This is a genomic window from Roseobacter insulae, assembly GCF_019375555.1.
GTDB classification, from domain to species: Bacteria; Pseudomonadota; Alphaproteobacteria; order Rhodobacterales; family Rhodobacteraceae; genus Roseobacter; species Roseobacter insulae.
On sequence record NZ_JAHXDN010000001.1, the window covers coordinates 114,704 to 227,252 of the forward strand.

Consider the following 112,549-nt stretch of genomic DNA (forward strand, 5'->3'; position numbering starts at 1 on the left):
GGCAATGGCGTCGACCTGATCACGGAACTCACGCAAACAGAACCACGTGTCGATGTCGTGCTTGGCACATCCGGGGATACCGTGGGGGAGGATCAAGCAATTGCCGCGGGGGCCGATGGCTTTCTGGCAAAACCCATCACCTCCTTGGCAGCATTCCAGCAGGCGGTGCTTTCCAACCTGCCGGCAGAGCGGCAACCGACCGGCATTCGAGAGTTGACGGATGAGGTCATTCATCCCGACCGGATGGCCTTTCAGGATGATATGGCGCATATCGCTGATGTTCTGGAAGACCCGCCTGATGATCGCGCCCTTGACTACGTGGCGCAGTTTCTGGGGGGCGTTGCACGCTCCGCGCAGGATCATGGTCTGGAAAAAGCCGCCGCGGCACTGGCCGAGAAGCGTGCTGCCGGTGAACCCGCCGGGTCAGAAACCGCAGTCCTGGCCGGGCTCATTCAACAACGGCTGACACAAAAACTTGCGATCTGATCAGGATTGCAGTGCCGGGTCGCTGGCGACGCGGACCAATTGAGTCAAGTCTCCCAGACGTTCCCGCTGCCTGCCGCCGGTATCGAAGTTGGATGGCGCAAGCCAGGCTTCGAAAGCGGATTTCAGTGCGGCCCATTCCGCATCGATGACCGCAAACCAAGCGGTATCGCGATTGCGGCCCTTCACGACAGATGCCTGCCGAAAGACACCCTCGAAACTGAAACCATACCGCTGTGCGGCGCGTCGCGATGCGATATTTAGCGCATTGCATTTCCACTCATAGCGGCGATAGCCGTTAGAGAAGGCCCACCCCATCATCAGATACATTGCCTCCGTTGCCGCGCGGGTGCGTTGCAAGGCCGGGCTGTAATTGATGTGTCCCACCTCGATCGATCCGTTTGATGGATCTATCCTGAGATAGCTGGCGACACCTTCCCAATGCCCGGTTTCCAGATTGCGAATGGCATAGAAAAGCGTGTCAGCGTACTGCGCGGTCTCACGCACCCAGCGGTGGTACAACGCCGAAGACGAAAAAGGGCCGTAGGGCATATAGTCCCAGACATGATCATGCCCTTCATAGGCACGGTACAGCAGTGCCGCATGCGCATCCGCGTCCAGTGGTTCCAACCGGGCATAAGCGCCCACAAGAGGTGCGCCCACGGGTGCCGGTGGTGGTGACCAATCGGGCACAAGAGCACCCAGAACCGGTGATCTGTCTTCGGAAACGGACATGGCGGGACGTTAGACCGCCGCTGAAACAAGGCCAACCACAATCCGCATGGCTACTCCTGGGGAATGACGCGCAACCCAAGCTCCATGAGCTGATCGCTCGTCGGGTCGGAGGGTGCCGCCATCATCAGATCCTCGGCGCGCTGGTTCATCGGGAAGAGGATCACTTCGCGGATGTTGCTCTCTTCCGCCAGCAGCATCACGATGCGGTCAATGCCCGCCGCACATCCGCCATGGGGCGGCGCGCCGTATTGAAACGCGTTGACCATGCCGCCGAAGCGTTTGCGCACTTCATCCTCACCATAGCCGGCGATCTCGAAGGCTTTGAACATGATTTCAGGCCGGTGATTCCGGATGGCGCCCGACACGAGCTCGTAGCCGTTGCACGCAAGGTCATACTGGTAGCCCAGCACAGACAGCGGATCACCGTCCAGCGCCGCCATCCCGCCCTGCGGCATCGAAAACGGGTTGTGCTCGAAATCAACCTTGCCGGTTTCAGCGTCTTTCTCGTAGATCGGAAAATCCACGACCCACGCAAAGGCAAACCGGTTTTCATCGGTCAGGCCAAGCTCGGCACCGATCACGTTGCGCGCCTTGCCTGCGATGGCTTCGAACGTCTTGGGTTTGCCTCCCAGGAAAAAGGCCGCATCTCCGACCTCAAGTCCCAATTGCTGTCGGATCGCCTCTGTCCTTTCAGGACCGATGTTCTTGGCCAGAGGCCCGGCGGCCTCCATGCCGTTGCCCTGATCGCGCCAGAAGATATAGCCCATACCGGGCAAACCTTCTTTCTGAGCAAAGGCGTTCATCCGGTCGCAGAATTTGCGACTGCCGCCCGTCGGTGCGGGGATCGCCCTGATCTCGGTGCCGTCCTGCTCCAGCAGTTTGGCAAAGATGGCAAAGCCGGAGCCCGCGAAATGGTCAGACACCACCTGCATCTTGAGCGGGTTGCGCAGGTCCGGTTTGTCTGAGCCATACCACAGGGCCGCGTCCTTGTAGGAAATCTGCGGCCAGTCCTGATCAACCGTCTTATCGCTGCCGAACTCTTCAAAAATTCCGGTCAGGACGGGCTGGATCGTGTCGAATACATCCTGCTGCTCGACAAAGCTCATCTCCATATCCAACTGATAGAAATCGGTTGGCGAGCGATCGGCGCGCGGGTCTTCGTCGCGAAAGCACGGTGCAATCTGGAAATACTTGTCAAAGCCAGAGACCATCAGCAGTTGTTTGAACTGCTGGGGGGCTTGCGGCAGCGCATAGAATTTGCCGGGATGCAGCCGCGATGGCACCAGAAAGTCGCGCGCGCCTTCAGGACTGGAGGCCGTGATGATCGGAGTCTGATACTCGCGAAAGCCACCATCCCACATGCGGCGGCGAATCGAGGCGACCACGTCTGACCGCAATGCCATGTTGGCCTGCATCTTCTCGCGGCGCAGGTCGAGATAACGATACCGCAAACGGGTTTCTTCGGGATATTCCTGATCGCCGAACACCTGTAGCGGCAGTTCCGCAGCAGCCCCGAGCACCTCGATATCGCGCACGAATACCTCGATCGCACCGGTGGGGATCTTGGGGTTCACCAGCGCGGCATCCCGCGCCTTTACTTCGCCGTCAATCCGGATGCACCACTCTGCGCGCACCTTTTCGACGTCGGCAAATACCTTGCTGTCGGGGTCGCACAGCAGCTGCGTCATGCCGTAGTGATCCCGAAGATCGATGAACAGAACGCCACCATGATCTCGCACGCGGTGCACCCAGCCCGACAGCCGGACGTTTTCGCCCACGTTATCGGCGGTCAGATCGGCGCAGGAGTGGCTGCGATAGGCGTGCATGTGCGTTTCCCTTCAGGGTCATAATTCGCGCCAGATACACCTTTTGGGTAAGGGGAAGTCAAGGCGTGCAGACACAGAATTCAAGGGCATTTGGCAGGGTGACACCGCGAAACCCATACATTCTTGCGCGCATCTTGCCCGGCCGTGTCTTCGCGACCCCGGGTTTGAGTGTCTCTGCGGCTGCACGCAGGCTTCGAATCCGACACGCGGCTGCTAGGATGGCAGTGACGGCACAGCGCTTGGCCCGCTGGCATGCGGTGCCGCCTGCCGCCGATGCGACGGGCAGAGGGCCGATGCCCCCCCCGGCACTTGGCCGAGAATCGGCGTATTTGAGCGGGAAGAACCGCGAGGTGGTGACAGACATCCCAGACCTGACATGGCTCCGGACAGGAAGGGCGAGCCACCCTTGTCACTCTCCATGAACGCTGACGCTTCTGAGCCGGGTGCCATGTCACGGCATGTGCCGTCGGAAGCAGGGGGGCTTCATGTTTCTCACACGCTAAGGCATGTAGTCGCCGTTCTGGTAGCGCATCATGTCAAAGCGCAGCGTGCCTTTGAGATAGGCGAGTGCCTGCGCCCTTTTTCGGGCCGACAGCAAATTGAGCGGCGAAGTGATCTTGGCCAAAGCCCTGAGCACGGCCCGCAATCCGGGCGCAGAAATCCCGTGTCGTCGTTCAACGTACATCCGCGACTGCGCAATGAAGTACGCCTTGAGAGCGGCGCCCTTGATGGAGCTGCCCGACGACTTTCCGCCCAGATGCGATACGGTAGCCCCATGCTCTATCCGCAGTGTCCAGCCTGCCTGCCGCATGCGAAACACCAGATCGTCATCTTCGTGGTAGAGAAAGATTTTCTCATCAAAGCCACCAACCTCGTCAAACGCCTGTTGCCGGCAAAATAGCGCCGCACCGGTCAGGATATTCACCTCGACGCTGTCCTTGTTGCCAGCTTCGGCATAGCGGCGGTCAGTGTATTCCGATGGCGAGATCAGCGCCGACCGGCGATCCAGCCGAAGCGCGCCGCGCCGGTTCAGAATGGCCGGGTTCATCGCGCCCGCTTTGGGATGTTTCTCTGCTGCCTCAACCAACAGGCGGCAGCAATCGGGTGTCAGCGTCGAATCCGGGTTGCAGAAGAAGACGAACTCCTTGTCATTTCCCTCTGCACCCCGATTGCAGGCCGTCCCGAAACCGCGGTTTTCCGGCAGAGCAATCACCTTCGCTCCCATCGCCGCCGCGATATCGCGCGAGGCGTCCTCGCTGTTGTTATCGACCACCACCACCTCGATGCCCTTCGGGACGCTGGCGAGAAAGTCGCCGATGACTTGCGCGCTGTTGAAGGCGACGGAGACTATTCTGATACGATCATGCATGGGAACCTGACGACTGGAACTACGGCCGGGCCTGAAGAATACCCGTGAACACCGTCAGGCACCAGCCCTCCTGTCGGCCTTGCCGGGACAACCGGGCGTGCCGGTTGTCCCGGCGGTATTGTCATCGGCCAGTGTGATGGCTTTCCTGCAGTTTGTAGACGGGGGTATCGATCCCTTCCATGCGGGCCTTCAGTTGCAGCGCCAGAAACTGCGAGTAGTGGCGCGACTGGTGCAGATTGCCACCGTGAAGCCACAGTGCCTCCTGCTGCGTCGGTTTCCACATGTTGCGCTGCTCGCCCTCCCACGGACCCGGATCTTTTGGCGTGTCCGATCCAAGGCCCCAGACCTTGCCCACCTTATCCGCCGTTTCCTGACCGACGAGATCAGCGATCCAGCCATTCATGGAACCGTACCCGGTGGCGTAGACAATCAGGTCCGCCTCGAGCCTGGAGCCATCTTCGAACACCACGCCGTCTTCGACCACTTCGCTGACCTGTCCGGCCTTCAGCTTGATGTCACCATCGATCACCAGCTGGCTGGCACCGACATCAATGTAGTAGCCGGACCCGCGGCGCAGATACTTCATGAAGAGGCCAGACCCATCGGCGCCCCAATCCAGCTGGAACCCTGCCTTTTCAAGTCCGGCATAGAACTCCGCGTCGACTTCCTTGATCTTTTCGTACACCGGAATCTGGAATTCGTGCAGAATCCTGTAAGGCAGCGAGGCAAAGATCAGGTCAGCTTTCTGCGTGGTCATGCCCGCTTCGACCGCGCGCTCGGAGTAGAGGTCACCCAGACCGATTTCCATCAACGGTTCCGACCGGACGATATGGGTCGAGGATCGCTGCACCATCGTCACGTCCACGCCCGCTTCCCAAAGGGCGGCGGAAATATCATGCGCCGAGTTATTGGACCCGATCACCACCGCCTTCTTGCCTTTGTAGGCGTCCGGCCCCGGGTGTTTGCTGGAATGATGCTGATCACCTTTGAACCGGTCCATACCGGGGAAGCTAGGCACATTTGCCTTGCCTGACATGCCGGTTGCGAAGACCAGTTGCCTGGGTTTGAGCGTGACCTTCTTACCATCGCGGTTCACGGTCACCGTCCACTCCCTGCTGGCCTCGTCGAATTCGGCGTGTTCGACGGTGGACCGGGTCCAGTAATTCAGCTCCATGACCTTGGTGTACATTTCAAGCCAGTCACCAATCTTGTCTTTCGGAGAAAACACCGGCCAGTTCGGAGGAAACGGGAGGTATGGCAAGTGGTCGTACCAGACCGGATCATGCAGGCAGAGCGATTTGTAGCGATTGCGCCAACTGTCCCCGGCACGGTCGTTTTTTTCAACGATGATCGTAGGCACGCCCAGTTGGCGCAGGCGCGCGCCCAATGCGATGCCGCCCTGTCCGCCCCCGATGATCACGGTATAGGGTTGGGTCTTGTAGCCCAGCTCCGCCTGCTCTCGCGCACGCTCTTCGGCCCAGGTCAGGCGCCCCTTTCCCGCACCGTGTTTGGCGCCCAGGGGACGCTCGTAGCCCAACGGCTCCTCATGCCCCTTCAGTTCTGTCATCGTCGTCAGCAACGTCCAGATCAATCCGTCCTTCAGACGGATAAGGCCGTAGCCGCGTGCGACATTGGTCTCAAACGAAATCCACGCCGTGATCACCCCACCGTCTTCCGTGGCCATTTCGCCTTCCGCGATGCGCCACCCGGTTGGCCTTGTGGCGGCCAGTTGCGACTGAAGCATGTCGCGCACCTGGTCCTGACTTTCCATCGTCCTGATGTTCCAGGTGAAACTGACCAGGTCACGCCAATAACAATCCGTCTGAAACATGTTTACGGCGGCGTCGATGTCCCCGCTTTCCAGGGCCTTCCCAAACGCGTCCAGCACCTGTTCCACGTGATCGTTTGTGGTTTTATCGAGCATTTCTTTCGTCCTCCTCCGTTTCGCAAATCGGGGTCGAGGACATATCACGCGCGACGTGCGGATCAGCACATCGGAGCGTTCTGGCACCGAAGCTGTGGTGTGGTTCGCCTACGTCCCCCAACCCGATCAACCCTAACGATAGCGCCGGGTTTCACCAAAGACTGATTTTCGATGTTCTGAGTAAGGCAATTTGCTGCCCAGCGAGACGCTACAGGGCGCGCAGCCGGTGACGCTCCAGCAACGCGACCAGCATTTCCTTGGATTGCTGACGATGCGCGCGATGTGTGGACCGTGCGGTTTCCGCATCGCCCTCCTTTATGGCGCGGTAGACAAGCCGGTGCGCTTCGTTCGATTTCACGGGTTTGGGACGCATGAAGAGCGTCACGGCGCGCGCCCGGCGCACCTGATCCCGCATCATGCTCACGATTGACACGACGCGCTGGTTGCCGCCAAGGCGCACCAGTTCGATGTGGAACCGATCATCCGCATCGGCCCATGCCTCCAGATCGTTAACGGCAATCGCGACATCCATATCGTCAATTGCGGCCGTCAGTTCAGCGAGGTCCGCATCGCGATACCCGGCCCGCGCGGCCTCTTCGGCGGCCAGACTTTCCAGCTCTGTCAGCACGTCGTAGATTTCGCGCATGTCGTCCGGCGACACCGGCAGAATGCGCACGCCCTTGCGTGGCCGTAATTCCAGCAATCCCTGCGCTTCGAGGGTCAGGACAGCCTCGCGCACCGGTGTGCGCGACATTGCAAGGCGCTCGGCCAACTCGGATTCCAGATGATCCGACCCCGCCGACAACTGCCCCGAGAAGATCATGCCGCGCAACTCACGCAGGGCGCGTTGCGCGTTGGATACCGATTTACGCTTGTCTGCGGCCAAGGATGCTCCTCACACGGACACTGACAGGATGCGCCGCGTTCTCTGGCCCGCAGATGGCCCCAAATCATTTGAAATTGCAAGATTTTACGCAGCGATCAGCGATTGCGCCCTGGCATCGGCGCGGTCTGCCTGACCGTGATCGCCCAGTCCTTTGAACGCCCGGGCGACAGCGCGCCAGTTCTGCGCGGATGTCGGTTTTATACCGGTGCGTTCGTTGGCAAGCGCGAGGGCAAGGTCGAACTGCCGGGCCCGCAACGCGGCTTCAAGCAATGTCCAGCCGATGATATCACGCTGGGCGTAGCTTCCGCCAAGGCGGTGGGTCATGTAGCGGATTGGCAACAGCCGGTCGACGCAGCCCGCGTAATTCTCTTTGTGGAAATCCTGCATCGCCAGACAGAACGGCAAGCCGATTTCCCGCGTCATCGCGACATTGGCATCGGAGGCATTCTCCAGATAGCGCTCATTCGCCGACAGCAGGGCCTTTTGCGCATCTTCACGGTCATCGGACACGAAGGTGAGCATCGCGTGCACATCGTTGAAGGCATAAAGGGTATCCTGCGCGGCAGGTTCCCACTTGTTGGCGAGGTGGGTCCAGCGATCACCCGCGTCCTGCCCCACCAGATTCATCCGCCATAGCAGGGCCGCGGCATCCAGTTCCTCGTACTTGTGGCCATCCTTGTTCCGGGAATCGAGATGTGTATCGAAGATGTCGTAGACCTGATCGTATTGCTCCAGATCAAGGTGATACAGACCCGTGTGCCACCAGAGATGATTGGCGAAATTCGACGTACCCCAGGTTGCCGCATGGTCCCGCATGAACCGGATGCCACCGGCCTGCCGCCCGCGCATTTCCATCACGTGGCTGACGGTGTGAACCGCGTAAGGATTATCCGGTCGGATCGACAAGGCGTGCCGGGCCATCTCTTCGGCGCGCGCGAAATCGCGGTTTTCTTCCAAGCCGAAAGAGTAAAAGCCCAAGACAAATTCGTAACCGGGGATGCTTTCATCCCATAGGTTAAAGACACGCGCGACCACATCGCGCTGCCCGGGAACGTCGCCCAGCAACACCATCGTGTAGTGGATCAGCTCCAGCGCCAGCAAATCCATCGGGTAACGCGTGAGCACCGCTTCCCACTTTTGCACCGCGCCAAAGAAATCGCCCTCAACCCAGGCCTTGACGGCCTCAAAGTGACCGCGTTCGCGCTCATTGCAATGCGGAATCAACCGCTCCGCCTGCGCGAGAGAGGCCAACATCGAGTCATAAACGCGGGTCTCCATGGCTTGCGTCAACCAGCCAGCCCTGAACAGCCAGCCCATCATGAAATCGGGGTGTTCCTCGAGCACGCGGTCAATTTCGGCAATGGCATCCCCGCGAAAGGACAGGGACATCAACACGGCGCTTTCCAACCCGTCTATCGCCCGGTGATCCGGATAAGATACGGGCACGCCGCGCACATCCTTGAACACCATGGGCGATTTTGAACTCTTTACTTGCATCTACGACGCTCCTTGCGGACTCTGGATGGCGCATCGTAAATCGTTCTGCCGGAAAATTGCAGAGTGTAAGCGCGTCTTCACGCAAAAACTATCGCGCACCGTTACGGCGCTTTAACAGCATTGCCGGCTAGCGAATAGCCATCACGTGTCTGCGGTGTTTTCATGCCCAGAACCCGCCCCGCCACAAGGTTGCGCAACATTTGAGCAGTACCGCCACCAATCGTGAACATACGCGCATCGCGCACCATCCGCTCAATTGGCGCGTGGCGGGAGTACCCTTTCGCCCCGTGCAGCTGAAGCGCATCGTTCGTCACCTTTACCGCCATTTCTGACGTAAAGACCTTTGCCTGCGCGGCAAGCATCGGGTCGGGAAAACCAGAGGGCTCTGTTTCGGCACTCAGCGCCGCGCGCCAGATCAGCATGCGGGCAGCGTCAATCTGAATGGACATATCCGCAAGCATCCACTGCAGACCCTGAAACTCCGCAATGGGCCGGCCGAATTGAGCACGCTCCTTGACATGATCGCGGGCGGCCTCGAACGCTCCTTGCGCGATCCCCAGCGCCACCGTCGCCGCGCCCACGCGCTGCGCATTGTATGCATTCATCAAGCCTGCAAATCCGTGTTCGATACCGTCGGGCGGTGTCACCAGCCGGTCGAGTGGAATTCGCATATTCCTGAGGTTGATAACCGTCTCCGGAATGCCGCGCAGACCCATCGTGGGTTCGCGCGCGCCCACATCCAAACCCTCTTCGCCCAGAAACGCGATGAACCCGCCGATACCCTGGCAGAGGCCATCCTCCACAACCTGCGCAAAGATGAGGTGCAGTCGCGAGACACCGCCACCGGTGATCCAGTGCTTGGACCCGTTCAGAACCCAGCTGTCACCATCGCGCACCGCGGTTGTGATCATCTCGGATGCGGCGCTGCCCGCACCGGGCTCGGTAATGCAGATGGCGGGCTTGTCGCCTGACAGAACGTGCCGGGCCGCCATTTCCTGCTGACCCTCGCTGCCATATCGCAGGATTGCCCCCACGGCGCCCATGTTCCCTTCGACAACGATGCGCCCGGACACCCCGCAGCACCGCGCGATTTCCTCCACCACCAGAGCGACCTCGAAACAGCCATGACCGGGCCCGCCCAATGCCTCGGGCACCGACATACCCATGAAACCCGCCTCGGTCAGACTGCGGACGACCCCTTCCGGATAGGTTTCGGTCAGGTCCGTTTCAGCGGCCTGTGGACGAATGATCGTCTCTGCCAGTTTCCGGGCCCGCGTCTGTAACGCCTGCTGCCCCGTGCTGAGGCGAAGCGACGGCGCATCCGGTAGGTGTTTATCGAGCATCTGCAGGTTCCGTTTTCGACGATAGTGCCACAGTACATCGTCAGAAAATAAAAACGTATCGAGAAATTCTTGCGATTTACTTGAGATAACCTGACGTTAAACGGCAGCAAGAAACGTCGCAATCAGAGGGTCAGAGAGACCACCCGCCGCCACAAGGGCGCCGACATCACGCACGAAGGGCGGTGCCCCGAAGCTCACCGACCGCAGACCCGGCCAGACACCCGGAGCGCCACGGCAATGAGGCACGATGGACACACCCAGACCTTCGCGGACCATCGCCGCAATCGCGTCGAGTGAATCGATTTCCATCGTTGCCTGCACGCGAATGTCACGCGCTTTGAGTTCTGCTTCGATACCACTCCCCGCCCAGGTTTTCCGATTGAACCAGATGAAAGGCTGGGTGGTCAGCAAGGTTTCATCGTTGCCTTCAGCTTCTTTCGGCGCAATGACGACCATCGGCTCATGGGCAATCAAGTGCCACTCCAAGCCGTTGATTGGCTGCGGCGGTTTGGTACAGATCACGATGTCCAGATCACCTTGGGCAAGCTGTTCGGCAAGGCTGTCGGAACTGCCGCTGTGCACATCGAATGACAGATCGGGGTGCAGGGTCTTCAACTCCGCCAGCGCCCGGGGAAGAAAACTGCTCAGAACGGTTGGCACCGCACCGATAACGAGTTTTCCGCGAACCAGCTGGTCATGCACGATGTCTTCCGCCGCATCAAAAAGCGCAATGATCTTGCGTGCATGATCAGCAAGGGCACGACATTTCACCGTCGGCATCGGCGGGCGCACAAGCCGGTCAAACAGGACAACGCCGAGCTCTTCTTCAAGGCCCTTGATCTGCAAACTGATCGCCGAGTGGGAGCGCCCAACCGCATCACCTGCGGCGGCGAATGACCCACCGTCCACGACAGCGATGAGAATACGCATCTGCTGAATGTTCATCTAGGAAAAGAGCCAACTGGTTGCCATTCTCAGGCTCGTTCCATCACTTCGACCGACAGTATCGTCGGTAAATGCCTTGCGATTTCCCGCCAGGTATCACCTTCGTCGGAGCTTTGGAACACCGACCCGGTGTTCGTGCCAAAGTAGACGCCCGCCGGGTCCCGCTCATCACCACCCATTGCCTGCCTCAACACGGTGAAAAAGCAGTTCTCCTGCGGCAAACCGTTCCGCAGGGGTTCCCAGTCGCCCCCACCATTGCGGGACCGCCACACCGCTGCCGCCGCCTCCGGGGGGAACCGCCCGACGCTGTCGCCGTTCAACGGGATCGTCCAGATCGTATCGGGATCGGTGGGATGAACGCGGATCGGAAACCCGAAGGTCGAGGGCAGGCCTGCCGTGATGTCCTCCCAACTTCGCCCGCCGTTCAACGACTTCCACACGCCGTGATGGTTTTGCTGGTAAAGAATGTCATTTCCACCGGGCGCCCGCATGATGTTGTGCACGCAATGCCCGGTCTCTCCGTCTTTCGGTGCCGCGGGGTGATCGTGACCCTCGCAGGCCTCGGCATTGGACAGGCGGTTGCGCCGCACCCATGATTTTCCGGCATCTTCCGTCTCAAAGACACCGGCGGCGGAAATGCCAACCCACAGCCGATCGGGATTTTTTGCATCAGGCACAATGGTGTGCAGCACCAGTCCCGCGGCGCCGGGGTTCCAGCTGTCGCGCGACGGGTGATCCGTCAGACCGTTCACACGTGCCCAGGACTGCCCACCGTCCCGGCTGGCCAACAGGCAGGCCGGTTTGGCGCCAGCATACAGCGTTCCGTGTGCGTAGCCCAGCGACCAGATCTGCGAAAACTCGTCCGCAAAAGGCGTGTCAGGTTCTGTCCAGCCAATCATCTTGGCAAACTCTGCATCCTGCTGTGCCCAACTGTCCATGGTTCCCGTTGTCAGGCGTGACAGCGTCCAGCTTTCCCCCATGTCCCGCGAACACCAGACACCCGCCCCATGCCAATCGCCACCGCCGCCCGCCCAGATCGTCCCAGTGCCCGGATCGCCGACAACGTGATTGATCGGCCAGCCATCGCACAGGGGCCCCATGATGGACCACCCGTCGCGCTTTTCGGCTGCTGAGAGGAGGAAGGCACCTTTCGTGGTGCCAAGCAGGATCACAATTGAGCCAGAAGTCATATGCACAACTTTCCAAGTTCCTGACCCATATTACGCTATTTTTCGATCCACAGATAGCATGACATCCGGCAGCCCTTCCCAAGACAGTTGCAACCCTGGAATACCACTTTGCCCGAGAAGGCTCGCAAGGGCGCATCACCTTGCCCGGCAAACATCGATCATTCTCTGGCAAACGTGGCATCACGCTACCCGCCACGCGGCGGTCGTCCCGAGCCCAAGGCTGGCCTGGAAGTCCCGGTTCAGGGCGTCGGCGGGTGGAATTTCACGCTCCCGACCTGCGCGAGAATCGAGCAATGCCTCGATTATTCCGGCCCCGTTCCAGCCAGCGGAGTGCCATATGTAATTCACCCCGGACAACCAGACCGACATTATGTTTGTGGCACTTTCGTAACCGGCCTGCGCGTCAAAGGTCTTTGCAGCGCCCAAGATGTCGGAGGTACGTCAAGGCACGCCATGGTGACGTGCCATCTGGCCGGTCGTCATGTTCATCAGGCTGATCTCGGGCCTGTTGGCGCCGCCCAGCACAAAGGCGAGCCCAAAACCGGCTGACGCATAATCAATTCCCTGCCGAAGAGGATCGCACACATAACCGTCAGGTCTTCGGCGTTCTTCGGGATTGTGGTCATACCCATGAATGTCTTGTCGGAATGCTGCATCGACGAACAGGAGCTGCGCAGACGGCGTTGGCTGATCAGGTGATCGTAGGGTTCAACGATGTGATGCGCGGCGACGTGAATGGCGGGCAGCATCCGGCTGAGCTTTTGAAAATTCGGCAGGTCCTCCGGCACGTGGTTCCGACTGCATCACGCTCATGCGACATGCCTCCTTTCAGGAACGCGCCCGCGGTGCCCCGGCCGGAATAGATTGCGGCCGGGGGTGGTGGTGTTGCTGCGTCACTGAGAGGCCAAGCAGCACAGGGCATCACACTGGTGAAGCGGGGCACAAGAATGCGCTCAGCCCGCATCCTCGTGCTCCTGCAAGGAAGTGATATCCAGCGGAAGAGGATCAGGACGCACGTATTTTGCCATCTGGTCACGCGACAGATCCCCATGCTGCAGGGTCAGGTCGATCACGAGCGATGGCTCTGGCAAATTCGCCTTGCGGTTCCTTCAGGTCCGCGACCTGCCGGCTTGTTCTGTTTTCCGCCGCCTGCTTCGCGATGCTGGAAAACACCAGTGACGCGGTTTGAAAACAGACCCGCATCATGGACAGGTCCATCGAGACGGCCGTTGTGCCCCGGTTCTTTTCGAACGGCACATAGCCGTCCCCGGCACGACGATGCAGCACCTCGCGCAGGGGAGAGCGCAACCCCAAAGAACTCCGACCGCGCGATATCCTGAGACAGGATCCGCCTGCGCAGATCAGCGACATAAAGGGATCTGTTATTTGCAATCATTTTGCCTCCCGAAAGTTGCATCAGAAATATGATACAATCTCAGGCAATGGCGTTTCAGCGGGCGCGTCGCAGTCTTTATGATCAGGATTGCCACCGCGCCCCGGAGTGCGACGTCACGGGAAAGGCGACAGGCAGATGCCCGAGCGCTGTGGGTCAAGACTGCAAGTTAAACCCGTGCCATCACCTTGAGGCATTTTATGGCACTGGGATCGCTCTGCTTAATATGGCCAGAGGATTACGTGGTGTCCGACTTTTCGGAATGGGCTTTCTCAAACAGGCGCTTGCTGCGTTCACCGGAGGCACAATAGGCCAGGATCGGTTTGGGCAGCGTGTCCAGAGCCTCCAGGAAGCTACTGATTGTCTCGGGCGAGGGCCCCTCGCGCGGGACAGGCAGGTAACAACTCACCATCTCCACATTGTCGGCCGCCTGCGCTATGGCAGCGAACAATTGCTGATCCTGCGTCTCGCCATCGGGCCTGTTGCACATCACGGAACGAAAGCCCAACGCGTGGATCAACGGCAGATCATCGGTTGAAATCTGTGCGGTCACACAAAAATCCTTCGAAAGTCTGGTCGTCTCCATTGCCGTCTCCCGATCCCGCCGTTGTGATTGCCATGAGCAGGCGTGCCCGGAACGCGATGAAGAATGCTGGAACCGTCTCAAAACGCTCCGGGCGGTTTTGACGGTCAGGGCGGAAAGCATCCCGCTCACGTTCCGTCACCGCGCAGCATGACGCAATATGCGGTCTTGTCATTGACATATATCAACGCCGCGGAACGGTGCTGCCGGTTTTCTTGCCATGCGCAGCAACCCGCAAGCCGCAAACGTGTTACAAGCGATTGATCTAAGTCAGGACCGGGATCACATGACGTGATGATCTGTCCAAAGCCCTCATATCGGAAGATGAAATGCCCCGACCAAAATCACGCTACCTTTGCTTTCTCGCCCTGCCCTTTCTGGCCGGCTGCAACGAGACAGAACCCCGGATTGACGCGACACGCGGCGCCAGTCTGTTTGCGCAGAACTGTGCCGCCTGTCACGGCGCGGATGCACGCGGTAACGGACCTGAATCACTAAAGATTGGTCAACCGGCGCCGGATCTGACCGGACTTACGCGCAGCGCAGGGGGCACCTTCCCGCGCGATGAGGTGATAAGTGTGATCGACGGGTTCAACCGCCAGAGCCATCCTGAAAATGTCATGCCGGAATTCGGCGCCGGTGACGTTGGCCCGACGGTGATCGTGGGGGAGGATGATGATGCCACGCCCATCCCCGCGGACCTGCTGGCGCTCTCAAACTACCTCGAGCAAATCCAGCGGTAGTCCAACTCCGGCCGGGCCACCGGGGCGACATTGTACGCAGCCGGTGCATTATCAATCGGCGGTCTTTTGCGATACCCGGATCGCCATCAGGCAGGCAATCGGGCCGACGATCTCGAATATCACGGTACTGCCGACCGTCAGAACCATGATCTGGTCGGCCCATTGCGGGAATTGCCGCGCAGCCACCAATGCCATTCCGATGGCAACCCCCGCCTGTGGCAGCAGCGCCCAGCCGAAAAGCGCACGCCTGCTTTTCGATATCTGTGCCGCGCCGCCGCCGATCCATCCGCCGATGAAACGAGAGATTACACGCAATCCGATGAACAGGGCCCCCAACGCGCCCAATTCGGTGGAGGCCTGCACATCAAGTGTTGCCCCCGCGAGCAGGAAGAACAGCACCATGAAGGGCCATTGAATGTGTTCTATCTCATGAAATGCGCGCGTGTGATGCGTCGCGAAATTCACGATGACGGCACCGGCAACCAGCCCCGCGATCAGAAAGGACAAGTCAAACCAAAGGGCACATCCCGCTGTCAGGAACACGAGGCCCAGGGCCTCGGTTTCAAGCGGTTCTCCATCGCTGACGCGGCCGGTCAAGAATGCTGCCGGTGCACCGACAACCACCCCCAGCAGAACCGAACCGCTGATCTCCCTCAAAGCGTCCAGGTGCACCGGCACGCCGGTCGTGCCGGTCATCTGCGCAACGACCACCACTGCAAGGCTGAAAACAATGAGCCCCCAGACATCGTCAACGGCGACAATACCGCTGAGCGTTTGCGTGAAGTCGTTCTTCACCCCCGACTGCCGGATCACATCATTGGTTGCGGCTGGCGCTGTCGCGGACGCAATAGCTGCCAGAAGCAGGGCCAGTTCAAGCGGCACGCCAAACAGCATCAGACCAACCGAGACAAGAAGGACAGTGATGATGACAATCGCGCCAGAGATCAGCAGGATCGTGGCCCCGTAGCGTCGCAGCGTCGCCCCACGGAGAACCCCTCCGAGCAGAAACGCGACCATCGTCAGGGCCAGAACCGACAGAACGGGGTAAAGCGCTGTCACCTCCGCGGGGATGATATTGAGCCCCGAACGGCCGATCAGCAGCCCACATAACAGCAACAGGGTTACGCGTGGAATCCACGAATTGCGACCGATCTGATCGGCGAAAAGCCCCGCAAAGAAAAGCGCACCCAGGGTTATCAGCAGCCCGTGCGACTCCATCCTGAAAGCGGGCTACAGCCCCGGCGGGCAATTGGGTATGGACATGTCCTTGACGGGGTCATTCGGACCACATTCTTCACCGGTGATCGGATACTGGTCATTTTCATAACATCCGGACAGGGCGAAGACGCCACACAGCAGGAGAACAAGAGACACTTTCATGGTGATCCTTCCTTGAGTTGCACATGAGCTCCGGCGCTGATGCATGCGCGGAGCTTCACCAAGCCATATACGACCATCCATTCGACAGTTGTTTGATCTGTGTCAGTTCCCGCAGTAATCGGTTGAAGGGGTGTGGTGACGGCAAGTCAGGTTTCCGGATTGCCAGAGGTGTCACGCGCCTGAACGCACGATCGTCACAGCAGCCATCAGCTTATTGGCCAAGATACAAAACCTGTCCGCGATGCGGCTTAATCCGCTTGCCGGAGATCGTGTCGGCTGATCATCATCCGGGTCATGAGCAGCCGCGTCCCCAGCATGCCTGCGATCAAGGCCGCGACAAACAGAATGACCTTCGGGTTTGCGGTACCCAGAGCGGGTAATGCACCGCCCGGGCAGAAACCGGCGATACCCCAGCCGATGCCAAAGATGCCCGCACCGGTCAGCAATCGGGCGTCCAGGGTTTTCTTTGTCGGGATGTCGAAGGCAGGCTCGTAAACCGGGTGGTCCCGCTTCAGAACGAACCGGTAGCCGATGAAGGTCACGATCAGCGCGCCGCCCATCACGAAAGCAAGGCTTGGATCCCAGGTGCCCGCGATATCGAAGAAATTGAGCACCTTGGCCGGGTTTGCCATGCCCGACAAGGCGATTCCGGTGCCGAACACCACACCGATCAGAAGGGTGAGGATATTGCGCATGGCCTATACTCCAAAAAGATGGCGGGTCACATAAACGGTGACACCCGTGGTGAGCATGAAGGTGGCTGTTGCGGCGAATGATCTCGGCGACAGACGGGCCATCCCGCAGACACCATGGCCGGAGGTACACCCGCTGCCCAGGGTGACACCTGCGCCGACAAGCACACCGCCGATCACCAGCAGCACGTTGGAGGATGGCACGACGATCTCGGGCAATTGTCCGGCACCTGCAAAATAGATCCAGGGACCGCATAGCATACCGACCAGAACCAGTGCGCGCCATGTCCAGTCCGTGGAGGAGGCGGGCCGCAGCGCCCCGGCCAGAATGCCGGTTGCGCCCATAATCTTGCCGCGCAGGAGCATCAGGGACACGGCAGCCAGACCAATGAGGGAACCGCCAACGGCGGATGCTATGGGTGTAAACGTGGTTTCCATGGTTCAGAGCTTACAGGTTGAAATGCCGAGAATTCTATACAGTGGGCAAAACCTGACACCCGCTGTGATTACCAGGATAGCACCAACAGCCATGCTGCCGTAAGCCACCAGGCTGCTTGACCAGACAGCAGGCATGTTGAGTAACGGGGCCAGAATCAGCGCAAGGCCGATCAGGGCTCTTGCTACACGATCAATGTTTCCAAGATTGGCGGTCATCTGTTTGTCCTCCGGTGATGTGACGCTTGCAGAATACACTGGGTTCCGGGCTGCGTCGGTGAGTTTGTCACAAAGCCGCGTTCACGGCGTTTCCGCCAGCCTGCGGATACTGTTCGGGTCCGTCAGCTCGATCGTGCCACGGCTCAGGTTGAGCCACCCCCGACGTTCAAATTCCTTGAGCTGTCGCGAAACGACCTCGCGGGCGGTACCCAGTTCAATGGCAAATTTCTGGTGCGTCAGATGCAGGGTCTTGTCATCGCCCATCAGCGCCAGCAGTTTTTGCGCGACACGAATGTCCATACGCTTGAAAGCGATCTCTTCGATGACCAGAAACAGATCGGTGATCCGTTTCGAATAAGCCTCGAAGACGAAGGCCCGAAATTCCTTCGACAGCGACATCAGTTCATCGAAATCGTCACGCGGGATCAGCACCGCCTCCACATCTGTTTCGGCAATGCCCTCCGCAGAATAATCCTCGAACGCCAGCAGACAGGCCGTGGTCAATACGCAGCTTTCCCCCGAGTGAACGCGGTAGAGTACGATTTCTCGGCCCGCTTCGGACAGCTGCTGGACCCGCACGGTGCCAGATACCAGCAGCAACAGGTTCTCTGCCGGACTACCGGGGCCGAAAATGACCGTTCCCTGCCGCAACTTGGTGGTATGTGCCTTTCTGTCCAGGAGACGCGACACCTGTTCCGAGATGCCTGCGAGGCCGGGAAAGCTTGCGCGCCAGGAGGGTAGCGTCAGCATTTTCTTGTTCCGTACATTCTTTGCGTTGGTGTCGTTAGATACCAAGGTAAAAGGCTGCCCGATTTGACTTTTGTCAATGTAAACTGGCGGCAGACTGCGAAAAGGTCCCGAACTCAGTCGGAGACATTCACATGGATGGGCCAAACAGCACCACAGGCATTGTCTATTACTCCCGAAGCGGGCATTCCGAGCGGGTGGCGTCCAAACTGGCCATCATGCTGCATGGTAAGATGATCCCGCTGCAGGCGCCACGCTATGCGCCGCGCATTTTTGGGTACATGCGTGCCGGATATGACAGCCTTCGGCAGACCTGTGTGCTGCCGCCACAGGCATTCGCCTCGCTTGCGGAGTTTGACAGGCTGGTTGTCTGTGGTCCGGTCTGGACATCCTACCCGGCAACGCCCCTGCGCGCCTTGCTGCGGTCCGACATGGACAAGCCCGAAACGATCGCGTTGTTTGTGACCACCGGCGGCCACTCTCCCGCAGAGAAGGCGTGGAAGGTTGCGGAACTGGATCTGGGGCGACCCTTTCTGGCAACAGCTTCGCTGGCCAATTCGCTCGAAGACACGAAGGAAGAAGAACTGATTATTGACACCTTCCTCAATGAGTTGGGCGCGCAAGGCCAGAAAACCTCAATGAACTGAAAGCGGTTTTCCCTGTCTTACCCGGTACAACAACCGCCCGCGCGGGAGACATTCGTGCAACAGATTGTATTTCGAACCAGAGGCGAACCGGGAGCGGGGCAACCCGATGGCGCACGCCACGTAGAAAGAAGCTTTTCATGACCCGCAAGACACCCAATCTCGACGCGCGATGGCATGCGGCTCTGGGCCAGATAACCGGCGGCCTGTCACCGGCTGCATTGGCCACCGCGTACCTTGACTGGTCGCTGCACCTGATCGCATCACCCGACAAGCAAGCCGAATTGATGCGTCGCGTCCTTGAGCCTTCCGCCGCGAGCGAGACAGAACCCGAAGATTCACGATTTGCAGACCCCGCGTGGTCAACCTTTCCCTACAACCTCTTCGTTCAGAATTTTCTGGCCACTCAGGCATGGTGGAACGCCGCCACGACCGGGCTTCCCGGGGTGGACCCGAAACATGAAAACATCGTCAGCTTCGCGACACGCCAGTGGATCGATGTTTTCTCCCCCGCGAATTACGCGCTGACCAATCCGCAGGTCTGGGACCGCACTCGTCAGGAGATGGGCCAGAACCTCGTCCGTGGGATGCGTTACTGGCTTGAGGATTTCAACAGGTTGATGTCTCGTCTGCCGCGCCAGTCTCACGGCTTCAGCGTTGGCGAAAACCTTGCGACAACACCGGGTCAGGTGGTGTTGCAGAACGATCTGATCGAGCTGATCAGGTATCATCCCACCACCAAGAAAGTGCGTGCCGAACCCATTCTGATCGTGCCCGCGTGGATCATGAAATACTATATCCTCGACCTGACGGATCAGCGCTCCCTTGTCGCATACCTGCGGGATCAGGGCTTCGAAGTCTACATCATCTCATGGAAGAACCCGACAGAGGAAGATGCCGACAAGGGGTTGCAGGACTACATTGATCTTGGCATCCGGGCCTCCATTGATCTGATCAAGACGACCGGTGCGACACGGTTGCACGCTGTGGGCTACTGTCTGGGCGGCACGCTCCTGTCCATCGCTGCCGCCGCGATGGGGCGCGATGGCGATAACGCATTTTCCACGATCAGCCTGCTGGCGTCTCAGGTCGATTTCTCTGAGCCTGGGGAACTGGGGCTCTTTATCAACGAAAGCCAGGTTGCCTTTCTCGAAGACATGATGGCCACGCGCGGGTATCTTAAAGCCGACCAGATGGCAGGCGCGTTTCGCATGCTGCGCTCCAACGATCTGATCTGGAGCCGCGTGGTTCGCCACTACCTTCTCGGGGAACGTACACAGGAAAACGCGCTTCTGGCGTGGAATGCCGATGCCACGCGGATGCCTGCCGCGATGCATTCGGAATACCTCCGGCATCTGTTTCTCAAAAACGATCTGGCCAAGGGACGCTTTGCCGTTGACGGCAAGTCGGTGGCGCTGACCGATATCCGGTGCCCGATCTATTGCGTCGCGACGGAAACCGATCACGTGTCGCCTTGGAAATCCGTCTACCGACTGTTGCTGCTCACCGATACGGATGTGACCTTTGTCCTGACCAATGGCGGACATAACGGCGGGATCCTGTCGGAACCCGGGCATGCGGGGCGGCACTTCCGCGCTGACCACAAATCTGAAGGGGACAGACACAGAACCGCCGCCGACTGGTTGGAGGCAACGGCCACACAGGACGGATCGTGGTGGGTGCACTGGGCAGGCTGGCTACGCGAAAAGAGCGGGGACCGACGCGCGCCCCGCCCCGTACTCGTTAAGATCAAAACGCCTGCACCGGGAACATACGTCTTTGGATAATGCTATGTCTGCTTGTCTTCCGCCGCCTTTTGAAAGGCCTTGGTTCCCATCTCGACCAGTTTCCCGGTCTCTGCCTGATACTGGTCCATGGCTTTCTGCACGAATTGCGCCTGAATGTGCTGAAATTCGGTCACGTTCTTGCAGTGCATCATCTCGTGCTGGGTCTGCACGTCTTCCTTGATACGCTCGGCAAGGAAGCTTGCGAATTCGGCCCCCATGTCACCCAGCGCTTCGACCCAGGCTGCGCTCGCGCCCAGCATATTGCCCATGCCGGCCTTTTGAAGCTGCGAAAATGCGTTTAGTGGTGTATCACTCGCGGCGGTTTTTCCGGTCTCTTGCTTGCTGGCCATTTCTGGTCCTCCAGTTTGTGTTGGCTTGGTGCAAGGATACTCGCAACAGCATATGTCGCGATTGACATTGCTCAATGCGAAATCGGTTTGTCGGCGGATATCTGACCGCATCCCTGGCAATCGGAGGCCCAGTTTGTCCGACACCAATCCGCACATTGGCCTCTCTCAGGCGCAGGTAACAGCGGCCCGCGCGCGGGCGGGCTGGAATGAGCTTCCCGCCGCCAAGACAGCGGGCCCTCTTACGGTATTGGTAAGGCAGTTTTCCAGCTCACTGATCCTGATCCTGATCGTTGCAGCCGTCGTCGCGCTGGCCTTGGGCGAGGCCATCGATGCAGCAACCATTGGCCTTGTCGTCATCCTTAACGCGGTTCTGGGATTTGTGCAGGAATGGAAGGCCGAAACCGCTCTGGCCGCCCTGCGCAAGATGCTGTCACCCAAGGCGATGGTGATCAGGGACGGGCAGGAACAGATTGTCCCCAGCCGTGACATCGTGCCGGGCGATATCCTTGTCTTGGCGCCGGGCGCAAAGATCGCCGCCGACGCCTTGCTGCTGCGCGCATCCGAACTGCGCGTTGACGAGAGCGTGCTGACGGGGGAATCGATGCCCGTTGACAAATCCGTGGAAGACCCCGAGACCTTGGTGTTTACAGGTACATCCGTTGTCGCTGGTCGCGCGGAGGCGCGGGTGACGTCAACCGGGTTGGACACGGAGTTTGGCAAGATCGCGCATCTGACCGGATCGGTCGGCACCAAAACCACAAACCTGCAACAGAAACTGAGCCATCTCGCCCGCCAGCTTGGCCTTGCGGCCCTGATCGTTGCAGCAGGCGTGAGCGGGCTTGGGATCGCGCTTGGCCGCGATTTCCTCGAGATGATCATGACCGGCCTGTCACTATCCGTGGCCATGGTGCCAGAGGGATTGCCCGCCGTCATCACGATCACCCTTGCCCTGGGGGCCACGGCGATGGTCCGCCAGAATGCGCTGGCCCGGCGTTTGCAGGCGGTCGAAACGCTTGGTGCGGCCTCTGTCATCTGCACCGACAAAACGGGCACCCTCACCGAAAACAAGATGACGGCCACCAGCATCTGGACAATGGATCGCCAGTATGACGTCACAGGCACAGGCTATGATCCGGCAGGCCATATTGAAGCTGACGGAGAACGCCTGCGCGCGGTCGATGATCCGGTGCTGGCAGCACTTCTGCAGACCGGGCTCTATTGCAGCCATGCGCGCTTGAGTTTTGAAGGTGAAACATGGACGATGATCGGCGCCCCCACCGAGGGCGCGCTGATCACCCTCGCCTATAAGGGGTGGTGCGAACTCCAGCAGGAACGCAACCTGCTCGCCGAAATCCCCTTCAGCAGTGCCCGCAAGCGCATGAGCGTGTTGTACCAGTCGCCCGATGAAACACTGGTTCTGACCAAAGGCGCGCCCGAACAGATCCTTGAGATATGCACCACGATCATGCGCGAAGACGGCCCCCAGGAACCGGGACCGCACGATCTGCAGCGCATCAATGATGCCTATGCGCAAATGGCCGAACAGGGGTTGCGTGTCATCGCCCTGGCCCGCCGGGCCGTCACCACCAACGAGATTGTTGAAGAAGAACTGACTTTTCTTGGGCTTGTCGGCCTGATCGATCCGCCGCGTGCGGAAGTCAAAGATGCCATCGCCTCGGCCCATTCGGCCGGCATTCGCGTGATCATGATCACCGGCGACAGCCCCATCACGGCAACCGCCATCGCGCAGCAACTGTCCATGAAGGTGAGTGACTGTCAGACCGGTGCAGAACTGGATGCCCTGTCAGATGAAGAACTGGCCGCCCATCTGACGCGGGACATATTATTCGCCCGCACCAAGCCGGAACAGAAGATGCGGATCGTCGCATCGCTGCAGGATCAGGGGCAGATTGTCGCCATGACGGGTGACGGCGTGAACGACGCGCCCGCGCTGAAAAAAGCCGATATCGGGGTGGCGATGGGCATTCGGGGCACAGACGTGGCCCGCGATGCCTCCGATCTGGTGCTGCTGGATGACAATTTCGCCACGATCGTGCGGGCAATCGGGGAGGGGCGACGCCAGTTCGCCAATGTCAAGAAATTCGTGCGCTACCTGCTGTCATCCAACGCGGGTGAGGTCATCGCCCTTGTCGTCAATATCGCCATCGGGGGGCCGCTGGTGTTTTTGGCGACGCAGATCCTGTGGATGAATCTGGTCACGGATGGCGTCACGGCCGTGGCCCTCGGCATGGAAAAATCCGAGCCTGATCAGATGCAGCACCCGCCGCGTCGCAAGAACACGCCCATCCTTGGTATCGGCGGCATCCTGACAATCCTTGCGCTTGGGATTTACACCGGGCTGTCGAGCCTGTGGATTTTCTTTGAGCTGCTGGATCAGGGTGTGGAACTTGCCCGGACAACGGCGTTTACTGCCATGGTCGTTTTCGAAAAGGCAGGTGTGTTCGCCTTCAGGTCCCTGCGGTTGCCAGGGTGGCGTATCGGGTGGTTCAGCAACAAGTTCTTGCTGGTCGCCTTGGCCGTAACGCTCAGCGCCCAGGTTCTGGCGGTTTACTGGCCCCCCTTGCAATTCATGCTGCGCACGGTGCCGATCGGTGTCGCGGAATGGCAGTGGATCGCAATCTTCGCCCTGCCGATTGTGATTGTCCCCGAACTGCTCAAGTCAGCATATCACTGGATTTACCGGGTGAAATAATACGTGACAAAACCTGCCACCAAGGTCAGCGGGAGAAGGATCACCCCATCGCACGTGTGCTTGGGTTGGGGTGCGCCGGCCGATCAGACAAACAAGGTCAGGCGCGGTGTCTGTGATGTCTTTCACTGAATGGGGCCGTCCTGAAACGGGATTACACCAGGGTGCGTCAACCCCGTTCATTGCATTGCGGCCGAGCATAGGGGCAGACTGTTTGACATAGCTCAATGTGTTTCCATGGTCTTGGCATCAGATTGTGCCCATGCAGCAGGATCATGGTCATAGTCCGACAGAAATAGCCGAGCGCTTGTCGGCAGGGAATAAAAACAGCTATTTGAAAGACATGATCTACGGCGCGATCGACGGCGCGGTCACGACCTTTGCAATCGTCGCCGGGGTCGAGGGCGCGGGTCTGTCCGAACGCGTAATTGTCATTCTCGGCATCGCCAATATTCTGGCCGACGGGTTCTCGATGGCCGCCAGCAATTACTCTGGCACCAAGGCGGAACTGGATGATCGCAAGCGCATTATCCGAATTGAACAACACCACATTGAGCACCACAAAGACGGTGAGCTGGAGGAGCTCAGACAGATCCTTGAGTTACGGGGGCTGACCGGTGACGTCCTGGAACAAGCCACCGAAGCGATCTCCCGGAACAAGGATACCTGGATTGATCTGATGCTGTCCGAAGAATACGGGCTTTCCAAAAGCCAACCACATCCCATCCGGGCAGCACTTGCGACTTTTGGCGCCTTTCTGCTTGCAGGATCTATCCCCTTGGCTCCGTATTTCCTTGGCGTGGGCGGCACATTTCAAATCTCCGTATTCGCGACGCTCTTTACGTTTTTTCTCATCGGTGCACTGAAAAGCCGTTGGTCGCTGTCGCCCTGGTGGTGGTCGGGCGGCGAAACCCTGCTGATCGGCACGCTGGCCGCACTGATCGCCTACAGCGTTGGTGGCCTGTTTGACCTGCAATGAAGCCGGAGACCATTGAGTAAGATCAATGAGCTTTCCAGAATAAAATCTAAACTTGGGTCAAACGCGAGGCTCGTGATGTTCTCCAATTCCGTAAAAATCTTCACTCTGGTGGGTCTGGATATCAGGCTTGATCCGAGCTGGGCGCTGATCGCGGCCCTGATCACCTGGAGCCTGTCACAGCAGTACTTCCCTTCCGCGCTACCCGGGCAGACCTTCGAGACCTATCTGACCATGGCGATCACGGCGATGTTGCTGTTCTTTGCATCCCTGCTGCTGCACGAAGTCTCGCATTCCGTGGTCGCAAGATGGCTGGGCGTTCCGATCAAGGGGATTACCCTGTTTCTTTTCGGCGGTGTTGCCGAGCTTGAAGCGGAACCGCAATCAGCCGCGGTGGAATTCTGGGTCGCGCTGGCCGGCCCCGCGATGAGCCTGTGTCTGGCTTTGGGGTTCTGGGTGCTCACCGGAATCTCGGATATTGCCCTGCAGTCTCTGATCCTGACAGAGGTGCTTTCTTACCTCGCGACGATCAACCTGATACTTGCCCTGTTCAATCTTGTGCCCGCGTTCCCCCTTGATGGGGGGCGGGTTCTGCGGGCCTATCTGTGGCACCGCACCGGGGATGTTTTGAAAGCCACCGAAACCGCGTCAAGATCCGGTCGCTTCTTTGCCTATGCGCTTATGACAATGGGTCTTTTCGCCCTGTTTCAGGGGGCGCTGATCGTCGGGCTGTGGCAGGTCATGATCGGTGGTTTTGTTTTCATGGCTGCGAATTCAGCCTATCAGACACAACTTGCGCGCAGCGTGTTCGGCGACAAGACGGTAGGCTCACTGATGAAGCGACGCCCTGTTGTGGTATCGCCCGAGATGACCTTGTCGGAATTCGTCAACCAGATCATGCTGCATCAGCGTGTGGCCTTCGTCCCCGTTGTCGAAGACGGGGTGCTCCTGGGACATATGGATCAGGCGGTGCTGGCTGGAATTGACCGCGAAAACTGGGCCAGCACCCGCGTGGGCGACGTTTTTGCCGGGCTCGATCCGGAGACCACCATTGCACCCGACCTGCCGGTACAGGAACTGATGGCTAAAATTGCAAAGTCCGGGCAGCGAAAATACCTTGTCGTGAAGGGGCGGCAGCTTGTGGGTGTCGTCACCCTGGCCGATCTCACGAAATACCTTCACCTGTCCGAATTGCTGCATCAGCATTGACGGAAAGCGGCGCGCGGCCTGTCTGGCCGGGGTTCGGCCGCACGCCAATGCCGCGCGCGATCACACCACGGACAGACAGGCGCATTTCGCCGCGTGATTGATACGTTGCGTGGTGCTGCCCAGCACCAGACTGGAAATGCCACCAAGGCCGCGCCGCCCTGTGACGATCAGATCGGCATTGATCTCGTCAGCATGCGCAAGCAGCTCGGCCGCCGCATCGCCATGAGGCATATGTGTCTTGACGTCCTTGCAGCCAACATCGGAGGCGATTTTCAGACCCTCATCCAATATCTTCTTGCCGGCTTCTTCGATCTCGGAAAAGGTCGGCTTCATGATCGCGGCGTGATACCCGGCGACCGCCCCCACAACGAAGGCGGAGGATTCCGCGTGCGGTACGTGCAACAGCGTCACTGTGCCGGAATAGAACTTGGCCAGTTCGCAGGCGACCCGGGTTGCCGTCTTCGATTTCTCCGAGCCGTCAAGGCCCACAATGATTTGTCTGAACATTATGTCTCTCTTTCTGAGGGGGTTGCAGAATTTATACGGCGATGACGTCGCCAAGACGCGCTTCGAGCACATCCATCGGCTGGGTGGACAGATCCTTGACGATTTCACCGGTGATGACGTCGCGCAGCCGGTCCGTCAGATGCGCGCGCAGCAGGCCGAGCATATGTGGTCCGGCCACGAGCACGAGCCGTTCGAAGTGTTTTGCATCGAGGGAACGACCCAACCGCCTGACAATGTCCTGCGCGAACCGGGTGTCGATGTGAAGCTGCGCATCGCTTTGTTCGACCGCCGCGATCCCCGGCCCGGCAATACTATGCCCGACACCTGCCCTGTCCCGCGGTTGGGGCGCTTTTTCGGCACGCCAGCGTTGTTCCGGCAACTCGACAAGACCCTTGCCGGGACCGTGATGGGCAACCACACGCGCTTCGCGCGCGTTCGCCAAAACAATCCAGGTCACCACAGGTTTCATCGTTTGCTCCCGATCCATTCGGTGTAAGTATCTGCCAGACCGGGCCCGGACGTCCTTGATCGATATCAATTGGCGCTTGCACCGCTGGCGGAGCATTTGGCAGGTTACGGGAAAGACTGAGAGGCTCCATGCAACCAGATGGGCAGGAGGGTGCATTACTGAACGCGCTGTTATCGACAGCGGCGGACGCAATCATCGTGTCCGACAGCGACGGTATCATTCAGCGCGCCAACGAGGCCGCTTGCCATCTTTTTCAGTACAGCACCGAAGAGATGCTTGGCCAAAGCGTCAATATTCTCATGCCGCAGGCGCTGGCCGATCTGCACGATGGATTCATGCAGCAATATGCCGAGACGGGCGAAAAACGTGTCCTTGGGATCGGGCGCGACGTGGAAGGGCAGCGCAAGGATAAATCCGTGTTTCCGCTGCACCTGTTGCTTGGAGAAACCAACGCCGGAGATCAGCACATGTTCGTGGCGATCCTGCGTGACCTGACGCATAACCATGCAACGCAGAACGCGCTGGCGCGGTCACAAAGACTTGACGCGATTGGCCAGATGACCGGCGGGATCGCGCATGATTTCAACAACTTGCTGACCGTCGTGATTGGCAACCTGGAGCTTATGGAAATGCGTGGCGTGACCAGTGGGCAGTTGTCGCTCATCCGCGACGCGCTTGATTCTGCCGAACTTGGGGCCGACCTTACCGCGCGCCTCATGGTGTTTGCACGCAAGAGCAATCTGCGACCGGTCGAAGTCGATCTGAAGGACGTCTGCGAAAAGACTCTATCCATCCTGCGACGTGCGCTGGGGTCGACATACACCATCAGAACAGACTTCGCGGCGGATATCTCCAAGGTGATGATCGATCCGGTGCAACTCCAGTCCGCGCTCATGAACCTGACCCTGAATGCACGCGACGCGATGGGGCCAACGGGCGAGTTGCTGATTTCGATTGCCAACATCACGATTGACGACACCTACATGGCACAGGAAACGGATATTACCCCCGGCGACTACGTGCGTCTGTTCGTGAGCGACAACGGTGCGGGAATGAGCATCGAAGCCCAGCGCCGAGCCTTTGAACCTTTCTTCACCACCAAATCCGAAAGTGGCGGGACAGGTCTCGGGCTGGCCATGGTCTATGGGTTTGTGCGCCAATCCGGTGGCCACATTACGCTATACAGCGAGCTTGATCTGGGCACGAGCTTCGGGCTCTATTTTCCGGCCATTTCGGGGACGCAGGGAAAGGCCGGTGGATCAGGCCGCGAGCACACGGAAGACACGGTCCCACCCGGGAAAGGTCAGACTGTGCTGGTCGTCGAGGACAATCCCAAAGTCCGCAAACTCTCCGTACAACGTATTCGCGATCTTGGTTTCAAAACAGCGGAGGCCAGCAGCGGCGACGAAGCGTACCAGATGCTCAGGGACGGGCTGCATGCCGATGTTGTTTTCTCGGATCTGGTCATGCCCGGCAGTCTGAACGGATATGACCTCGCGGCGAAAGCCACTGCGGACTTCCCGCATCTGAAGGTTCTGCTGACCTCGGGATACGCCAGCGACGTGGTGACCGGGAAAATGTCGCGCGGGCAGGACCACGATATCCTGCACAAACCTTATCGGCAGTGGGATCTGGCGACGAGGCTTCAGGCGCTGTTGACCGACGGGTCCGGCGTCTGAACCGTCTTAACGTCGCAGGCAAATGTATAGCCGACACCGCGCACCGTTTTGATCAGCTTGGGTTCCGATGGGTTTCGCTCGATCTTCTTGCGCAGCCGCGCAATCTGGTTGTCGATGGTGCGGTCCAGCGGGCTCCAATCATGCCCTCCCGTCAAATTCATGAGCTGGTCACGTGACAACACGCGCTTGGGGCGCTTCAAAAACACGGTCAACAGCTTGAAATCACCGCTTGTCAAATCGCGATCCAGGCCACCGCGGTCCAGAAACTGAAGGCGATCGGGAATGGCGATCATTCCGTCGAAATGGAATTTCTCGCATGCCGCGTCACCCGTCGGATCAGGCTGAGCCATCTGTCCCCCTCCCGTCAGGTCGTTTTGCCCGACGCGACGCAGAACACTCCTGATGCGCGCGATGACTTCGCGGACGTGAAAGGGTTTGGTGATGTAGTCGTCAGCGCCGACCTCCAGCCCGACCACGCGGTCGATCAGGTCGTCTTTACCGCTGACGATGATGATGGGCACCGAAGACACCCGTCGCACGGTGCGCGCCAGTTCGATCCCGTTGTCCGAGCCAAGATTGATGTCCAACGTGATCAGGTTGACAACCGTCGTCCGGATAAGGTCGAGAACCTCCGCAGTGGTGCCCGCTTCCAGAACAGCAAATCCCTCGTCTTCCAGCACCTTGCGCAGGAGGCTCCGGACCTTGGCATCATCTTCGACCACAAGCACTGTGCTTTCTGACATTGTCAGTCTCTCCGTAGGACATCAGGTTGGAACACACGTCCAATTGTATCTAGTTACTCTGTCGCGGTAAGTGTTACTTGATACAAAAGATTACAAAATCTCGCAGTTGCAGCATAACCCACAATACCAAGGCTTTCCAAGATGGACCGATGATCACTGGGGGTTAGCCATATGTATGTCACGATTCCATCTGACCAAACTGCTCACGCGTCACACACACCACTTGCAAGATCGACCAGCACAATTGCCGAAACCCAGCTGAAAGCGGGTTCATACCTCTACTTTGAAGGCGACAAGGTAGAGTGGCTGTATCAGGTTACCGCAGGCGTGCTGCGATTGACACGTCTTCTAGAAGACGGTCGTCGGCAGGTCATTGCCTTCGGATACCCGGGGGATGTTGTCGGCTTCCCGTCAAACGGCCAGCATCACACCGATTGTGATGTGCTGGTGGACGCCCGTTTGCAGCCCTATCGTCGCTCCATGCTGGAGAATGGCGACGGGAATCCGACGCTTCACCGGGAACTGTTGCAGGCGGCGCTGCGCGAGATCAGCGCCATGCAGGACCATTTCATGATGCTGGGGCGCAAGTCCGCAATAGAAAAGGTTGCCTCATTTCTGTGCGTCCTCACGGAACGGGTGGGCCAGGATATCGGCGGATACAGGCAGGTGGACCTGCCGATGAGCCGTGGTGATATTGCCGACTTTCTCGGCCTGACCACCGAAACGGTCAGCCGGACGTTCACGCAGCTGCGCAAAAGCAAAATCATCGCGATCGACAATATTCACACCATAATCATGGTGCGCCCGACTGCCTTGCTTGCCTTGTCCCTCGGGGATCGCGAGTAAGACACCGTGCCTTTGTCGCGCGCCCGCACCGGATCGCCGCGCTATCGCTGTGGTCCTGCCCCTAGGGGTCGGGCCACAGCGCCCGTATCGCCGACGGCAGGCTGGCGCGGACATCCTCGATTTCACCCGCGCTCAACCGGGCGTTCAGCAAGTCGAACACACAGCGAATATCCTCGGACCCGCGGTATTCTTCCGTTTCACCCAGCTGCGTTTCGATGAACCCGATGAAATCTGCGGCTGATCTTTCCTTGATCGGCGTTCGCTTCGGCACCCAGCCTTCAAAGAAAATGCCACGGATCAACAGGGGAAGCTGGGCGGAAAACTGAGCCATCTCATCAAGCAACAGATGGTCGCGCAAATGGTGCAGGGTCACCCGGAGCAAACGCAGCGCACTGCGTTTTGATGACCAATCCAGACGGCCACTCAACTCGTTTATCCAGTCATGTGTTACGTGGGTCGCGCGGTCGATGACTTCCAAACCTTGCACGGACATTGCCAGTTCTCCAGTTCGTTTCAGTTTTCAATGGGCTGCATGTCGATATCGAATGCCTCGCCGGGATTTCCGATCAGATACTGGAGCACGGCGTTCGTCATAGCCCCGAGACCCAGAAGCACGAGGGTGTAGTTTGCGACCCAGCCAACAAATGGAATGAAATTCAGCATCGCAACAACAATGAGCGCGCCAGCAAAAACCAGCAGGCGCGTGATGTTGCCGGGCTCCGCGTCATTGCCGAACCCGACCCAGACGCGCATCGCGACGCTGTAGGCGCCCAGAGCGTATCCAAGCGTCCATGCGACGATGATGGCCAGAACCACGATAGGCACAAAGGGCAAGCCAACGATGGTGAGCCCGACAATGGGCACCATGCCAAACAGCATCGACAACCCGATGACCCCCAGCAGCATCGACTGGCCGGGGGCTCTGGCGATGCTCTGCCGCATCTTTTCAAGACGCCGGGGCATGAAGCCCAACATCACCGCGCCGAGAACGACGAAGAACAAAAGCGAGACGATGAAGCCGAACAGCATGGTCGCGAGCGTTGGCAACACGGGCATTTCCTTGCGCATCTTGTCCCATTCATCCCAGGCATCCGTTGCGGTGGCTTTTTCGAATATCACCCGGTCCGCTGCCGCCACGCGCTCAGGCACGTTGATCTTCTCTTTGGAGCGGTACGTCAGCGTACCGGCGATAACGGCCTCCGGCCCAAAGGAAATGGACCGTGCGACGATCCGCGCGTCACCCCTGACAGAAGCGTTCAAAACCACGTCGCGGCCGGTTGCGGTCAGAGCGCCTGCAACCGGCCCTTCGATCACGACAGTGTTGCCAAACAGCCGGGCATTTCCGCTGGTCTGCGACGCGGCCTCCGTGCGGACTGAGTAACCGGCGGCAGTCAAATCCTCGGCAGTTTTGCCCCGGACAACAACCGTTGCGCCAAAGGCATAAAGATCTTCGGACGTATTGGCGTTCGATGTGACGTCAAACCCGGTGACGTGCAAATCTCCCTGTGCCTCGCCGCGCACTGTGGCGGTTCGTGCCGAGGCAAAGGCGTCGCCGGACGTGTTGAGCGTCTCGTCGATCACCGCGCCCGCAGTGAAAAAATCTCCACCAGTCTCGACCCTGACCGTGTCCGACCAGGTGACCGTGCCGCAAAGGACTATAACAACCGCGGCACCGAAGCCTCGTAGAAAACGCATGGGCTGCTCCTTGAGTTCGAGTGCATTGTGCCTCTCCTACCCGAACGTCCGCGCAACAGATTGATCGGAATCAATCCGGCAACACCGCGATTTGTTACCCAAAGCGCGCACAGCTTGGTGCATCATACCAGGAAAGGAGACTTTTCATGCCACGCCACACATTACCCAGCCTGCATTCGGAATCAGGTGGATCTCTCTTCTTCCCCTCGTTTCAGAAAGAGATAAACCGGTTGATCGATCAGTTCCGCACCGGCTTTCCAATGCCGGACACGGCTGAACAGCCTGTTTTTTCAACCCCGCTGTTTCCGGCGGTGGACATCGTGGACACCGACGAGGCGATGGAGATCAGCGCCGAGGTGCCCGGTGTCCGGCAGGAAGATCTGGAGGCGACGATCACCGGCGATATCTTGACTTTAAAAGGGGAAAAAAGCTCAGATCACGAAGAGAGCGAAGATAGCTTTCACCGTATCGAACGCCGCTACGGCAGCTTTCGGCGCCAAATCCCGCTGGGGTTCTCTCCGGAGGAAGATGCGGTTTCCGCCAGTTTTGCCAATGGAGTGCTGAAGCTGCGGGTCGCCAAGCCGGTAACCGCAAAGGCCGAAGTTCGAAAAATCGACATCAGCAACGGCTGATACCGGCGCCGGGCACGCAAGCGCCCGCGTATCACTTACAAAAGGACAACCACCATGGGCGTTAAAACACTACTTGTATGCCTGACAACATCAGAGCACGCCGAGACATTGATGACGTTCGCCGCACCGCTCGCGCGTAAACATGATGCACATCTGATCGGATTGCACACAGTGGAAGCCCTGCTTGTCTATCCCGGGATCGCAATGCACGTACCCGAACCGGCCTTCGCGGCATTCAATGAAAGCCAGCGGGCAGAATCAGAAGCCATCGAGGCGATATTCACCAAACACACGCAGAACGAAGACTTCCCAAGCGAATTCCGCCTTCTGCGCGCCGAGGCGGTCTCCGCAAGTGACCGTATGGTTGAGAGTGCCCGGGCAGCAGACCTCGTGATTATGGCGCGCGAGGACGAGGCAACAGACCGCTATGACCAGCGGCAAGCACAGGTCCGCGTCATTCGCGAAAGCGGCCGTCCTGTTATCGTCGTGCCGTTGAATTACGAGGGTCCGACCATTGGCAGCAACATTCTCCTGGGATGGAGCGACACGCGCGAGGCCGCCCGGGCCGCCCACGATCTGTTGATCCTCGCGGAAGAGGGGGCCGCCGTGTCTGTTTTGCGGGTACGCAGCAAACCGCAGGACGCCTTCAAGGATTCAGATGGGATCGATCTGGCGGAAATGCTGTCGCGGCACGGCCTGAAGCCCGCTCTTGAACAACGCGACCCATCGGGAGGCGACATCGCCCAAACCCTGAATCAATTCGCATTCGAAAAAGGCGCGGATCTCATCGTGACCGGTGCCTTTGGCCATTCGAAAGCCTACGATTTCGTCATTGGTGCAACAACATATGCGCTGCTCAGGGAGTCGACGCTGCCGGTGATGTTTTGCAAGTAAGCGGTTGATTTGGGACCGCGATATCTGCCCAGACCGGCAAATGATCAGAGGCACGCCTGGCCAGAGCGCCCTCTTCAACGCCACCGCCATCCATCTGTAACCCGTAGCTCAACGCAAAGCGGTCAAGCGCGGCGACGGGACGGCGCGCGTGGAATGACCTGCCGGGCGCATGAACATTGAACCGCCCGGTCAGAGGTTCGAGGCCCCGGCGCTGCGACCATTCGTTGAAGTCCCCGGCGATGACGGTGTGTCCACTCTCATCTGTCGTTTGTCGCAACAGGTTCAGCTGGGTCCGTCGATCACGACGCAGCAACCCCAGGTGGGCTGCCACCACACACAAACCGGCACCCACGTCGAGGTTGATCCGCACGGCCCCGCGGGGCTCAAACCCGGGCAATTCCAGCGGCGTCGCATCCGTGACCTGCAACTCCCGGCGCAACAGGATGGCGTTGCCGTGCCAGCCCAGGCTGACCCCGTTTTCGCAGATCTCAAGGATGCTGTAATCCGTTTCAGCCTCGATCAACTCGCGCGGGATGGCCGGGGGGCGAGGTCCAAGTCTTTTATCGGCTTCCTGCAATACCACGACATCCGCGTCGAGCCGGTTAATGACCTGCAAGGTCCGTTCGGGGTTGCGTTTGTTATCAAGACCCCGCGCCTTACGTACATTATAGCTGCCAATTCGGATAAAAGTTTCTGCCATGTCCACTATATAGGAAATGACGCAACCGATTTTAATGCCATGACGACACCCAGACCATGAATATTGCAAAGAATACCGGCCCCGTCATGCTCTCGATCTGGGCATTGCTCCTGTTCGCAGGACTGATTGCACTGGGATTCGGGCGCTGGTCACTGGCCTTTGTCAGCCTCGCTACGCTGGCCCTGTCGCTGGTCCCGCCGCTACTCGCCTCGCGCTGGTCACTGACGCTACCCGTGCCGTTTCTCTTCGCCACAACGCTGTTCATCTTCGCCTCCGTCTTTCTGGGAGAGGCGCTGGATTTTTATGAACGCCTCTGGTGGTGGGATCTTGCCTTACACGGGATCTCAGCCTTCGGGTTCGGCCTGACGGGATTTCTGTTTGTCTTCATGCTGTTCGAAGGTGACCGCTTTGCCGCACCGCCGTCGGCCATTGCGTTCATCACCTTTTGCGTGGCCATGACCATTGGCGGCATGTGGGAGATTTTCGAGTTCTTGATGGACGAAACCTTTGGCCTCAACATGCAGAAAAGCGGGCTGGTGGACACCATCGGTGACCTGATGATCAACGCCGTGGGCAGTTTCGCCGCCAGTCTCACGGGATACGTCTACCTTGTGCGCAATTCTGCCGGGCCGCTTGGGCGCGCGCTGTCCGAATTCATCAGCCTCAACAGACGCCTGTACCAGAAGTCGAAGGATCGGCTCAAAAAGTAGACCGCACCGCCGCCCGTGATTGATCAATCTCAATCCCATGTCGTGAATTACGGCCATTCTTGTCGCGCGTTGACCCCGTCACTTCGTGAAAGACATCCCAAATGGTGCAAACCTCCCAGCCTGCGGTTTCAACCGACCAACCCGCCACGGGATGGTTTCCGACCGCCTATACGATCCTTTTCGCCCTTGTCGTGATAATGGCCATCCTCACGTGGCTGGTGCCCGCCGGCGAATACCAGCGGGTACAAAGCGATATCCTCGGCAAGGATGTGCCCGTGCCCGGGACCTATCAGACCGTCGAGGCAGCACCCCAGAGCATTACACATGTACTGATGGCGCCGATTGCCGGGTTCTATGATCCGGTCTCCTACGAAGCGAATGCGATCGATGTCTCGCTCTTCGTTCTGGTGGTCGGCGGGTTTCTGGGTGTGGTCACCGCTACCGGGGCCATCGACATCGGTGTGTCACAGGCCATGCGCAAGCTCAAAGGGCGCGAAAAGTGGATGATCCCGATCATGATGACGCTCTTCGCGGCTGGCGGCACAACCTATGGCATGGCCGAAGAAACGCTGGCCTTTTACGTTCTCCTGATCCCGATCATGATCGCCGCGGGCTATGACGCCCTGACCGGTGTGGCGGTGATCATGCTGGGTGCGGGGGTCGGGGTCATAGGCTCGACCATCAATCCGTTCTCAACCGCGATTGCGTCTGACGCCGCGGGCATTCCATTCACCCAGGGCATGTGGCTGCGCGTCGCGATCCTCGGGCTGTGCTGGCTGGCCGCCACCCTTTTCGTCATGCGCTATGCAGAGCGCGTGCGCCGCGACCCGTCCGCCTCGCGCGTGGCCGACATGAAAGAGGCCAACGAAGCCTTTTTCCTGCAACCGGCGAAGCGACCGGACACGGAAAAGCTGACGCCCCTGCATATTGTGATCCTGATCCTTTTTGCTGCGACCTTCGCCGTTATGGTATGGGGTGTTTCCACGCAGGGCTGGTGGATGGCGGAAATGTCCGCCCTCTTTCTGGGCTCCGCCATCCTGATCGGCACGCTTGCCTGGCTGGGGGAAAAGCAGTTCACCACCGCCTTCGTGGCGGGTGCGCGCGACCTGCTGGGCGTTGCCCTCGTCATCGGACTGGCGCGCGGCATTGTCATCATCATGGATCAGGGCCGGATTACCGATACGTTCCTGCATGGCTTCGAGGGATGGATAGGTGGCATGTCGGACATCGCCTTCGTCAATGCCTTGTTCGCAATCGAAGCATTGATGAGCTTTCTGGTGCCCTCGACATCCGGCCTTGCCGTTCTGTCGATGCCGATCATGGCACCCCTGTCCGATTTCGCCGGGGTGAGCCGTGACCTTGCTGTCACCGCCTTTCAGACCGCCATCGGCATCACCAACCTCATCGCACCTACATATGCCGTTGTCGTGGGTGGTCTGGCCATCGGGCGGGTTCCCTACAACAGGTGGCTGCTGTTCATCTGGCCGCTCCTTCTGATCCTGTCGTTTATTTGCATGGCTCTGCTGAGCCTGGCGGTGATGTTGTGACCGCCCCCCTTGGTGTTCATTCCGAAACCGGCAAGCTGCGCGCGGTGATGGTGTCGCGCCCGGGGTTGGCGCATGAACGGCTGACGCCCAGCAACTGCGACGAACTTTTATTCGATGACGTGTTCTGGGTTGAAGAGGCGCGCAAGGATCACTTTGCCTTTTGTGACAAGATGCGTGACCGCGGCATTGAAGTGCTGGACCAACACGACATGTTGACGGAGATACTCGACATCGCAAAGGCGCGCCGGTGGCTGCTTGATCGCAAGATCACCGAGGACCACATCGGTGTCGGCATGATGGATGATCTGCGCGCATGGCTGGACGAGATGCCCTCGCCTGCGCTGACGCGGTTTCTGACCGGCGGTATCACGGTGCACGATCTGCCCTTTGCCCCGACCAGCATGTTCGGCCGGTTTCTGGGAGCAGACGGTTTTGTCCTGCCGCCGCTGCCGAACCTGCTGTTCACACGCGACACCAGCTGTTGGATCTATGGCGGCGTGACCCTCAACCCGATGCATTGGCCGGCCCGTCAGCAGGAAACTCTGATTGCCGCGGCGATCTACCGGTTTCACCCCCGTTTTGCGGGGCGGACAAAAGTCTGGTGGGGCAATCCCGATCAGGATTTTGGCCCAGCAACCCTGGAAGGAGGGGATATCATGCCCATCGGCAACGGGGTCGTTCTGGCGGGCATGGGAGAGCGCACAACCCCTCAGGCGGTGGGTCAGCTGGCCATGTCCCTGTTCCGTCAGGAAGCCGCCGAACGTGTTATTGCCTGCCAGATGCCAGCGTCGCGCGCTGCCATGCATCTCGACACGGTTTTCACTTTTTGTGATCGGGATCTGGTGACCAGCTTCACGCATGTGGCTGACAAGATCAGATGTTTCACCCTGTTCCCGGACGACAGGCGTGGACTGCGCGTGAAGGAAGACCCGGGCAACATATTCGACATGGTCGAGGAGGCGCTTGGCCTGACATCCCTGCGCACCATTGGCACCGGCGGTGATCACTTCGAGCAGGAGCGCGAACAGTGGGACGATGGCAATAATGTCGTAGCCCTGGAGCCGGGCGTTGTGCTGGCCTATGACCGCAACGTGCATACCAACACATTGCTGCGTAAGGCCGGTGTCGAAGTGATCACGATCCGCGGTGCCGAGCTGGGTCGCGGTCGCGGCGGCGGCCATTGCATGACCTGTCCGATCTCACGCGATCCTGTGGAGTAAGCGCATGGCCTATAACCTCAAGAACCGATCCTTCCTGACCCTGCGGGATTTCACCGGACCCGAAATCAGGTTTCTGCTGAAACTCGCCGCCGATCTGAAAGCGGCCAAATACGCAGGCACCGAACAACAGACGCTTGCGGGGCGGGAAATTGCCCTGATCTTCGAGAAAAATTCAACCCGCACCCGTGTCGGTTTCGAAGTCGCCGCCCATGATCAGGGGGCGCATGTCACCTATCTTGGCCCCTCGGGCAGCCACATCGGCAAGAAGGAAAGCATCAAGGATACAGCGCGCGTTCTGGGCCGGGTGTATGATGCGATCGAGTATCGCGGGTTTGGCCAGAAGGTCGTGGAAACGCTGGCCGAATGGTCAGGCGTACCCGTCTACAATGGCCTGACGGATGAATTCCATCCCACGCAGATCCTTGCGGATGTGTTGACGATGACCGAACATGTCGACAAACCGCTTGGCCAGATCGCCTTCTGTTTTCTGGGTGATGTTGGCAACAACATGGGCGACAGTCTGTTGATCGGCGCGGCGAAACTGGGCATGGATGTGCGGCTGTGTGGACCGAAATCGCTGTGGCCGGACCAATCCATCGTCAAGGCCGCGCTGGCGCAAGCCAAGCAAACCGGTGCGCGGATCTTACTGACGGAGGACGTCCAGCAAGGGGTGAGCGAATGCGATGTTCTCTATACCGATGTCTGGGTCTCGATGGGTGAGGCCGAAAAGGTCTGGGCGGAAAGGATCAAGCTGCTGATGCCGTATCAGGTCACCTCGGAGGTCATGGCGATGACCGGCAATCCCCAGACGAAGTTCATGCATTGCCTGCCCGCCTTTCACAACACTGATACAGAGGTCGGTGCAGAAATCCGACAGAAGTTTGGCCTTGACGGGATGGAGGTCACGGAAGAGGTGTTTGAATCCACCGCCTCCATCGTCTTTGATCAGGCGGAAAACAGGATGCACACGATCAAAGCGGTTCTTGTTGCAACTTTGGGGTCCTGAATGAGAATTGTCGTTGCGTTGGGCGGTAACGCCCTGTCTGTCAGAGGCGAAAGCCTGACCGCCGAAAGCCAGCGTGCCAGCATCCGGGTTGCCGCCGCCTCTCTCGCGCAGCTTCTGGAGGCTGGTCATGAAGTGGTCATCACCCACGGGAACGGCCCTCAGGTCGGGTATCTGGCCCTGCAGGGCGGCGCCTTTCCCCTCGATGTGCTGGGGGCGGAAACCGATGGGATGATCGGCTATGTCCTCCAACAGGAGCTCGACAACGCCTATGCCCCGGAAACCCACTACGCCACCCTGCTGACCCAGATCGAAGTCGATCCCGATGATCCTGCGTTTTTGGCACCGACCAAATTCATCGGGCCAATCTACACCGAGGAAGAAGCGGCGAAACTCAGTGCAGAGCGCAGTTGGACCATGGGCCGGGACGGCGTGCATTTTCGCCGCACGGTGCCATCGCCGCGGCCCAAGCGGATCCTCGAACTGGGTGTGATACGGTTGTTGCTCGACCAGGGCGTTGTCATCATCTGTGCTGGCGGGGGCGGTATTCCGGTTGTTCAAAAAGACGATGGCTCGATGATCGGGGTGGAGGCCGTGATTGACAAGGATCACGCCAGTGGTCTGCTGGCACGCGCTCTGGACGCCGATGCCTTCCTGATGCTCACGGATGTTGCGGGCGTGTTCACGGGCTGGGGGACGCCGGACCAGTCCCTGATCAGACAGGCCTCCCCGCAGGAGCTTGCGCAAATGTCCTTTCCCGCCGGGTCGATGGGACCGAAGGTGGAGGCCGCCTGCGAATTTGCCACGGCAACCGGCGGTTTTGCCGCGATCGGTCGCCTGGCCGACACGCAGAGCCTTGTCGCCGGAACGACCGGCACGCGGATCTGTTCAGACCGCAACGCCCCACCAGCTCCGTGACGTCACTGATCGCCGGACCGGCGGGCTGAGGCTGATGCAGAGAATGGCGATCGAGAACAGGCACCAGATTGCGGGCATCTCATTCGGGTCATCTGTCAGATACCAGGCGAGCACGGGGCCGGTCACCAGATGCAGCAGCACGAAGCGCCACGCACCGTAAAGCAACGGCAGCGCAAAGGCGGCGGCCATGTAGGTCGGAAAGCCGAAATGCGTGCCAAGTGCGGCTTCCAGCGGCCGCAAGAGACCATTGTACGGCACGTCCCACGCGATGTGCCACTCCCCCGAAACGGTACAGTAAGCCTGCCCGCACAGTGCTGTGCCCGGTTGGCACGTCCCAAAGGTTTCCCAAGGGATGATCTGCGCCAGCATGACCGCCGAGGAGCCCGCACAAAGCGATAGTATCCACACCCGGACACGACGCCTGACCGCCCCGGGCACCAGTTCCATCGCGAAGAGATTGATGAAGATCGGCTGGAAAACGATGTGCAGGTACGACAGCAGCGTGATGGTCTGATTTGCTGGTGTGCCGCATTTATCCACAACGATGTATCCGGCAACCTGCAGGGCCTCCATCGCGGTGAAGTAACCAAGCGTCGCCCAGATTGCCGCAGGCTGTTTGTGGTGCAGGGTGACGCCAGTGGCGACCGCACCGACAATAACCATCGCTGCGGAGGCTTCAATGCTCCAGCACACCGGTCAAATGGCCTCGTAGCGGGCCAGCCTTCGCAAAAACCTGTCGCGTTCTTCCAGCAGCTCAAGCACCAGCGCGACACCGGCGGTGTTGATCCCCAGATCCCGGTTCAGCCGTCGCGCTTTCTTGGCACGGACGATGTTTGCCCCCCTGAAGCGCCAGGTCTGAGCAGTAGACCCGTGCGGTTCGAGCACGCCATGCTCCACCAGTTCAATGACCCATGCCTCGTCCGCCTCGCAGAAACGACACAGGTCCGGCAGCGAAAGCGCGTCCACGATATCGCTGCGCCGCGTTGCTTTTTTCATAGTCCTATCCTCCAAGATGGGCGCGCGGATCAAATGGCATCACCTTTGCCATTTCCTCAAAGAACGCGCGCGCTTCTTCCGTGGTGACCTTCGGATTGACGATTTTGAGCGTCGCATAGATGTCGCCGGCGGGTGTGCCGGGCAAACCCTTGCCCTTGAGCCGCAGTTTTTGCCCCGTGCGCGCACTTTCAGGGATGCGAAGATCCACCTTGCCGCCCGGTGTCGGCATCACGACATGCCCCCCCAAGACGGCCTCCCAGGGCGCAACGGGCAGATCAAGATGCAGGTCTTTACCCTCGGGCCGGTAAATCGGATGAGGCGCGAAGGACACTTCCAGAAACAGGTCTCCTGCGGGACCACCGCCAAAAGAAGATGCGCCCTGCCCGGCAAGCCGGATGTGCTGCCCTTGCATTATGCCTTTGGGCACGCTCACCGAAACGGACCGCTCCTGCAGGGTGACAGCCCCATCCGGCCCCACCACGGGCGACCGCATCGTCAAGGTGCGCGCTGCGCCCCTATATGCGTCCTCAATGTCGATCATCAACTGCGCATGGCTGTCCGCGCCACGGCCTGACGCCCGGTGTCCGCCCGCTGCCCCGCCACGCCGGAACAGCGTCTCAAAAAAGTCGCTGAACGCCCCCTCGGGACCGGGGCCGCCTTCGGAAAACGCAAAGCCGCTGTCCCATCCGGGGGGCGGCTGATAGCCTCCCGCGCCGCGCGGCGGTTCGGCACCCAATTGATCGTAGGCCGCACGCTTTTCGGGATCGCTCAACACCTCGTAGGCTTCGTTCACATCCTTGAACTTGGCCTCTGCATCGGCAGATGTGTTGATGTCAGGGTGATACTTGCGGGCAGCTTTGCGAAAGGCTCGCTTTATCTCGTCTGCAGTTGCATCGCGCTTCACCCCCAACGCTTTGTAGTAGTCCTTGAATTCCATCTGCCATGTATCCGAAAATCTGATGTCGCAGCAAATTGGCACAGCGCTCATCGAGCTTCATTGATCTTTGTCAGTCGTCTGGCGGTATGATCTGTCAGCCCTGATCCGACCCCGTCGCGCAAGTCAGCGACGCGGGCACACAGAACGGAGTAACATCATGAACCGCCGCACCCTTCTCTTTGTCATCAACTCGGAAACCGCGGACACTGTGCTCGAGGAGGCGGCGGAAGCCACCGAAAAGACACAGGGCCATCTGAGCCTGCTTTTGATTGATCCCGCACCGGCGTTGCCGATCTACGCCTATGGCGGTCCGCCCTACAGCGGCATGAATATTCCGGACAACTGGGGGGAAATGGTCGATGAGGCCCAGCGTGCCCAGAAAAGCCGTGTTCAGAAGATTGAGCAGGTGCTGGCGCAAAGCGGTGTTTCCGCGGACGTCCAATCCGTTCTGTGCGCAACGCTGGACGTCAAGCGTCACGTTGCACGCAGGGCCCGTGTCTGCGACGAGGTTTTCATCGCAGCCGATTTTCGCGAAACGCCTGAAATCCTGCGCGAAGCCGCCCATGGCGTGCTGTTCCATTCGCCGGTCGGGCTGAGGTTGAACGGATCGATGGCCACGGACGCCAACCGCATATTCGTCGCCTGGGACAGCAGCGAAACTGCATCCAGCGCCGTGCACGCAGCCCTGCCCTATCTGAAACGCGCCGAGGACGTTGTGATCGGGTGTATCGACCCGGTGATGACAACGGCAGGAGACGGATTCGACCCGGGAACGGATGTCGCCGCCTGGCTCAGTCATCATGGGTGTCGCGTCACCATTTCGCAGTTCCCCAGCGGCGGGAATGAGGTCGGGGTGTGTATCCAGGATCGCGCGCGGGAATTCGGCGCGGATCTGGTCGTGCTGGGCGCTTACGGTCACGCGCGGGTGCTCGAAGCGGTGTTCGGCGGCACCACCAGAACGATGCTGGAACAAACCGAGCTACCCGTTCTTCTGGCTCACTAGGCATCGCCAGATCGGAGGAGAGGATGGCCTGCACGCATAAATCAGAGCTGCTGAAAATCACCAATAAGGAATATGCGAAGCTGTCAAAGCTCATTGCGCCACTGGATGGACAACTGGCGGCAATGGCGCTTGATGGCGTGTCAATCAAGGATGTGATTGGCCACCGCGCGCATTGGATCGGGCTTTTCCTTGGCTGGTATCACGATGGCCTTGCCGGAAAGGAAGTCTTCTTTCCGGCCGAGGGCTATAAATGGACGGAACTCAACCGGTACAATGCCGATTTGCGGCAACGTCAGGCGCATCTTGACTGGGAGGCCGTCTGCGGCCTCTTACAGGGCGGATACGCAGACATGATAGGCTTCATCGAAACGGCCTCTGACGAGACCCTGTACGGCGGTTCGATGATTGGTGCCAAGAACGATTGGACACCCGGCAGATGGGCTGAAGCCGCCGGGGCGAGCCACTTTCGCTCTGCTGCGAAATTCGTGCGGTCCGTGCTGAAGGACCACCACGCATCAAGCCCGCCCTGACACGGGGATATCAGATCGCGTTGACCGGCACCTTGAGCACGGGCTTCCCATCCTTGGTCTTCGGCAGTTCCCCCGCGCGCATGTTCACCTGCAACGAGGGCAGGATCAGGTGTGGCACGTCGAGCGTGGCGTCTCGCGCCTCGCGAAACTTGATAAACGCTTCACGCGATTTGCCCTGACCGACGTGGATGTTTTCGGCCTTCTCCTCTGCGACGGTGGTTTCCCACATGATATCGCGACCCTCCGGCCCGTAATCATGGCACATGAACAGCCGCATCTCGTCCGGCAGCGCCAGCACCTTCTGGATGGAATCATAAAGCTGCCCAGCATCCCCGCCCGGGAAATCGGCGCGCGCCGATCCTCCATCCGGCATGAAAAGCGTGTCGCCGACGAAGGTGGCATCGCCGATGACATGCACCATGCAGGCCGGCGTGTGCCCCGGCGTATGAATCGCGAAGGCCGTCATTTCCCCGATCTGATAGCTGTCACCATCCTTGAACAGCTGATCGAACTGCGAGCCGTCGCGCTGAAATTCCGTTCCTTCGTTGAAGACCTTGCCAAAGGTTTCCTGCACCACGGTGATCTGATCACCAATACCGATCTTGCCGCCCAGTTTTGATTGGATGTAGGGCGCGGCCGACAAGTGATCCGCGTGCACATGGGTTTCGATCAGCCACTCCAGCTCAAGCTTGTATTTCCTGATATATGCGATGATCTCATCTGAATGATCATAGGTGATGCGCCCCGCGGCATAGTCGATGTCCATCACGGAATCGATCACGGCGCAGGATTTCGAGTTTGGGTCCATCACCACATGACTGATTGTGTTGGTCTCAGGGTCGAAAAAGGATTCGACCTCGGGATGAACATCCAGATTTACGGGATATTGCGTCATGCTTTTCTCCATTCTCGGGCTGACATTAGAATAGCAGCAGTTCTGCCAGCTTCAGTGACATGGTCACATTGACGCCCTGCGCGAACGCGCCATTGAGAAAAATCAACTTTCGCAAGGAAGTTCGAGGAAGTTGGAAATGGCATTGAGCGTCCCGCAGAGGATGGCACTCAGGCACGGCGATCTGGAATTTGAGAAGGAGGTCTTGGAAACAGAAATCATTCACCATGAAGAACAGACCAGCATCATCCCGATACACAACACCGGTCAGTTTATGCAACAAGATCAGCCTGTTAAGCAATGGATTGAGTGATCCTGCAATACGTCATCGTACCATCGAAGCGATCCAGGGCTTGATCGACCATATCAAGGTGATCCCAACAAACACGGAGTTCGATGTGGGACTCCATGGTGAATTGGGTGCGATTATGGAAATGGTAGACCAAAACGACCGACGCCCCGCAGGGTTAACTGCGGGGCGTTCGTTGTCAGTGGTTGCGGGAGGGCGCTCAAATCTCAACTTACAAACGAAAGACGGCCACCCATTAGGGGCGGCCGATCTTCGTGAGCTGGCATCGCAAGTTGAGATGGTTGCTAGGGCTGGATCTGTTCTGAATTTGCTGTTCTGTGCACCTGCATAGACGACGTATTGGCTACACTTCCGCACTTGTCGGCCCTATACAGAATGCTTGGCGATTAGTGACGTAAAATGAGAATTATCGTTTCAGCCCGGCCCTTACCGCTTCGGTCCTGTTGCGCACGTCGAGCTTTTTCAGGATCGCGCTGACGTGCAACTTGACGGTACCCTCGGAGATGCCCAAGGCTGCCGCAATCATCCGGTTTGAATCTCCGTCCCTGATCAGCGTCAGGATTTCCTGCTGTCTCCGCGTCAGCCGGTCGTCCGCCTCGGGCAGCTTGGTCGCGGGATCGGACTGGCTCGCGGCGACAAGGTCCTTGGTGGCCGAAAGCGCGATTTCGAAGTCGCTGAACCGTTGCGCGAGGTCCGCGATAAGCGGCGATATGCGATCCGTGTCCGCCGCGTCGGCAGATTGCAGATCCGCGATGGTGGTGCGCAGCGCGCCGAGCGGTCCCGACAGATCCTGCGCCGCGATATAGGCGAACCGACCTTCGGCGACTTCGCTTCGGCGCGCTTCGTCCATGGCGCGTTCAAGGGCGTTCAGGGCTTCGCGCCGATCCGTGACATCCAGCGCCACACCATCCCAGATCGTCGCGCCGTCCGGTTGCCTGCGCGGCTGGCCCAAAGAGCGCACCCACCGATAGCCGCCGCTCAATGATTCGACGCGCACTTCGATGTCGAGGGGGGTCAGATCGCGCGCGGATTGCTCCAATTCATCCAGAAAACGCGGGCGGTCTTCGGGATGAATCCAGCCGTGGTCCACCGCAGGGGCGTTCATCAGCTCTGCGGGATCGAGGCCGAAGGTCTTCAGAACACCGGAACTGACGTAAATATAACGGTATTTTCCATCAATCGTCCGCATCCGCTGCATCGTGTGACCCGGAAACTGGTCGGTCAGAAGGTCGGCGACATCGGGGCGGTGCGGGGTATGGGAGGGATCCACGAACATATATCTTAGGATATATATAAACAGAGCATTTGCAACTGAAATATAACTTTCGCTATGCACATCAGTCCGATCTGCTATAACTTTCGGCACAGGCGGAGGAGGACGCATGAACAAGATCATCATCGAAGCGCGCGTGAATGAGCTGGCCACCCGCCTCGGAAATCCGCATGTCCCCTTCCTGCCGCACGAGATCATCGCCGATGCCAAGGCCTGCTATGACGAGGGGGCATCGGTCTTTCATTATCATGGCCGCACCGCGGATGGCGCGCCGGAACATGCCCCGGAATTCTATCTTGAAACCAACGCCGGAATCCGCGCCCAATCCGACATCCTGATCCATCCGACACTGGGATATGTGGCGAATGATACGGATGCCGCGGGCCGCTTTGCCGCCATCGAGGAAATGATGCGATCACCCGAGACGGCACCGGATTTCGCACCCATGGATACCGGCAGTGTCAATGTCGATTGGTGGAATCCGCAGGCGGGCCGATACGACACGACAGACCTGATCTACAAGAATTCTACCGGCACGCTGATGCACTTTGCCGAACGCATCAAGCACCACGGCCTGAAACCCTATCTGGTCAGCTGGAACGTCAGTTTTACCCGTCAGATCGAACAGTTCCTGAAAATGGGCGTGCTGAGCGATCCCGCCTATATCTGCTTTTGCATGACGGATGAGATCATCTTTGCAGGCCATCCGGGCACCGAGGATGGGTTGAACGCCCACACCATGTTCCTGCCCCGGGATTTTCAATGTGTCTGGACGGTCGTGAACTACAAGGGCGACCTGTTCGAGCTGACCGAAAAGATCATCCGCGACGGCGGCCATATCTCGATCGGCCTTGGCGATTACGCCTACATGGACGGGGCGCGGCATATGACCAATGCCGAAGTGATCGCCAAGGTCGCCGCACAGGCCCGCGCCATGGGCCGCGAGCCCGCGACCGTGTCCGAGACGCGCGAAATTCTCCAGATGCCGAAACTGCGCGTCGCGGCCTGAGGGCCACCACTCACGAACAATCCAAGGGAGGAAATCAATGAAACATACCAAACTCTTTGTCGGCGTCGCGGCGCTGGCTCTGATGGCCGGGGCGGCCACAGCCGAGACGTTCAAGATGCAGACATTCCTGGGGGTGACGGCCGCCACAACCACGGCGTTCGAAGACATGGCCGCATCCCTGAAAGAACGCTCCGGCGGCGCAATCGAGATTCAGGTGTTTCCCAGTGGCGCGGTCGTCGGGCCGACCGAAACACTCGAAGCGGTGCGCAACGGCCTGCTTGATGGGCACTATACCGGCCCGACATTCTTTGCCGGTGTGGACCCCGCATTCGCCGTGCTGGGCGATACGCTGTCCGCCTATCCGGATGTCGATGTGCGCGACAACTGGTTCACCGAGGGCGGCGGGCTCGAGCTCGGGCGCGCGCTCTATGCGAAATACGACATGCATATGATCTGTGCGATCCACTGGCCGCAGGAACAGATCCCCTCCACCGTGCCGATCCGCAGCGTCGACGATTTTCAGGGGATCAAGATCCGCGCACCCGGCGGGCTTCCGTCCGATCTGCTGACGCGGGCGGGCGCGTCCCTGGTCAACCTGACGCCCGGCGATGCGATCGGCGCGCTTGAAACCGGTGTGCTCGATGCGTCGGACCTTGCCAATGTCGGCCTAAACATGGCCTTCGGGATGTATCAGAACGCCCCCTATTCGATCTTTGCCCGCCATTCGATGCCGGTGACCGAGATGTCGGTGTCGGCCGCGAAATGGAACGCGCTGTCGGACACTGCCAAGAACCAGTTCGAAGAGGCCTGCAACGGTCTGTCGGACACGCTCAAGACCACATTGGGTGAACAGGAGGTCGCGGCCATCGAAAAGGCCAAGAACGAGCTGAACGTAGAGTTCATCGAATTCGGCGACGCGGATGCGGAAAAGTTCCGCAACATGCTGCTCGAGGTCTGGGAAGACTGGGGCAGCCGCAATGACGACGCCCGCGCGATCGTGGACAGCCACAAGGCCTACATGACCAGCCTTGGCATCCTGTAATCGCACAGACCGGTGCGCGGCGCGCGCTCCGGTCCCCTCTCATCCTGACAGGCGAACCGAATGGCATGGCTGATCAAGAAACTGGCCGAGCTTTCGGCATGGGGGTTCGCCCTGATCGTGCTGATGATGGTCTTTGAGGTCGTGGCCCGCTACGGCTTTGGCGCGCCGACGTTCTGGGCGCACGAGATTGCCGGGCTTCTGGGCGCGCTGGCCTTTCTTCTTGGGGGCGCGTTCTGCATGATCGAGGGCAGCCATATGCGGGTGACCGTGCTGCGCGACAAACTCTCGCCCGGGCTGTTTCGGCTCACGGAATACCTGTCTCTGGGCTGCGGTTTGCTCTATCTCGGGGCGCTCACCTATTCAGGCTGGCTCATCTCGCAACGCGCGCTCTTTCGCTTTATGCCGGACGGATCGTGGTTTCCCGAACGCTCGGGCAGTTCGTGGAATACGCCGCTGCCCGCCTTCATTAAGTTCGCGCTTTTCATCGGCGCATTTCTGTTTCTCGCAGCGGTTCTGCGGCAGTTTTATCTGCTGGTGCGACATCGCGCGGATATCAATGGGCGGCCCGAGTAATGGATATCGGCTCCGTCTCGTTATTGATCGTCGCAGCGATGTCCATCCTGCTTCTGTTGGGCGTGCCGGTTGCCTTTGTGTCCGGTGCCATCGCCGTCGTGCTGGCTTATGCCAATTTCGGCACTGCCGGGTTTTTCCTGATCTCGACCCGCACCGCGGAATTCGTCGGATCCTTCGAGCTTATCGCCGTTCCGATGTTCGTTCTCATGGCCTCGATCATGGAAAAATCGGGCGTCGCGCGCGACCTCTACCGGGCGTTTCACGTCTGGGCCGGGTCGGTGCGTGGCGGCATCGGCGTGGTCACCACCGGCGTCGCCGTTCTGTTGGGGGCCACGACGGGCATCATCGGCGGGGAGATCGTGCTGCTGGGGCTGATCGCCCTGCCCCAGATGCTGAACCTCGGCTATGACCGCAAGCTGGCCATCGGCACGATCACCGCGGGCGGCAGCCTCGGCACCATGATCCCGCCCTCGATCATCCTGATCTTTTACGGCCTGACTGCCGAGGTCTCGATTTCGCACCTGTTCCTGGCCACGCTGGTGCCCGGCCTGATGTTGGCCAGCTTTTATGTCGCCTATATCTTGATCCGGTGCGGGCTGGACCCGACCCTTGGCCCGCCGCTGCCCCCCGAAGAACGCGACATGCCCCTGGGCCAGAAGCTGGCCCTGTTCAAGGGCGTTGCGCTGCCCATGGCAGTGGCGGGGGGCGTGCTGGTGTCGATCTATGCAGGGTTCGCCTCCATCACCGAAAGCGCCGCGCTTGGTGCTTTTGGTGCCGCCATCGCCGCGTGGGTGCGCAATGAATTCAGCTTCACCATGCTGCGCGAGGTGCTGGTGCAGGCGCTCAGAACCTGCGGCATGGTCTTCTGGCTGGTCTTTGGCACCAACGCGCTGATCGGCGTCTACAACCTGATGGGCGGGATCACCTTTGCCTCGGAAATGCTGGCCGGGGTCAGTCAGGACCCCGCGGTCACCCTGTCGGTGATGATCGGCGTCTTCGTCCTTCTGGGCTTTTTCATCGACTGGATCGGCATCCTGTTTCTGACCATGCCGATCTTTCTGCCGGTGCTGACGCAACTGGGCTATGACCCGATCTGGTTCGGCATCGTCTTCAACCTGTCGATGCAGATCGCCTATCTCACCCCGCCCTTCGGGCCTGCATGTTTCTATCTCAAGGGTGCGGCGGGCGACACGCTGCAACTGTCCGAGATCTTCGCCGCGCAATGGCCTTTCATCGGGCTTCAGATCATCGCGCTTGTCATCGTTGTGATGTGGCCCGATCTGTCGCTCTGGCTGCCGAAACTGGTTTACGGGTGATCGCGATGGCGGGCGTGCATATCCTCGATACGCTGCCGCAACCTGCGCCGGGCAACCGCATGGGCCCGGACGAAATGCGCGCTGCGCTGCGCATGATGCTGCGCATCAGGCAGTTCGAAACCCGCGCCAAGGATCTGTTCCTCAAGGGCGTGATCAAGGGCACCGCGCATTCCAGCGTGGGCCAGGAGGCGATCGCCGCAGGCGCCTGCGCGGCACTGCTGGCGGATGATTTCCTGCTGACCCATCACCGTGGACACGGCCATACGATTGCAAAAGGGTCTGACCTGGGCCGGATGTTTGCCGAACTGATGGGCCGGGCCACCGGGTATTGCGCAGGATTGGGCGGCTCCATGCATATCGCCGATTTCGAACGCAATATTCTGGGCGCGAACGGCATTGTTGGTGCGGGCATGGGCCTTGGCACTGGCGCGGCGCTGGCCGAACAGTTGAACGGCACCGGCAACATCGGGATCACCTTTTTCGGCGATGGCGCCGCCAACGAAGGCATTTTTCACGAGGCGATGAACCTTGCCGCCGTTTGGAAACTGCCGCTGATCTTTTTCTGCGAGAACAACCAGTACGGCCTGACGACCGCGACCGAAGCCGTGACCGCAGGTCCCAGCATCGCGGCGCGCGGCGATGCCTACGGCGTGCCGAACGAGCGGATTGACGGCAACGATGTCGCAGTTGTCTTCGACGCCGTTGAGCGCGCGGCCCTACGGGCGCGCGCGGGCGAAGGGCCATCCCTGATCGAGGCCCTAACCTACCGTTGGGATGACCATTCCATGCGCGCCAACCTGCCGTCCTACCGGGCTCAAGCCGAGGAAGAGGCGTGGAAGTCGCGCGATCCCATTCCCCGCCTTCGCGCGCGACTGGCGCAGGCGTCCGAGCTTGAGGACACCGCCTTTGACGCCATGGTGCAAGACGTCGCAACCGAAGTCGAAGAGGCCATCGACTGGGCCCGGGATCAGGCGGAACCGGACATGGCGCTGGCCATGTCAAATGTCCTGCCGCCCGCAACGTACACCCCGTCCGAACCCACAGCGGGCAGTCGCATGCTCACCTACCGCAAGGCGATCACCGAAGCCTTCGCGCTGGAAATGGAGGCCAACGAGAACGTCATCATTCTTGGCGAGGATGTCGGCACCACCGGCGGTATCTTCGGCCTGACGCCAGGTCTTGCCGACCGGTTCGGCACCGAGCGCGTGCGGGACACCCCCATCTCCGAAGGAGCCATGTCGACCTGCGGGGTCGGGGCCGCCATGCGCGGCAAACGTGTGGTCGTTGAAGCGCAGCTTTGGGATTTTGTCACGCTGATGATGGACGCCATCGTCAACCAGGCCGCCAAGGCGCGGTTCATGCTGGGGGGCAAGGCCTCTGTGCCCATCGTCTTTCGCGGCCCACAGGGGGCAGGTATCCGGCTTGCCGCGCAGCACTGCCAGTCGCTTGAGATGTTCTTTGCCAATATTCCCGGCCTGCAGGTTTATGCCCCGGCCTCGGCCTATGACGCCAAGGGCCTCATGGCCGCAGCGATTGCTGATGACGGCCCTGTGGTGTTTCTGGAACACAAGCTGCTCTACCTCGGCGGGGAACAACCCGTGCCCGAAGAACGGTACCGGATCGCACCGGGGCGCGCGCGGATCGTACGCGAGGGCAGCGATTGCACCGTCGTCGCCACCCTCGCGATGGTGGACCGCGCGGTGCAGGCCGCCGAGCGGCTCGAGAGGGACGGGATCAGCGTCGAAGTGATCGACCCGCGCACCATCAAGCCGCTGGACGCCGAAACCATCCGCGCGTCGGTCCGAAAGACCAATCGCGCCGTGGTTGTCCACGAGGCCCCGCTGTTCGGCGGTTTCGGCGGCGAGATCGCCGCGACCATTCAGGAACAGGCGTTCGACTGGCTTGATGCCCCCGTAGCGCGCGTCGGTGCACCCGAAATGCCCGTGCCCTACAACGACCGGCTTGAGCGGGACTACATGCCGGATGCGTCCCGCATTGCCCAAGCCATCAAGTCCGTTTGTTACAGGAGGTGAGCCCATGACGACCCGTAAAGTCATCATCCCCGAGGGGATGGAGAACATCTATGACACCTACCACTACGCCCCAGCCATTCAGGTGGGCAATACGCTCTATCTATCAGGGCAGGTGGGCCGCGACGAGAACCTGAATGTGGTCGAGGGCACGGAGGCGCAATTCGTTCAGGCCTTTGAGAACGTCAAGCGCGTGCTCGATGCAGCGGGAGCGGGTTTTGAAGATGTGGTCGAGCTGGAAACCTGGTTTTCCGACAGCATGGCGGACCTGCAAACCTTTCTCGAGGTCAAGGATCGCTATTTCACCGCTGCCTTTCCTACGTGGACCGGGTTTGCCGTCAAAGGTTTCTCGATGCCAGGCATTCTGGTCGAGATCAAATGCAAGGCCGTGCTCGGCCTGACCGCTGCATGACCCGCGATCTCAAAGCGCTGCTGGCATCGGATCAGACAGCACTGGGCACATGGACCCAGATGGTCGCACCCGAATTGGTCGACCTGATCGGGCTCAACGGGTTCCGCTTTACGATCATTGATTGCCAGCATGGCCCCTTCGGCATCGAAACCGCCGAAAACCTCGCGCGGGCAGCGGATGCCAATGACATCGCGGTGGCGCTCAGGGTGTCGCGCAATGATCCCGTCGAGATCATGAAGGCGCTCGATGCGGGTATCCGCCACGTGGTCGTGCCAAATATCGAGACCGCAGAGGAGGCCGAAACCGCCGTTGCTGCCACCCGCTTCGGGCCGCACGGTCTGCGCGGCGCCTGTCCCTGCTGCCGGTCCGGCGGCCACTTCATCCGCAACTGGGACAGCTACGTGACCGCAGAAGAGGCGCGCACCGGCGCGATTGCGCTGGTTGAAACCGAAGAGGGGCGTCGCAACATCGAGGCGATCTGCGCCACATCCGGTCTGGCGGCGCTGATGATCGGCCCCTTCGATCTTTCGGTGTCCATGGGTCTGAACGGCGATTGGCGGTGCGACGAGGTGCAACGCGCCGTCACCGAGATGGCGCGCGCGGGAACCTCTGCCGGTCTGCCGGTAATCATGCCGGTCTTCGCCCCCACCCCCGCCGAATGCCGCGACCTCGTCGATCATTGGCGCGGAGAAGATGTGACGACATTCGTCGTCGGGTCCGACAAGATCCTTATTGCGGAGGCCTTTGCCAGTTGGGCGGCTAAATTGAGCTGAATTTTTTACGGCAGGCTTCGCAGTCAGTTCGCCTAGCGGGCTGGTCGCGCATGACCTTGTTCCGGTCCCACACAGCTACAACTCAGTCGATCTCCGTAAAACTGGGATCCATTATTGTTACCGGTTGAGTGAATATCCCCGGGGCGGTATTCGGTCACGACGATATGGAAATTATCGTTAGCGTTCTGCGTTGAAGCCGCCAATTTCATCTGCCAGCCAGCAATATCTGAGAGCTAACAGATCCCCCATTGCGTCAAATAAATCTCCAAGAGTGGGCTTCTGTACGCGAGGAAAATCATAGTGAGCACAATACCGAGAAGGACAACAACCAAACCGTTGCTAATACGCACTTGCGTCATGCCGCGAGTCTCCGTTCTGCCAAGCTTCGCTCCGTGATCGGCCAATTTAGTACCGCGGCAAAAAGACTGAGCGCAATGGCAACGCCCCACGCCATGTCATAATTACCCGTCCGGTCATACAGCCATCCGCCCAGCCATCCGCCGGCAAACGACCCGAGTTGGTGGGCGAAAAAAACGATACCTCCCAGCATCGACAGGTGCTTGACCCCAAAAACGGCCGCCACTGTGCCGTTGGTCAGCGGCACTGTCGAGAGCCAAAACAGACCCATCATCGCACCAAAAACATAGGCCGTCGGCGCGGACACAGGCAGCAGAACAAAGGAGGCTATTGCCAGGGCGCGCCCAATATAGATCCACGACAAAAGCATCGGTTTGCGATGTTGGCCCCCCCACAAACCGGCATAGTAGGTGCCCGCGATATTGACGAGGCCGATCAACGCCAGCACCATGGTCGCCACGCCATTGCCAAGCCCTTCGTCAGCGAGGAATGCGGGCAGGTGCACGGCAATGAACACGACCTGGAACCCGCAGGCGAAAAAGCCCAGCGACAAAAGCCAGAAATCCCTTTCCCCGAAGGCATCCCGCAGGGCCTGGCCGAAGCTGACGTCCTCCTGAGCATTGGCAACCGGTGCTGCCTCCGATCGAATGCCGAATGCAAGCGGCAGCATTGCCAGCGCCAGAACCGACATTGCAATTAGTGCCCCCTGCCAATTCAGCCCCACAATCAGGCTCAGGGACAGGGGCAACATTGCGAACTGACCAAACGACCCTACCGACATCGTGATCCCCATCGCCAGCGAGCGTTGTTCCGGGGCTACGAGGCGGCTTATTGCGCCGAAAATTACCGGAAATGTCGTGCCCGACAGGCCGAGCCCGATCATCACACCCGCGCCCAGAATAAACATCAGTTCGCCGGCCACGATGCTCATCATCCACAAACCTAGCCCATACAGAACGGCCCCGATCGCAACGACAAGTTTCGCGCCATAGCGATCGGCAACCATTCCCGTGAAGGGCTGGCTCGCGCCCCAGACAAGGTTTTGCAATGCGATGGCGAAGGCAAATGTCTCGCGTCCCCATCCTTGGTCCATGCTGACGGGCTGGAGGAAAAGACCGAACGCATGCCGAACGCCCAGCGAAATGAGCAGGATCAGGGATCCGCAGATCAGGGCGACACCGGCCCCGTGCCACTTTGAAGGCTGAGTTGTCATGACGAGTCTCCTGTCAGAGGTATGTGTGAGGCCTCCAGATCGGCCAGAATGTTATAAGCGCGATGGCATCCGCCGCGATTAGATCGGAAAGGTCACTTGGCAACTGGCGCCACAGCGGGATCGCAGCTTGCAAGGTTGCCCGCCCGTCATCCGCCAGCCGAATATGTCCGGCGCGCTTGTCCTGTGCGACCTCGGTTTCGATGAGGTTCTGTTTCTCGAGCACACGCAGGTTGCTCCCCAGCGTACTTCGCTCGAGGCTAGTCCGGGCGGCAAGGTCCTTGATGGAAATGCCTTCTGTTCCCTCGAGGCTTCTAAGCAGGCGGAACATCGTCGCCTTAATGCCGACGGGTTCAAGAACGGTGTCGCAAGGCTCAGTGCTGTACGCAACAACCTGCCGCAAAGCTGTGCAGATGCATCTTTCAGTCATAATGCGGGTATATACCCTTTTTTGCTTTAGGCAAGGATTCGAAGCGGGAATGAGCCAAAATGAAAGCCCGTGCCTGCCCGGCTTCAAAAAAGCTGCAAAGAGAGTCTGATGCTTTTCAGAGGAATGTGCGTCTTGTGCCGAACTTGATCAAACGGTTCTGTAGCTGCGGAATGACCATTCAGGTCAAGCGGATGCGCTTTTTGTCAGTGGCGATTGCAAATATGGGCGCAATGCTTCCAATGACATTTTGATAACGTCGTCATGGACCGAAGGGTCGCCCGATATGCGGGCGTTGATGCCCATGGCTCGGCCCTGAGCGGAAAAGAAACGTGCCAGAACTTGTGCATCGGCGGCGGCAGCCAACTGCCCATCAACTTGTGCCTGCCGAAAGCGCGCATAAAACGCGCGATCCTCGTCAGCAAACGCACGGGCCACGCGACGCTTTATGCCCGGCGCGCGACTTTCGCTGTTTTCCGCGGCCAACACCAACAAACACCCTGCCTTAGATGACTTTTCCATCAACCGGTCCTTGAGGACCGTTAATGCGCCGAGGACGGCCGCGTACAAATCAGCATGATCCAATGCCGCCTGAAACGCCGGACGCGACTTTTCGAGATAGTGATCGATGACCAGGATGAACAAATCTTCTTTGTTTCCGAACGTATTGTACAAGCTGCTTCGGCTAACCCTTGTGGCTTTGGTCAGATCGTCAACCGACGTCGCCTCATAGCCAAGATCCCAGAACACAGCCATCGCACGGTCCAGTGCCTCATTAATGTCAAATTGTTTCACGCCAACCATCAATGGGTCCTTATATTCGCATTCCGAGCTATCGTACTATCGTCGATCTTCGCATGTTTTGTCTGTTGCCTGAATGTTAGAATGGAAGACACGAAAGACACACAGAACGGGACAAAAAACGTCACGGCAATCTTGCCCACTGCAACAGGCGTCAGCGTTCCCGCAAAAAAGGCATCCCCATGATTTATGCAGGCGAGGATCGGGCCGACAAAAAGCGCCACCTTGAACGCACGCCGCACCATCGGCCCGTATGTCGTCCACCAATCCGCGAGACGCACATCACGGTAGATCATGCGACTTGACTTTGTGTGAGATCGATATCGGTGGCGAACAGTGTCTCTTGTGTATGACCGAAGGCACGGAAAGCAAACGTCCCTGCGTGGTCCGGCGGCAAGGTCGCAGCCAGGGCGGTAGCCAATTTGGTCATCACCGCCCCGTTCCTTGACGGCGCTGTCCGGTAAATGAATTCCACGAAGACGTCCGCAGTATGTGGCGCAGTCACCGCCCGAACTAACAGGACATTCGGGACATGAGATGGCAAGTCCAACTGCGATTGTATCGCCGCTTCCATCCTGGATGCGATCACCTGCAACTGGGCATCATCCCAATCCAATTTGTTGCTTATCGTGACAATCAGATTTGGCATTTTTGTACATCGTCCCGTTTTCATGAAATCATCGCGACGGCAGGTCCCGGGTGCGACGTACTTTTGTACACGCCGCGCCCGCGGATCAGACCGCGTACCGTTCAATGGCCGCACCGGGCGGGTGGCCGGGCCAGGAGATGGCGCCCGCCAGAATCGACGGGCGCGCAAAGCAGCGATCCGCATAGGCGGAGACGCCGGGCAATTCCGCCCAAATCCAATCGTATCCCAGATAGAGCAGGCGAAAGAGGCTGACGCCCCAGAACGTATCGGCCAAGGTAAACGTGTCACCCGTCACCCATGACGTCCTGGTGGCGGTCAGGTCCACCTCCAACGCGTTGATCGCAGTTTTCGTCTGTTCGATCAGCGCCCGCATATTGTCCGGGTCGGCGATGAATGCTTTGCCCGCACGTTCCTTTTTCAGCTTGTGTGCGTAGGCTGCATGCAGGGGCGAGTCCACAGGCAGTTCCGCCTTGCGGCGCTCCACTTGTTCGATTTTTTTCAGATGTGCGCCGTTCATACCTGCCTGGATAGGCGGCGGGCGATGGTCACCATCGGGGTTGGCCCCGTAGAAAAGACCGGCATGCGGCAGGCCATCGACAATATCCACCTGTTTCATGACGGCATCGTGGATGGTTTCGGGGACGAGCCTGTCCCCGGACAGCGTGTTAGCATAAAGCGCAATGTCCCGGCTGTCGGTGATAACCTGCCCGGTCTCGTGATCGACAAGAGTCGGGACCACCATCGGATCGAACCCTTCTCCGTGCACTCCCGTCGCCCCGGTATAGCCACCAACCAGCGGTTGTTCTGCAGCAGCTTGCGATGCCATGCGCAGAGCCACGTATTGCTCGATGTAGTTTTCGTTCACCGGCGGCATGATCACCACCTCGTTAGAACCGTATTCCAACCCGGCCTCGAAAAGAGCAGCGCGGCTTTTTTGTGAGCAGATCGACATCACAAAGTGAAAAAGCTCAAGCCGCGGGTCCGCTGCGTTTTCGTCACGTGGCGTGTCCGGGCGCGGGTGGTCGGCCGAAACAACAGTGCGCCGGCCGGGGTCGCCAACGGCGGCAAGGCGGGCTTTTTTGGCTAGGTCGTGTGTATCAAATTGAAGCGTCATGGTTTTTTTCCTTCCAGAGCTTTGCGTTAAACGGAACGGTGCATGCCGCCATCGACAACAATCTCGGTTCCGGTGAGGGCGCGAGAGCGCGGTGACGCCGCAAAGAGCACGGTTTGTGCAATATCCTCGGGCATCACAAACCGGCGCAGGCTCAACCCCAGCTCCTCGGGGATGGCCCGGTCGCGGGCGTCTTCCGGGGTGCAGCCACAGCGCGCGGCGTATTGTTCCAGCTGGCCACCCGGATCGGTCCATTGCGGTGTCAACGTCGGCCCCGGCGAAACCGAAACGACGCGCACCCCGTTAGGCCCGAACTCAGCCGCCAGGTTCTGGGCGAGGTTCAGGGTCGCGGCCTTGGTTGCGCAATAGTCGGGTTGAATCGTGATCGGTTCACGCGCCAAAACACTGGTGATATTCACCATCACCCCCTGTGTTTCAATGAGTTGCGGCAAAGCGGCACGGGTGACACGGACCATGGAGAACAGGTTGATCTGAAACAGCCGTTCCCAATCATCATCCGTGGTCGACAAAAACCCGTCGCGCACCGGAGAGGCACCCAGATTGTTGATCAGAATATCCAACCCGCCAAATTCCGATTCGACGGCCTGAAGGAGCGTCTGCGCGCTCTCGCGCTGTCCCATATCCAGTTCGAGCGCAAATCCGCCCGACGCTTTTGTCACGGCGGCAAGGTCCTCGGTGACGTGAATGTCTGCCGATGCCACCCGTGCGCCACGTTCCGCAAACTGGCGGGCGATCTCTAGGCCGATGCCGACACCCGCACCAGTGATCAACACGCGCGCCCCCTTAAATTCAGTATCCATCGCTTCCTCCCATGGATGTCTTTCCGATCCTGCTATGCCGCGCCCTTGCGGATGTCTTTTGGTAGGATCGCGTCAAAGGCGGGCATGAGCGTTTCCGCAATTTCGTCGGCTGTCATCGCATCCAGGCTGGCCGAAAACACTTCCGGGCCGACAGATATCAAATGCCCGTTTTCCTTTAGCGCCGACAAAACCTCTGTTAGCGGCATTTCACCGGCACCAGGCACACACCGTCTTTGCAGGCAGTCTTCGAACAGGCTGATCCCGGGCGGGCATTGCAAGGAGCCGTCTGCGATCTGAACATGGTCGATCATGCCCGGTGGGATCGACGCCAGAAGACTGTCGTCCCGGCCGCCGCGGATGTAGTGCCACGTATCAAAAAGCAGCCGGATGTTGGGTTGACCTGCTTGACGGCGCAATGCGTCCACTTCCGCGAAGGTTTTCAGCCCCCACATCGGCATCGCCTCGAGCACACAGGTGATACCTTCAGGCGCCATGCGCTGTGCAAAGATGCTGAGGTGTTCGGCCACCTCTTCCATGTGGTATCGTCCACTTGGAAAACAGGTGATGGTGAGCATCCGGTCGATTCCCAGCCCATGCGCGAATTCCAGCTCTCGACCTAGCCCAGCCTCAAGAAACGGCACAAAGTCTGCCGCCGTTTGACCTGGTGCCCAGTCCGGCAGCCACGAGACCACCGGATCTAGGTACGTGAATGAGACGCCAACGTCCTCCGCCATGGCACGAATCGAGTCCAGCGTCTCGCCTGCATGCAACAGGGCGACGACGTCCGCAGGCGCAATGTTCAGGGCGTCAAAACCATGCCGGGCTGCAAATTGCGCGCGATCACGCACGGATAGCGCACGTACGTTTCCCCACCAAAGTATTCGGCCGAAGGACGTAACAGCCATAGATTTTTGATCCTCCCGATTCCACAACAAGTTAGTTGGAACGTACATTTCAAAACAAGTAGAAAATTTTGAGAATCTCTTGAGAGGGATAGAGTAGTCAAGGGAATATCATAAAAAAGTGTTTGTTAACAACATATAAGAGCACATATATTTCAGCGTTCGAAATTTTGATTGACGAACGCTCAGTCCAAGATAAGCTAGAATGATCAGTCCAAGATAATATTGCGGGCTGCTTCTGGGAGGAATAAACATGACCAAAAAACAAGAGCTTTCGCGCCGTCAGGTGCTTGGCGGCCTTGCGGGGACCGCAGCCATACCCGCATTGGCCAGCCCCGCGCTGGCGCAGAACAACTCCTTAAAAATAGGGTTCGTGCAGCCCGAGACGGGACCACTAGCCGAAGTCGCCTCAGGTAACGCGTTTGTGCTGGAAAACCTGCGCCAAGCGCTCGCCGGTGGGTTGCAGGTCGACGGCGGGCAGACCCGCAACGTTGAGATTGTCGTGCGCGACAGCCAATCAAATTCAAATCGCGCCTCCGAAGTCGCCGCCGACCTGATCCTGGGCGAGGAAGTGGACATTATGTGCGCCGCCATTCATCCACTGACGGTGACACCTGTAGCGGATCAGTGCGAGTTGAACGGCGTGCCGCTGATTTCTTCGATTACACCATGGGAGACGCAATTCTATGGACGCGGCGCCACGGATGACGCGCCGTTCAGCTATCAGCTGCACCAGTTCTGGGGGTTCGGTGAGATCACCAATACCTTTATTGACATCTGGAACCAGCTGGATACCAACAAGGTCGTGGGCGGTCTATGGCCGAACAACCCCGACGGCGTAGGTTTTGCCCAGGGCTTCACCCCGATCCTCGAAGAGCGCGGGTTTACCGTGATCGATCCCGGTCGGTATCAGGACCTGACAGACGATTTCAGCGCCATTATCCGCATGTTCCTTGAAAACGAGGTCGAAATCGTAACGGGAGTGGTACTGCCACCCGACTGGACGACATTCTGGACCCAAGCCGCACAGCAAGGTCTGTCGGTCAAGGCTGCGACTACGGCGGCGGCACTCGCGTTCCCGGGCACCGCCGAACAGCTTGGCCCGCTGGCGCAGAACCACAGTTTTGATTTGTTCTGGCACCCTAGTTTCCCATTCGAAAGCTCGGTCACCGGGCAAAGCGCTGCAGATTATGCCGCCGCCTTCGAAGAGCAAACCGGGCGGCAATGGATCCAACCGATTGGCACAGTGCATTCGGTGTTCGAAACCGCAATTGACGCGCTCAAACGTTCGGGTGGCGGAGATTGGGAGGCAACGCGGGAGGCGATGTTCGCGACCAATCTCAATACGATCCAGGGTCCCATCGTGGCAGGGTCTGGTCCAGTTCCGAACGCGGTGATCACCCCGCTGACCGGCGCGCAATGGCGGCAATCTGATGGCCCCTTCGACTTTGAAGCCGTCATCGTCAGCAACATCGCAGCCGACGGCGTCGACGCTGGCGGTACTGTTCAGGCGACGGCCTAGAAGCCTTCCGCCCCACTGGCCGAGGCGCGCGCGCCACGGCCACTTTTCTCAGATGAAGGGAGCGCGGATATGACCCCACCCCTGTTGGAATTGCGACACGTATGCAAAGCCTTCGGCAAGGTTGTCATCGCTGATGGCATCAATCTAACGCTGAACGAAAATGAGGGCCTCGGCATCATAGGTCCCAATGGTGCGGGAAAATCTACCCTCTTCAACCTAATCACGGGTGATTTGTCCCCCAACGGCGGAGACATTCTCATTTCCGGTAAATCGGTACTGTCTCAGAGGCCTCACCAAAGATGCCGGTCTGGTGTCGGGCGCAGTTACCAGATCCCGCACCCGTTCGGGAAAATGTCGGTATTTGAAAACGTCCTGACCGCAGCGACCTTTGGAGGCGCCGCAGCCATGGGCGAGGCTGAAGCGATGAGCCTCGAGATTTTGGGTGTTACGGGACTGCTGAATGATGTGAACACGCCAGCGGGCAAGCTCACGCTCCTCAAGCGAAAGCGGCTTGAGTTGGCCCGTGCACTGTCAACGAGACCGCGGCTTTTGCTGCTGGACGAGATCGCAGGCGGTCTGACCGAAGCAGAGGTACAGGCCTTGATCAGCACCATTCGTGACATCCGCCGGAGCGGTGTGTCGCTGATCTGGATCGAGCACATCGTGCACGCTTTGCTGGCGACGGTGGATCGTCTGGTGGTCCTGAACGGCGGCATGTTTTTGGCAGATGGAGACCCACATGAGGTCATGCGCGCACCCGACGTGCAACGGATATACATGGGGGTCGAACCGGCATGAGCACGATCGAAACCCGTGGCCTGACCGCGCACTACGGAGACTTTCAGGCGCTCTTTGGCCTGGACGTGACACTGCGATCTGGAGAAACCACAGCGATTATCGGGGCGAACGGTGCTGGTAAATCGACTTTCATGAAGGCGATCACCGGGCTGATCAAAACCGCACCCGACATGATTCATATCGACGGCGCACCTGCGGGGGGGCGAGACGCGCACACGATCATTTCGCAGGGTATCGCGATGGTTCCTGAAGGCCGTCGGCTATTCCCTTCGCTTTCGGTCGAAGAGAACTTGCTTATCGGCACACACGCGAAACGCAGCGGACCTTGGAGCCTTGATCGTGTCTACGACGTTTTCCCAGTACTCAAAGAACGCCGCCGTCTGTCGGGCACGTCGTTGTCTGGAGGGCAACAACAGATGGTGGCCATTGGCCGAGCGCTTTTGTCGAACCCGACCACGCTACTTTGTGATGAGATCAGCCTCGGCCTCGCCCCTGTGGTGATCGAGGAACTCTATCGCACAATTGCTGAACTCCGCAGCGAAGGTCTGTCCATCGTCATCGTCGAACAAGACGTTGCGCGCGCCGTGCGCGTGGCTGATCAAGTCTACTGCTTCATGGAGGGGCGCGTGTCGCTCAGCGGCGCAGCCCAAGACATCGCCCTCGAAGACATCCGCAACGCTTACTTCGGGATCTGAACCATGGATTGGATTGCAACACTCCTTCAAGGGCTTCTTCTGGGTGGCGTCTATGCGTTGTTTGCCATCGGCTTAAGTCTTGTTTTTGGCGTCATGCGGCTGGTGAACATTGCCCATGGTGATATGATCGTTTTGGCTGGCTTTGTCTCTTTTGCAGTGGTCGAGGTGTTGGGACTGGGTCCCATCTTGTCCCTCGCCATCGTCCTGCCGCTGTTTTTTGCGTTTGGCTATGTGCTCCAACTGGCTGTGCTTAACCGGACTTTGGGCGACGACCTGCTGCCGCCGATGATCGTAACCTTCGGTCTGGCCATTGTGATCCAGAACGGCTTGCTCCAAAGCTTTGCTGCGGACAGCCGCAAATTGAGCCTAGGTGAAGTCGAAACAGCAAGTATCGCACTTGGCACCGACATTGCGGTGGGGGTTTATCCGCTCATTATCTTTGCCACCGCGATTGTCACCATCCTCGCGCTGCAAGCACTGTTCTATGGCACGAAGATCGGGCGCGAATTCCGCGCAACGTCAGATGATCCCGAAGCGGCACGGCTGATGGGCATCAACACCAAACGCGTGTTCGCTGTGGCCACGGGCGTTGCGCTGGTTGTGATCGGCATTGCCGGTGTGCTGATGGCGATCCGGACTACGTTCGATCCACTGTCAGGACCTGTGCGCCTACTCTTTGCTTTTGAAGCGGTGATCATTGGCGGCTTGGGCAACATATGGGGCACGCTATTGGGTGGTGTCACGCTGGGCCTCGCGCAAGCCATCGGCGGTGCCATTGATCCGCAATTCCAGGTCATGGCCGGTCACCTCGTCTTTCTCGCTATCCTGATCGTCCGGCCGCGCGGCTTTTTCCCTAAGGTAGCTCACTGATGACCCAACCGTCCTATCGCATTGAACGCGCCACGCGCAGTTCGACCATTGGCCTCGCAGTTCTGGGGCTTGGGCTGATCGGCCTGCTGCTTTTGCCCCTGACCGGCGACCGGGCCACCATGCGCCTGATCGTCGAGATCGCCTATTTCCTTGCGCTGGCGCAAATGTGGAACCTGCTTGCTGGTTATGCGGGGCTTTTGTCCGTGGGCCAGCACGCGTTCATCGGCTTTGGCGGCTATATGCTTTTTGCCCTTGTCGCCCATGCCGGGTTTTCACCGATCTATTCGTTGCCGATCGCAGGATTGCTCAGCGGGCTCATTTCGATCCCGGTCGCTATCCTTATGTTCCGCCTCTCTGGTCCTTACTTTGCAATCGGCACATGGGTCGTGGCCGAAGTGTTTAAGCTCGCTTTTTTCGAGGTACCTGCCCTGGGCGGGGGATCGGGGATGAGCCTACCGTTGCAAGCGGTGCGCGACATCGCCCCGTCGGCGCAGGGGCGCGAGTTGATCATCTACATCAGCGCGCTTGCCATTGCCGTGGCATCGGTCGTGGCGGTTTATGCCCTGCTGCGGTCGCGCTATGGCCTTGCTCTGACAGCCATCAGGGACAGCGAGCGCGCCTCAGCGTCGGTCGGCGTCGATACGTTCCGCCTGAAACTTGGGGTCTTTGTGGCCGTCGCCGCCTTCACCGGCATGATCGGCGCGCTGATCTTCTTGCAAAAGCTTCGTATCTCTCCCGTTGCCGCCTTTGATGTTATGGAATGGTCGGCGGCCATCATCTTCATCGTTGTCATTGGCGGTATCGGCCGGATCGAAGGGCCCTTTGTCGGTATCGCGATCTTCTTCCTGTTACGGGAAACGACATCAGACTTTGGCGCTTGGTACCTGATCCTTCTGGGGCTGCTGGCGATCGCCATCATGCTCTTCGCGCGCCAGGGCATTTGGGGTCTCATCGCAGACAGGTACCGGATCAACGTCTTTCCTGTGGAGCGACAAGTCCATCTGGATGACCACCGCCAAAGGCAAGCGTCCTCCACTTCACTCACACCAACTTCGGAGAAACACTAATGACACATGACCGGAACAACTATCTTCTGTGGCAGGGCACCATTCGTGAATTGCCTCTTGCTGAACAGCTCCGCGTGGCGCGTGAAACAGGATTTGGTAAAATCTCGGTAACGCCCTTTCACCTGGACATGTGGATGAACGAAGGCACCTCGGCCGCTGACATGAAGGCGATGGCGGCTGATCACGACGTCAAGCTGAGCCACCTTGATCCGTTGACCCGCTGGGCCCCTAAATGGAAGCCAGACAATGTGGCGGATGAATTCCTGCCGTTCCTTGGTTTTGAGACAGACCGTTTCTTTGAAATCGCGGAAGAGTTCGAGTGCGAAAGCATGTCGACGATTTGCTGTTTCCCTGCGGGTACAGTGAACCGGCAGCAATTGACCGACGCCTTCGCTGAGATCTGCGACAGGGCCGCAGAACGCGGGATCGTATGCCACCTTGAATTCATCCCGTTCTGGGGTTTGTTCGATCTGAACATGGCCTGGCAGGTGATCCGTGACACTGACAAGCCTGGTGCAGGAATTGTATTTGACTACTGGCATTTCATGCGTGGCAACCCAGATTTGGAATTGTTGGCCTCCATCCCGGGTGACAGGATCGCGTCTGTTCAACTGGCCGACGCCACAGCCACATATCCTGAAGATCGAAGCCCTGTCGATGACTGCTTGAATTGGCGCGTGCCGTGTGGCGAAGGCGACTTTCCAGTCACTGAAATCACCAAGACAATCGCCGACATTGGCGGGCTGCGTAATGTTGGACCAGAAATCTTCTCTGCCAAGTTCGATGCGATGACGGCGGATGAAATCATCGAGTCAATCCGCGACTTTTTCCCCAAAGCGTTGGACGCAGCAGGCGTACGAAACGGGTACATGCCGAAGGCTGCATGATCGACAGAAACTGACGGAAAAGGGAGGAGACGTCATGACACTAATCACTAATCACAAAGCGGACATCAAGGATATCCGCATGCATTATTCGATGGCGGGAGATGGTCCCGCCATCGTCCTGATCCATGGCTGGCCACATACCAATTTTGGCTGGCGCGAGGTGCAAGAGCGGTTGGCGGACAAGTTCACTGTCATAGCGCCCGACATCCGGGGGGCAGGCTACACCACACGCCCCGAAACCGGATATGATGGTGACAACCTTGCAGACGACATCCGGACGCTGGTTAAGGATCACTTGGGCCATGACAAAGTAGTTGTGGTCGGTCACGACTGGGGGGCGGTATGGGCCTATCACTATGCCGCGCAGTTCCGTGATGAGGTGGTCGGCCTCGCCAATTTCGAAATGATGATTCCCGGTACGGGTGGTCATGAGGCCGGTATGCAGCCGCAGCCTGACGGCAAGTTCTTTTGGCACATGAACTGGCACTCGGTACCGACCTACCCCGAAGAGATGATCCGCGGCGATATCCGGCGTTACCTCGACTACTACTATACCGAGTTCAGCTATAACCCACATGCCGTGACGCTTGAGGCGCTGAACGAATACGAACGCGCCTTTACGCAGTTCGGCTCTCTACGCTCGGGCCTTGAAATCTACAAGAAATTCTGGACCCACGCCGAACAGGCCAAAGAGCACATGAAGTCTAAGCTTGAGATGCCTGTTATCGCCTGGGGCGGAGCTGCACTGATGAACAATTGGTGCGTTGAGTCGATGGAAAAACTCGCCAACGACGTCAGCGGTGGCGGCATCCCCGAATGTGGTCACTGGGTCGCCGAAGAACAGCCGGACTTTGTCGCCAATGAAATCCGAAGTCTTGCCGAAAAGGCATTTGCCTAACCGAACACGATTTGGCGCAGGTCTCCCTGCGCCAGCCAAACCCTTTCACATGAATGGAGATCCTTCGATGGATGGAGCACTAAAAACCACCCCGGATATGATCACGGAGATCGTGCTCAAATCCTATGAGAACGCGCCTGATCCACGGATGAACCTGATCCTGCAAGAGTTGATTAAAGCGTTGCACGGATTTGCAAAGGCGGTCGAACTGAAGCCCGATGAGTTACTGGCCGCAACCGAGTTTCTGACCCGCACCGGTCACATCAGCGACGCTAAACGGCATGAGTTCATCCTTATGTCCGATGTGCTGGGTCTGACCATGCTGGTCGAGACGATGAATGACGATTTACCCGAGGGCGCATTTGAACCTTCGGTCCTGGGACCGTTCTATCGCGAAGGCTCGCCCGAGATTGCGCATTACGACAACATCTCACGGGGTGACAATGACGGGCTACCCGCACTGGTGACGGGCCATGTGCTCGATATTGACGGTGCCCCGGTGGGCAACGCGCTGCTGGACATCTGGCAGACCAACAACAATGGGCTTTATGAAAACATGGACGACAACCAGCCCGACTACAACCTGCGGGGGCAGCTGAGGACTGACGCAGATGGCAACTTCGCCTTCTGGACGGTCAAACCCGAGGCCTACCCGATCCCAACGGACGGACCCGTCGGAGATCTGCTCGAGGCCGGGGCGCGGCATAACATGCGTCCCGCGCATATCCACTTCATCGTGTCCGCGCCTGGCTTCAAGTCGATTGTGTCTGAGCTCTTTGCCCGAGAGGATCAATACATCGAGGGCGATGCAGTCTTTGGCGTCAAGGACAGCCTTTTGGTGGATTTCGTTGAGGCGGACGAACCGGAAACGGCTGGGACATACGATATGCCCAATCCGTTCTGGCGCATGCATTATGACTTTGTGCTGGTTCCGGGTGACCGCGCTACTCACTCGTTTTCGACCTCCCGCTAAGACATGGAAGGGTTTCTCTATACCGCTGGGCCTGTACGTGTCCTGTTCGAAAAGGGCGGCCTGAGTCAAGCCGGCGCGGAGCTTGATCATCTGGCCGTCAAACGCGCGTTGGTGCTCAGCACACCACAGCAGGCCGATGACGCCACAGCATTGGCGCGCAGCATGGGCGACCGATGCGCAGGCGTTTTCGACGGTGCGGCGATGCATACACCGGTTGACGTGACCGACCGCGCCATGGCGCTGGTGGAAAAGGAACGGGTTGACGGTCTTGTCGCGTTTGGCGGTGGGTCCACCATCGGCCTGGGCAAGGCCATTGCTCTGCGCACTGATTTGCCGCAACTGGCGATCCCGACCACCTATGCCGGATCTGAAATGACGCCGATCATCGGCCAGACCGAAGGCGGGAAAAAGACCACACAGACCACGCCCAAGGTCCTGCCGGAAACTGTGATCTACGATCCCGCGCTGACTTATACCCTGCCCTCCTTCATTGCCGGACCGTCAGCGGTCAATGCGCTGGCGCACTCGGTCGAAGCGCTTTATGCCCAGAACCGAAACCCAGTCACCTTGATGCAAGCTGAGGCGTCGATCGCAGCCATCGGACGGGCCGTTCCCGGACTGATGGGCGATAAACTGGACGAGGACGCGCGTGCTGAAGCCTTTTATGGCGCCTGGCTGGCGGGCACGTGCCTGGCCAGTGTCGGAATGGCGATTCATCACAAAATCTGCCACACGCTAGGTGGCTCGTTCGATCTGAATCACGCGGACATTCACTGTCTGATGATCCCCTACACCGCTGCATTTAACCGTGATCATGCGCCCGAGGCGATGGCCGCCATTGCCCGCGCCTTGTGCACCAATGATCCGATAGGCGGTCTTTTTGATCTCATGCAGACCGCTGCGTCCAAGAAGAATCTAAAATCCTTTGGGTTGACGACAGATGACATTGAAAGGGCCGCGGATCTGGCCGTTGAACGCGCTTATTACAACCCGCGCCCTGTCACGCGGGACGATGTCGCGGCCATGTTGCATGCCGCATTCGACGGGGCACGACCATGACCAAAGTGGACTATGACCTCTTTGTCATCGGCGGCGGGTCTGGCGGCGTACGTGCGGCCAAGGTGGCCAGCGCGCTTGGCAAGAAAGTGGCTGTGGCAGAAGAGTTCCGGTTTGGCGGTACCTGTGTAATCCGTGGATGCGTGCCCAAGAAACTCTTTGTCTACGCATCCCAAGCTGGCGCGCAGGCGCGAACGTCCTCCTCCTTTGGATGGACGGCGGCGAAACCCGAATTTTGTTGGAATACATTGCGCAACGCTAAGGAGACTGAAATCACCCGCCTCGAAGGGTTGTACCGCACCGGGGTCGGTTTCGCGGGGGCCGAGATCATCGACGACCGTGCCGAATTGATCGGAGAGGGTCGGGTCCGCCTGGTGCGGCAAAACCGGACAATCAAGGCACGCCACATCCTTATTGCCACGGGCGCGACACCGGCGCGTATGATGGGCATGCCTGGGGACGAGCTGTGCGTGACCTCGGATGAAATGTTTGATCTGCCCGATCTTCCCAAATCCGCTGTCGTGGTTGGCGGCGGCTATATAGCGGTTGAATTCGCGGGTATCCTCAACGGCCTCGGCGTTGACACCACTTTGGTCTACCGCGGTGATAAGGTGCTGCGTGGTTTTGACGACGACGTCCGCGACGACCTTATGGCAGCGATGGCCGCCAAGGGGATCCGGCTTCGCATGAACAGCACGCCTACAGCTGTCGCGGTGCGCGACGATGGCGGACGCGATATCCTTTTGTCCGATGGCGCGGTTCTAAGTGCGGGCTTGGTGATGCTGGCGATCGGCAGGAACGCCAATACCGCGCGCCTGGGTCTGGAAGCTGCGGGCGTCGACACGACACCTGATGGTCGTGTCATGATCGATGAACTTGGCCAAAGCACCGTCGTAGGTGTGCATGCGCTCGGCGATGTGACGAACCGCGAACAGCTGACACCGGTCGCTATTCACGAGGCGATATGTTGGGTGCGCACGATTTTTGGGGGTGAGCCGACAATACCAGACCGTAGCGACATCGCTACGGCAGTGTTTTCCCAGCCTGAAATAGGCTGCATCGGTCTGACCGAGGCCGAAGCGCGAGAGAGGTTGCCTGCTGTGAATGTGTTCAGCACACGGTTTCGTCCGATGAAAGCTACGCTCACAGGCGATCCAACGCGGATGATGATGAAGGTCGTGGTCGACGCGAACACTGACCGTGTCGTCGGAGTCCACCTTCTGGGGGAAGGCGCTGCCGAGATGATCCAATTAATCGGTGTCGCGCTTAAGGCAGGAGCAACCAAAGCAGATTTTGACGCCACGATGGCTGTCCATCCAACCGCTGCTGAAGAGCTGGTCACGATGTACGCCCCGACGCGCACGTACCGCACAGAAAAAGACGTCGCCTGAGGAGGAAAACGCGATGAATACTCTTGCAACAGATGTCCTGATTGTGGGCAGCGGTCCCGCCGGGGGCACAATGGCCGTGGCGCTGGCCACCTATGGGATCAAGGTGACGGTCATCAACCGCTATCGCTGGACCAGCCCGACACCGCGCGCCCACATCACGAACCAGCGCACGATGGAAATCCTGCGAGATTTCGGGCTGGAGGACGCAGCGATGGAGGATGCCGCCCCTCAGGAGCTCATGGCTAATTCCGTGTTCTGCAGTAGCCTCGCCGGGCAGGAATACGGGCGCATACTGGCTTGGGGCAACCACCCGCAACGGAAGGCTGACTACACCATGGCAAGCCCCACTTCGATGTGCGATCTGCCGCAAACCTACATGGAGCCGCTCCTCGTCTCAAACGCCTTGAAACGGGGCGCGAAAGTGCGGTTCAACACGGTCTTTATATCCTACGAAGAGACATCGGATGGCGTGCTTGTCCAAGCAGAGGACAGCGAAACCGGCGCCCCTTTACAGATCAAGGCAAAGTACCTGGTTGGGGCAGATGGAGGAAACTCGATTGTCGCTGTACAGGCTGGTCTGCCCTTCGAAGGGGCGATGGGCATTGCCGGGTCGATGAACATCGAATTCGAGGCCGACCTGTCCGCGCTGACAGCGCACCGTCCCAGTGTCCTGTATTGCGTGATCCGACCCGGCTCGGGCGTAGGCGGTGTCGGGATGGGCATCGTGCGAATGGTGCGACCTTGGAATAAATGGCTGATCGTCTACGGGTACGACATTGAGGCCGGGCCGCCCGAGATGACCGACGACTATGCGACCAGCATTATTCGTGAATTGACCGGTTTGCCCGATCTTGAGCCAAAAATCACAGGGACGTCGCTCTGGACAGTGAACAACTACTGGGCGACGCAATTGTCGGCGGGCCGGGTGTTTTGCGTTGGCGATGCTGTGCATCGCCATCCGCCAACGAATGGCTTGGGATCGAACACCTCGATGCAAGACAGCTATAACTTGGCGTGGAAACTGGCGATGGTTCTCAAAGGTCAGGCCGGTGAACCGCTGCTTGACAGCTACAACGCTGAGCGCGCGCCGGTCGCCGAACAGATAGTATCACGCGCGATCAGGTCGATCCAAGAGTACGGGCCGATCTTTGGTGCGTTGGGCCTTGGTCCGGACGTGCCCGACGACGCCGCGTCGACGGCGCTGGCAACCCTGTCTTCGGATGATGACGCTGGGCAAAACCGGCGCATCGCGTTGCGGGCCGCGCTAGACGCCAAGTCGTATGAGTACAACGCCCACGGTGTGGAATTGAACCAGCGCTACAACTCATCCGCAACGGTCGAAGACAGCACCGCGATGCCGGCCCCTGCGGACGCAGATCGTGATGCGGAACTCTATTACATTGCCACGACAGCGCCCGGAGCCAAGATACCGCATGCTTGGCTTGAGACAGAAACCCACTTGATTTCCTCGCACGATCTGATTGGACACGGCCGCTTTACCTTGCTGACCGGGATCGGTGGGAAGGCCTGGCTGGCGGCGGTTGAACAGATCGCAGCGTCCGAAGACCTGCCACTGCAAGGTTTTGCCATCGGCATTGGCCAAACCTATCAGGACCCTTACGGTGACTGGCAACGCCAACGGGAGATCGACGAGGACGGTTGCGTTCTCGTGCGCCCAGATGGATATGTCGCCTGGCGCCAGAAAAGCCTAAGCGATGCCCCGGAAACAGCTCTACGCACCGTCCTGCAATTAGTTCTATCGCGAAATGTCACAACGCCCGTAGCCGAGCCTGCGTGATGGTAGAGATTGCGGCACAGATCGGTGATACGCTGTCCGACATACCAGACGGCGCGCGCCTCATGATCGGCGGCTTTGGCGGCTCCGGCGCACCTATCGAGTTGATTCACGCGTTGATCGACAGATTCAACACGACAGGGCAGCCCAAGAACCTGACCGTGATCAACAACAATGCAGGAAATGGCGGCGTTGGTATCGCCGCGATGATAAGTGCAGGAATGGTGGCCAAGATGGTCTGCTCTTTCCCAAGATCAGCAGATGCTGTCGCGTTCGGCACAGCCTATATGAATGGCGACATCGAACTCGAGTTGGTACCCCAAGGCACCTTGGCCGAACGCATTCGCGCCGGCGGTGCCGGAATCCCCGCCTTTTATACGCCAACAAGCTTTGGAACCGACCTGGCAATTGGCAAAGCGACAGAAGAGTTCGAAGGCAAAATGTATGTCCGCGAACGTTGGCTCAAGGCCGACTTTGCCCTGATCAAAGCGGAATGCGCAGACAGGCTGGGCAACCTCACATACCGTATGGCTGCGCGGAATTTCGCTCCGCTTATGGCGATGGCCGCAGAGGTCACGATTGCACAGACGCGCACCCTGTTGGACCCGGGCGGGATCGACCCGCAAGAGGTGATCACGCAGGGCATCTTTGTCGACCGGCTGATCGCTGTGCCGTCCCCTGAACAGGAAGAGGCCTTAGTGCGCGACGAAGTGAACTACGCATGACATTGCCAAAACTCACTGGCGCGCAGATTGCCTGGCGCGCCGCCCAAGACATAGAAGACGGAGCCTATGTAAACCTAGGAATCGGCTTGCCTGAACGCATCGCGCAGTTTCAACCCGAAGGGCGCACAGTCACCTATCATACCGAAAACGGTGTTTTGGGATTTGGCGATGCACCTGCCCCCGGTCAAGAAGACTGGGACCTGATCAATGCCGGGAAAAAGGCGATTACCATCAAGCCTGGTGCGTCCTTTTTTAACCACGCCGACAGTTTCGCGATGGTACGCGGCGGGCACTTGGACCTCGCTGTTCTGGGCGCTTATCAGGTCGCCGAAAACGGTGATCTGGCCAATTGGAGTGTGGGGTCCAAGGGCGTGCCTGCGGTGGGCGGCGCTATGGATCTTGTGCACGGCGCCAAGCGTGTTGCGGTGATCACCGATCACGTCACCAAAGACGGAAAACCCAAGCTGATGCGTGAATGTACGCTGCCGCTGACAGGCAAAGCCTGCGTGACACGCATCTACACATCGCTGGCAGTACTCGACATCACCCCGATGGGATTTGTGCTTCGCGAGAAGGTGCCGGGCGTGTCCTTTGATCAGCTTCAAACGGTAACCGGCGCCCCACTTCACATCGACGAGACCGTTCAGGATCTCAAAGCTCCAGAGGTTTAAGATGCAAGACGCCTACATCTGCGCCTATGTCCGCACGCCCATCGGGCGCTATGGTGGCGCGCTCTCTTCAATTCGTGCCGATGATCTTGGCGCGGTCCCGCTTCGCGCTCTAATGGAGCGTGTGCCTACACTCGATCCTGCCGAGATCGACGAGGTGATTATGGGCTGCGCCAATCAGGCGGGCGAGGACAATCGCAACGTCGCGCGTATGTCACTGCTTTTGGCCGGGTTGCCCGAGAGCGTGCCGGGTGTGACAGTCAACCGGCTGTGTGGCTCGGGGATGGAGGCGATAACCACGGCCGCTCGCCTGATCCGGTCGAATGAGGCGGATGTCGTTGTCGCAGGCGGAGTCGAAAGCATGTCGCGAGCACCCTTCGTGATGCCGAAGGCCACGAGTAGCTTTGCACGCACGAACGAAGTGCATGACACCACGATCGGCTGGCGCTTTGTCAATCAGATGATGCACGCGCGATATGGTACAGACAGCATGCCGGAGACGGCTGAAAATGTGGCCACCGATTATCAAATTTCGCGTGCCGATCAGGACACTTTTGCGCTGCTGTCGCAACAAAAAGCCGCTGCTGCGCAGGCCAGCGGGCGCTTGGCAAATGAGATCACCCCTGTCACCATTCCCCGGCCACGCGGCGATCCAATCATCGTCGATACAGACGAGCACCCACGCGCAGACACAACCCTCGATACCTTGGCCAAGCTCAAGCCTATTGTACGGGTGGATGGGTTGGTCACAGCCGGAAATGCTTCGGGCGTCAACGATGGCGCCGCGGCGCTGCTGATCGCGTCAGAGACCGCCATCAAAGCACATGGCTTGATACCGCTCGCCCGTTTTGTCGGGGGTGCAACTGCAGGTGTGCCACCGCGCGTGATGGGCATCGGCCCGGCGCCTGCTTCGCAAAAGCTGATGGATCGGCTTGGGATGTCACAAACAGATTTTGATGTCATCGAGCTGAACGAGGCTTTTGCCTCGCAAGCGCTCGCTACATTGCGCATGTTGGATATTGATGACGCAGACGTCCGGGTGAACCGCAATGGGGGTGCCATTGCGCTTGGTCACCCCCTGGGCATGTCCGGTGCTCGGATCGTCGGTTCGGCTGCGACGGAGTTGCATGTCACAGGTGGCGTACGGGCACTGGCTACGATGTGCATTGGTGTCGGACAAGGCATTTCCATGGTCATCGAGAGGTGCTGAACATGCAACGAGACTGCTTTATCCTAAACCGATGGGTCACTCTCGCGATGGCTTTCCTGATTGTGCTGGGGGCGACCGGCGTGGCTGCCGCGCAGGCCTTGCCGCAAGTAAAGCTGACCAACGATCTGGACAGACCCGGCGAAGGATATTGCATCGACATTCTGGGGGTTGGCCCGACGGCACGTGCAGATCTGCCCCTAGTGGCGCACAATTGCCTACCTGACCTGCCGCGTGTGGACCGGCACGCCGTGTTTACCGATGGTCGCATCCGGTTCCCAGCCTTCGAGGCCTGCGTGACCGCCTTTGGGGTTGTAACACCTTTGCCCGGCGCGCCAGTGATTTTGCGGCCTTGCGGCGCGTCAGAGAGCTTTTTGCCAGCCGCCGATCTCCAGCGATTCACATTCAACCTGGCGGGGCAATTTCAGCTTGTCGGATCGGACCTGTGCCTGACTGTAGGCGCAATGTCCGCCCGAACCTTTAGCGCATCTGATCGTTGGCGGACGCTTACCATGCAGATGTGTAGCGACGGGCCCGCCGAACTTTCCAAATGGAATTAACTGTCTGTCGAAAGGACAAGCAATGGGACTACTTGTAAACGGAAAATGGGTCGACAAGTGGTACGATACCAAGAGCACTGGTGGCCGGTTCGAGAGATGGACGTCCGGTTTTCGAAACTGGGTTACCGCTGACGGAACTGCTGGACCGACAGGACAGGCGGGTTTTCCGGCAGAGAGCGGAAGATATCATCTTTATGCTGCTCAGGCCTGTCCTTGGGCTCACCGGACTCTCATATTCCGAAAACTAAAAGGGCTTGAGCCGCACATCGGTGTTTCTGTTGTGCATCCCGACATGCTTCAAGATGGGTGGACATTCGACAAAGACTGGCCAGGGCTAACGGGGGACCATCTGTATGATTACCCCTTTCTCCGCGACATCTACACGCGCGCCGAAAGCGCATTTTCCGGCCGCGTGACGGTGCCGGTGCTTTGGGACAAAAAAACCGAGACCATTGTATCGAATGAAAGCTCCGAGATCGTCCGGATGTTCAACTCTGCCTTTGACACGATCACCGGCAACGAGGTGGATTTTTATCCCGAAAACCTCAGAGCAGAGATTAATGAAGTCAATGAGCGCATCTACAAAACAATCAACAACGGCGTCTACCAGTCCGGTTTCGCAACGACACAAGAGGCTTATGACGAAGCTGTAACAGCGCTGTTTGACACTCTGGAATGGCTTGAGGCACGGTTGAGCCGATCAAGCTATCTTGTTGGAAATCACGCCACCGAAGCTGACTGGCGCCTGTTCACAACGCTGATCCGGTTCGATTTGGTGTATCACCTTCACTTCAAGTGTAACAAAATGCGTTTGGTCGACTTTCCAAATCTTTGGTCCTACACCCGAGAGCTTTACCAGTGGCCAGGGGTTCGAGAGACCATCGATTTCGATCAAGTCGTGCGCCACTACCATTACAGCCATGACAGCATTAACCCGAGCCGGATCATTCCGATAAATCCTGATCTCGATTTCGACCAACCGCAAACGCGAAAAGGGCTGGTAGCATGACATCACAAGCTGCATTGATCGTCGGAGCAGGTTCTGGCCTGTCCGCAGCACTTGCAAGAGCACTGTCAAAAAGGGGCTACAAGGTAGTTTTGGCAGCACGAAACCCAGATAAGTTAGAACAATTGGTCGAAGAGACTGGTGCACTAGCTGTTGCTTGTGACGCTAGTGATGCAAAGAGCGTCGAAGCTCTTTTCGAAAAGATTGACCAACTCGACGAGACGCTGGCTGTCGTCGTCTACAATCCCAGTGCGCGCGCTCAAGGGGAATTCCATACCCTTGATCCGGACCTTGTCAAAAACGCGATAATGGTGACCGCGTATGGTGCGTTTCTTGTCGCCCAAGAGGCTGTTAAACGCATGTTGATCACCGGGACCGGCATGCTTTTGTTCACTGGAGCATCGGCAGGCGTAAAAGGTTTCCCGCGTTCGGCACCCTTTGCCATGGGCAAGTTCGCTTTGCGGGGGCTTTGCCAGTCATTGGCCCGCGAGTTACATCCGAAGAACATTCACATCGCCCACGTCGTTATTGACGGCGGTATTGACGGAACCCCTCAGAAGGGTCGGTTCAATGAGGTGGATGGCGAAGACAACTTGCTTGACCCTCAGCAGATTGCGGAAACGTACATGCATCTGATGGACCAGCACCGTTCGACATGGTCGTGGGAAATTGAGCTTCGGCCTTGGGTTGAGAAGTTCTAGGATACCAATGGCCTCCTGAGCGCAAAAGGACTTACCTGAGCAAGCTATGTGCGAACGCTGACTCTAGTGTACCAGAGCTACGCTGCTGATTTTACTTGTAATTTAGGCTAGAACAGCCTCAACTCGGGTCGAGAGCTCGGACAAGACTTCTGCGCGACTCGCACCAGAACGGGCGCGCACTGCCTGAGCGCGCATAAAATCACCCAGCAACACAGCGCGAGCTTCAGGTGTTGGCCGCTCAGACAACGCGCCGCGCGCGACCTCTCGGGCAAACCGCGCCGAAAGAAAGGCCGTCAGTTCTTGGGTCTGCTTCTGCAGCTTGGTTTTGAGCAAGGGTGTGGTTTCAGCGGTCAAGGCTGCGCAGCATGCAATCAGGCAGCCGGACGGCGCATCAATCTTGGTGTTTCCTTCAGCGGAGACTGTCAGAAAGGCCGTTACAGCCGCCCTTATGTCCGTGGCTTCGGCAAAAGCGTGGGCTGGTGCCGCACCTGTCGTCTTCGCATAGTGATCGAGTGCCGCGTCAAATAGCGCATCCTTATCGCCAAAGGCCGCATATAGTGTAGGCCGCGAAACACCGGTGGCTTTTGTCAGCTCGCCCAGCGACGCCCCATCATAGCCCAGACGCCAAAAAGCCTGCGTCGCCGCCTCAAGAATTTCGGTCTTGTCGATACTCGCCGGGCGCCCGCGCGCCCGTTTTTCCGTCTGCTTCGGCATTTACCTTACCGATCCGAATTTAATTCTGGACATTCCAGTCACTACGTTTACTTTACCGATCAGTAAAGCAATAATAGAGACAATGCAATGCAGCTCAACGACAAGATTGCTCTGATCACCGGTGGCACCACCGGCATCGGACGTGCGACGGCCCAGGCTTTTCTGGATGAAGGGATCAAAGCGCTTATCATCACTGGTCAAGACCAGGCGCGTCTTGAGACCGCTCGCGCCGAACTGTCGAGCAATGGTTCACAGGTCCTCGCTCTTCTCTGGCGCGCTGATATGCCTGAAGACAGCACGGCGGTTGCTGCCAAAATCCAAGAGGAATTTGGCAGACTTGATGTGGTCTTTGCCAACGCTGGTGTAACGTGGCCCGCTCCGTTGGGTCAAATCGAAGCTGACGCCGCGCAAGCCCAATTCATGGTCAACGTCACCGGTCCGCTGCTGCTGCTGCAAGCACTCTCCCCGCTGCTGACCAAAGGTGCCTCTGTCATTTTGAACACATCGTGTTTGGACGTTTTGGGCGAACCGGGAATGGCCGTTTACTCCGCAACCAAGGCGGCGCTGCGATCAGTGGCACGCACGCTGTCTGTCGAACTCGGCGAACGTGGCATTCGCGTGAACACAGTTGCCCCAGGCCCGATTGAAACACCAATCTATGGCAAACTCGGCATGTCCGACGAGGATTTGACACAGATGAGCCAGGCCGTCATGGCCAAGGTTCCGGCAGGTCGATTTGGAAAGCCTGAAGAAATCGCGTCTGCGGTGACATTCCTGGCCTCCGACGGGTCATCCTTTATGCGCGGGGCCGAAATCGCCGTCGATGGCGGATGGTCAAATCTATGACCCTGTTGTCCCGCTTCTTCTCCATCTTTTCCAGCAGCAACGAGGCTTACCCTATGACTGAAACCGCCCCCACAATCCTGCGCATCGACAGCTCCGGCCGTCAGGGCAAATCCTATTCCCGCCCACTGGCGGACCGTTTGATTGCCGGGCTCGAAGGAAAGATCCCGGGTGCCAAAGTGGTCTCCCGCGATCTTACGGCCACCGTACCTCCCGTCGTGGACGAAGCTTGGTTTGATGCCGCTTACACTCCAGAAGATGATCGCGACGCTACCGCCAAGGCCGCTCTCGCAGTCTCTGATGAGATCGTTGATGAGTTCCTGTCGGCCGATGCCGTCGTGATCACCGTGCCGATTTACAACTTTTCGGTGTCGGCACAACTGAAACTGTGGATTGATCAGGTGGCCCGCTTCGGTCGCACGTTCACCTATACCGAGAACGGTCCCAAAGGCCTTGGTGCGGATCGACCAACATACCTGATCGTAGCCTCAGGCGGTACGAAGGTGGACAGCGACATCGATTTTGCCACTGGCTACATGCGCCATGTGCTGAGTTTTGTCGGGATAACGAACGTACATGTGATTGAGGCAGACCAACTGATGCAAATGGCAGATACAAAAATCCCCGCCGCCGAGGCGCAGATTGATACGATCATCAAAAACTTCAGCTATGACATGCCAATGGTTTCGGCCTAGATAGAGAGCATTTTAGGGTGTTGGGCGTTCCGCACAGTCGTGCGGGGCGCTATTTTCTTGGCGCGCATTCGTTGCATGGAAATAAAGCGATTTGATCTCTTGCGAATTGCGCTGAACCTAAGAGTTGATGAGGGTATTTTGTTCAATCGGGCATGACTAGAAGCAGGAAGTTGCATTTTGAGTGCGACGCCATTCAGAGACTGGATGCGGATATCGCATACAACGCTGAATGCCGGTGCAAAGCGTATTTAAGACGTTAAGCCCGGGTAATCATTTCCAACGTACTCCATTTTTACACGCTCGCGCAGTGCGGAAGAGGACAGCGCAGCGAGCAATGCGAGAGCGCATGCTTGAAACTCAACGAATTGAGGGCTGCCGATCTGCAATAGGTTTTCAACCTTCATCGTCAAACAATCCCTGTGCGACTATTAACGTACTTTTGAGTATCTTAATATTGTAGCCAATCGATACACATGATTTCCTCAAGTTGTAACCATCAACTGGAGGTAAAAATGCCCTACACTATGACTGCAAAATTTCACTCCTCGCGCCAAGCAATCCGCTTGGCCACAAGCCTTTTCGGCCTCTCTGTGCTGACCGCAATAGCTGCACCCGCAGCCGCGCAATCCGCCGCGCCAGTATTGAAATCGGCTGGTGCAATCGAATTTTCCGATGACGTGCTTTTTGTTGGCGACAGCGCAGGCAATCAGGTTGTGGCATTCCAACTTGGTGCTGAGACGTTAACCGACCAAGCAAATTACCAACTTGGCCGTCCTCAGACTTTCGAGGGCCGTACCATTGTGGAGGACCTGCCAGCCGATATCGGTCGGTTGACCGGCGCGCCAGCAGACCAAATCACGATCAACGATGTGGCCGTTCACGCAGCCACCCAGCAAATTGTCGTTTCTGCGCATCGGGGACTGGGGCCTGACGCAGTGCCAGTGCTGGCCCGTATTAACGACGGGGCCGTGGAACTGATCGACCACGCAGGTCTTTCGGCGACGGTGCATGCTCTCGGGGCGCCGCCAGCGCAGGCTGCATTGGAGTTCGGCCAACCCGCCGCTTTTTATACCATCACCGACATCGACCACTACAATGGCGAACTCTTCGTGTCGGGTGTCTCTGGCGAAGACTTTGACAGCACCCTGCGGCGGATCGCATACCCTTTCACCGGGGAACAGAGCGAAACTCAGATCGAGATCTGGCACGCGGTGCACGCGCAGTGGGAAACGCGGGCGCCCATTATCTCGCAGACAATTGCCGAGGTTGACGGAGTGCCAACGCTGGTGGCCGTCTACGCTTGCACCCCACTGGTTCGTATCCCCCTCAGTGATTTGACCGATGGGGCGCAAATCCGGGGTGAGATGATCGGCGAACTCGGCTATGGCAACACGCCGATCGATATATTCGCCTATAACAACCCGATGGACGGATCGGACAATGTTTTGGTGACCAACACCAACAGGTCTGCAAATGCGATCCCGCTTCAATTGATTGCAGATGCTGAACCGATGGCAGTTGACGTGCCTAACAATTTCGGACCCGCCGGTTTGACCGGTTTTCCCGTGCCACTCTCCGGCGTGCAGCACATTGACTTGATCAATGATAACTGGGCTGTTGCCGTGCGTCCCGATCCGAAAGATCCGACACGTATTCAGGTGCAATCGCTACTGGTTCCGTTCTTTTTTAACCGGGCGGACCACATGGTTGAGATGAATTGGCCCGGTACGGCCGACCCGTTCGGCTACCGTCAGTTCCCGCCACTGGATCTGTGATGTTGAGCCTTCGTCAAAAATGGAAGGTGGCGCTGCTGGCCACCTTCCTACCCCTCGCGACTCTTTCCGAACAAACACTGGCGCAGGAAGCACGCGCAAATGAAAGCGGTGACCGGATATGGGTCACGAACCTCGATGTGACGGAAGTGGGCCATGGCGCCGTCGAGGCAACTTTGGCCGATGGAGGGCGTCTGAAGCTTGAGCCCGTTGAGGCAACGGACGCTGACCCTGCCGGCGCATTGGTTTTTGTTCCGCGCTTTCCGCTTTCGATAGGTGCGGAGTATACGCTTCACCTGAACGGGCTGGGTTTGGCACTCCCTCTAGAACGGTCTGCATCGCGGACCGGCCTGACAAAAGTCGCAGCCATTCTACCGGAGCAAGTCACGCTCCCAGCTAATACGCTGCGGATGTATGTGACCTTTGACCAGCCAATGGCACGGGGCAATGTCATGCGCCATATTTCGCTTTTTGATGGCGACGGGCGTCAGATCGAGAACGCTTTTCTCAATCTCGGCATCGAGCTCTGGAACGCGGAACAGACGCAACTGACGCTACTTTTTGACCCCGGCCGGCTCAAGTTGGGGGTGAGGCCTAATACCACCCATGGCGCGCCTTTTGACGAGGGGCAAACCTACCGTCTTGTTGTACATGACCAGATGCGCGCGGCGGATGGCCAGACACTCTCAGAATCGTTCGAGCTCATGTTCACCGTTGGCCCAGCGGAGCGTCGCCCCATAGATGTCGCGGCGTGGCAGCTTTCAGAGCCTCCAACCGAAAGCCTTGAGCCGCTTGTCGTTGAATTTGCCCGTGTGATGGACCCCGCACTGTCTCGACGCACCGTGGCGCTGATCAATGCCGACGGCGGACCCTTAGCTGGCACTTGGGCAAGCATGGGCTCCTCCATGGTCTTCACGCCGAGCGCACCCTGGAGCGCCGAGGCAACCCCATACCTCTTTGTTGCGCCGCATGCCGAAGATATCGCCGGGAACCGGACTTGCGGCGCCTTTGATGTCGAGACGCGAACCGAGGCGCAGTGCGATGAGCCCGTTCTCCGACCAATCAAGTTCGGCTCATAAAAAAAGAACCATCCGTCACATCTATCGTCGATCCATACTTTGGATCGACGCAAGTCTTTGTAGACCAAGGACTGATCGACTAGTGGGTGCGAGTCAAAGAGCGGCCCCTACCCAAGCACCAGGTCGACAACGCCAACTAAACGATCGGATAGCTCGCCGCGGGTCTCGCCAGCGCGTGCGCGGATCGACAAACTGTGCATTGCGGCCAAGAGTACTGCAGCCCGCTCGCGTCCTGAGACGCGGTCCGACAACCGCCCATCATCAATTGCCGCCGAAAATCGATCGGCGAGTAGGCTTTCTGTCGCTGTGTGGCCTGCCCTACAGAACGTGCCGACGTCTTGTACTCGACCCGCGATCTCCGCCGCCGCACCGGCAATCATACATCCCGGTGGGGTGTCCGGGTCGGTGGCGTTGCGAAGCGAAGTCTCCAAGAACCCACGAACGGCTAGGGTCAAATCGTCTTCAGCGTTGAATGCTGCTAAAGGCTCGGCTCCAACCGTCGACGCATATCGGTCGAGAGCTGCAAGAAACAATCTCTCTTTGTTGCCGAAGCGCCGGTAGATGCTTGGCTTCGTCGCCCCAAGATCACGCGCAATGTCATCAATATCGGTCTTGGCATATCCGTAACGCCAAAACCGAAGCATTGCAGCGTCTAACGCTTCGTCTCGACCAAAGGCCTGCGGGCGGCCGCGTCGTTTTGGAGTGTTTTGGTCCAAGTCCTACCTCTGATTTGGTATTTTGAATTCCGAAGGGCCTTCGGAGTTGGACGCGCAAAGCGGCCGCCACTGCGCTTTACCCCATTCTAGGTTTCAACTAAATCAGGATGGCGATAAGCCTCCGGGTAGCGCATCGGCTTGATCGGGCCGCTTGGGATTACTTTGTTCCATGTGCGCCCAAAATAACCTTGGCGACAATGGATCAGAGATCCACTTTCCACCACTCCTGGCAGCGCGTAAACGCGGCAGAGCCAATGCCAGAGATGCGGGTAGTCGAGGAGACGGGCGCCGTTGAGCTTCATACGAACATAGTAAACTGGGTCGTGGCGATATAGAGTCGGGAAAAGCCGCAGATCAACCTCGGTGAAACGCTCCCCAGTCAGAAAAGGTCGACCATCCTTGAGCTTGGCCTCAAGCTCATCAAAAGCCGCGAAGTAGTTCTCAAATGCCGTCGCGTAGACAGCTTGGTCGCTCGAAAACCCAGCTTTGTAGGAGCCATTGTTGATGTTGACATAAATGAAGGTGTTCAGCTCATCAATCTCGCGCCGTAGCTCCGCACTTTCCGCTTCGTTTGGGTAGAGGTTTGGCAGCGCATCGCCGGTCAGGTCGCTGCCCAAAGCTCGAGCATGCGCGCCAAGCATGCGAACAATTTCAGCGCTTTCATTTGAGACGATCCGTTTGGTCCGCTTGTCGTACAGGATCGGCACCGACCGTTCTTCGGACCCTTCCGCGGCGTAGATCTCCTGCGCCAGGCGGTATCCTTGCCCCGTTCCAGTCTCAGCGGTGCATTCGGGTAACACCTCGCCGGTCAGGGGCGACCGACGCTCCGGTGCAAATTGCCAGAAATTCGGGCCCGCCGGATCGTATTCATCCGTCCGATTTGGATAGGCCACATCCATCGAGACCGATTGGGTCAAGCCCAAGACACCCCGCGCGAGGGTGACACGGTGGCACCAGGGGCAATTGAGCGCGACAAACAGGTGATAGCGACCCGGTTCCGCCGGGAAGACGCCGCTTTCACCAATCACATGGCGAAACTGGCTAACCCCGCGCACGAATTCGCCCCGCGCGCGGCGGGCATCGGCGGCGGCCTGGTTTTCCTCTTTTGAATTATCGACGACACTTTTCATGCCTTACCTTCGTCTGCGAAATTGAAACATAATGGACCCAGCCAGGAGTTTTTCATCCGCCAGATGACTTTGTCCGCAGCCTTAGCCGGATCATATAGCTCTGCCTTGAGCATCCGACCAACCACCCAAACGTCAGACGTGCGACTAAACACTTGCACGTTGAATGGTGAATCCCGGACGGCCTTTCCGTCCGTCGCAAAGATGGAGGACCAACAGAAGCCGGTATCGAAAAAGCATCCCGTTGTTTCGAATTTACAGATCAAATCCTGTTCTGCGCAAATTTCTGTTCGTCCCGGAATATGGCCATTGCTTGGTCATTTTCTGAACCCCACGGTTTGGAGCGCGGAAGCGGGTCTTGACATATTACCATCCGTAGCCATTTCGTACTAATACGTACTTAAATGTAGTTTGAATGTATGGCAATACAATCCGGAAAGAGAAGCAACAATATGTCACCGAAGACAATGACACGACGGACTGCATTCGGCTTACTGAGCGGAAGCGCTGCCGCGGCACTGGTTCATCCAACTCCAACCATTGCACAGAGTATGCCAGCAACGACCCTACAAGTCCCAGGTGTGTATCGGACACAGGTCGGGAATATGACTGTCACCACGCTATACGATGGGGAAATCCGTCGCGAAGTGACAGAAGATTACATCCGCAACGCCTCCCTTGAAGATCTGCAAACGTCCCTTGAGGAGGCGTTTCTTCCCACCACCCATTTCAACAATCCCTACACTTTCACCGCCGTGGAAATCGACGGTCGCCACATCTTGATCGACGCGGGTACAGGTGATCTTCTGGCACCTAGCATTGACGACGGCGCCCGCGCCATGGCTGCCGCGGGCCTTGACCCCAACGCGGTGGAATTGGTCGTACTCACGCATTTTCATCCCGATCACGTTGGTGGTATCGCGGATGCCGATGGCAGGCCCACCTTTCCAAATGCGGTCGTTCTGTTTCCGGAGGTCGAATACGCGTTCATTCACAACGATCAGGCTGTAAGTGCCTTGCCAGCGACGATGCAGGATTTCGCCGCCGCTGCGCGGGCAAAGCTTTCAGCCTATGGTGACGCACTGAGGTTGTTTGCGGATGGGGAAATCCTCGCGCCAGGCATACGGGCATCCGCAAGCCCCGGTCACACACCCGGTCACATGTCCGTCGTGCTGGAAAGCGAGGGCGAGATATTGATCGTTGTGGGGGATGCGATCACTTATCCGGCACTGTTTGTCCCCAATCCGGGATGGCATGTGGTTTTTGATGCTGACGGACCGCGGGCCGAAGCCACGCGCCGAGACCTACTTCGCCGCGCACAAACAAGCTGTGCGCGTGTCATTGGGACCCATTTTCCGTTCCCGTCCATCGGCAGGATCTTTGTACGCAACGGTCGTTTCGCATACGTCCCAGAGCAATGGACAAATGCGCTCGGAGGGTAGGAGCGGCTCACGGCCACGCCTGCGCGTTTGTCATCAATTCTCGCGAAACTGCCGAGGATTGCTGCTGCTCTGGCCGGATAAGCGCCATCCCTGAAGCGTCCAGCCGATGTTCAGCTCAATCAAGCGATCGCGGCTTGGAACGCCAGCGGATGTGCGCCAGTCCGGGAACGCGTCGACGATAGTTGATTTGATACGGGAAACGCCGTCTTCCAGAATTGCGCCATCTCCTACCTCCAATTCGGCCTCGACAAGGCTGCGGAAAGTTTCGAGGTAGGCGATCTGATCCGCGACGAGAGTGTCGAAGTCGCCTGCAGGCCCGTGGCCGGGGGCGATCACCTGTGCATCCGGGAACAGACTCCGCAACTTCTTCAACTGATTAAGCCAGCTGTCGAGTTCACCTTGATAGAAGACCGGAGTTGTCTTGTTGTTAACCAGATCTGCCGAAAATAGCACGCGCTCTTCGGGCGCATATAGAAGGGCCGTTTCGAGCGCCTCGTTGGCCCGCAGAACCGAGACGTCGAGTTCGACTCCACCGCTTTCGAAGGTTTGTGCATGTTCGAGGCCGACCTCCGGTACAGGTATCTCGGAGGGGATATCCGATCCGAAGTCTTCAATCCGGTTGGCGTAAAAGCCGTGTTCGTCGTTCTGGATCACACGGCGCACCACATCAGTCGAAAAGGCCGGAGCGCCCGAAGCCGCTGCACGATAGGTCTCAAGACCGCCGTAATGGTCTGAATGCATGTGTGTTATGAGGATCGCTGAGATTTCGGAGGTCGCACGACCGGTCAAAGCAGGAAACGCATTCAGAGCCTCTTCGGCCTCAGGGATGCGCCAGAGTGTGTCGATGGCCACCGTGCCCTCCGACCCTCCGATAAAGTAGGTGTTTATGGAATGGTTGCGCACCGAGTCGACGCGGTAACCCCGGATGCGTCCAGTGACGTCGAACGGGCTGGCCGTCGGACCGGACGGTCCAACCGAGGCGTCCTGCTGTGCCCAGGCAGTCTGCACAAATGGGGTGGCCAGTGTTGCAGCGGCCGACGCCATCAAGAATTGTCGTTTGTTCACGATGAAACTCCCTTGGTGTGATCAATAGTATCCGATTTCATTCAACGGTGCGGTCCGATTTCAGGAAGCGCACAACCTCGTCCTCGTTCCATTCGATGCCGGAACCGGGGCGATCGGGTGGTACGGCGAACCCGGAGGTGACGGTCAACGGGTCCCGGATTAGGTCGCTACCCCAGTCCACGTATTCCAGCCAACCTGCCGTCGGGGTCGCGGACAGCAAATGAACTGAGAATTCTGGAGATAGATGACTTGAAACTTCGATGCCGCGCTCGGCGGAAAACTGAGCGGTGTGCATCCATCCTGATACGCCTCCAATGCGCAACACATCGGGCATGAGTTGGGAAAATGCTCGTGCGTCGGAGGCGCGCTTCACGCTGTCAAAGCCGTAGTAATTTTCGCCCATCATGATGGGCGTCGAGAGGCTGTCGACAAGCTCGGCCGACAGTGCCGTGTCGTCCGACGGTACGGGTTCCTCGATCCACAGCAAATCGAGATCGTCGAGCGCCAGCACGCGCTCCTTGGCATTTGAAGGCGTCAGGTGCTGGTTGAAATCGATCGACACACTGACGTTCTGCGGGATCGCGCGGCGGATGGTTCGCACAGCATCGACATCGTCTCGCCCGCTTTCCCTTCCCCCGCGGCATTTGATGTGGGTAAATCCGCCCTCGTCGATCAGTTCACCAGCCTCACGCGCCAATTCGTCGAGAGAAGCCAAACCCAACCCGTTGCTGTTGTAGGCACGGATTGATTTGGGTTGAGCACCGAGGGCAGCGTAGAGTGGCATGTCTGCCGACCGTGCCATTGCATCGTGAAGCACCATATCCAGGATCGATTGCGCAAAGCGCACGATCCCCTGCCGCCCAAGCAGCTGAAACCTGTTCAGCAAGTCTTCAGTGATCTGAGGAAGATCTCCCGGAGAGATGTGTCTTCCAATGAGGTCTTGGGCCAGCGCGCCAATGGCGGCTCCTATGAGATGCGGCCCTTGCTCGTGGAAGCCAAAGGCCGGGACCCGCCCGACGACGCCTTCATTCGTGTGAAGGTCTACAAGCAGAATAGGTGCCCTTTCAAAAAAACCGGCCCGCGTTGCGAGCGGGCGTCGAAACGGTACCAGAACTTCTCTCAGGCGCACCGAGCTGACCGTGACCCCGGCGGTTTCCAAGGTCACGTCGTTGTCCTTGCGTCGATGACGTCCAGCGCGACACTGAAGGCACCCTGGCCTGCAGGGAAACCGCCATATGCAGTAATCTGCAATAATACTTCGCGGAGCTCAGCGATATCCATGCCGTTGTCCAACGCGACGCTCATGTAGTTGGCGAGTTCCCTCGATTGACCGCGGTAGGCTAGGATTGCGATGGCAACTATGATCCTGCTTTTCAGCGGAGCGCCCTCGCGCGCCCACACACGCCCAAAAAGATGTTCTGTGACCATCTCCTGAAAGTCAGGTCCCAATGGGTGGCTGGACGCACGTTCCATCGCTCCGTCGACCCATTCAGATCCCAGAAGTTTCCGGCGAAGTTGTAAGCCTCTTTTGAAATCGGATGAACCGTCCGCCACTGAAAAACCTCCTTGTCAGCGTTTGAATCATCTTGTATCGATCAGTACAACAATACGTCAAGTCGAAATCTTTGGAAGTCAGGGAGGCACCTCATGAAAATCGTTCGCTGGGGAAAATTGGGTCAGGAGACATTTGGGATTATCGATGATTCGCGGATCGCGGACCTATCGGAAGTCTCCGAGCTGGATGGTATCGCGCCATTCACCAGCGACTGGTTTGCGGCCATTCGGACTACGAAATTGGATACCTTGCCGACCGTGGAGGATGGCGTCCGTATTGGGGCGTGCATTCCTCGGCCTGGAACGTTGTTGTGCATTGGTCTGAACTATTCCGACCACGCCGCAGAAGCTGGGATGAGCGCGCCTGCTGAGCCGGTAATGTTTATGAAGGCATCTAACGCAATCACCGGACCCTTCGACCCAGTGCCGATGCCAGCCGGCACATTGAAGCTGGATTGGGAGGTGGAGCTGGGCGTTGTCATTGGCACGGGCGGATCGAACATCGCTCGTGCGGACGCATTGGCGCACGTCGCTGGCTATTGCACCGTAAATGATCTTTCGGCTCGTGACTGGCAGCTCGAGGGAACTGGTCAATGGGTTAAGGGCAAGTCCTTCCCCGGAGCTGCGCCCGTGGGGCCTTGGCTGGTCACACCAGACGAAGTTGGTGATCCCCAGAGCCTATCCCTTAGTCTTCAGGTTGACGGCTCGCAAAGACAGTCTGGCTCGACACGAAAGATGATCTTCGATGTTGCCACGATCATCGCAGAAGCCAGCCGTTACATGGCGCTTGAACCGGGCGACCTGATCGCCACGGGTACGCCGGCCGGTGTGGGCATGGGCCACACGCCTCCGGTGTATTTGCGGGCAGGTCAAAGAGTGCGCACCGAGGTCGAGGGGCTGGGTGCGCAAGACGTCATGATCACTGCGAAAGCAGGCTAACAATACCACTTTTTACGTCAATCAAGGGAGGACAATATGTCAAAATTTATAGGGTATGTGCTGTGTATTGGGCTGCTCGCCGGAGCAGCAACTGTTTCCGCGGAGACACTGAAGGTAGTCACGGGATCACAGGGGGGGCAATGGTACCCCTTGGGTGGCGCGCTGAAAGCCGTGGTGGAGGAGCGGAACCCTGAGCTCCGCCTGCAGGTTCTGCCCGGGGGAGGCGTGAGCAACGTGATCGCAATCGATCAGGGCAAAGCCGACATCGGGATCACGTTCAACGTGTCGACTGTTGACGGTATGGCGGGGGCTGATCCCTTTCCAGAGGCGACACAGGACGTCTGTCATCTCGCCACACTGTTTCCAAGTTTCTACCAGCTGGTGACGATCTCGGGCAGCGGGATTGGTGACCTCGGTGATGTCGGAAACGCATCGCTGACGACGTCCAAGCGCGGCTCCACGACCGAAGGGATCAACCGGCAATTGCTAGGCGTGCTTGGCCTTGACTATGACGATCTGAATGGAACCAGTTTCACGTCGTTCACGGATTCAGTTTCATTGATGAAAGACGGCAACGCGGACCTTTTCATCGTGGGCACGAGTGTGCCGACTGCCGCTGTTATGGATCTGGCCTCTTCGCGCTCAGTGTCGCTGCTGCCCATGACAGGTGACATTATGGCGCGGATGCGTGAAATCAATGCAGGATACATCGAAGGTGTCATTCCCGCTGGCACATATCCAGGTCACGATACCGACGTCCCAGCGATCGAATTCGCAACGCAAATCATCGTCCGTTGCTCTCTCGAAAACGATATCGTCGCGGCATTGGCCAACGCGCTCCACGAAGGAGTCGAGGACCTCGTTTCGGTCAATGCTGGGATGCGCGGCCTCGGGCCGGTGGAGTTCTCAAGGGATGTGGGCGTTCCGCTTCACCCGGCCGCGGCCAAATACTGGGCCGAGGCGCAGTAAAAGATGCGGTGTTCTCCTCTCGACAAGGGGCTTGTGTCCCTTGTCACCGCAATCGGGGTCGCTATGGCGATCGTACATATGTCGGTCGCGGCCTTTGGTGGACCAGCCCCTCTTGTGTTCAGATCGGAGCATCTGGCCTTTGCCATAGCACTTGCGTTTCTTCCAGATGTCCGGATGGGCAGGCTTCCCGACCGATTTTTGTCGCTCAGCTTGACTGTCTTCGGTCTTTGCGCGACCGCATACATCGTACTCGCTGCGGACCATATTTTTCAGCGCATTGCGTACATCGATCCTCTCACATCGGTACAGCTTGTGCTCGGCAGCGCTCTTGTTCTCGTTATACTCGAGGCCACGCGGCGCAGAGTTGGCCTGCCGCTCGCCCTGACGGCAGCCACGTTCATCGCTTATGCTCTCGCGATTGGGGACATCGAATACGGCGCTTTAATGGAGCAGCTCTACCTCACGACCGATGGTATTTTCGGAATTCCGATGGGTGTGTCGGCCACCTATGTCAGCCTGTTCATCATCTTTGGTGTCATGGTCGAGCGGTCAGGTGCTGGTCGACTGTTCATGGATGCAAGCCTTGCCCTTGTGGGGCATACCTCTGGCGGGCCCGCAAAAGTTGCGTGCGTGACAAGCGCGTTTTTTGGGTCGGTTTCCGGATCCGCCGTAGCGAACGTCATGACCACTGGCGCCTTCACGATCCCGCTGATGAAGCGTACCGGATATCGGCCAGCTTTTTCGGGTGCCGTTGAGGCGGTTGCGTCGACCGGCGGGCAGTTCATGCCACCTATCATGGGCGCCACCGCGTTTGTGATGGCGGAGTTTCTCGGGGTTAGCTACCTGCAGGTGGCCGCATACGCTGCAGTCCCAGCACTGCTATATTTTCTTGCGCTTTTTGCTGCTCTACACTTTGAAGCCAAACGCAACGGGCTGTCCGGGTTGCCACGTGCCGATCTGCCGCAGTTCGGCAAGGTTTTGCGCCGCGAAGGACACCTCGCACTGCCTCTCGTGCTTTTGATCTTCGTGCTTGGCTCCGGCTACTCGGCTGGTCTCGCTGCGCTGAGTGGCATTCTCGCGGTCGTGCCTGCGACATGGCTGCGTGCACACACGCGGCAAGTCTTTAATCCATTATCCTTGATCGAAGCGCTTGCGGCTTCGGCGAAGGCTGTCGTGCCTGTCGCGCTGGCCTGTGCTTGTGCGGGGATCGTGATCGGTGTTGTCACGCTGACCGGATTGGGGATCGAGTTTGCGAGCCTGGTGATTTCGGCGGCCGGCAGCAGCCTCATGCTCGCGCTAATCCTTACCATGCTGGCTGGCATCGTTCTTGGCATGGGTATGCCAACGACCCCTGCCTACGTCATTCAGGTGTCGTTACTCGTGCCGGCTGTCGTAAAACTGGGCGTCGAACCGGCAGCTGCGCATTTGTTCGTGCTCTACTTTGCCGTACTTTCGAACATTACACCTCCGGTGGCGATGGCGTCGCTCGCTGCGAGCGCAATTTCCGGGGCGCGCCTTGGAGAGACGTCGAGGATAGCGCTGAAACTTGCAGCAACAGCATATCTGGTGCCGTTCCTCTTCGCGCTTTATCCGGCGCTTCTTTTAATCGGTGAGCCGTCAGAGATTGTTTTGTCGACCGCTACGGCTTTGATTGGCGTCGTCGCCCTAGCCGCAGGTTTCACAGGTTGGCTGATCAACTCGCTACGACTATTTGAGCGTGTCATCATGCTCTGTGCATCTGGTGCATTTTTGCTGCCCGGAGTGGCAACTGATATCATCGGCACCGTGGTATTCTCTGCATTCTGTATATATCAGTACAAAATACGTGCACGCGACACCTCCGCTCTGGCTGTGCCGGCGCCTGAGAAAGCAAATTAGATCGGACAGAAGAAATGGTTGGCGTAAAGACCTTCGACACCGAAGAAGCTCTCACAACGATCATGGAAGTCTTTCGCGAGAAGGGCTACGCGGGTACGTCTCTGGGCGACCTGGAAAAGGCGACGGGCCTGCCGCGCACGAGCCTATACAATGCTTACGGGAATAAGAACGCACTCTACGATGCAGCCATTCGGCTGCATCGTGTCAAACTGGGCTACCCTCTTCTGGCCGAGCTCAAGCACCCCGACATTCGCGTTGCTTTGAGAAACATGCTGTTCAAACAGATTGAGGGCCTGTCGCAGCAGGACAAACCCGTCGGCTGTCTAGTGACAAATTCCTGCGCTGATCTTGGTGCTCTTTCCAGCGACCTCGACGACACCGTGCGTGAGATGATGGAGGAATTCGAAGACGCCCTGAAATCACGCTTCACGATAGCGTTGGCGTCTGGCGATCTCGACCCGAACACAGATGTGGTTTCAATGGCCCGTTACTTTCTGTCCATTTCACGAGTTATTCCCCTGATGTATAGGGCGAGCGGCGACCTTTCATACGTCAAACAGGTTGCCGAGACCGCTTTGTCCGTCCTACGCTAAAGCGCCGGCGCGGCACCCTCTTTTCCATCAGCTTACTGGTCCAAGATATGCTGCCGAACCAGGCAATTTTGGCGGGTTTCTGCTTGCAATTGGCTAGTCGCGGGTATATACCCACAATATGGAAAACGGAAATTGCATCTGTACATCCCTCCGGCGCGCTGCGCGTTTCAGCAGCGAGCTTTATGACGATGCTCTGGCCCCGTCCGGCCTCAAAGTCACGATGTACCGCCTCTTGAAACAGATCCGGGATCGCGAGTTTGAAAGCCTTACCGAACTGGCTGATCATCTTGATCTGGAGAGATCGACGCTCGGGCGCAACATCAAGGTGCTTGAACGCCGCGGACTGGTTGCGCGCCATCAAGGCGCGGACGAACGGGCGATGAATGTCGAACTGACCCAATCTGGAGAAGATGCTTTAGCGGAGGCGGAGCCGCTCTGGTTCGCTGCACAAAAAGAGATGCGCTCGCGGCTCGATGATTCAGTTGATGATCTGCTGCGCTTACTCGACCAAATAGAAGCCTAAATGGAAAAGTTGGCCATACATCTTTTGCCCTAATGTGGGTATATACAACAATATGCGTGAAGAACAAAATGCGCAGAGGAGAAATTACATGTCGTTTGATGCACTTTCGCTTGAAGGCAAGACCGCCGTCCTGACCGGTGGGTCCTCTGGAATAGGTCTGGAGACAGCGCGCCTAATGGTTTCGCGGGGAGCCCGTGTTTTGATAACTGGCCGCGATCAGAATAAACTGGATGAGGTCGGCAATCGCATTCCCGGTCTCTTAACTCTTCAATCAGATGCCGGTTCATCTGAGGACTGCAAGAACCTAGCCGCCGAAGCGAAGTCGCTCTTTGGCTCACTCGATATTTTCGTCGCGAATGCAGGTGTCACGCCATTTCAACCGCTTGGAAACTGGGACGCGAGCAAATTTGATGAGCTGATGGCGATCAATGTTCGCGGACCGTTCATGCAATTGCAGGAATTGAGGCCGCTCATGAACTCCGGTGGTTCGATTATTCTGATTTCGTCTATCGTCGCACGCAAGGCTGGTGAGGCGGTTGCGGCCTATGGCGCCAGCAAGAGTGCAGTCACTCTCATGTCGGCAGCGATGGTCAAACCCTTTGCCGAACGGGGTGTGCGCGTGAATACCGTTTCACCCGGTCCGATCGATACGCCTGCCTGGTCGAAAACCGGCCTGCCCGACGACGTAATTGCGAGCGTGCGTCAGGAACGAGTGACGAACAGCCCCCTGGGGCGGTACGGAACGCCAGAAGAGGTGGCCGAGGTCATCGCGTTTCTTGCGTCTCCGGCTGCGTCGTATGTGGCTGGAGCCGACGTGTTGGTCGATGGCGGTATTCTCAACGCCTGAGATCGGATCGCACGAAGTAAACCAGCAACAATAAGGAGAGCAATTGTGAAGATCGACAAACTGGTTGAGAGCGCCAGATATGCGGCGAGCAGCGCCGCACTGTGGGCGAACTTTCTTGATCGGCTTAGAGAAGATCTGCCGGTCGATCGGATATGCGCGGCCCTCCGCGTTGATCAATACACCGCCTACCTCCCTCGCGTCGCACAGATAAAGGAGCTTGAGCCGCTGCTCGGCGGCGCCGGCCTCTATGCCGACAGAGAGGTCAGCCGAACGTTTGATGTAATCGCGTCTGGTCGACCTTATCTCGCGGCGGCAAATGATTGGTTCGATTATCCCGACCTGGCATTCTACGCCGTAGCCGTCCGTTCGAACATCAAGCTTCCGGTCTCATTCGGCGGGTACCCCACTGTGCTCAACCTTTGGAGCCGGGAAGAAAATGCTTTCACGCAAGACCATCTCGCCCAGTTGGCGCCCATAGCAACGGCAGTGTCGCAGTCGCCGTTCCAACTTCAACTCGATCCGGTTGGCCTGGCTTTGCGCCGCACAAAGGATCTCATGACGTCGCGTGAAGACGCCCTGAAAGCAGCGTAGAGAAGCATTACAGCGAGCCCATCTGGTGGGCGCCATGGGTGTGGGATGACAATCGGGCCACTCTGATTGACCAATACCACCACGCCCGCTCACTGAACATCGTTCCCATCGCAAAAACCGGTCTGCGCCGCGCGTCAGACCGAAGGATAGCTCCTTGTCTGTACATCAATGAAAGGACTCAACATATGCAAAGCAAAACAACCTTCGTATTGGCCGCAATCTCGTTCCTCAGCGCATCGGGACCTGGCTGGTCGGACGGCAGGCATCCTGCCTTCTTTGACACCCCATACTCGGTCGATTGGTCGAATGTGGAAAAACGACAGAACGCCCTAAGCGCCATGCCAGAATTCATGGCGCCGGGTGCGCGCGTCTGGGATTGGGCTCAAGACGAGTCTGGCAATTTCGTCGTTTTGCAGGAGGGTGATGGAAGTTGGACATGTTTTCCGGACCGGCCGCAGACACCCTCGAATGACCCGATGTGCCATGATCCTGTTTTTCTTGAATGGATGCTGGCCAATGCGACCGGGCGCACCGCAGAGATAACCAGCGCTGGGTTGTCATACATGTTGCAAGGCGGTTCGGCGTTCACTCAGGACAGTCCTTTCATTACCGGGCCGCTCGACAGCGATGATTGGTATTACATGGGCCCTCACCTGATGGTCGTTCTTCCCGAGCGGTCGGACTGGGCGCTGGTCAATCGAGACACCTCGACAGGTCATCCGGTTATTGAAGCCCTCGCATTGGATCATCCCATCCTGCTCTTCCCGGTAGCGGCCCCGGATCAGGGGATCACTACTCACGGACTGCAGTGACTGAGTGTTTGGCCGGCGCCGCGTCGGCGTTGGCCTCCCCTGCCTGCACTACGGATCACATTGTTGACGCTGAAAAGGGCAATACTGTCGGATCTTTTATGTTTCGGAGAACGGAACATGCGAACTATTTCGGCTGAATAGTAAGCGGTCAGATGTTCTTGTTCCATCTCAATGAACCGCTTATATGCGCACTCTGTGCCTGTGCGGGCAGACGCAACAGGTGCGGCGCTGACGCGGTTCTGTCTACCGTGTCGACTCGGTCATTTAGGCTGACCGATGTGCGCAAACAGGCTGCCAACAACGGGCAAGATTTGGCATGGTTACGGAAATGCGCTATTCGGTGCGCAGGTTACGAGCAACGCGAAAGTGACAAGCTTATGCCACCTAAGATATCGGATGTTGCCCGACTAGCCAACGTGCACCCGTCGACTGTTTCCCGCGCGCTGGATCCAACAAAACGATCCAGAATTTCTGACGAAATCGTGGCCCGCGTGACCAAGATTGCGAATGACATCGGTTATCGCCCGAACGCTGTCGCCGCCAGTATGCGGACGGGGTCGACCCGAACGATTGGTGTGGTTGTTCATGATGTTAACGACCCGATTTATCCACCTCTGATCAAGGGACTTGAAGATGCCGTGCTGGACACTGGGCTCATGGTGATGCTTGGCAATGGCGGGTTCTCGGCCGACCGTGCAAGTGGTCTCGTGGATCGCATGATTGCGCGTGCGGTTGACGGCATTGTACTGGCGACAACTGTGCTTGACGATCCGCTTGTGGAGAAGTGCCTTGCGGCCAAGATTCCGACTGTATCGATGGTGCGGTATCCGCGCGATGGCAGCGTCACTTCGGTGGTGAACGACTGTGTTTCGGGGATGGAGCAGATGACCCAACATGTCATCGAGTGTGGCCATCAGCGCGTTGCCTGCATTGCTGGCCCGCAAACTTCGTCCGCGGGGCACAACCGTTTGATCGGGGTTCGATCAAGCCTGCACCGATCAGGGATCGATTTGCCGCCTGAGTTTCTGAAGATCACAGACCAACCCCGGATGGAGGCAGGATATGCTGCAACGATGGAACTGTTGTCATTGGCGACACCGCCCACTGCAATCATTTGCGTGAACGATGTTGTAGCGATGGGCGCGATGCGAGCCTGCCGAGAATTGGGAGTTTCCTGCCCGGAAGATGTGTCCATCACCGGGTTCAACAACGTTGCTTTTACCGAATTCGTAGCCCCTGGACTGACAACTGTGGCGGTTGATTTCCAGCGGATTGGTGATCTTGCCGGTCGCGCTTTGCTGTCAGAAATCGAAGGTAAATGCCCACAGAAAAATATCCAGACGGTACCTTGTCACGTTGTTTCCCGCGACTCACTCCGCGTGATTTAAGCTCTGTGAATCCGGCTTTCAGTAGAAAATAGACTTTCAAATTAAGAGCTTATGGATTGAACCAATTCTGTATGTTGACAGGTTAATGTGGCTGTGCAATCGATTGCACATGATGCGACGCTGGAGGAATGATCGCAGCCAACCAAAAAATAGAAGTAGTCTTGGGAGGATTATTCATGAAACGACTTACAAGCCGTGTGGCTGCTATCGCCCTATGCACGATGCCATTTACCGCAACCGCAGAAACGCTGGATTTCACGATTGGGTCGCCTTTGGCACCGGTGCTGCCTTGGGTTGGAGCGCTGCCCAACTCGTTTGTTGCAAATGCCAACACGTACCTTGAGGAAGCGGGCTCGGAGTTGCGCATCGACTGGACAGAAGCCTACTCAGGTACCCTCTACAAATTCCAGGACACCCTGGAGTCTGTTGAAAGCGGTATTGCGGATGTTGGCTGGGTCGGCACGATCTGGGAAGTCTCCAACATGCCCCTGATGCAAATGACATTCAGTACGCCGTTCGCAAGTCAGGATTTGGGCGTGTCGTTGTCGGTTGTGAACGATATCCACCGAGAGATTCCTGAGATGCAGGCCGCTTGGGAAGATTTCAACCAAGTATTCCTTGGTGCAGCAGGGGTCGAAACCTATCACATCTATTCTGTCGAGCCGATTGAAACGCTGGACGATCTGCAAGGTCTCAAACTCCTCGGCGGTGGAGCCGTGGGCTCATGGATTCAAGCCGCCGGTGCCACATGGGTCGAAGGCAGCACGGGAACCTTCTACCAACAAATGCAAACGGGTGTTGCGGATGGCGCAGTGATCATTCTGTCGGCGGGCTATCCGAACCGGTTCCATGAAGTTGCACCAAACCTCACCTTGGTCGGCCTGGGCGCACAAGTCATCGGGGGCGCAACCATTAACCTTGATCGTTGGAACGCCATGACCGAGGTCGAGCAAGACGTCTTTCGCCGCCTTGGTGAGGAATACAGCCTTTATAACTCAACCAAAGTTGAGAGCGTTCTCGAGGATTACATGTCCAAGACTATTGCCGAGGGCGGCATCGTGACGGAGATGGCAGATGCGGAAAAACTGCGGTGGGCTGAAGCCATGTCCCATCTTCCGCAACTCTACCTCGAACAAGGTGGCGACATCGCCTCAAAGGTGCTGAGCGCCTATATGTCCGGTGTTCGTGCTGCTGGGCAGACTCCGCTTGTGAACTGGGACGAGAACCTCTGAGAGTTTAGCGTTCGCCGTTAACCAGAGAAATCGCAAACAGTCTATCAATGGGAGATACGCTTATGGGTGAAAAGCCTTCAGGCAAAGCGCGCCTCGGCGTATTTGTAGCATCTTCTTCAAGCTGCAAAGTGAACAGAGCTCATCGCTACTACGGTGCGTTCACTCAAGGGATCAATAACATCGGGACCCTTTGGACCTTCTTTCTGATGGCCCTGATCCTAACGGATGTTTCGGGACGTTTCTTGTTCAACGCACCTTTGGTGGGTGTACCTGAAATAGTCTCGTACTCGATCGTTGCGATTGTCTTCCTCCAGTTGTCCAATACACTTTTCGTGGGACGCGTGACACAAACGACGCTCTTGTTGGATTATCAAAGACGCGCCGCGCCGATGGCGTGGCGCGTCTACAACCTTTTCTTTGCGACTATCGGCTTCGTCGTGTTCGTCTTGATCGTGAACGGGACGCTTCCTGTCTTCCTGAAAGCATGGGATCGCGGGACATTTTTTGGTAATCCTGCCGTGTTTACCGTGCCCCTTTGGCCCGTTTACGGTGTTGTCGTCTTTGGAGCCATGCTTGCCACGATTGAGTACCTGTTCAAGGCGGTGGTTTTTCTGAAGTCGCGCGCTTCCGAAGATGCGAACGGCCGCGATGTGCCGGCGGTGGGACCGCTTGGCGTTGCGGACTACACGCTGATCGCAGCGCTCGGCATCTTCTTTTTGGCCTGCATCGCGCTTATCGCGTCTGATCCGTCCCAACTACAGGTGGCTGTCACCTCGATTTTTGGTATCATCCTTCTAATTTATGCGGGTATGCCCGTTGCGATCTCATTGATCGCGATTTCGCTGCTGGGGATTTACTCGCTGAAAGGGCTGAAGCTGACAATCAGCACATTGGCGCTTTCGTCGACAGGCACCATCACGGAGTACATCTTTGGTGTCATCCCGCTCTTTGTTTTGATGGGGTTGGTCGTTAATGCGACCGGCGTTGGCAAAGACACCTTTAGCGTCGCGCAATGGCTCGTAGGTCGAATCAAGGGTGGTCTGGGCATATCAACCGTATTGGCGAATGCGATCTTTGCTGCCGTGACAGGTGTTTCGATTGCGTCTGCTGCAGTTTTCACTCGCGTGGCCACGCCCGAAATGATGCGCCACGGCTACAATACGCGGTTTTCTGTTGGTGTGGTCGCGGGATCGTCGATCTTGGGAATGCTTATCCCACCGTCCCTCTTGTTGATCGTTTATGCTGTGCTGGCCGAGGTCTCTGTCGGCAGTCTGTTTGTTGGGGCCATTGCGCCGGGATTGTTGATGGCGGTGTGTTTTGCGCTGGCGATATATTTGATGGCCAGGTTCACACCCAAGGCGATCTTTGACCGAGAAGCGCCCCTTGCAGAGGCTGAGCACATGACTGCGGCAACAGCTATGCTCATGATAACTCCCATTGCCATGTTGATACTTGTTGTGCTGGGCGGGATATATGGCGGGGTTTTCACGCCAACCGAAGCTGGAGCCGCTGGTGCGTTTGGTGCCATTCTCATTGGAGTTCTGAAGCGACGGCTGTCTTTCAAAAGCCTTTGGCGCGTGATGGTTGAGACTGGCCATATCTCTGTCAGCATTCTGTTCATGGTTATCGCGGCATCGGTCTACGGGCGTTTGCTGACCTTCACTGGCATCCCCAACGATATCGGCCATTGGGTGGCCGCTGCAGATCTTGGTCTACTCAGCTTCTTGATGATCTATTTGCTGATTATCGTGTTGATGGGGATGTTGCTCGATTCCGTGTCGATCATGCTTATCCTATTGCCCCTTGCCGTTCCGATTGCTTCGCTGCTTGGAGCAGATCTCATTTGGTTTGGTATCCTGACCGTAATCGCCGTTGAGGTCGGGTTACTGACACCGCCCCTCGGTATGGCGGTCTTCGTGGTCCATTCGACGCTGGACAGGGCTACCAATATCTCGGTTGGCGATATCTTCGTGGGTACATTCCCCTTCGTCATCGTGATGTTGCTGGTGACAGGCCTTTTAATTGCGTTTCCGCAAATCGTACTCTTCGCGCTTTAACTCAAGGACACTCAAATGCTTTACGTTATCCACGCTTTGGATCATCCAAACATGATCAACACACGCGCCTTGCACATCGATGCGCATCGGGCTTACGCCAAAGCTGCTACAACAATTGAGATCGCGATTTCAGGCCCGATGCTGGCGGACAATGGCACCGATATCATCGGTTCGTTGCTGATCGTAGAGGCTCCGGACCGGGCTACGGCGGAGGATTTCGCCAACAACGACCCGCTGAACAAAAAAGGTATCTGGCGTCAATTGGATATCACCGCCTTCAACCGCCGTGTCGGCTAGGCCTTAGTAAGGAGTGATGCCATGAAAGTAGCCGTTATTGGTCTTGGGTGGTGGGGCAAGCAGATCGTGACATGCCTTGAACCGAGCCCGCATCTTGATGTGACCCATGGGGTTGATATGGATCTGGAGGCCGTTGCACCTTTTGCGCTAGCGCATGATCTCGTCCTACTTAACAGTCTTGAGGCCGTTCTGGCGCACCCTGACGTGGATGGTGTTATCCTTGCGACACCCCATTCACTGCACGAGCAGCAGGTTCTGGCATGTGTGAACGCAGGCAAACAGGTCTTTTGTGAGAAACCTTTGGCGCTGAAGAAGGAAAGCGTCGATCGGATGCTGGCGCTGTGTCATGAAAAGGGGGTTGTTCTCGGCGTTGGCCATGAGAGACGCTATGAGCCCGCGATGGAGCACATCGCGCGACTGTTGCAAGACGGGACTATCGGAACGCTGCTTGCGATGGAAGCGAACTTCAGCCACGACAACTTCAAAAAGTTCACCGGAACCAATTGGCGGCTTAACAAGGCTGATAGTCCCGCTGGAGCGATGACAGCATTGGGTATCCACCTCACTGATATGTTCATCTCTCTGGCGGGACCGGTGCGAACCGTTTGGGCACAAACTGCAAGCCGTTCCTTTCAGGAACCTGCGGTCGATGTCGTCAGTGTCCTGCTGACCTTTGAGAGCGGGGTAACCGCGACGATGACCTGCCTGTCCAGCACGCCGTTTTATGGGCGGTTCACCGTGTTCGGAGACAAGGCTTGGGCTGAGTTGACCGAAATTTCGAATGTTGACGTCGATGACCCTGCGACAGTTGTGGTGCGCAAGGATGACGGTACCCGGGATGTGTTTGAATACGAGGCGATAAACACGGTTCTGGCCAACTTTGAAGCTTGGGCCGCCGCAGTGGAAAACCGCGCTGACTACCGTTTCACGGATGTGGAGAAAGCCCACAACGTGGAGATCCTCGAAGCGATTACACGCTCTGCGCACTCCGGTCGTCCTATTGAACTGGGGCGTGTCCATGGCGCTTAGATTCGCGGCAAACATCCACTTTCTCTACCTCGAATATGATTTTCTTGATCGGTTTAAGGCCGCTGCGGACGACGGGTTCGAGGGGATCGAGATGACCTTCCCATACGACGTGACCGCCGAGAAAACTGCACGCGCAGCGGCAGCGGCGGGCCTGCCGATTGTGGAATTTAACACTCCAGCGGGCGATCTTATACCCGGCAAACACCGGGGCCATGCGCCTAATCCAGGCGAAGGGGACATCTTTCTGAAGCATATCCAGAAAGGGGCCCGTTACGCGCGCGATGTTGGATGCCGTAAGGTGCTGACGCTTTCAGGTCTGAAGCGGCCTAACATCGCGTTTGCGGACCAACGGGCGTGTTACATAGACAACCTCAAGCGCGGAGCGGAGCTGTGCGCGAGCTATGACACCAAACTTTTGATCGAGCCGAACAACGTTGTCGATTTTCCCGGATACTTCCTTGAGACTATGGCTGACGTGCGCGCCTACATCGCCGCCGTGGATCACCCCAACCTCGGCGCTGTGTTCGACTTCTTTCATTCGCAGATCAACGAAGGTGACGTCACGCGGTGCTTTTCCGACAGCCTTGACCTGATCGACCATGTTCAGTTTGGCGATAATCCTGGCCGGCATGAGCCTGGTACCGGGGAATTGAACTTCGACCACCTGTTCAACGTGGTCGAAAACAGCGGCTACACCGGCTGGGTCGGCGCCGAGTACTTTCCCAGCGGCGCCTCCACGCACGCAAGTCTTGATTGGCTACGTCGCAGGCAGTGATCCATATCCGATGCTACCGGCCTGCATTGGCCACAACAGGCAGGTTGAACACCACCACACCAGCCACCACCAAAATCAGTCCGGCAACGCGGTTCAGCGTCAGCATGCGCATCTCTGTGCCGAACAGCCCGAAATGGTCTGCGAGGGCTGCGCCAAGCGTCATGCCGCAAAGAAAAACTACGATATACGCCGCGCCACCGATCTTTGCCACAGTCACGACAGAACCGAGGACGAAAATCGCGCCGATCACTCCTCCTAAGAAACTCCACTTGGGAACATCCGCCAAGCCGCCAAGCCGCAGCGTTCCCGATACCAACGCAAAGCACAACAAGATCGACCCTGTTAGAATCGCCGAGACAACAGAACTGGAAATGGCGCTCCCCAAACGTCGCGCGAGGTCGGCGTTAATGATCGGCTGCCATGCCACGACAACACCGATCGCTACTCCAACCAGAGAAAATATAGCAAATTTCATGTGTTAGGACCCTTCACCAAAAATGCATATTGACCGTACTAGATAGATGTGCAATCGATTGCACAAGTTATTTCTCTGGGAGGGCGAAATCATGAAAAAGTATTTTGTGGGCCGGGTGAACGGCGCGGATTTTTGCACTCCTGCCGCTTACCACGGGCGGTCTGAAGGGTATGTCTGCAATGCCTTGATCGGTGCAGAAACCAACCCGGCCTGTGTTCTGACGGGAGTCGGCCTGGTGCGGATCGCGCCGGCGGGGGGGCACGACCCTGTATTCCACGCGTTTGAAAAGGGCTTCTACATTTTGAAGGGCGAGGTCGTGCTTGAGTTTCACGGACGCGCACACCGCCTGAAAGAAGGCCACTACGGAGTGATCCACAAGGCGGTTCCCTATACGTTGCACAATCCCGGTGACGGAGAATGCGAAATCCTCGAGATGTGCGCCCCGCAGCCAAAGGCCGAGGATCACAGCTTCACCGACACCTTCTTTCGCAGCGGTTCACGCAGCAAAGACGCACCAGTGGTTGACTTGGAAGATCCGACAATCAAATTTCTTGGCTTCCTGCCCAATGAAAACATGAAGGCCGATGGCGAGAGCATTTCTGCGGTGGGCGTACGCTCTTCTTCAATTTGGGGGATCAGCCTGAAGGAGCTGGTCGACCGTATGCTAGGGGCCGAACATCAGGCGTTGTTCATGGTACAATTCGCGCCCGGCGGTGCGGGCACAACCCACGATCACCCACTCGAAGAGATCTACTTCATCATGTCAGGTCAGGCGAAGGCAACGCTGGACGGGGAAGAGTTCATCGTCGGGCCGGGCGATTATGTTTGGACCGGGGTTGGCTGCTTTCATCAGTTTGAATGCTACGGCGACGAGCCTGTGCGTTGGATCGAGACGCAGGCGCCTTTGCCCGCCGGCTTCGAGACCTTCAGATTTCGTCGTGAGTGGGACCCACTCGCGACCGCAACTTCCTAAACTCGGAACCTTTCCATGACCGTTACTGCTGCTCCTACCACGCCAAAGGCACTCAATCACATCGGCATCGTTGTCGATGACATCCATCGCGCAATCGAATGGTACGGTGAAGTGATGGGCTTTCGCCTAATTATGGGGCCGCGCACCCTCAAGCCACAGGCAGCTGCGACCGCCGAAACCGGCAACATTTTCGATGCGCGATTCAAGGAAGCGCTTCAGGCGCATCTGGTGACAGGCAACAGCATCGGTCTTGAGTTGTTCCAATTCGTCGAACCAGTGTCTGTGCGCAGCCATGATGGGCTCAAAGATTATGAACACCCCGGCTATTTCCACATCTGTTTCACCGATCCCGACATCGAGGGCCTGGCACAGCGGATTGTGGCCACAGGCGGAAAGATGCGGACCCCCGTCTTTGAGTTCATCCCGGGGACGGATCGCAAGCTGGTCTATTGCGAGGATCCGTTTGGAAACATCATCGAACTTTTCTCTCACACGTATGAGCAAACGTTCGCGAATTGGCCTTTGGAAGGCCAGGTCACTTAACTGCCTGTGCGAAAGGAATGGAAATGAAAATCGGATTTATCGGCTTGGGGACGATGGGCGGCGGTATGGCTGCCAATATCCTCGAAGCGGGCCTGAGCCTGACAGTTTACAACCGAACTGAGGCAAAGGCGAAAGCCTTGGTTGATAAAGGGGCCACGTTCGCGGCGACGATCGCGGACCTAGGTGACTGCGATGTCGTGGTCACAATGGTATCGGACGACAAGGCAATCTCTGCGATCTGTTTTGATGGCGGGCTTGTCGATGCAATGAAGCCCGGCGCAATTCATTTGTCATCCTCTACGGTCAGCGTGCAAATGGCCCGCAAACTTGAAGCCGCACATGCAGAGGCTGGTCAGGTTTTGGTCTCGGCGCCAGTGAACGGGCGCGGGGATCTGGCGGCTGCGGGCAACTTGTTCGTGATTTCTGCAGGACCCTCGGAGGCGCGGGCCACCTGCGCGCCAGTCTTCGATGCAATCGGTCAGAAAACCCTCGACTTCGGGGCGGATCAGGTCGCTGCCGTTGTGGTGAAACTGGCGGTGAACTGCATGATTGCGGACAGCATCGGGGTCATGGCCGAAGCCTACAACATGGTCGAGCGTTGGGGCGTCGACAAGACCGCCTTCCACGCCTTCATCTCCAACGGGTTGTTCGGAGCGCCGATCTTCAAGATTTACGGGGCCATGATCGCGGAGGACACCTATCAGCCCGCAAACTTCCCGGTCCCGCTGGGATTGAAAGACGTCAACCTAGCCGTGGCTGCGGGCGAAGAGGTGAATATGCCGATGCCGATCGCATCTTCGGTGCGCAACGGGCTGCTGATGGCACTCGCGCAGGGCTTGGAAGCGGAAGACTGGTCCGTTCTGAGCAAAGCCACATCCAATTCCCTGAAGCCGTGAGGATTGCACATGACCCACTCCGTTGGAACCACATACGACATGACCGAAAAAGCCAGCGACACGCCCATGTTCGAGGTCATCTTTGATGTTCAGGCAAAGGCTGTTGGGAAGATGCGGGCCGAAATGCGAATCGAAGCGTTCGAGCCTTTCAAATCGGTCAATCATCTTGCGATTGACGAAGGGACCTTTCAAGGCGGCGAAGGCACCGCGCCTACACCCCTTGAATTTTTCCTAACTGGGTTTGCGGGCTGCTTGATGGTTCAAATCAAAGCCTTCGCCAAGAAGAAACGCATTCAGATCGACGCTCTGGATGTGCAGCTCAAGGCGAAATGGGAAGCACATAAGGGTGTCCATGTCCCCTATATAGGCGCCCCCGTCGGGTTCGAGTTGTTCATAGACATCGACAGCCCATCGTCCGAAGCCGAGATCCAGGAGTTGGTCAAATCTGCCCAGCTTGGCTGCTTTGTCGAGCAGACGATGGCGCAGATCAATTCCATTGGACACACCGTCCGAAAATCCGGCGGCGACTGGGTCGAACTGACCTGAACCCACAGACCCAAAACGCAGCCCTCAAAAGAGCGGATTGCGAGCAATAGAGGAAGAAAAATTGTCCAGAGCTCTTACCCCGAATGTTCTTCAACCCGTTGATCTCGAACCAAACTGGCGATGGGAGGGCAAGCTACCAGCCTTTGGCCATTCTTCGGTAGATTTTGAACGCCGGATCGATCACGACCGTCTGCGCAGGTATCGTCTGAGCCGGACGCGCGAGGCGCTCAAGGCGTCCGATTGCGGTACGCTGCTGCTGTTTGACGTGAACAATATTCGTTACGTCTCCGCCACAAAAATCGGCGAATGGGAGCGTGACAAGATGTGTCGCTTTTGTCTACTGACCGGCGATGACAGCCCCTATGTCTGGGATTTTGGTTCCGCCGCTGTGCACCACCAGAAATACTCGGACTGGCTGGTACCCGATCACTGTCGCGCCGGGGTCGTCGGGATGCGTGGAACAATCCCGCCAAGCTTTGGGCTGATGAAACGCTATGCCGAAGAGATCGCGGGGCTGATCCGCGATGCAGGAATGATCGACATGCCCGTGGGTGTGGACTACGCCGAAACCGCTATGTTTCATGCGCTCAAAGAGGCAGGTCTGAACGTGGTTGACGGGCAGCAGATCATGCTTTCGGCGCGCGAGATCAAGAACTGGGACGAAATCCAGCTTCTGACTCAAGCCGCCAGCATGGTCGATGGTGTTTACCACATGATTTATGAGGAGCTAAAGCCAGGCGTGCGCGAGAACGAGATCGTCGCGATGTCCAACAAACTGCTCTATGAGTGGGGCTCGGACGATGTCGAGGCAATCAATGCCGTTTCGGGGGAGCGGTGCAACCCGCACCCACACAATTTCACAGACCGCATGTTCCGCCCCGGCGATCAGGCCTTCTTTGACATTCTGCAAAGCTATCAGGGGTATCGGACCTGCTACTACCGAACGTTTAACATAGGAATGTCTACGCCATCGCAGGTGGATGCCTATACCAAAGCGCGCGAATGGATTGATGTGTCCATTGCCGCAATCAAGCCCGGTGTCACTACGGATCAGGTTGCGAAACTTTGGCCCAAGGCAGAGGAATTTGGCTTCCCCGATGAGCTGTCAGCCTTTGGGCTCCAGTTTGGCCACGGTCTAGGTTTGGCACTTCACGAGCGTCCGATCATCAGCCGCGCGATCAGTCTCGAAAACCCGATGGAAATCAAAACGGGTATGGTGTTCGCGCTGGAAACCTATTGCCCGGCGACGGACGGCTATTCCGCTGCGCGGATCGAGGAAGAAGTGGTTGTCACGGACACGGGTTGCGAGGTGATATCGCTCTTTCCAGCCCAGGAACTGCCGATCGCAAACCGATACTGATCCTCCCCGACTTACCCGGTCCTTCGGGACCGGGTGCCTTTCTCATGGAGTGGCCCAATGCCCGCAAAGTCCAAGACCCCGTCCAACACCGAATCCTATTTGCAGATGTACCGCCAAATGGTGCGCATTCGGGCCTTTGAAGATCAGGCCAACAAGCTGTATCTATCCGCCAAGATGCCAGGTCTGACCCACATGTATTCGGGCGAAGAGGCCGTCGCCGTCGGTATCTGTGAAGCGTTGACCAACGAAGACCGCATCACCTCGACTCATCGCGGCCATGGCCATTGCGTCGCCAAGGGCGCTGACTTCAAAGCGATGTTCTGTGAACTCCTTGGCAAAGAAGAAGGCTATTGCCGCGGCAAAGGGGGATCGATGCATATCGCCGATCAAAGCCATGGAAATCTTGGAGCGAATGCAATTGTGGGTGGTTCGATGGGGATCGCCACGGGCTCTGCGTTGCGGGCAAAATTGCAAGGCTCCGATGATGTGACCGTGTGCTTTTTCGGCGATGGGGCGACCGCTCAAGGCCTTATGTATGAGGTCATGAACATGGCGGCGCTCTGGAAACTGCCCGTGATATATGCCTGCGAGAACAACGGTTACTCGGAATACACAAAGACCGAAGAAATTGCCGCAGGCTCGATCACCGCGCGCGCTGAAGCCTTCGGGATAGAAGCGTTCAAGGTTGATGGTCAGGACGTACTGGCAGTGAACGATCTGAGCCAAAGCCTCGTTGCGCGCTGCCGAAAGGGCGAGGGGCCGTTCTTCATTGAGCTTGAAACGTACCGCTACCATGGCCACCACGTTGGCGACATCAACCGTGAGTACTATCGGTCCAAAGAAGAAGAGACCGATTGGAAAACAAATCGCGATCCGATCACGCGCTTCCGCGCGACCTTGTTGGAGCAGGGGATCGTCACAGAGGAACAGGTCGAAGCGATCAATGCCGAGATCGCTCAGGATGCAGCCGATGCTGTCGCCTATGCGCTTGAGGCTCCGTACCCGGACGTCTCCGAAGTTGACATGCACGTTTATGCGGCCTGAGGAGAGACAGTCATGCGCGAGATAACTTTATCTAAAGCCGTGAACGAAGCGTTGGCGGAAGAGATGCGTCGTGACCCGACGGTCTTGATTCTAGGCGAAGACGTTGCCGAGGCCGGAACGCCTTTCAAGGTCATGTCTGGTCTGGTTGAGGAATTTGGAACCGAGAGAGTGATCGACACACCTATTTCCGAGCCAGGCTTTGTTGGAATGGCCGTCGGTGCCGCGATGACCGGCGCACGCCCTGTCGTTGACCTGATGTTCGGTGACTTTCTGTTTTTGATAATGGACCAGCTTTGCAACCAGGCCGCCAAAACCCACTACATGTCCGGTGGAAAACTCAACGTTCCGATGGTTCTTCGTACCAACCTTGGTGCAACCCGGAGGTCAGCCGCGCAGCACAGCCAGTCCTTGCAGGCGTTGGTTGCCCATATTCCGGGTCTCAAAGTGGCCATGCCCTCTTCGGCCTATGAGGCCAAGGGTTTGATGAAGACCGCCATCCGTGACAACAACCCGGTGGTCATTTTCGAAGACAAGCTGATGTACCAGGACAAGGCCCCCGTGCCGGAGGAAGAATTTCTGATCCCGTTCGGCGAGGCCCACGTGAAGCGCGAAGGCAGCGATATTACGCTCATCGCAACTTCCTCGATGGTGCAGGTGGCCGAAGGGGTTGCCGATCTTCTTGAGACTGAAGGCGTCTCGGTTGAAGTCATCGATCCTCGGACGATTGTGCCACTAGATGAAGACACGCTGCTTAAGAGCGTGCGCAAAACATCTCTCGCGATTGTCATCGATGAGGGCCACCAGAGCTACGGCGTGACGGCGGAGATCGCCAGCCGCCTGAATGAGAAATCGTTCTACCATCTTGATGCTCCGGTGCAGCGGATGGGCGCAATGGACGTGCCGGTGCCGTTCTCCCCGGCGCTTGAAGACGTGACGGTGCCGACGGTTGAAACCGTTGCGCAAACCGCTCGAAAACTGATCGCGCGTGAGATGTTCGATGCCGCATGATGTGACGATGCCTCAGCTTGGCATGGCTCAGGATGCCGGCACGATTGTGTCATGGCTCAAAGACGAAGGGGCCGAAGTTGCTGAGGGTGACCTGCTGTTCGAGGTCGAAACCGACAAAGCCACGCTGGAGGTCGAAGCATTGGCCAGTGGGTTCTTGACTAACATCGCGGCCACTGTTGGTGAGGAAGTTGCAGTTGGTGCGGTTATTGCGCGCATTTCCGAGACCGCCGCAGACACCGAAGATGCTGCGCCGGGGCAAGCCAGTCCCGCTCCAGTAGAAGCGCCAGCGGAAAAACCTGCCGGCACCCATGTCGCCATGCCCCAATTGGGCATGGCCCAAGATGCAGGCCTCCTTGTCGCTTGGCACAAACGGCCGGGCGACGCTGTCTCCGCGGATGACATTTTGTTTGAGGTCGAAACCGACAAAAGCACGATGGAAGTTGAGGCGGGCATTGATGGTTTTCTGGCGGCGACCTTCGCCCATGCCGGAGAGAACGTCCTTGTCGGGGAAACGGTCGCAATTATCTCCTCCACCTCGCCGTCCGAACCCTTTGCTTCAGCGGTCACAGAAAGCGTATCCGGTGCCGTGCCCAAGACTGCACCCGAAGAACCGAGCGCAGATGCGGTCGCATCCCCCGCAGCGCCGCCTATCACTCAGGCTCAGGCGCCTGTGACGCCGCAACCGCCGCGCGCCCGTGCCAGCCAAAACGGCAGGATATTGGCGTCGCCCAAGCTTCGCCGCCTTGCAGCAGCGGAAAACCTCGATCTGGCGCTCTTGGCTGATGCTGGTCATCTGCACCCCTACCACACGCGCGATCTTGAGACTTTGCGGCGTTTGTCGCTGGAAGCAGCGCAAGAAACCACACCTTCTGTTGCGACAGCGTCGGTCCACCTCGTTGCCGAGACAGCGGTAGATGGCTCTCATGCCATCGCGGAATGGGCCGCATCAACACACGGTGTTTCGGCCCGACGCTGTTTGGCCAGCCTTTTCGCCGGTGCCTTGCACGAGGACGCCCCTTTTTCTGTCGCAGTGGAAACACGGCAGGGACGCGAAACCTATCTTGTCTCGAAAGCATCAGGGTTTTCGCAAGTCGTACCAAGCGACGAGGACCCTATCTGGGTTCTGCGTGACTACCGTGGCAGCAGATTGAAAACGGTCGCATTGGGGGCCGAGGCGCATCCGGTGGTCACGCTGACTGATCTGCCGACGAGCGGCGGTGTGCGCATCACACTGGAAAGTGCACCTAACCGCATCACACCATCCGAAGCGCTCATGCTCATCACAACTTTTGCGGATTGTATCGAAGAACCGCTGCGGCACATTTTGTAACCACTCGAGGACCCCATGGAATTCACGAACCTTTATATCAATGGCACTTGGGTCGAGAGCACGGATCGTTTTGACGTTTATAACCCGGCAACCGAAGAGATCCTGGCCTCGGTTGCCTCGGCGGAAACATTCCACGCCGATCTCGCTCTTGATGCGGCTCAAAGCGCCATGGCCGACTGGGCCGCGCGCACGCCGCGCGCCCGTTCCGAAGTGCTGCGCAAGGCGTGGGAGCTGATGTCGGCGCAGCTTGATGAGTTTGCGCGTATCATCACGCTTGAGAACGGCAAGGCTCGTGCAGACGCGATGGGCGAGGCCACCTATGCCGCCGAGTTTTTCCGCTGGTTTGCCGAAGAAGCCGTGCGTGCAGACGGACTCATCACCCATGCGCCAGCATCCGGCGCCCGCATTATGGTTCAGCACAAGCCCGCTGGTTTGGCTGTCTTGGTGACGCCATGGAATTACCCGGCCGCCATGGGCACGCGCAAGATTGCGCCCGCACTGGCCGCAGGATGCGGCGTGATCATCAAGCCCGCGTCCGAGACGCCGCTGACCATGCTTGCCCTGATGCCGCTTTTGGAAGAGGCCGGTGTGCCCAAAGGGCTCGTCAACGTGCTGCCCTCACGGCGGACCGGTCCGCTGGTCGATCACTTGATGCATGATCCGCGCGTTCGCGTGATCAGTTTTACAGGCTCAACCGGCGTTGGTCGGGTTTTGCTTAAATCCGCCGCCGATCAGGTGCTCAAGCCCGCTATGGAGCTGGGCGGAAATGCACCCGTGGTGATCTTGGAGGATGCCGATCTCGACGTTGCAATCGAAGGCACGATGTTGGCGAAAATGCGTAATCTGGGAGAGGCCTGCACCGCAGCCAACAGGATTTACGTCCACGAGAACATTGTGGACGAATTCACTAAGCGGCTTTCCGCTGAAATGTCTTCGCTGAAGGTTGGCAATGGCACCGACCCAACCGTGGATGTCGGTCCCTTGGTTAACGCCGACACCCGCGACAAGGTCGCCGCGTTTGTTGCCGACGCTGTGGCAAAAGGCGCGAAGCTGGAATGCGGCGGTGAAGTGCCAAGCGGAAAGGGGTTCTTTTACCCACCTACGGTGTTGTCTGCAGTGCCCGAAACAGCTGATTGTGTGCATGATGAAATCTTTGGTCCTGTCGCCGCGATTCAGACGTTCGCGGAGGAGCAAGACGCGATCACCCGCGCGAACAACACGGAATATGGTCTCGTGGCCTACGTGTTTTCCAGTGACTTCAAGCGCGGTTTGCAAGTCTCTGAACAACTTGATTACGGCATGGTCGGCCTGAACCGTGGCCTTGTCAGCGACCCAGCGGCTCCCTTTGGCGGCACAAAGCAGTCCGGATTAGGACGCGAGGGCGGGCATGAAGGCATGCTAGAGTTCATGGAGACGCAGTATATTTCGGCCGAGTGGTAGGAGCGTTGGATGTCAAATGTGATTGCCAGCCCAACCACACGAAGAATGGCGCGCGAAATGAACGTAGACATTCAGCAATTAGCAGACAGATTGGGGCGCCAGACCATGGGACCTGAAGACTTGATCAATTCGGGAGCCGTAAGAGGCAACACCGACCATGGCTATTGGGATATAGACCATAGCGAGTATGGCCCGGTGAGACACGAACCGATGACACGCATTGCAAAACTTGCCGCGCGAAATCTTGCGGCGGCGCACCGGCACATTCCAGCCGTAACGCACCACGACCAAGCCGATGTATCCGCGCTACAGGAACTGCGGAAAAGCTGGGCGCCAGAGGCTAACGCGCAAGGCGTGAAGCTGACGGCCCTCTCCTTCTATGTAGCCGCACTGGCACGGTGTTTGCGGGTTTTCCCCAACTTCAATGCCTCTCTGTCTCCTGATGAAGAGACGTTGACCTTCAAGGAGTACATCCACGTTGGCATCGCGGTGGACACATCGCATGGATTGCTCGTGCCCGTCATCCGCGATGCGGATTGCAAAGGTCTGCTCCAGATCGCAGCCGAGATTTCTGACCTGGCCAAACGTGCACATGACCGCAAACTCCCGCCAAGCGATATGGGCGGCGCGTCAATGTCGATCTCGAACCTCGGTGGGATCGGCGGGACGGCATTTACCCCAATCGTGAACCCACCAGAGGTTGCGATCCTCGGAATCACCCGCACGAAAACTGTGACAGCTTGGGACGGCAATGTCCCAAAGCCCGTCCCGGTAGTCCCGCTCGATCTGAGCTATGACCACCGTGTGATAAACGGCGCAGATGCCGCCCGCTTCCTTGCGCATTTTGGCCAACTGATCTCGGACCCACGAAACTTTCTAATTTAAGTCTGCCTGGTTTCGAGAAGTGGGCCGCCGATTTAATCGACGCGCGGGTGAGGGAAGCTCGTTCAAAAAAGATTAACAGAACTGGGGCTACATTCGTGAAAATCGGGGCACCGAAAGAGACATTCGAGGGGGAAGCGCGCGTCGCGATCACTCCCGAAAGCGCGCTCCAGCTGCAAAAGCTGGGCTATGACGTGGTTGTGGAGAGCAAAGCGGGCCAGGCCGCTGGCTTCTCGGACGCCGCCTTCAAGGAGGCTGGTGTTGAGGTGGTGAAAACCGCTGCGGCGCTGTTCAAGGCCGCCGATGTCATCGCCAAGGTGCGCCCGCCCAGCGAGGCCGAAGCCAAGCGCCTGACCAAAGGCCAGACGCTGATCTCCTTCTTCTACCCTGCCTCCAACGAAAAGCTGATGGAGCTGGCCAAGGGCAAGGGCGCGAACGTCATTGCGATGGACATGGTCCCCCGGATCAGCCGCGCCCAGAAGATGGATGCGCTGTCGTCGATGGCCAACATAGCGGGCTACCGCGCCGTGATCGAGGCGGGCAACAACTTCGGCCGCTTTTTCACCGGTCAGGTGACCGCCGCCGGTAAAGTGCCCCCTGCGAAAGTGCTGGTTGTGGGTGCGGGTGTGGCGGGCCTTGCCGCCATCGGTACCTCCACCTCGCTCGGTGCGATCACTTACGCCTTCGATGTGCGCCCGGAAGTGGCGGAACAGATCGAGTCGATGGGTGCCGAGTTCGTGTTCCTTGAGTTCGAGGACAGCGAATTGCCCGACGGTGCGGAAACAGGCGGCTATGCGCCTCCCTCATCGCCTGAGTTCCAAGCCAAACAGCTTGAGAAGTTCCGCGAAATCGCGCCGGACATGGACATCGTGATTACCACCGCGCTGATCCCGAACCGTGCGGCCCCCGTCCTTTGGACCAAAGACATGGTCGACGCGATGAAGCCGGGCTCCGTGATCGTGGACCTTGCCGCCGAGAAGGGCGGCAACTGTGAGCTGACCCAGATGGACAAGCGCGTTGTCACCGACAACGGCGTGATCATCATCGGCTACACAGACTTCCCCTCGCGCATGGCCACGCAAGCCTCCACCCTCTATGGTAACAACATTCGCCACATGATGGCTGACCTCACGCCCGAGAAGGACGGTCAAGTCAACCACAACATGGAAGATGACGTGATCCGTGGCGCGACGATCACCTATGAGGGTGACATCACGTTCCCGCCGCCGCCGCCCAAAGTGGCCGCGATCGCGGTGCAGAAGAAAGAAAAGCACAAGGAGCTGACGCCGGAAG

Annotated in this window: 119 protein-coding genes (2 of these 119 cut by a window edge); 73 read left to right on the forward strand and 46 right to left on the reverse strand. The window is 58.2% G+C overall.

All coding sequences use genetic code 11. The features are described from left to right. Positions 1 to 486, forward strand: the 3' portion of a protein-coding gene (locus KX928_RS00530) for a response regulator (RefSeq protein WP_219497758.1). Its footprint begins 234 nt before the window's first position; only the last 486 of its 720 coding nucleotides appear in the window; the start codon falls outside the window, past its left edge; it ends in the stop codon at positions 484 to 486. Here KX928_RS00530 and KX928_RS00535 read toward each other — a convergent pair whose 3' ends face one another. The 13 genes from KX928_RS00535 to KX928_RS00590 all read right to left on the reverse strand — a co-directional run bounded on the left by KX928_RS00535 (position 487) and on the right by KX928_RS00590 (position 14,297). After that, positions 487 to 1,218 (reverse strand): GNAT family N-acetyltransferase, encoded by a 732-nt coding sequence (locus KX928_RS00535; RefSeq protein ID WP_219497760.1) that lies wholly within the window; start codon positions 1,216 to 1,218, stop codon positions 487 to 489. It abuts the gene before it with no gap. A 50-nt stretch (positions 1,219 to 1,268) separates the two neighbouring features. Further along, complete coding sequence (gene aspS / locus KX928_RS00540) at positions 1,269 to 3,044, reverse strand: aspartate--tRNA ligase (RefSeq protein WP_219497761.1); 1,776 nt, start codon at positions 3,042 to 3,044, stop codon at positions 1,269 to 1,271. Between the two features lie 499 nt (positions 3,045 to 3,543). Continuing rightward, positions 3,544 to 4,413: a glycosyltransferase family 2 protein gene (locus tag KX928_RS00545; RefSeq protein ID WP_219497764.1), complete on the reverse strand. Its 870-nt coding sequence runs from the start codon at positions 4,411 to 4,413 to the stop codon at positions 3,544 to 3,546. A gap of 121 nt (positions 4,414 to 4,534) precedes the next feature. Next, on the reverse strand, positions 4,535 to 6,337 hold the full coding sequence (locus KX928_RS00550) for an NAD(P)/FAD-dependent oxidoreductase (protein ID WP_219497766.1): 1,803 nt from the start codon (positions 6,335 to 6,337) through the stop codon (positions 4,535 to 4,537). Positions 6,338 to 6,545: 208 nt separating this feature from the next. Beyond that, positions 6,546 to 7,223, reverse strand: coding sequence for a GntR family transcriptional regulator (locus tag KX928_RS00555; protein WP_257883461.1), 678 nt, complete (start codon positions 7,221 to 7,223; stop codon positions 6,546 to 6,548). 84 nt (positions 7,224 to 7,307) lie between these two features. Next, the gene (locus KX928_RS00560; protein WP_219497768.1) at positions 7,308 to 8,720 is read right to left on the reverse strand and encodes a tetratricopeptide repeat protein; all 1,413 of its coding nucleotides are present in this window, start codon (positions 8,718 to 8,720) and stop codon (positions 7,308 to 7,310) included. Between the two features lie 101 nt (positions 8,721 to 8,821). Continuing rightward, entirely contained in the window at positions 8,822 to 10,063 is a 1,242-nt protein-coding gene (gene acdA / locus KX928_RS00565) for a 3-sulfinopropanoyl-CoA desulfinase (protein ID WP_219497770.1), read from the reverse strand. A 96-nt stretch (positions 10,064 to 10,159) separates the two neighbouring features. Beyond that, positions 10,160 to 10,993, reverse strand: a complete 834-nt coding sequence (locus KX928_RS00570) for a LysR family transcriptional regulator (protein ID WP_219497772.1) — start codon at positions 10,991 to 10,993, stop codon at positions 10,160 to 10,162. A 44-nt stretch (positions 10,994 to 11,037) separates the two neighbouring features. After that, positions 11,038 to 12,198, reverse strand: a complete 1,161-nt coding sequence (locus tag KX928_RS00575) for a beta propeller repeat protein (protein WP_219497774.1) — start codon at positions 12,196 to 12,198, stop codon at positions 11,038 to 11,040. 180 nt (positions 12,199 to 12,378) lie between these two features. After that, positions 12,379 to 12,624: a trimethylamine methyltransferase family protein gene (locus KX928_RS24205; RefSeq protein WP_308342019.1), complete on the reverse strand. Its 246-nt coding sequence runs from the start codon at positions 12,622 to 12,624 to the stop codon at positions 12,379 to 12,381. Positions 12,625 to 12,686: 62 nt separating this feature from the next. After that, the gene (locus KX928_RS24210; RefSeq protein WP_308342021.1) at positions 12,687 to 12,986 is read right to left on the reverse strand and encodes a trimethylamine methyltransferase family protein; all 300 of its coding nucleotides are present in this window, start codon (positions 12,984 to 12,986) and stop codon (positions 12,687 to 12,689) included. 244 nt (positions 12,987 to 13,230) lie between these two features. Next, positions 13,231 to 13,569, reverse strand: a complete 339-nt coding sequence (locus tag KX928_RS00585; RefSeq protein WP_219497776.1) for a GntR family transcriptional regulator — start codon at positions 13,567 to 13,569, stop codon at positions 13,231 to 13,233. A 260-nt stretch (positions 13,570 to 13,829) separates the two neighbouring features. After that, complete coding sequence (locus tag KX928_RS00590) at positions 13,830 to 14,297, reverse strand: protein tyrosine phosphatase family protein (RefSeq protein ID WP_308342242.1); 468 nt, start codon at positions 14,295 to 14,297, stop codon at positions 13,830 to 13,832. A gap of 206 nt (positions 14,298 to 14,503) precedes the next feature. Here KX928_RS00590 and KX928_RS00595 point away from each other — a divergent pair, with 206 nt between their 5' ends. Further along, complete coding sequence (locus KX928_RS00595) at positions 14,504 to 14,917, forward strand: c-type cytochrome (protein WP_219497780.1); 414 nt, start codon at positions 14,504 to 14,506, stop codon at positions 14,915 to 14,917. 51 nt (positions 14,918 to 14,968) lie between these two features. Here the strand turns inward: KX928_RS00595 and KX928_RS00600 are convergent, their stop codons facing one another. The 6 genes from KX928_RS00600 to KX928_RS00625 all read right to left on the reverse strand — a co-directional run bounded on the left by KX928_RS00600 (position 14,969) and on the right by KX928_RS00625 (position 18,393). Continuing rightward, positions 14,969 to 16,135 carry a cation:proton antiporter gene (locus KX928_RS00600; RefSeq protein WP_219497782.1) on the reverse strand — a complete coding sequence of 389 codons (1,167 nt, stop codon included), beginning with the start codon at positions 16,133 to 16,135 and terminating at the stop codon, positions 14,969 to 14,971. Positions 16,136 to 16,147: 12 nt separating this feature from the next. Next, a complete protein-coding gene (locus KX928_RS00605; protein ID WP_219500142.1) occupies positions 16,148 to 16,297 on the reverse strand; it encodes a hypothetical protein in 150 nt (49 codons plus the stop codon). A gap of 248 nt (positions 16,298 to 16,545) precedes the next feature. Next, complete coding sequence (locus KX928_RS00610) at positions 16,546 to 16,992, reverse strand: YeeE/YedE family protein (protein WP_219497784.1); 447 nt, start codon at positions 16,990 to 16,992, stop codon at positions 16,546 to 16,548. A 3-nt stretch (positions 16,993 to 16,995) separates the two neighbouring features. Then, positions 16,996 to 17,427, reverse strand: a complete 432-nt coding sequence (locus KX928_RS00615) for a YeeE/YedE family protein (protein ID WP_219497786.1) — start codon at positions 17,425 to 17,427, stop codon at positions 16,996 to 16,998. Positions 17,428 to 17,430: 3 nt separating this feature from the next. Next, the gene (locus KX928_RS00620; protein WP_219497788.1) at positions 17,431 to 17,643 is read right to left on the reverse strand and encodes a YgaP family membrane protein; all 213 of its coding nucleotides are present in this window, start codon (positions 17,641 to 17,643) and stop codon (positions 17,431 to 17,433) included. Between the two features lie 81 nt (positions 17,644 to 17,724). Then, positions 17,725 to 18,393 carry a Crp/Fnr family transcriptional regulator gene (locus tag KX928_RS00625; protein ID WP_219497790.1) on the reverse strand — a complete coding sequence of 223 codons (669 nt, stop codon included), beginning with the start codon at positions 18,391 to 18,393 and terminating at the stop codon, positions 17,725 to 17,727. Positions 18,394 to 18,524: 131 nt separating this feature from the next. Here KX928_RS00625 and KX928_RS00630 point away from each other — a divergent pair, with 131 nt between their 5' ends. Beyond that, complete coding sequence (locus KX928_RS00630; RefSeq protein ID WP_219497792.1) at positions 18,525 to 19,037, forward strand: hypothetical protein; 513 nt, start codon at positions 18,525 to 18,527, stop codon at positions 19,035 to 19,037. 137 nt (positions 19,038 to 19,174) lie between these two features. After that, positions 19,175 to 20,821 carry a PHA/PHB synthase family protein gene (locus tag KX928_RS00635; protein WP_219497794.1) on the forward strand — a complete coding sequence of 549 codons (1,647 nt, stop codon included), beginning with the start codon at positions 19,175 to 19,177 and terminating at the stop codon, positions 20,819 to 20,821. 2 nt (positions 20,822 to 20,823) lie between these two features. On the opposite strand, the gene KX928_RS00640 is transcribed toward KX928_RS00635, so the two are convergent. Continuing rightward, positions 20,824 to 21,171 (reverse strand): phasin family protein, encoded by a 348-nt coding sequence (locus KX928_RS00640; RefSeq protein WP_219497796.1) that lies wholly within the window; start codon positions 21,169 to 21,171, stop codon positions 20,824 to 20,826. A 133-nt stretch (positions 21,172 to 21,304) separates the two neighbouring features. On the opposite strand from KX928_RS00640, the gene KX928_RS00645 reads away from it, so the two are divergent. The 3 genes from KX928_RS00645 to KX928_RS00655 all read left to right on the forward strand — a co-directional run bounded on the left by KX928_RS00645 (position 21,305) and on the right by KX928_RS00655 (position 26,066). Then, a complete protein-coding gene (locus tag KX928_RS00645; protein WP_257883463.1) occupies positions 21,305 to 23,884 on the forward strand; it encodes a cation-translocating P-type ATPase in 2,580 nt (859 codons plus the stop codon). 340 nt (positions 23,885 to 24,224) lie between these two features. Continuing rightward, on the forward strand, positions 24,225 to 24,860 hold the full coding sequence (locus tag KX928_RS00650; RefSeq protein WP_257883464.1) for a VIT1/CCC1 transporter family protein: 636 nt from the start codon (positions 24,225 to 24,227) through the stop codon (positions 24,858 to 24,860). 75 nt (positions 24,861 to 24,935) lie between these two features. Next, positions 24,936 to 26,066 (forward strand): site-2 protease family protein, encoded by a 1,131-nt coding sequence (locus tag KX928_RS00655; RefSeq protein ID WP_219497803.1) that lies wholly within the window; start codon positions 24,936 to 24,938, stop codon positions 26,064 to 26,066. A 60-nt stretch (positions 26,067 to 26,126) separates the two neighbouring features. Here KX928_RS00655 and KX928_RS00660 read toward each other — a convergent pair whose 3' ends face one another. After that, complete coding sequence (locus tag KX928_RS00660) at positions 26,127 to 26,573, reverse strand: universal stress protein (protein WP_219497805.1); 447 nt, start codon at positions 26,571 to 26,573, stop codon at positions 26,127 to 26,129. A gap of 31 nt (positions 26,574 to 26,604) precedes the next feature. Further along, complete coding sequence (locus KX928_RS00665; protein ID WP_219497807.1) at positions 26,605 to 27,042, reverse strand: host attachment protein; 438 nt, start codon at positions 27,040 to 27,042, stop codon at positions 26,605 to 26,607. Between the two features lie 128 nt (positions 27,043 to 27,170). Here KX928_RS00665 and KX928_RS00670 point away from each other — a divergent pair, with 128 nt between their 5' ends. Then, the gene (locus KX928_RS00670) at positions 27,171 to 28,721 is read left to right on the forward strand and encodes a PAS domain S-box protein (RefSeq protein WP_219497809.1); all 1,551 of its coding nucleotides are present in this window, start codon (positions 27,171 to 27,173) and stop codon (positions 28,719 to 28,721) included. On the opposite strand, the gene KX928_RS00675 is transcribed toward KX928_RS00670, so the two are convergent. Continuing rightward, positions 28,688 to 29,464 (reverse strand): response regulator, encoded by a 777-nt coding sequence (locus tag KX928_RS00675; protein WP_219497810.1) that lies wholly within the window; start codon positions 29,462 to 29,464, stop codon positions 28,688 to 28,690. The genes KX928_RS00670 and KX928_RS00675 overlap by 34 nt on opposite strands. Positions 29,465 to 29,635: 171 nt before the next feature. On the opposite strand from KX928_RS00675, the gene KX928_RS00680 reads away from it, so the two are divergent. Then, positions 29,636 to 30,310, forward strand: a complete 675-nt coding sequence (locus KX928_RS00680) for a helix-turn-helix domain-containing protein (RefSeq protein WP_219497812.1) — start codon at positions 29,636 to 29,638, stop codon at positions 30,308 to 30,310. Between the two features lie 61 nt (positions 30,311 to 30,371). On the opposite strand, the gene KX928_RS00685 is transcribed toward KX928_RS00680, so the two are convergent. Both KX928_RS00685 and KX928_RS00690 read right to left on the reverse strand, forming a co-directional pair. Continuing rightward, positions 30,372 to 30,803 (reverse strand): DUF2267 domain-containing protein, encoded by a 432-nt coding sequence (locus KX928_RS00685; RefSeq protein ID WP_257883465.1) that lies wholly within the window; start codon positions 30,801 to 30,803, stop codon positions 30,372 to 30,374. Between the two features lie 20 nt (positions 30,804 to 30,823). Beyond that, the gene (locus KX928_RS00690; protein WP_219497813.1) at positions 30,824 to 32,005 is read right to left on the reverse strand and encodes a DUF8173 domain-containing protein; all 1,182 of its coding nucleotides are present in this window, start codon (positions 32,003 to 32,005) and stop codon (positions 30,824 to 30,826) included. 146 nt (positions 32,006 to 32,151) lie between these two features. Here KX928_RS00690 and KX928_RS00695 point away from each other — a divergent pair, with 146 nt between their 5' ends. Continuing rightward, the gene (locus KX928_RS00695; RefSeq protein WP_219497817.1) at positions 32,152 to 32,637 is read left to right on the forward strand and encodes an Hsp20/alpha crystallin family protein; all 486 of its coding nucleotides are present in this window, start codon (positions 32,152 to 32,154) and stop codon (positions 32,635 to 32,637) included. A 54-nt stretch (positions 32,638 to 32,691) separates the two neighbouring features. Beyond that, positions 32,692 to 33,531, forward strand: a complete 840-nt coding sequence (locus KX928_RS00700; protein ID WP_219497819.1) for a universal stress protein — start codon at positions 32,692 to 32,694, stop codon at positions 33,529 to 33,531. On the opposite strand, the gene KX928_RS00705 is transcribed toward KX928_RS00700, so the two are convergent. After that, positions 33,494 to 34,231 (reverse strand): endonuclease/exonuclease/phosphatase family protein, encoded by a 738-nt coding sequence (locus KX928_RS00705; protein WP_219497820.1) that lies wholly within the window; start codon positions 34,229 to 34,231, stop codon positions 33,494 to 33,496. The genes KX928_RS00700 and KX928_RS00705 overlap by 38 nt on opposite strands. A 56-nt stretch (positions 34,232 to 34,287) precedes the next feature. On the opposite strand from KX928_RS00705, the gene KX928_RS00710 reads away from it, so the two are divergent. The 5 genes from KX928_RS00710 to arcC all read left to right on the forward strand — a co-directional run bounded on the left by KX928_RS00710 (position 34,288) and on the right by arcC (position 39,629). Next, positions 34,288 to 34,941 (forward strand): DUF2238 domain-containing protein, encoded by a 654-nt coding sequence (locus KX928_RS00710; RefSeq protein WP_219497823.1) that lies wholly within the window; start codon positions 34,288 to 34,290, stop codon positions 34,939 to 34,941. Between the two features lie 101 nt (positions 34,942 to 35,042). Further along, entirely contained in the window at positions 35,043 to 36,488 is a 1,446-nt protein-coding gene (locus tag KX928_RS00715; RefSeq protein WP_219497825.1) for a YfcC family protein, read from the forward strand. After that, positions 36,485 to 37,708, forward strand: coding sequence for an arginine deiminase (locus KX928_RS00720; RefSeq protein WP_219497827.1), 1,224 nt, complete (start codon positions 36,485 to 36,487; stop codon positions 37,706 to 37,708). Before KX928_RS00715 ends, KX928_RS00720 begins: the two co-directional genes overlap by 4 nt. Before the next feature lie 4 nt (positions 37,709 to 37,712). Beyond that, entirely contained in the window at positions 37,713 to 38,714 is a 1,002-nt protein-coding gene (gene argF, locus KX928_RS00725) for an ornithine carbamoyltransferase (protein ID WP_219497829.1), read from the forward strand. Then, a complete protein-coding gene (arcC, locus tag KX928_RS00730) occupies positions 38,715 to 39,629 on the forward strand; it encodes a carbamate kinase (RefSeq protein WP_219497832.1) in 915 nt (304 codons plus the stop codon). Here arcC and KX928_RS00735 read toward each other — a convergent pair. From KX928_RS00735 to KX928_RS00745, 3 genes are read right to left on the reverse strand one after another with little or no spacing between them, the layout of a single operon-like run. Then, a complete protein-coding gene (locus KX928_RS00735) occupies positions 39,600 to 40,322 on the reverse strand; it encodes a DUF5765 domain-containing protein (protein ID WP_219497834.1) in 723 nt (240 codons plus the stop codon). The two genes, arcC and KX928_RS00735, sit on opposite strands and share 30 nt — an antisense overlap. Before the next feature lie 3 nt (positions 40,323 to 40,325). Continuing rightward, positions 40,326 to 40,625: a chaperone modulator CbpM gene (locus KX928_RS00740; protein WP_219497836.1), complete on the reverse strand. Its 300-nt coding sequence runs from the start codon at positions 40,623 to 40,625 to the stop codon at positions 40,326 to 40,328. A 4-nt stretch (positions 40,626 to 40,629) separates the two neighbouring features. Beyond that, complete coding sequence (locus KX928_RS00745) at positions 40,630 to 41,613, reverse strand: DnaJ C-terminal domain-containing protein (protein WP_257883468.1); 984 nt, start codon at positions 41,611 to 41,613, stop codon at positions 40,630 to 40,632. 106 nt (positions 41,614 to 41,719) lie between these two features. Between KX928_RS00745 and KX928_RS00750 the strand changes: the two genes are divergently transcribed. Both KX928_RS00750 and KX928_RS00755 read left to right on the forward strand, forming a co-directional pair. Next, positions 41,720 to 42,565, forward strand: coding sequence for a universal stress protein (locus KX928_RS00750; protein WP_219497838.1), 846 nt, complete (start codon positions 41,720 to 41,722; stop codon positions 42,563 to 42,565). A gap of 23 nt (positions 42,566 to 42,588) precedes the next feature. Next, positions 42,589 to 43,095, forward strand: a complete 507-nt coding sequence (locus KX928_RS00755) for a ClbS/DfsB family four-helix bundle protein (RefSeq protein WP_219497840.1) — start codon at positions 42,589 to 42,591, stop codon at positions 43,093 to 43,095. A 10-nt stretch (positions 43,096 to 43,105) separates the two neighbouring features. On the opposite strand, the gene KX928_RS00760 is transcribed toward KX928_RS00755, so the two are convergent. Beyond that, positions 43,106 to 43,990, reverse strand: coding sequence for an MBL fold metallo-hydrolase (locus tag KX928_RS00760; protein WP_219497842.1), 885 nt, complete (start codon positions 43,988 to 43,990; stop codon positions 43,106 to 43,108). A 136-nt stretch (positions 43,991 to 44,126) separates the two neighbouring features. On the opposite strand from KX928_RS00760, the gene KX928_RS00765 reads away from it, so the two are divergent. After that, on the forward strand, positions 44,127 to 44,300 hold the full coding sequence (locus tag KX928_RS00765; RefSeq protein ID WP_219497844.1) for a hypothetical protein: 174 nt from the start codon (positions 44,127 to 44,129) through the stop codon (positions 44,298 to 44,300). 403 nt (positions 44,301 to 44,703) lie between these two features. Here the strand turns inward: KX928_RS00765 and KX928_RS00770 are convergent, their stop codons facing one another. Next, complete coding sequence (locus KX928_RS00770) at positions 44,704 to 45,567, reverse strand: LuxR C-terminal-related transcriptional regulator (protein WP_219497846.1); 864 nt, start codon at positions 45,565 to 45,567, stop codon at positions 44,704 to 44,706. A 112-nt stretch (positions 45,568 to 45,679) separates the two neighbouring features. On the opposite strand from KX928_RS00770, the gene KX928_RS00775 reads away from it, so the two are divergent. From KX928_RS00775 to KX928_RS00805, 7 genes are read left to right on the forward strand one after another with little or no spacing between them, the layout of a single operon-like run. Continuing rightward, positions 45,680 to 46,579, forward strand: a complete 900-nt coding sequence (locus KX928_RS00775) for a beta-keto acid cleavage family enzyme (RefSeq protein WP_219497848.1) — start codon at positions 45,680 to 45,682, stop codon at positions 46,577 to 46,579. A 37-nt stretch (positions 46,580 to 46,616) separates the two neighbouring features. Continuing rightward, on the forward strand, positions 46,617 to 47,621 hold the full coding sequence (gene dctP, locus KX928_RS00780) for a TRAP transporter substrate-binding protein DctP (RefSeq protein WP_219497850.1): 1,005 nt from the start codon (positions 46,617 to 46,619) through the stop codon (positions 47,619 to 47,621). Positions 47,622 to 47,681: 60 nt separating this feature from the next. Further along, complete coding sequence (locus KX928_RS00785) at positions 47,682 to 48,194, forward strand: TRAP transporter small permease subunit (protein ID WP_219497852.1); 513 nt, start codon at positions 47,682 to 47,684, stop codon at positions 48,192 to 48,194. Further along, on the forward strand, positions 48,194 to 49,510 hold the full coding sequence (locus tag KX928_RS00790) for a TRAP transporter large permease (protein ID WP_219497854.1): 1,317 nt from the start codon (positions 48,194 to 48,196) through the stop codon (positions 49,508 to 49,510). The genes KX928_RS00785 and KX928_RS00790 overlap by 1 nt, the downstream gene beginning before the upstream one ends. A gap of 5 nt (positions 49,511 to 49,515) precedes the next feature. Continuing rightward, a complete protein-coding gene (locus KX928_RS00795; RefSeq protein ID WP_219497856.1) occupies positions 49,516 to 51,543 on the forward strand; it encodes an alpha-ketoacid dehydrogenase subunit alpha/beta in 2,028 nt (675 codons plus the stop codon). 4 nt (positions 51,544 to 51,547) lie between these two features. Further along, on the forward strand, positions 51,548 to 51,952 hold the full coding sequence (locus KX928_RS00800) for a RidA family protein (RefSeq protein WP_219497858.1): 405 nt from the start codon (positions 51,548 to 51,550) through the stop codon (positions 51,950 to 51,952). Next, a complete protein-coding gene (locus KX928_RS00805) occupies positions 51,949 to 52,725 on the forward strand; it encodes an HpcH/HpaI aldolase family protein (protein WP_219497860.1) in 777 nt (258 codons plus the stop codon). Before KX928_RS00800 ends, KX928_RS00805 begins: the two co-directional genes overlap by 4 nt. Before the next feature lie 355 nt (positions 52,726 to 53,080). On the opposite strand, the gene KX928_RS00810 is transcribed toward KX928_RS00805, so the two are convergent. From KX928_RS00810 to KX928_RS00845, 8 genes are all read right to left on the reverse strand, one after another. Further along, positions 53,081 to 54,295 carry an MFS transporter gene (locus tag KX928_RS00810; RefSeq protein WP_219497862.1) on the reverse strand — a complete coding sequence of 405 codons (1,215 nt, stop codon included), beginning with the start codon at positions 54,293 to 54,295 and terminating at the stop codon, positions 53,081 to 53,083. A 13-nt stretch (positions 54,296 to 54,308) separates the two neighbouring features. After that, positions 54,309 to 54,722: a MarR family winged helix-turn-helix transcriptional regulator gene (locus tag KX928_RS00815; RefSeq protein WP_257883469.1), complete on the reverse strand. Its 414-nt coding sequence runs from the start codon at positions 54,720 to 54,722 to the stop codon at positions 54,309 to 54,311. A gap of 183 nt (positions 54,723 to 54,905) precedes the next feature. Then, a complete protein-coding gene (locus KX928_RS00820; RefSeq protein ID WP_219497866.1) occupies positions 54,906 to 55,523 on the reverse strand; it encodes a TetR/AcrR family transcriptional regulator in 618 nt (205 codons plus the stop codon). Beyond that, positions 55,523 to 55,816 carry a nitrate/nitrite transporter NrtS gene (gene nrtS / locus KX928_RS24275; RefSeq protein WP_219497867.1) on the reverse strand — a complete coding sequence of 98 codons (294 nt, stop codon included), beginning with the start codon at positions 55,814 to 55,816 and terminating at the stop codon, positions 55,523 to 55,525. The genes KX928_RS00820 and nrtS overlap by 1 nt, the downstream gene beginning before the upstream one ends. Next, positions 55,813 to 56,169, reverse strand: coding sequence for a hypothetical protein (locus KX928_RS00830; RefSeq protein WP_219497869.1), 357 nt, complete (start codon positions 56,167 to 56,169; stop codon positions 55,813 to 55,815). Before KX928_RS00830 ends, nrtS begins: the two co-directional genes overlap by 4 nt. An 85-nt stretch (positions 56,170 to 56,254) precedes the next feature. Further along, a complete protein-coding gene (locus KX928_RS00835; RefSeq protein WP_219497871.1) occupies positions 56,255 to 57,283 on the reverse strand; it encodes a glutathione S-transferase family protein in 1,029 nt (342 codons plus the stop codon). Positions 57,284 to 57,309: 26 nt separating this feature from the next. Further along, complete coding sequence (locus KX928_RS00840) at positions 57,310 to 58,101, reverse strand: SDR family NAD(P)-dependent oxidoreductase (RefSeq protein WP_219497873.1); 792 nt, start codon at positions 58,099 to 58,101, stop codon at positions 57,310 to 57,312. A gap of 32 nt (positions 58,102 to 58,133) precedes the next feature. Continuing rightward, positions 58,134 to 59,006: a sugar phosphate isomerase/epimerase family protein gene (locus KX928_RS00845; protein WP_219497876.1), complete on the reverse strand. Its 873-nt coding sequence runs from the start codon at positions 59,004 to 59,006 to the stop codon at positions 58,134 to 58,136. 250 nt (positions 59,007 to 59,256) lie between these two features. Between KX928_RS00845 and KX928_RS00850 the strand changes: the two genes are divergently transcribed. The 17 genes from KX928_RS00850 to KX928_RS00930 all read left to right on the forward strand — a co-directional run bounded on the left by KX928_RS00850 (position 59,257) and on the right by KX928_RS00930 (position 75,822). Beyond that, complete coding sequence (locus KX928_RS00850) at positions 59,257 to 60,525, forward strand: ABC transporter substrate-binding protein (protein ID WP_257883470.1); 1,269 nt, start codon at positions 59,257 to 59,259, stop codon at positions 60,523 to 60,525. A 69-nt stretch (positions 60,526 to 60,594) separates the two neighbouring features. Further along, positions 60,595 to 61,323 (forward strand): ABC transporter ATP-binding protein, encoded by a 729-nt coding sequence (locus tag KX928_RS00855; RefSeq protein ID WP_219497878.1) that lies wholly within the window; start codon positions 60,595 to 60,597, stop codon positions 61,321 to 61,323. Next, positions 61,320 to 62,018: an ABC transporter ATP-binding protein gene (locus KX928_RS00860; RefSeq protein WP_219497880.1), complete on the forward strand. Its 699-nt coding sequence runs from the start codon at positions 61,320 to 61,322 to the stop codon at positions 62,016 to 62,018. The genes KX928_RS00855 and KX928_RS00860 overlap by 4 nt, the downstream gene beginning before the upstream one ends. A gap of 3 nt (positions 62,019 to 62,021) precedes the next feature. Beyond that, positions 62,022 to 62,888 carry a branched-chain amino acid ABC transporter permease gene (locus KX928_RS00865; RefSeq protein ID WP_219497882.1) on the forward strand — a complete coding sequence of 289 codons (867 nt, stop codon included), beginning with the start codon at positions 62,022 to 62,024 and terminating at the stop codon, positions 62,886 to 62,888. Further along, the gene (locus KX928_RS00870) at positions 62,888 to 63,955 is read left to right on the forward strand and encodes a branched-chain amino acid ABC transporter permease (RefSeq protein ID WP_219497883.1); all 1,068 of its coding nucleotides are present in this window, start codon (positions 62,888 to 62,890) and stop codon (positions 63,953 to 63,955) included. The genes KX928_RS00865 and KX928_RS00870 overlap by 1 nt, the downstream gene beginning before the upstream one ends. Next, positions 63,955 to 64,842, forward strand: a complete 888-nt coding sequence (locus KX928_RS00875; RefSeq protein WP_219497885.1) for a sugar phosphate isomerase/epimerase family protein — start codon at positions 63,955 to 63,957, stop codon at positions 64,840 to 64,842. Before KX928_RS00870 ends, KX928_RS00875 begins: the two co-directional genes overlap by 1 nt. 34 nt (positions 64,843 to 64,876) lie before the next feature. Next, positions 64,877 to 65,740 (forward strand): alpha/beta fold hydrolase, encoded by an 864-nt coding sequence (locus KX928_RS00880; RefSeq protein ID WP_219497887.1) that lies wholly within the window; start codon positions 64,877 to 64,879, stop codon positions 65,738 to 65,740. 67 nt (positions 65,741 to 65,807) lie between these two features. After that, the gene (locus KX928_RS00885; protein WP_219497889.1) at positions 65,808 to 66,713 is read left to right on the forward strand and encodes a dioxygenase family protein; all 906 of its coding nucleotides are present in this window, start codon (positions 65,808 to 65,810) and stop codon (positions 66,711 to 66,713) included. A gap of 3 nt (positions 66,714 to 66,716) precedes the next feature. Continuing rightward, positions 66,717 to 67,772 (forward strand): maleylacetate reductase, encoded by a 1,056-nt coding sequence (locus KX928_RS00890; protein ID WP_219497891.1) that lies wholly within the window; start codon positions 66,717 to 66,719, stop codon positions 67,770 to 67,772. Next, positions 67,769 to 69,160 carry a glutathione-disulfide reductase gene (gorA, locus tag KX928_RS00895; RefSeq protein WP_219497893.1) on the forward strand — a complete coding sequence of 464 codons (1,392 nt, stop codon included), beginning with the start codon at positions 67,769 to 67,771 and terminating at the stop codon, positions 69,158 to 69,160. Before KX928_RS00890 ends, gorA begins: the two co-directional genes overlap by 4 nt. Positions 69,161 to 69,173: 13 nt before the next feature. Then, the gene (locus tag KX928_RS00900; RefSeq protein ID WP_219497895.1) at positions 69,174 to 70,958 is read left to right on the forward strand and encodes an FAD-dependent oxidoreductase; all 1,785 of its coding nucleotides are present in this window, start codon (positions 69,174 to 69,176) and stop codon (positions 70,956 to 70,958) included. Further along, a complete protein-coding gene (locus KX928_RS00905; RefSeq protein WP_219497897.1) occupies positions 70,958 to 71,680 on the forward strand; it encodes a 3-oxoacid CoA-transferase subunit A in 723 nt (240 codons plus the stop codon). Before KX928_RS00900 ends, KX928_RS00905 begins: the two co-directional genes overlap by 1 nt. Beyond that, positions 71,677 to 72,351, forward strand: coding sequence for a 3-oxoacid CoA-transferase subunit B (locus KX928_RS00910; RefSeq protein ID WP_219497899.1), 675 nt, complete (start codon positions 71,677 to 71,679; stop codon positions 72,349 to 72,351). Before KX928_RS00905 ends, KX928_RS00910 begins: the two co-directional genes overlap by 4 nt. Before the next feature lies 1 nt (position 72,352). Then, positions 72,353 to 73,558 (forward strand): 3-oxoadipyl-CoA thiolase, encoded by a 1,206-nt coding sequence (pcaF, locus tag KX928_RS00915; protein WP_219497900.1) that lies wholly within the window; start codon positions 72,353 to 72,355, stop codon positions 73,556 to 73,558. Positions 73,559 to 73,560: 2 nt separating this feature from the next. Then, on the forward strand, positions 73,561 to 74,115 hold the full coding sequence (locus KX928_RS00920) for a DNA-directed RNA polymerase subunit beta family protein (RefSeq protein WP_219497902.1): 555 nt from the start codon (positions 73,561 to 73,563) through the stop codon (positions 74,113 to 74,115). 22 nt (positions 74,116 to 74,137) lie between these two features. After that, positions 74,138 to 75,124, forward strand: coding sequence for a glutathione S-transferase family protein (locus KX928_RS00925; RefSeq protein WP_219497904.1), 987 nt, complete (start codon positions 74,138 to 74,140; stop codon positions 75,122 to 75,124). Then, positions 75,121 to 75,822 carry an SDR family NAD(P)-dependent oxidoreductase gene (locus KX928_RS00930; RefSeq protein WP_219497906.1) on the forward strand — a complete coding sequence of 234 codons (702 nt, stop codon included), beginning with the start codon at positions 75,121 to 75,123 and terminating at the stop codon, positions 75,820 to 75,822. Before KX928_RS00925 ends, KX928_RS00930 begins: the two co-directional genes overlap by 4 nt. A 102-nt stretch (positions 75,823 to 75,924) precedes the next feature. Here KX928_RS00930 and KX928_RS00935 read toward each other — a convergent pair whose 3' ends face one another. Then, on the reverse strand, positions 75,925 to 76,536 hold the full coding sequence (locus KX928_RS00935; protein ID WP_219497908.1) for a TetR/AcrR family transcriptional regulator: 612 nt from the start codon (positions 76,534 to 76,536) through the stop codon (positions 75,925 to 75,927). An 87-nt stretch (positions 76,537 to 76,623) separates the two neighbouring features. Between KX928_RS00935 and KX928_RS00940 the strand changes: the two genes are divergently transcribed. The 4 genes from KX928_RS00940 to KX928_RS00955 all read left to right on the forward strand — a co-directional run bounded on the left by KX928_RS00940 (position 76,624) and on the right by KX928_RS00955 (position 80,925). After that, the gene (locus KX928_RS00940; RefSeq protein ID WP_219497910.1) at positions 76,624 to 77,382 is read left to right on the forward strand and encodes an SDR family oxidoreductase; all 759 of its coding nucleotides are present in this window, start codon (positions 76,624 to 76,626) and stop codon (positions 77,380 to 77,382) included. A gap of 53 nt (positions 77,383 to 77,435) precedes the next feature. After that, the gene (locus tag KX928_RS00945) at positions 77,436 to 78,074 is read left to right on the forward strand and encodes an FMN-dependent NADH-azoreductase (protein ID WP_219497912.1); all 639 of its coding nucleotides are present in this window, start codon (positions 77,436 to 77,438) and stop codon (positions 78,072 to 78,074) included. Positions 78,075 to 78,586: 512 nt separating this feature from the next. Next, positions 78,587 to 79,849, forward strand: coding sequence for a hypothetical protein (locus KX928_RS00950; RefSeq protein WP_219497914.1), 1,263 nt, complete (start codon positions 78,587 to 78,589; stop codon positions 79,847 to 79,849). After that, complete coding sequence (locus tag KX928_RS00955; RefSeq protein ID WP_219497916.1) at positions 79,849 to 80,925, forward strand: Ig-like domain-containing domain; 1,077 nt, start codon at positions 79,849 to 79,851, stop codon at positions 80,923 to 80,925. Before KX928_RS00950 ends, KX928_RS00955 begins: the two co-directional genes overlap by 1 nt. A gap of 107 nt (positions 80,926 to 81,032) precedes the next feature. On the opposite strand, the gene KX928_RS00960 is transcribed toward KX928_RS00955, so the two are convergent. Then, a complete protein-coding gene (locus tag KX928_RS00960) occupies positions 81,033 to 81,641 on the reverse strand; it encodes a TetR/AcrR family transcriptional regulator (protein WP_219497918.1) in 609 nt (202 codons plus the stop codon). Between the two features lie 86 nt (positions 81,642 to 81,727). Beyond that, on the reverse strand, positions 81,728 to 82,771 hold the full coding sequence (locus tag KX928_RS00965; protein WP_219497919.1) for a glutathione S-transferase C-terminal domain-containing protein: 1,044 nt from the start codon (positions 82,769 to 82,771) through the stop codon (positions 81,728 to 81,730). A 602-nt stretch (positions 82,772 to 83,373) separates the two neighbouring features. Here KX928_RS00965 and KX928_RS00970 point away from each other — a divergent pair. Continuing rightward, a complete protein-coding gene (locus tag KX928_RS00970) occupies positions 83,374 to 84,210 on the forward strand; it encodes an MBL fold metallo-hydrolase (protein ID WP_219497921.1) in 837 nt (278 codons plus the stop codon). A 33-nt stretch (positions 84,211 to 84,243) separates the two neighbouring features. On the opposite strand, the gene KX928_RS00975 is transcribed toward KX928_RS00970, so the two are convergent. The 3 genes from KX928_RS00975 to KX928_RS00985 are packed head-to-tail and all read right to left on the reverse strand — an operon-like array spanning position 84,244 to position 86,829. Beyond that, positions 84,244 to 85,275, reverse strand: coding sequence for an MBL fold metallo-hydrolase (locus tag KX928_RS00975; protein WP_219497923.1), 1,032 nt, complete (start codon positions 85,273 to 85,275; stop codon positions 84,244 to 84,246). 37 nt (positions 85,276 to 85,312) lie between these two features. Then, positions 85,313 to 86,434: an enolase C-terminal domain-like protein gene (locus tag KX928_RS00980; protein WP_219497926.1), complete on the reverse strand. Its 1,122-nt coding sequence runs from the start codon at positions 86,432 to 86,434 to the stop codon at positions 85,313 to 85,315. A 2-nt stretch (positions 86,435 to 86,436) separates the two neighbouring features. Beyond that, positions 86,437 to 86,829, reverse strand: coding sequence for a carboxymuconolactone decarboxylase family protein (locus KX928_RS00985; protein ID WP_219497927.1), 393 nt, complete (start codon positions 86,827 to 86,829; stop codon positions 86,437 to 86,439). 93 nt (positions 86,830 to 86,922) lie between these two features. Here KX928_RS00985 and KX928_RS00990 point away from each other — a divergent pair, with 93 nt between their 5' ends. From KX928_RS00990 to KX928_RS01055, 14 genes are all read left to right on the forward strand, one after another. Then, the gene (locus tag KX928_RS00990; RefSeq protein WP_219497929.1) at positions 86,923 to 87,768 is read left to right on the forward strand and encodes a fumarylacetoacetate hydrolase family protein; all 846 of its coding nucleotides are present in this window, start codon (positions 86,923 to 86,925) and stop codon (positions 87,766 to 87,768) included. A 36-nt stretch (positions 87,769 to 87,804) separates the two neighbouring features. Beyond that, positions 87,805 to 88,737, forward strand: a complete 933-nt coding sequence (locus KX928_RS00995) for a TAXI family TRAP transporter solute-binding subunit (protein WP_219497931.1) — start codon at positions 87,805 to 87,807, stop codon at positions 88,735 to 88,737. 3 nt (positions 88,738 to 88,740) lie between these two features. Beyond that, positions 88,741 to 90,615, forward strand: a complete 1,875-nt coding sequence (locus tag KX928_RS01000; RefSeq protein WP_257883471.1) for a TRAP transporter permease — start codon at positions 88,741 to 88,743, stop codon at positions 90,613 to 90,615. Between the two features lie 14 nt (positions 90,616 to 90,629). Then, positions 90,630 to 91,208, forward strand: coding sequence for a TetR/AcrR family transcriptional regulator (locus KX928_RS01005; protein WP_219497935.1), 579 nt, complete (start codon positions 90,630 to 90,632; stop codon positions 91,206 to 91,208). A gap of 118 nt (positions 91,209 to 91,326) precedes the next feature. Then, a complete protein-coding gene (locus KX928_RS01010; RefSeq protein WP_219497938.1) occupies positions 91,327 to 91,731 on the forward strand; it encodes a MarR family winged helix-turn-helix transcriptional regulator in 405 nt (134 codons plus the stop codon). 88 nt (positions 91,732 to 91,819) lie between these two features. Then, positions 91,820 to 92,578, forward strand: coding sequence for an SDR family NAD(P)-dependent oxidoreductase (locus KX928_RS01015; protein WP_219497940.1), 759 nt, complete (start codon positions 91,820 to 91,822; stop codon positions 92,576 to 92,578). A gap of 45 nt (positions 92,579 to 92,623) precedes the next feature. Next, a complete protein-coding gene (locus KX928_RS01020; protein ID WP_219497942.1) occupies positions 92,624 to 93,169 on the forward strand; it encodes a hypothetical protein in 546 nt (181 codons plus the stop codon). Between the two features lie 38 nt (positions 93,170 to 93,207). Continuing rightward, positions 93,208 to 93,981: a hypothetical protein gene (locus tag KX928_RS01025; protein WP_219497944.1), complete on the forward strand. Its 774-nt coding sequence runs from the start codon at positions 93,208 to 93,210 to the stop codon at positions 93,979 to 93,981. Between the two features lie 278 nt (positions 93,982 to 94,259). Beyond that, positions 94,260 to 95,369, forward strand: coding sequence for a LacI family DNA-binding transcriptional regulator (locus KX928_RS01030; protein WP_219497947.1), 1,110 nt, complete (start codon positions 94,260 to 94,262; stop codon positions 95,367 to 95,369). A 176-nt stretch (positions 95,370 to 95,545) separates the two neighbouring features. After that, the gene (gene dctP / locus KX928_RS01035) at positions 95,546 to 96,601 is read left to right on the forward strand and encodes a TRAP transporter substrate-binding protein DctP (RefSeq protein WP_219497949.1); all 1,056 of its coding nucleotides are present in this window, start codon (positions 95,546 to 95,548) and stop codon (positions 96,599 to 96,601) included. Positions 96,602 to 96,648: 47 nt separating this feature from the next. Continuing rightward, positions 96,649 to 98,658 carry a TRAP transporter large permease subunit gene (locus KX928_RS01040; RefSeq protein WP_219497951.1) on the forward strand — a complete coding sequence of 670 codons (2,010 nt, stop codon included), beginning with the start codon at positions 96,649 to 96,651 and terminating at the stop codon, positions 98,656 to 98,658. A gap of 15 nt (positions 98,659 to 98,673) precedes the next feature. Then, positions 98,674 to 98,955: a YciI family protein gene (locus KX928_RS01045; RefSeq protein ID WP_219497952.1), complete on the forward strand. Its 282-nt coding sequence runs from the start codon at positions 98,674 to 98,676 to the stop codon at positions 98,953 to 98,955. A gap of 21 nt (positions 98,956 to 98,976) precedes the next feature. Further along, entirely contained in the window at positions 98,977 to 99,984 is a 1,008-nt protein-coding gene (locus tag KX928_RS01050) for a Gfo/Idh/MocA family protein (RefSeq protein ID WP_219497954.1), read from the forward strand. Continuing rightward, complete coding sequence (locus KX928_RS01055; protein ID WP_219497956.1) at positions 99,956 to 100,759, forward strand: hydroxypyruvate isomerase family protein; 804 nt, start codon at positions 99,956 to 99,958, stop codon at positions 100,757 to 100,759. The genes KX928_RS01050 and KX928_RS01055 overlap by 29 nt, the downstream gene beginning before the upstream one ends. A 13-nt stretch (positions 100,760 to 100,772) precedes the next feature. Here the strand turns inward: KX928_RS01055 and KX928_RS01060 are convergent, their stop codons facing one another. Next, complete coding sequence (locus KX928_RS01060) at positions 100,773 to 101,234, reverse strand: DMT family transporter (protein ID WP_219497958.1); 462 nt, start codon at positions 101,232 to 101,234, stop codon at positions 100,773 to 100,775. 91 nt (positions 101,235 to 101,325) lie between these two features. Between KX928_RS01060 and KX928_RS01065 the strand changes: the two genes are divergently transcribed. From KX928_RS01065 to KX928_RS01115, 11 genes are all read left to right on the forward strand, one after another. Beyond that, a complete protein-coding gene (locus KX928_RS01065; RefSeq protein ID WP_219497960.1) occupies positions 101,326 to 102,207 on the forward strand; it encodes a cupin domain-containing protein in 882 nt (293 codons plus the stop codon). A 15-nt stretch (positions 102,208 to 102,222) separates the two neighbouring features. Beyond that, positions 102,223 to 102,750: a VOC family protein gene (locus tag KX928_RS01070; protein WP_219497962.1), complete on the forward strand. Its 528-nt coding sequence runs from the start codon at positions 102,223 to 102,225 to the stop codon at positions 102,748 to 102,750. A gap of 23 nt (positions 102,751 to 102,773) precedes the next feature. Further along, entirely contained in the window at positions 102,774 to 103,646 is an 873-nt protein-coding gene (locus KX928_RS01075) for an NAD(P)-dependent oxidoreductase (protein WP_219497965.1), read from the forward strand. A gap of 9 nt (positions 103,647 to 103,655) precedes the next feature. Beyond that, a complete protein-coding gene (locus KX928_RS01080; RefSeq protein ID WP_219497967.1) occupies positions 103,656 to 104,192 on the forward strand; it encodes an OsmC family protein in 537 nt (178 codons plus the stop codon). A gap of 61 nt (positions 104,193 to 104,253) precedes the next feature. Further along, positions 104,254 to 105,552: a M24 family metallopeptidase gene (locus KX928_RS01085; RefSeq protein WP_219497969.1), complete on the forward strand. Its 1,299-nt coding sequence runs from the start codon at positions 104,254 to 104,256 to the stop codon at positions 105,550 to 105,552. A 57-nt stretch (positions 105,553 to 105,609) separates the two neighbouring features. Continuing rightward, a complete protein-coding gene (locus KX928_RS01090) occupies positions 105,610 to 106,596 on the forward strand; it encodes a thiamine pyrophosphate-dependent dehydrogenase E1 component subunit alpha (protein WP_219497970.1) in 987 nt (328 codons plus the stop codon). 12 nt (positions 106,597 to 106,608) lie between these two features. Next, positions 106,609 to 107,604: an alpha-ketoacid dehydrogenase subunit beta gene (locus KX928_RS01095; RefSeq protein ID WP_219497972.1), complete on the forward strand. Its 996-nt coding sequence runs from the start codon at positions 106,609 to 106,611 to the stop codon at positions 107,602 to 107,604. Next, positions 107,594 to 108,934 (forward strand): biotin/lipoyl-containing protein, encoded by a 1,341-nt coding sequence (locus KX928_RS01100; RefSeq protein ID WP_219497974.1) that lies wholly within the window; start codon positions 107,594 to 107,596, stop codon positions 108,932 to 108,934. The genes KX928_RS01095 and KX928_RS01100 overlap by 11 nt, the downstream gene beginning before the upstream one ends. 15 nt (positions 108,935 to 108,949) lie before the next feature. Beyond that, positions 108,950 to 110,374: an NAD-dependent succinate-semialdehyde dehydrogenase gene (locus KX928_RS01105; RefSeq protein ID WP_219497976.1), complete on the forward strand. Its 1,425-nt coding sequence runs from the start codon at positions 108,950 to 108,952 to the stop codon at positions 110,372 to 110,374. Between the two features lie 9 nt (positions 110,375 to 110,383). Next, complete coding sequence (locus KX928_RS01110; RefSeq protein ID WP_219497978.1) at positions 110,384 to 111,259, forward strand: 2-oxo acid dehydrogenase subunit E2; 876 nt, start codon at positions 110,384 to 110,386, stop codon at positions 111,257 to 111,259. 95 nt (positions 111,260 to 111,354) lie between these two features. Then, positions 111,355 to 112,549 carry the 5' portion of a Re/Si-specific NAD(P)(+) transhydrogenase subunit alpha gene (locus tag KX928_RS01115; protein ID WP_219497980.1) on the forward strand. 380 nt of this gene lie beyond the right edge of the window, so the window shows 1,195 of its 1,575 coding nt (coding positions 1-1,195); it begins with the start codon at positions 111,355 to 111,357; its stop codon lies beyond the right edge, outside the window.

What these genes read in the sequence shown, in the direction of transcription:
- KX928_RS00535 (WP_219497760.1), bottom strand. Translation starts at nt 1,218, where the DNA reads ATGTCCGTTTCCGAAGACAGATCACCGGTTCTGGGTGCTCTTGTGCCC.
- aspS (WP_219497761.1), bottom strand. Translation starts at nt 3,044, where the DNA reads ATGCACGCCTATCGCAGCCACTCCTGCGCCGATCTGACCGCCGATAAC.
- KX928_RS00545 (WP_219497764.1), bottom strand. Translation starts at nt 4,413, where the DNA reads ATGCATGATCGTATCAGAATAGTCTCCGTCGCCTTCAACAGCGCGCAA.
- KX928_RS00550 (WP_219497766.1), bottom strand. Translation starts at nt 6,337, where the DNA reads ATGCTCGATAAAACCACAAACGATCACGTGGAACAGGTGCTGGACGCG.
- KX928_RS00560 (WP_219497768.1), bottom strand. Translation starts at nt 8,720, where the DNA reads ATGCAAGTAAAGAGTTCAAAATCGCCCATGGTGTTCAAGGATGTGCGC.
- acdA (WP_219497770.1), bottom strand. Translation starts at nt 10,063, where the DNA reads ATGCTCGATAAACACCTACCGGATGCGCCGTCGCTTCGCCTCAGCACG.
- KX928_RS00570 (WP_219497772.1), bottom strand. Translation starts at nt 10,993, where the DNA reads ATGCGTATTCTCATCGCTGTCGTGGACGGTGGGTCATTCGCCGCCGCA.
- KX928_RS00575 (WP_219497774.1), bottom strand. Translation starts at nt 12,198, where the DNA reads ATGACTTCTGGCTCAATTGTGATCCTGCTTGGCACCACGAAAGGTGCC.
- KX928_RS00585 (WP_219497776.1), bottom strand. Translation starts at nt 13,569, where the DNA reads ATGTCGCTGATCTGCGCAGGCGGATCCTGTCTCAGGATATCGCGCGGT.
- KX928_RS00590 (WP_308342242.1), bottom strand. Translation starts at nt 14,297, where the DNA reads ATGCTTTCCGCCCTGACCGTCAAAACCGCCCGGAGCGTTTTGAGACGG.
- KX928_RS00595 (WP_219497780.1), top strand. Translation starts at nt 14,504, where the DNA reads ATGCCCCGACCAAAATCACGCTACCTTTGCTTTCTCGCCCTGCCCTTT.
- KX928_RS00600 (WP_219497782.1), bottom strand. Translation starts at nt 16,135, where the DNA reads ATGGAGTCGCACGGGCTGCTGATAACCCTGGGTGCGCTTTTCTTTGCG.
- KX928_RS00605 (WP_219500142.1), bottom strand. Translation starts at nt 16,297, where the DNA reads ATGAAAGTGTCTCTTGTTCTCCTGCTGTGTGGCGTCTTCGCCCTGTCC.
- KX928_RS00610 (WP_219497784.1), bottom strand. Translation starts at nt 16,992, where the DNA reads ATGCGCAATATCCTCACCCTTCTGATCGGTGTGGTGTTCGGCACCGGA.
- KX928_RS00615 (WP_219497786.1), bottom strand. Translation starts at nt 17,427, where the DNA reads ATGGAAACCACGTTTACACCCATAGCATCCGCCGTTGGCGGTTCCCTC.
- KX928_RS00620 (WP_219497788.1), bottom strand. Translation starts at nt 17,643, where the DNA reads ATGACCGCCAATCTTGGAAACATTGATCGTGTAGCAAGAGCCCTGATC.
- KX928_RS00625 (WP_219497790.1), bottom strand. Translation starts at nt 18,393, where the DNA reads ATGCTGACGCTACCCTCCTGGCGCGCAAGCTTTCCCGGCCTCGCAGGC.
- KX928_RS00630 (WP_219497792.1), top strand. Translation starts at nt 18,525, where the DNA reads ATGGATGGGCCAAACAGCACCACAGGCATTGTCTATTACTCCCGAAGC.
- KX928_RS00635 (WP_219497794.1), top strand. Translation starts at nt 19,175, where the DNA reads ATGACCCGCAAGACACCCAATCTCGACGCGCGATGGCATGCGGCTCTG.
- KX928_RS00640 (WP_219497796.1), bottom strand. Translation starts at nt 21,171, where the DNA reads ATGGCCAGCAAGCAAGAGACCGGAAAAACCGCCGCGAGTGATACACCA.
- KX928_RS00650 (WP_257883464.1), top strand. Translation starts at nt 24,225, where the DNA reads ATGATCTACGGCGCGATCGACGGCGCGGTCACGACCTTTGCAATCGTC.
- KX928_RS00655 (WP_219497803.1), top strand. Translation starts at nt 24,936, where the DNA reads ATGTTCTCCAATTCCGTAAAAATCTTCACTCTGGTGGGTCTGGATATC.
- KX928_RS00660 (WP_219497805.1), bottom strand. Translation starts at nt 26,573, where the DNA reads ATGTTCAGACAAATCATTGTGGGCCTTGACGGCTCGGAGAAATCGAAG.
- KX928_RS00665 (WP_219497807.1), bottom strand. Translation starts at nt 27,042, where the DNA reads ATGAAACCTGTGGTGACCTGGATTGTTTTGGCGAACGCGCGCGAAGCG.
- KX928_RS00670 (WP_219497809.1), top strand. Translation starts at nt 27,171, where the DNA reads ATGCAACCAGATGGGCAGGAGGGTGCATTACTGAACGCGCTGTTATCG.
- KX928_RS00675 (WP_219497810.1), bottom strand. Translation starts at nt 29,464, where the DNA reads ATGTCAGAAAGCACAGTGCTTGTGGTCGAAGATGATGCCAAGGTCCGG.
- KX928_RS00680 (WP_219497812.1), top strand. Translation starts at nt 29,636, where the DNA reads ATGTATGTCACGATTCCATCTGACCAAACTGCTCACGCGTCACACACA.
- KX928_RS00685 (WP_257883465.1), bottom strand. Translation starts at nt 30,803, where the DNA reads ATGTCCGTGCAAGGTTTGGAAGTCATCGACCGCGCGACCCACGTAACA.
- KX928_RS00690 (WP_219497813.1), bottom strand. Translation starts at nt 32,005, where the DNA reads ATGCGTTTTCTACGAGGCTTCGGTGCCGCGGTTGTTATAGTCCTTTGC.
- KX928_RS00695 (WP_219497817.1), top strand. Translation starts at nt 32,152, where the DNA reads ATGCCACGCCACACATTACCCAGCCTGCATTCGGAATCAGGTGGATCT.
- KX928_RS00700 (WP_219497819.1), top strand. Translation starts at nt 32,692, where the DNA reads ATGGGCGTTAAAACACTACTTGTATGCCTGACAACATCAGAGCACGCC.
- KX928_RS00705 (WP_219497820.1), bottom strand. Translation starts at nt 34,231, where the DNA reads ATGGCAGAAACTTTTATCCGAATTGGCAGCTATAATGTACGTAAGGCG.
- KX928_RS00710 (WP_219497823.1), top strand. Translation starts at nt 34,288, where the DNA reads ATGAATATTGCAAAGAATACCGGCCCCGTCATGCTCTCGATCTGGGCA.
- KX928_RS00715 (WP_219497825.1), top strand. Translation starts at nt 35,043, where the DNA reads ATGGTGCAAACCTCCCAGCCTGCGGTTTCAACCGACCAACCCGCCACG.
- argF (WP_219497829.1), top strand. Translation starts at nt 37,713, where the DNA reads ATGGCCTATAACCTCAAGAACCGATCCTTCCTGACCCTGCGGGATTTC.
- arcC (WP_219497832.1), top strand. Translation starts at nt 38,715, where the DNA reads ATGAGAATTGTCGTTGCGTTGGGCGGTAACGCCCTGTCTGTCAGAGGC.
- KX928_RS00740 (WP_219497836.1), bottom strand. Translation starts at nt 40,625, where the DNA reads ATGAAAAAAGCAACGCGGCGCAGCGATATCGTGGACGCGCTTTCGCTG.
- KX928_RS00745 (WP_257883468.1), bottom strand. Translation starts at nt 41,613, where the DNA reads ATGAGCGCTGTGCCAATTTGCTGCGACATCAGATTTTCGGATACATGG.
- KX928_RS00750 (WP_219497838.1), top strand. Translation starts at nt 41,720, where the DNA reads ATGAACCGCCGCACCCTTCTCTTTGTCATCAACTCGGAAACCGCGGAC.
- KX928_RS00755 (WP_219497840.1), top strand. Translation starts at nt 42,589, where the DNA reads ATGGCCTGCACGCATAAATCAGAGCTGCTGAAAATCACCAATAAGGAA.
- KX928_RS00760 (WP_219497842.1), bottom strand. Translation starts at nt 43,990, where the DNA reads ATGACGCAATATCCCGTAAATCTGGATGTTCATCCCGAGGTCGAATCC.
- KX928_RS00765 (WP_219497844.1), top strand. Translation starts at nt 44,127, where the DNA reads ATGGCATTGAGCGTCCCGCAGAGGATGGCACTCAGGCACGGCGATCTG.
- KX928_RS00775 (WP_219497848.1), top strand. Translation starts at nt 45,680, where the DNA reads ATGAACAAGATCATCATCGAAGCGCGCGTGAATGAGCTGGCCACCCGC.
- dctP (WP_219497850.1), top strand. Translation starts at nt 46,617, where the DNA reads ATGAAACATACCAAACTCTTTGTCGGCGTCGCGGCGCTGGCTCTGATG.
- KX928_RS00785 (WP_219497852.1), top strand. Translation starts at nt 47,682, where the DNA reads ATGGCATGGCTGATCAAGAAACTGGCCGAGCTTTCGGCATGGGGGTTC.
- KX928_RS00790 (WP_219497854.1), top strand. Translation starts at nt 48,194, where the DNA reads ATGGATATCGGCTCCGTCTCGTTATTGATCGTCGCAGCGATGTCCATC.
- KX928_RS00795 (WP_219497856.1), top strand. Translation starts at nt 49,516, where the DNA reads ATGGCGGGCGTGCATATCCTCGATACGCTGCCGCAACCTGCGCCGGGC.
- KX928_RS00800 (WP_219497858.1), top strand. Translation starts at nt 51,548, where the DNA reads ATGACGACCCGTAAAGTCATCATCCCCGAGGGGATGGAGAACATCTAT.
- KX928_RS00805 (WP_219497860.1), top strand. Translation starts at nt 51,949, where the DNA reads ATGACCCGCGATCTCAAAGCGCTGCTGGCATCGGATCAGACAGCACTG.
- KX928_RS00810 (WP_219497862.1), bottom strand. Translation starts at nt 54,295, where the DNA reads ATGACAACTCAGCCTTCAAAGTGGCACGGGGCCGGTGTCGCCCTGATC.
- KX928_RS00815 (WP_257883469.1), bottom strand. Translation starts at nt 54,722, where the DNA reads ATGACTGAAAGATGCATCTGCACAGCTTTGCGGCAGGTTGTTGCGTAC.
- KX928_RS00820 (WP_219497866.1), bottom strand. Translation starts at nt 55,523, where the DNA reads ATGGTTGGCGTGAAACAATTTGACATTAATGAGGCACTGGACCGTGCG.
- nrtS (WP_219497867.1), bottom strand. Translation starts at nt 55,816, where the DNA reads ATGATCTACCGTGATGTGCGTCTCGCGGATTGGTGGACGACATACGGG.
- KX928_RS00830 (WP_219497869.1), bottom strand. Translation starts at nt 56,169, where the DNA reads ATGCCAAATCTGATTGTCACGATAAGCAACAAATTGGATTGGGATGAT.
- KX928_RS00835 (WP_219497871.1), bottom strand. Translation starts at nt 57,283, where the DNA reads ATGACGCTTCAATTTGATACACACGACCTAGCCAAAAAAGCCCGCCTT.
- KX928_RS00840 (WP_219497873.1), bottom strand. Translation starts at nt 58,101, where the DNA reads ATGGATACTGAATTTAAGGGGGCGCGCGTGTTGATCACTGGTGCGGGT.
- KX928_RS00845 (WP_219497876.1), bottom strand. Translation starts at nt 59,006, where the DNA reads ATGGCTGTTACGTCCTTCGGCCGAATACTTTGGTGGGGAAACGTACGT.
- KX928_RS00850 (WP_257883470.1), top strand. Translation starts at nt 59,257, where the DNA reads ATGACCAAAAAACAAGAGCTTTCGCGCCGTCAGGTGCTTGGCGGCCTT.
- KX928_RS00855 (WP_219497878.1), top strand. Translation starts at nt 60,595, where the DNA reads ATGACCCCACCCCTGTTGGAATTGCGACACGTATGCAAAGCCTTCGGC.
- KX928_RS00860 (WP_219497880.1), top strand. Translation starts at nt 61,320, where the DNA reads ATGAGCACGATCGAAACCCGTGGCCTGACCGCGCACTACGGAGACTTT.
- KX928_RS00865 (WP_219497882.1), top strand. Translation starts at nt 62,022, where the DNA reads ATGGATTGGATTGCAACACTCCTTCAAGGGCTTCTTCTGGGTGGCGTC.
- KX928_RS00870 (WP_219497883.1), top strand. Translation starts at nt 62,888, where the DNA reads ATGACCCAACCGTCCTATCGCATTGAACGCGCCACGCGCAGTTCGACC.
- KX928_RS00875 (WP_219497885.1), top strand. Translation starts at nt 63,955, where the DNA reads ATGACACATGACCGGAACAACTATCTTCTGTGGCAGGGCACCATTCGT.
- KX928_RS00880 (WP_219497887.1), top strand. Translation starts at nt 64,877, where the DNA reads ATGACACTAATCACTAATCACAAAGCGGACATCAAGGATATCCGCATG.
- KX928_RS00885 (WP_219497889.1), top strand. Translation starts at nt 65,808, where the DNA reads ATGGATGGAGCACTAAAAACCACCCCGGATATGATCACGGAGATCGTG.
- KX928_RS00890 (WP_219497891.1), top strand. Translation starts at nt 66,717, where the DNA reads ATGGAAGGGTTTCTCTATACCGCTGGGCCTGTACGTGTCCTGTTCGAA.
- gorA (WP_219497893.1), top strand. Translation starts at nt 67,769, where the DNA reads ATGACCAAAGTGGACTATGACCTCTTTGTCATCGGCGGCGGGTCTGGC.
- KX928_RS00900 (WP_219497895.1), top strand. Translation starts at nt 69,174, where the DNA reads ATGAATACTCTTGCAACAGATGTCCTGATTGTGGGCAGCGGTCCCGCC.
- KX928_RS00905 (WP_219497897.1), top strand. Translation starts at nt 70,958, where the DNA reads ATGGTAGAGATTGCGGCACAGATCGGTGATACGCTGTCCGACATACCA.
- KX928_RS00910 (WP_219497899.1), top strand. Translation starts at nt 71,677, where the DNA reads ATGACATTGCCAAAACTCACTGGCGCGCAGATTGCCTGGCGCGCCGCC.
- pcaF (WP_219497900.1), top strand. Translation starts at nt 72,353, where the DNA reads ATGCAAGACGCCTACATCTGCGCCTATGTCCGCACGCCCATCGGGCGC.
- KX928_RS00920 (WP_219497902.1), top strand. Translation starts at nt 73,561, where the DNA reads ATGCAACGAGACTGCTTTATCCTAAACCGATGGGTCACTCTCGCGATG.
- KX928_RS00925 (WP_219497904.1), top strand. Translation starts at nt 74,138, where the DNA reads ATGGGACTACTTGTAAACGGAAAATGGGTCGACAAGTGGTACGATACC.
- KX928_RS00930 (WP_219497906.1), top strand. Translation starts at nt 75,121, where the DNA reads ATGACATCACAAGCTGCATTGATCGTCGGAGCAGGTTCTGGCCTGTCC.
- KX928_RS00935 (WP_219497908.1), bottom strand. Translation starts at nt 76,536, where the DNA reads ATGCCGAAGCAGACGGAAAAACGGGCGCGCGGGCGCCCGGCGAGTATC.
- KX928_RS00940 (WP_219497910.1), top strand. Translation starts at nt 76,624, where the DNA reads ATGCAGCTCAACGACAAGATTGCTCTGATCACCGGTGGCACCACCGGC.
- KX928_RS00945 (WP_219497912.1), top strand. Translation starts at nt 77,436, where the DNA reads ATGACTGAAACCGCCCCCACAATCCTGCGCATCGACAGCTCCGGCCGT.
- KX928_RS00950 (WP_219497914.1), top strand. Translation starts at nt 78,587, where the DNA reads ATGCCCTACACTATGACTGCAAAATTTCACTCCTCGCGCCAAGCAATC.
- KX928_RS00955 (WP_219497916.1), top strand. Translation starts at nt 79,849, where the DNA reads ATGTTGAGCCTTCGTCAAAAATGGAAGGTGGCGCTGCTGGCCACCTTC.
- KX928_RS00965 (WP_219497919.1), bottom strand. Translation starts at nt 82,771, where the DNA reads ATGAAAAGTGTCGTCGATAATTCAAAAGAGGAAAACCAGGCCGCCGCC.
- KX928_RS00970 (WP_219497921.1), top strand. Translation starts at nt 83,374, where the DNA reads ATGACTGTCACCACGCTATACGATGGGGAAATCCGTCGCGAAGTGACA.
- KX928_RS00990 (WP_219497929.1), top strand. Translation starts at nt 86,923, where the DNA reads ATGAAAATCGTTCGCTGGGGAAAATTGGGTCAGGAGACATTTGGGATT.
- KX928_RS00995 (WP_219497931.1), top strand. Translation starts at nt 87,805, where the DNA reads ATGTCAAAATTTATAGGGTATGTGCTGTGTATTGGGCTGCTCGCCGGA.
- KX928_RS01000 (WP_257883471.1), top strand. Translation starts at nt 88,741, where the DNA reads ATGCGGTGTTCTCCTCTCGACAAGGGGCTTGTGTCCCTTGTCACCGCA.
- KX928_RS01005 (WP_219497935.1), top strand. Translation starts at nt 90,630, where the DNA reads ATGGTTGGCGTAAAGACCTTCGACACCGAAGAAGCTCTCACAACGATC.
- KX928_RS01010 (WP_219497938.1), top strand. Translation starts at nt 91,327, where the DNA reads ATGGAAAACGGAAATTGCATCTGTACATCCCTCCGGCGCGCTGCGCGT.
- KX928_RS01015 (WP_219497940.1), top strand. Translation starts at nt 91,820, where the DNA reads ATGTCGTTTGATGCACTTTCGCTTGAAGGCAAGACCGCCGTCCTGACC.
- dctP (WP_219497949.1), top strand. Translation starts at nt 95,546, where the DNA reads ATGAAACGACTTACAAGCCGTGTGGCTGCTATCGCCCTATGCACGATG.
- KX928_RS01040 (WP_219497951.1), top strand. Translation starts at nt 96,649, where the DNA reads ATGGGAGATACGCTTATGGGTGAAAAGCCTTCAGGCAAAGCGCGCCTC.
- KX928_RS01045 (WP_219497952.1), top strand. Translation starts at nt 98,674, where the DNA reads ATGCTTTACGTTATCCACGCTTTGGATCATCCAAACATGATCAACACA.
- KX928_RS01050 (WP_219497954.1), top strand. Translation starts at nt 98,977, where the DNA reads ATGAAAGTAGCCGTTATTGGTCTTGGGTGGTGGGGCAAGCAGATCGTG.
- KX928_RS01060 (WP_219497958.1), bottom strand. Translation starts at nt 101,234, where the DNA reads ATGAAATTTGCTATATTTTCTCTGGTTGGAGTAGCGATCGGTGTTGTC.
- KX928_RS01065 (WP_219497960.1), top strand. Translation starts at nt 101,326, where the DNA reads ATGAAAAAGTATTTTGTGGGCCGGGTGAACGGCGCGGATTTTTGCACT.
- KX928_RS01070 (WP_219497962.1), top strand. Translation starts at nt 102,223, where the DNA reads ATGACCGTTACTGCTGCTCCTACCACGCCAAAGGCACTCAATCACATC.
- KX928_RS01075 (WP_219497965.1), top strand. Translation starts at nt 102,774, where the DNA reads ATGAAAATCGGATTTATCGGCTTGGGGACGATGGGCGGCGGTATGGCT.
- KX928_RS01080 (WP_219497967.1), top strand. Translation starts at nt 103,656, where the DNA reads ATGACCCACTCCGTTGGAACCACATACGACATGACCGAAAAAGCCAGC.
- KX928_RS01090 (WP_219497970.1), top strand. Translation starts at nt 105,610, where the DNA reads ATGCCCGCAAAGTCCAAGACCCCGTCCAACACCGAATCCTATTTGCAG.
- KX928_RS01095 (WP_219497972.1), top strand. Translation starts at nt 106,609, where the DNA reads ATGCGCGAGATAACTTTATCTAAAGCCGTGAACGAAGCGTTGGCGGAA.
- KX928_RS01100 (WP_219497974.1), top strand. Translation starts at nt 107,594, where the DNA reads ATGCCGCATGATGTGACGATGCCTCAGCTTGGCATGGCTCAGGATGCC.
- KX928_RS01105 (WP_219497976.1), top strand. Translation starts at nt 108,950, where the DNA reads ATGGAATTCACGAACCTTTATATCAATGGCACTTGGGTCGAGAGCACG.
- KX928_RS01110 (WP_219497978.1), top strand. Translation starts at nt 110,384, where the DNA reads ATGTCAAATGTGATTGCCAGCCCAACCACACGAAGAATGGCGCGCGAA.